Below are 112,761 nucleotides of genomic sequence, written 5' to 3'. Positions count from 1 at the left end.
ACGCCAAGGCAGTGCTCGCGGAAATGCATGCGCTTGCGCCCGAATGGTGCACGGGCGCGGCATTGCGCGAATGCTGGTTCGAACCAACTTTCCACAAGCACTCAGGTTCGCTTTGCAACGCCTTGATGTTGCACGCCGAAGGGCCCTTCTATGCGCATGACGCATTCCGTCCCTGGAGGCTCCAGGCACTCGCCTTCAAGGCGATCCGCAGGCTTTATGCGGATTATGACCTGTGGCGCGATTTCCCTTACGAATACGAATTGGACCGGCTCGCAATCGACGTCATCAATGGCGGGCCGTCCCTGCGCGAATGGGTCGATGACGCCGAAGCGGCGCCGGGCGATCTCGACGCGCTGGCGTCACATGACGAAGCGGCGTGGATCGCCGATGTGCGCGAACACCTGCTGTACTGAATGGGCGCACGCCGCGCTTTCCTTGGTGCCCGCGACCCCTTAAGCTCGCCGCGATAGCGGGTCGAAAAAGGGGAAACTTGAAATGACGTCATCTTCGCGCGAACTGGTCGAGGGCATCTACGCCGCTTTTGCAGCGGGCGACATGGACAGATTCGGCGCGGCGCTGGCGCCCGATGTGGTCTGGAACGAGGCGGAAAATTACCCTTACGCCGACCGCAATCCCTATCGCGGATTTCAGCAGATCGTGGAGGGTGTCTTTGCCCGCACGGCCGAGGATTTCGACGGTTTCGCGGTCGCGATGAATGACATCGTCGATGGCGGGGACAGGGTGGTGGCGATGGGCCGCTATACCGGCACAAGCAAGGCGACGGGCAAGCCGCTCGACGTGCAGGCGGCCCATGTCTGGACGGTGGAAGGTGGCAAGGTCGTGCGCTTCCAGCAATATGTCGACACGCTCGGCGCGGCCCGCGCAATGGGCGCGGCCTGACGGCCTGCTATCGAGAGGGCTGCGCGCGCCAGAGCAGTTTGCCCTCTCGCGGCGCTTCGGGCAGCGGGCGAATGTCCTGCGGATCGCCCTTCACGACCATGACCGCGCAGCCATCCTGCCGCCGGTCCACCGCATAGATCAGCACCGGATCATCCGGCGTCGCAGGCCCGCGCCGTAGCAGCGGAGGTTGGCCAGAGGCGCGGCGCGCGTGCTCGATCCGGTCGCGGCAGGCTTCGCGGTCGGGGCTGGCTTCGGCGGTGGCAGGCGCTTCGGCTTCGGCAGCGGACGGATCATCCGCGCCGATCAGCGCAAGCGCGGCGAGGGGCAGGGCGAGTATGCGCATGGTCTCCTCCTTTGCAGGGCGGAGGATACCATATCGGGCCTCGTGTCAAAAGCGGCGCGCCTGCCGGCCACGCCTGCGTGGCGAAATCAGCCGCCGGTTTCCCGACCGAAATCAGCCCGGTATCCCTTCGGTGCGGAAACCTTGATCCCGCCCGCCAGGCAGGCGAGCAGCGCCTCGTTCGTGAGCAGTTCGGAAAACTCGATGCCGAGCCTTCCCTTTTCGCTCCACGCGACGATCCCGTTGATGCGCGATCCCCCGCACACGAGCGTGATCGTCTCGAACACTCGCAGCGCATTGGTGACGTCGAGAAGCGCGCCATCGACGGAGATGTCGCGTACGAGAACGTCTTGCGATGAGGTCTCGCCTTCGAGCACGCCCTTGAGGAACGCGGCGGCCCGTTTGGGAACCCTTTTCTGCAGGATCATGACCGCCCGCCGACTCCGCTTTAAAATCCAGATGCGACCCGTCCTCGGGCTAGGCGTGCCGCCCTAACAATCCGTGAAGGGCTGCGCTGCGATGCGATCAATGGCCCTGCTTGCGGCTCAATTCGCGCGTCGCATCCTCCAGCCCGTCGAGCGTCAGCGGATACATCCGGTCATCGACCAGCTGGCGCATCATCTTGGTCGATTGCGAATAGCCCCACTGCTTTTCCGGCACGGGGTTGAGCCACACCGTCGCAGGATAGGTGTCGGTCACGCGCTTCATCCAGACCGCGCCGGCTTCATCGTTCATGTGTTCGACGCTGCCGCCCGCATGGGTGATCTCGTAGGGGCTCATCGCCGCGTCGCCGACGAAGATCACCTTGTAATCGTGGCCGTATTTGTGGAGCACGTCCCAGGTCTTGGTGCGTTCCTGCCAGCGGCGCCTGTTGTCCTTCCACACGCCTTCGTAAAGGCAGTTGTGGAAGTAGAAGAATTCGAGGTTCTTGAATTCGCTCGTCGCCGCGCTGAACAATTCCTCGCAAAGCTTGATGAAGGGGTCCATCGACCCGCCCACGTCGAGAAACAGCAGCAGTTTCACCGCATTGTGCCGTTCGGGCCGCATGTGGATGTCGAGCCAGCCCTGCTTGGCCGTGCCGCGGATCGTCTCATCGATGTCGAGCTCGTCCGCAGCGCCCTCGCGCGCGAAACGGCGCAGGCGGCGCAGCGCCATCTTGATGTTGCGGGTTCCCAGTTCGCGGGTCGAGTCGAGGTTCCTGAACTCGCGCTTTTCCCAGACCTTGACCGCGCGCTTGTGCTTGGACTCGCCGCCGATCCGCACGCCTTCGGGATTGTAGCCCGAATTGCCGAAGGGCGAAGTCCCGCCGGTGCCGATCCACTTGTTGCCGCCCTGGTGGCGCTTTTCCTGTTCCTCGAGCCGCTTCTTCAGCGTCTCCATGATCTCGTCCCAGCTGCCGAGCTTCTCGATCTCGGCCATTTCCTCTTCGCTGAGCATCTTCTCAGCGACCGCTTTCAGCCAGTCCTCGGGAATGTCGACCGGGTTCTGCCCGTAATCGGTCAGCACGCCCTTGAAGACCTTGTGGAACACCTGGTCGAACCGGTCGATCAGGCCTTCATCCTTCACGAAGGTCGCGCGGGAGAGGTAGTAGAACGCCTCGGGCGTCTGCTCGATCACGTCCCGGTCGAGCGCCTCCAGGAGGGTGAGGTGCTCCTTGAAGCTGGCGCCGATTCCGGCCGCGCGCAATTCATCGACGAAATTGAAGAACATGGAACACGGTCTAACCTCAGGCGAGCGCGGTTTCCAGCCCCTTCGAAGGCCACTTGCTTAAGCCTTCGCTAACCATCCGCGATTAGTGACCTGTCACAAACGGGGCATCCACACGGGGACACGCGATGAAGCCGACTGCAATCGACACTGCCAATGCGGCCGAACTGGGCACGATCCCGGAAAGCTGCGGCGCGGTCACGGTCGGATGCAGCGATGTAGCAGGGGTGGTGAAGGCGGTCATCAGATCGTCCGAAACCCTGCGCGCCGAACACGAGGCACTGCGCGAGACGGTCTCCGCGCTCGAGGCCGATCACACCCGCGTCGCCGAAGCGAGCGACGAAGCGCGGCTGCTGTCGGAACGCGCGACCGACCGGCTTGAAGAAGGCACGCGGCTGATCCAGTCATCGCTCGCCCAGATCAATTCGCTGCTCGAACTGGTCGATGCGCTGGGCCAGCACGTCACCAGCTTTTCCGCCGCGATGGAGCAGGTTCGCCGCAGCGCCAAGGATATCGAGGACATCGCAGAGACGACCAACATCCTCGCATTGAACGCCACGATCGAGGCGATGCGGGCGGGTGATGCCGGGCGCACCTTTGCCGTCGTGGCGAGCGAGGTGAAAAGCCTTGCCAGCGACACCCGCCGCGCGACCGATGAAATCGCCGCGACGATCGACGCTCTGGGCGAAGAAGCGGGCGTCGTCATCGGCCGGATCGAGGCAGGCAGCCAGGCGAGCGGCGAGGCCAAGGCCTCTGTCGCGCGGATCGAGAACACCATCACGAGCGTCGGCGAACTGGTCGAGGAAGTCGACCGCCAGAACGATGTCATCGCCCGCTCCACGGGCACGATCGGCGGCCATGTCTCGGCGGTGCAGGACGTGCTGACGAGCTTCGATGCGGCAGCGCTCGACAACGAACGCCAATTGAAGGGCGCACATCGGCGGATGGAGGAACTCGAACTCACCGCGAGCGAGATGTTCGACCGGATCGTCCATGCCGGCCTCAGCCCGCAGGACAGCGCCATGGTCGAACGCGCGCAGGACATCGCGCGGCGGATCGTGGAACGGACCGAAAAGGCGCTTGCCGACGGAAAGCTGAGCGAGGCCGCGCTGTTCGATACCGATTACGCCAGCGTCGAGGGCAGCAACCCGCCGCTTTTCCGCACGGGCCTATCGGATTTCGCGGACGAGAGCTGGCGGCCCGTACTCGACGAGGTCAAGGGTTCGGACAGCCGCGTGCTGGCGGCCGCGTGCACCGACATGAACGGGTTCCTGCCGACGCACCTCAGCGAGTTTTCAAGGAAACCGATCGGCGATCTCACCCACGACACCCAATATTGCCGCAACGGGCGGATCATCCTCGATCCGATAGACAAGCGCGCCAAGCAGAGCACCGCGTCCTACATGATGGCGACCTACCGTCAGGAAGGCGACGGGGAGCAATATGTCGTGGTGCGCAACGTCTATGTGCCGATCAAGGTTGCAGGGCGGCAATGGGGGCACCTGGAACTCGCCTACACCTTCCGATGACGGCGGGTCGGCGCAGGTCCCTATGAAGGATTGCGCCGCGCCATGAAGGCGAGCCGTTCGAACATCATCACGTCCTGTTCGTTCTTAAGCAGCGCGCCGTGCAATGGGGGAATCGCGTTGTTCGGGTTCGAATCCTGCAGCGTTTCGAGCGGCATGTCCTCGTTCATCAGCAGCTTGAGCCAGTCGAGCAGTTCGCTCGTCGAGGGCTTCTTCTTCAGACCGGGCACCTCGCGCAGTTCGTAGAACACGTCCATCGCCTTCTTCACCAGCGTCTTCTGGATGCCGGGATAGTGGACGTCGATGATTTCCTGCATCGTCTCGCGGTCGGGGAACTTGATGTAGTGGAAGAAGCACCGCCGCAGGAATGCGTCGGGCAACTCCTTTTCATTGTTCGAGGTGATGACGACGATCGGGCGTTCCTTCGCCTCGATCCGCTCCTGCGTCTCGTAGACGTCGAAGCTCATCCGGTCGAGTTCCTGCAGCAGGTCGTTCGGGAATTCGATGTCGGCCTTGTCGATCTCGTCGATCAGAAGAACGGGAAGCTGCGGCGAGGTGAAGGCCTCCCACAGCTTGCCCTTTTTGATGTAGTTGCGGATGTCGTGGACGCGTTCATCGCCCAGCTGGCCGTCGCGCAGACGGGCGACCGCGTCGTATTCGTAGAGGCCCTGATGCGCCTTGGTGGTGGATTTGACGTTCCATTCGATCAGCGGCGCGTCGATCGCCTTGGCGATTTCATGCGCGAGGACGGTCTTGCCCGTGCCCGGCTCGCCCTTGACCAGCAGCGGGCGGCGCAGCAGCACCGCGGCGTTGACGGCGACTTTGAGATCCTCGGTCGCGATGTAGTTCTTGGTGCCTTCGAAGCGCTGCTGCTGCTGATCGGTCATGGGTATCCTTCGTGAAACTGAATTCCGTCGCGCCAGCGATAAGGCGCTCCCCGAATGGGCGCAAGGGGGCGGCGCTGCGCGGGGCTGCTGCTCTAGCGTGACAGGGAGAGGATGCGCTGGGCGATCGTCTCCAGCGCGGCGTTTTCCAGCCCCGCATCGGGATTGTTCCAGCCCGCCGTCAGGATCCAGTATTCGCCCTGCCCGTCGCGCAGCAGCCAGGTGAGATTGAGAACGCCCGGCTCCGATCCGCCCTTGAAACCGGCATAGGTCCAATCGGCCGCCCGCTCCTCGGAAAGGCGGGGCTGCACCGCCATCACGCCGCGCGCGGAGTCGTCTTCGCGCCCGGCAATGCGCGCAAGGAGCCCTGCAAGGTCGCGCGGCGAGGCGAACCATTCGATGTCGATCGCACCGGGCGTTTCGGTCGCGAAGGTCGCCTGGACCTGCTCCATCGAGACATCCGCTTCGGTCATCGCGGCCAGCATCGCGCGCTGTCCATCGTCATCGGCGGCGCGATAGGCGGCGAGGAATTCCTCGCTCACCCCGCGCATCGCGAACAGCTCGCGCGTGGTCAGCAGCGGCACGCTGCGCGAGGGGTCGGCATTGCCCGAGGCGGCGATTTCGGCCTCGACACGGTCCTTGCCCAGGACGCTGATAAGCTGGTCGGTCGCGGTGTTGTCGCTGATCGAGATCATCATCGTCGCCAGCGTGTGAAGCGTGACCGGCGCGCCCTGCGGCCAGTCCTGCATCTGCCCGCTGGGAAAGGATTTCTCGGTCAGTTCGACCACGTCGTCCCATGCCAGATCGCCCGCTTCTACCGCCTCGGCAAGCGCCGAGAGCACGTAGAGCTTGAATGCAGAGCCCAGCGCGAGCTGCGTATCGGCATTGACCGCGAACACGGGCTGGTCGAGCCGGTCGAGCCGCGCGAACAGGGCGTTGGTCGTGCCCGGCAGCGCGGCGAGGTCGGCGCGGATCTTGGCGGCACTGTCATCGATCGGATCGAAGGTCCGGAACAGCAATTCGCTCACCCGGTTTTCCGCCGCCGGGTCGATCGCGATGCCGCCCTTGGCGATGGCCTTTTCCATGCGGATTTCGATCCGGGCGCGGGTCCCGTCCGCCGGATCGAGCGTCTCGACCGCGATCGCCGCACCGAACTGGCCGGTGAGCTGCTGCGAGATCGCGCGGAACCGTTCGGGCGGGACATCGGCGAAGAAGCTGTCGGAAAACACCTCTTCGGGCGCGATGTCGCCGTTGATGACGGCCACGACCTCGTCCGCTCGCGCTTCGAGCGCACTGCTTGCGGCCTGTGCGACAGGTTCGCTGGCAACGGGGGCGGTATCCTGCGCCGCAAGCGGCAAGGGCGCTGCCAATGCGGCGGCGACGGCGACAAGGAAGGCGGTACGGTTCATCGGCGTATCTCCCTGGATCAGGCGGCAGTCTATCGGGCGAGGGGGCGTCATTCCAGTTCGCCGAGCGCATCGAGCCTTGCCCGGATGCGGCGGGCGGCCCAGCGATTGAGCGCGACGACGGCGATGCCTGCGGCGATGGTCGCGAGCACGGGCACGGCCATACCCTCGACCGCAGCGCGCCAGCCCAGCGCTCCGGCGCTTTTCCAGGTGACCGTTGCGTAAAGCAGCACGAAACCGGGCACGAAGGGGCCGATATACCAGGCCGGCACGCTTCGCAGCGCCTCGTACTGGCGGCGATACTGGCGCCGCAGATGTTCGATGCAGGGTTCTTCGGGCCGGCGTTCGAGATTGCCCGCGCGGGTTTTGAGGTTGCGCAGCACGATCACGATACCCGCCGCGAGCAGGCCGAGCGCCAGCGCAAAGGCGTATTCGCCGATCCATGCGGCGGCGAGCGCGGCGAGCGCGGCGGGGACCAGCACGATCCCTCCGGCGGCGTATTCGATCAGGTTGCGGCGCCGGATCGTGCGTTCGAAACGGCCTGCGCGCGCCGCGATCCTGGCCGGGTCGGTGAAGGCCGCATCGTCGGCGGCAGCGGTCCATTGGGGGAAGGGAGGACGGGTCATGAAAGGGCTCTCTCGGTGCGGGATTCATCGGATTTCGGTTCGTCGAAATGGCTGGAGAGAAGCGTTTTCACCCGGTGCACCCGGACATTGACCGCGCCTTCGGAAAGGCCGGTGATCTCCGCGATGTCGCGGGCGCGCTCGCCCTCCAGCCACAGCACGATCACCTGCGCATCGAGCGGCGGCAGGCGGCGGACGAGTTCGGCGAGACGATCGAGAACGAGCCGCTCGGCCGCCTCGGTTTCGGGATTGGCAGCACCCGGCAATTCCCCGATCTCCTCGAGCGGGACGCGCGCCGGGCCGCGAACAGCCCTCGCCACGTGGTCCGCAGCGACGTTGTGAGCGACCCGGTAGACCCAGGTCTTGAGCGCGCAGTCGCCGCGAAACCGCGAAAGGCTGGTCCACAAGGCGCAATGGATCTCCTGTTCGAGATCGCGCGCCCTGTCGGCGTCGCGTTCGACCGTGCGGGCAAGGCGCGCAATCGCCGGGGCGAATTGCCGTCCCGCCTCGCGGTAGAGTTGTTCGATTGCGTCTTCCATGCCCCCCTAGTCCACCGGCGCGCCGATTTCTTACGCGAACGGGCACAAAAAGTCCGCGCGCGCGTGCCGGATATGCAATGAGAAAGCGCACACGAAAGGACATGCCATGCCGAGTGAACCATTCGCCATCACGAGCGCCGAGGGGCACGAACTGTCCGGCGCGCTCGAATTGCCGACCGGCCTCGTGCGGGGCGGGGCGGTGTTCGCGCATTGCTTCACCTGCACCAAGCAGGCGCGCGCTGCGGTCAGCGTTTCGCGGGCCCTCGCGGCGCGCGGCATCGCTTGCCTGCGGTTCGATTTCACCGGGCTGGGCGCAAGCGAGGGCGAATTCGGGAGGGCGGGTTTCGCCACCGACGTCGCCGATCTCGTCGCAGCGGCACGCGCGGTGAGGGAGCGGGTGGGCGGACCGGTCCTGCTGGTCGGGCACAGCCTTGGCGGGGCGGCGGTGCTCGCGGCAGGTGCGGAACTGGGCAGGGAGACGCTGGCCGCGATCGCCACCATCGCCGCGCCGTCCGATGTCGGGCACGTTCTCGGCGTGATGAAGGGCGATCACGATGCGATCCTGCGCGACGGGGAGGGCGAGGTGAGCATTGGCGGGCGCAGCTTCACGATCTCGCGCGCGTTTCTCGAAAGGATGGAGGCGGCTAGCCTGCTCGATCTCGTGAACGAGATGCGCGTGCCCTATCTCGTCCTTCATTCGCCAAGCGACCCGGTGGTCGGGATCGACCATGCGAGCGCTTTGTTCGGCGCCGCGTATCACCCCAAGAGTTTCGTCAGCCTCGATGGTGCGGACCACCTGCTGACTAGCAGCGAGGACGCCGAATTCGCCGCAGACATGATCGCGGGCTGGGCAGGGCGATACCTGCCGCTGCGCGATGACTGGCCGATGCCCGACGAGGGCGTCGTTGTGCAGACCGGCCATGGCCGGTTCGGAACGGAGGTCCATACGAAGACCCATCGCTTCGTAGCCGACGAGCCGCGTTCGTACGGGGGCGACGATACCGGCCCCACCCCCTACGACCTGCTGCTCGCCGCGCTCGGCACCTGCACCGCGATGACGATGACGATGTATGCGAGGCGCAAGAAATGGCCGTTCGAGGGTGCCCGGATCCACATGACGCATGAACGCGACCACAGTGCGGATTGCGAGCGGGCGCTAGACGAGCACGTGCGGGTCGAAGCGCTCAATCGTGACATCGAGGTGCTGGGCGATGCGCTTACGGACGATCAGCGCAGGCGGATCCTGGAAATCGCCGACAAATGCCCCGTCCACCGCACGCTGGAGGGGCAACTTCATATCCACACGCGAAGCGCGGGGTAATCAGAGCCGCGGGCTGGTTCCCATGGCGACCAGCACGAATTGCATCGCCAGCACGATCGCCAGCGCGATCCGCCAGCCCGACCCCGCCGACGCGAGGCCGCGCTCCAGCGACCAGAGATAGATGCCGGCGGATATAAGCCCGGTAAGGCCGACCGTTATCCAGCCATTCGCGTCAATCAGCACGAAAAACACCGCATAGACCGCGACGGCCTGGATCAGCACGGCGGCGGCGAACCAAGCGATCGGGATCGGGCGATAGGATGCGTCCGATATATACCAGTCGGGCAGCGAGGAATCGGGTCGCGAGAGCCGCCGGTCCCCTGCCATGATGTCCTCTTCCTTGGGGTCCGGGTAACGCGGTTCGCGCTCGTCACGCATCGATCAGGTCGCGGTCGATGTCGCCCGCGTGGCTCTGGATGAAATTGAAGCGGTGTTCGGGATTGCGGCCCATCAACTGGTCGACCAGTTCCTTCACCGCCGCACGCTGTTCGAATTCGGGCGGCAAGGTGATCCTGATGAGGCTGCGCGTATCGGGGTTCATGGTCGTCTCGCGCAGCTGCTGCGGGTTCATCTCGCCCAGCCCCTTGAACCGGCCTACCTCGACCTTCTTGCCCTTGAACACCGTCTCTTCCAGTTCCTTGCGATGCGCGTCGTCGCGGGCATAGCGGCTCTCCTTGCCTGCGGTCAGGCGGTAGAGCGGGGGCTGGGCGAGATAGAGGTGACCCTGCCGCACGACTTCGGACATTTCCTGAAAGAAGAAGGTCATCAGCAGCGTTGCGATATGCGCGCCGTCGACATCGGCATCGGTCATGATGATGACGCGGTCATAACGCAGCGTTTCGGGGTCGCAGTCCTTGCGCGTCCCGCAGCCCAGTGCGAGCGCGAGATCGGCGATTTCGCTGTTCGCCCGGATTTTGTCGGCGGTGGCGCTGGCGACGTTGAGGATCTTGCCGCGAATGGGCAGGATCGCCTGGCTCTTGCGGTCGCGCGCCTGTTTCGCGCTGCCGCCGGCGCTGTCGCCCTCGACGATGAACAGCTCGGTCTCGCGATCGCCTTCGCCCGAACAATCGGTGAGCTTGCCCGGCAGGCGCAGTTTCTTCGCATTGGTCGCGGTCTTGCGCTTGATCTCGCGCTCGGCCTTGCGCCTGAGGCGTTCGTCCATGCGCTCCATAACCTCGCCCAGCAGCGCCTTTCCGCGCTCCATGTTGTCGGCGAGGAAGTGGTCGAAATGGTCGCGCACCGCGTTCTCGACCAGGCGGGCGGCCTCGGGCGAGGTGAGGCGGTCCTTGGTCTGCGACTGGAACTGGGGATCGCGGATGAAGACCGACAGCATGACTTCGGCGCCCGTCATCACGTCGTCGGCGGAAATGTCCTTCGCCTTCTTCGCGCCGACGAGATCGCCGAAAGCGCGCAGGCCCTTGGTCAGCGCGGCGCGCACGCCCTGTTCGTGCGTGCCGCCATCGGGAGTGGGTACGGTGTTGCAGTACCAGCTGGTCGACCCGTCGGAATAAAGCGGCCAGGCGATCGCCCATTCGACGCGGCCCTGCGACGTGCCGTCCACCTCCGGGAAGTCCTGCCGCCCGGTGAAGGGCTGGCTGGTGACGCATTCGCGCGTGCCGACCTGTTCGGCGAGATGGTCGGCAAGCCCGCCGGGAAACCTGAAAGTGGCTTCTTCGGGAACGTCCTCGCTCGACAGGCTGGCCGCGCAGCGCCAGCGGATCTCGACGCCCGCGAAGAGATAGGCCTTGGACCGGGCGAGCTTGAACAGGCGCGCGGGCTTGAACGCGCGGTCGCCGAAGATTTCCTCGTCGGGGGTGAAGCTGACCGTGGTTCCGCGCCGGTTCGGCGCCGCACCGACGGTTTCGATCGGGCCAAGCGTCTGACCCTTCGAGAATTCCTGCGCGTAAAGCTGCTTGTCGCGCGCGACCTCTACCCGGGTGTGGCTCGACAGGGCGTTGACCACGCTCACGCCGACACCGTGCAGACCGCCGCTCGTCGCATAGGCCTTGCCCGAAAACTTGCCGCCCGAATGGAGCGTCGAAAGGATCACCTCGAGCGTCGATTTGCCCGGAAACTTGGGATGCTCGTCGACCGGGATGCCGCGGCCATTGTCCGAGATGCTGAGGCGGTTGCCTTCCTCAAGACGGACCTCGATGCGGTTTGCATGACCCGCCACCGCCTCGTCCATCGAATTGTCGAGCACCTCGGCGGCGAGGTGGTGGAGCGCGCGGTCGTCTGTCCCGCCGATATACATGCCTGGGCGGCGGCGCACGGGCTCGAGCCCCTCGAGCACCTCGATCGAGGACGAATCGTAATCGCCGCTTGAGGCGGGGGCGTTTTCGAACAGGTCGTCGGACATGGACTACGCTATAGGGCCGCATCCGGGCAGCCCACAAGCGCGAGCGCCTTCCTTATGCGCAGTTCCTAGAACGAGGTGGGCGCGGCCTCGACCTCAACGACCGCGCCGCCCGTCACCTTGCGCACTTCGAGCGCGCGTTCGGCCACGCCCGAGCGCTGGAAACGGAATGCACCGTCGACGCCGATGAAAGTGCGCCCGTAAAGGTCCGCGCGCGGGAAGGGATCGCCGACCTGCCATTCCTGCGCCATGCGCAAGGTCAGCAGGACCGCATCATAGCCGAGCGTCGAGATGCGATAGGGCTTGCCGCCGAAACGCGCCTCGTAGCTTTCGGCGAACCGCGCGAAGCGGTTGTCCGACACGGCGGAAAAGATCGCGCCCTCGACCGCCGGAGCACGAACGAGGCTCGATTCGCCGCTCCACAATTCGGTGCCGAGCAGGCGCGTGCCTTCGGCCCCGTCGCGCTTGATCTCGGGCGCGGACTGGACCGCCGCGCGCGCCCCGTCGGCGATCAGCACGGTATCGTAGCCACCGCCCGCGCGCAGACGCTGCGCGGCGCTCAGGATCGAGGTGTTGCCGCGCGAATAGCGCTCGGTCGCGACGAGATTGCCGCCGAAGGCGTTCAGCGCGCGGCGCATCGCGTCATAGGAACGCTGGCCGTAATCGCCTTCGGGCACGAGCGCGGCGAAGGCGGTGGAACCGTTCTCGCGCGCATAGCGTACGGTCCGCTCGATCGATTGTTCGGGGATATGGCCCATCAGCAGCACATCCGCGCTGGCGGCCGAGACATCGTTGGAAAACGATATCGCGGTCACTCCGGCCGGCCGGGCCGCAGCCTGCACGGCAGGGATATTGGCGGCCAGCAGCGGTCCGAGGATCAGCCGGTTGCCATCGGCGATCGCCTTGCGCGCGGCTTCGCCCGCCCCACCGGTCGTGTCGTAGGTGGTGATCCGCAGGCTGCTCGCATTGGTGTCGATCAGCGCCATCGTGGTCGCATTGGCGAGGCTTTGGCCGACCTCGCCCGTGGTCCCGCCAAGCGGCACGAGCAGCGCGACACGGTGGCGCTGCGCATCGCTCGGCAGCGCGGTCTCGCTCGGCTGCGGAGTGGGCGTGGCGGGATCGGGACCGGTCGATACGGTCTCGGTCTTGGGAATCACCTGGCACGCGCCCAGCAGCGCGGCCGAAGCGGCAAGGACGAGATTGCGGCGGCTCAGATGCGAAACCGCGGCGCGGATGCCCGAAAAAAGGCCGCCTTTCGCCTCGCCGTGCCGCTGCAGCGACATACTCATGACCTTCATTCTTGCCGACCCCCGATCGCTGCTTCAAAGACAGTCCCGTGATGACGATTGCCAGTCCCGCTTCGGCCAATCCCGCCTCGATGGAACGTGCACACGGCGAACCGCTCGGCGCAGGCCTCTACATCGTCGCGACGCCGATTGGCAATCTCGGCGACATAACGCTCCGTGCTGTCGACGTGTTGAAGCGGGCGGCCCTGATCGCATGCGAGGATACGCGCGTGACGGGCAAGCTCTTGAAGGCGGTCGGAGCCGATGCGCGCATGCAGCGCTATGACGATCATGCGAGCGAGGATACGCGCCGCCGCATCCTCGATCGTGCCCGCGCGGAGCCGGTGGCGCTGGTGAGCGATGCGGGAACGCCGCTCGTCTCCGATCCGGGCTACCGGCTCGTGCGGGAGGCGCGGGAGGAGGGGATCGCGGTGACGACCATTCCCGGTCCCTGCGCCGCAATTGCGGGTCTGACGCTGGCGGGGCTGCCGAACGACCGGTTCCTGTTCGCGGGATTTCTGCCGGTAAAGGAAAAGGCGCGCGGCGAAATATTGCAAGAACTGGGCGAAGTCGATGCGACGCTCGTCTTCTACGAGACCGGCCCGCGTCTGGTGCGCAGTCTCGAGGCGATGGCCGGGGTTTGGCCAAAGCGCGAGGTTGCTGTCGCGCGGGAACTGACCAAGCTGCACGAGGAATGCCGCACCGGCATCGCCGCCGATCTCGCCGCGCATTATGCCGCGCATCCCCCCAAGGGCGAGATCGTGCTGCTGGTCGGCCCGCCGGTCGCCGCACCCAGCACCGCCGACCCGGACGCGCTGCTCGCCCAGGCGCTCGAGGAAATGAGCCCGAGCAAGGCCGCCGCCGCCGTGGCCAAGGCGACCGGGCTCGACCGCAAGGCGCTCTATGCCCGCGCGGTGGAGCTGAAGGGCCGATGACCGGTAAGCGCGAGCGGGCCGAGCGCAAGGGGCGCGAGGGCGAGGCGCAGGCGGCACAATGGCTGATGCAGCAGGGCTGGCGGGTGCTCGCCGAAAGGGTGAAAACCCCGCGCGGCGAGATCGACCTGATCGCGCGCAAGGGCGGCGTGCTCGGCTTCTTCGAGGTCAAGTGGCGCGCCCATGCCGCGGACCTCGCCGATGCCATCGACGAACGCCGCCTGCACCGCGTTGCCGCCGCAGCCGAGATCGCCATGGCGGATTACGCCGAGCCGGAAGATGATTTCACCATTGACGTGCTGCTCCTTGCACCCGGCAGCCGCCCGCGCCACATCGCCAACGCCTACCAACCCTGAGGGACAAGCTCATGAGCCTGCGCGTCGCCGTCCAGATGGACCCGATCGAGACCATCAACATAAAGGGCGACAGCTCCTTCGCGCTGATGCTCGCCGCGCAGGAGCGCGGGCACGAGGTGTTCGAGTATCACGTGGGCAGCCTCACGCTCGATGCCGACGACCGGCTGTGGGCGCAGGCCGCGCCGGTCACGGTGCGCCGGGTCGAGGGCGATCATTTCGAGAAGGGCGAGACCCGGCGGCTCGACCTGGGGCGCGACGTGGACGTCGTCCTGATGCGGCAGGACCCGCCGTTCCACATGGGCTACATAACGGCGACCCACATGCTCGAGCGCATCCGGCACGAGACGCTGGTGGTCAACGACCCCGCCAATGTCCGCAACGCGCCCGAAAAGGTGATGGTGCTTAACTATCGCCGCTTCATGCCGCCGACGCTGGTGACGCGCAGCGTGGACGAGGTGCGCCGCTTCATGGCGCAGCACGGCGCGGTGGTGGTGAAACCGATCCACGGCAATGGCGGCAAGGCGATCTTCCGCGTGCCCGAAAGCGGCGACAACCTCACCGCGCTGTTCGAGGTGTTCAACCAGACCTGGCCCGAACCGCACATGGTCCAGCCCTTCCTTCCCGAAGTGGCGACAGGCGACAAGCGCATCGTGCTGGTCGACGGCGAGATCGCGGGCGCGATCAACCGTATCCCGGGCAAGGGCGAATTCCGCTCCAACCTCGCCATGGGCGGCAGCGCGGAGGCGACGCAGCTGACGACACGCGAACGCGAGATCTGCGAGGCGATGGGCCCGGATCTGAAGCGCCTCGGCCTCACCTTCGTCGGGATCGACGTTATCGGCGGCAAGTGGCTGACCGAGATCAACGTCACCTCGCCCACCGGGATCGTCGCGATCAGCAATTTCGACGGGACGGACGTCGCCGGCATGATCTGGGACGCTATCGAGGCGCGGGTCGCTGCCCTGAAACGGGAGGCTTGAACGAATGAGCCGCGCACGCGTTCGATACGCATGACCGATCTCATTCTCGAGGTGATCCGCCAGGGCGGCTATATCGGCATCTTCCTGCTGATGGCGATCGAGAACATCTTTCCGCCCGTGCCCTCCGAAGTCATCATGGGCTTTGGCGGCGTGTTGGTGGCGCGCGGGGAGATGGCCTTCGCGCCGCTGCTTATCATCGGGACCACCGGGACCGTCGCGGGAAATCTGTTCTGGTACTGGCTCGGGCGGCGCTGGAGCGAGGCGCAATTGCGCGCCTTCATAGACCGGTTCGGGCGCTGGCTGACTTTCGAGTGGGACGAATTCACCCGCGCGCGCGATTTCTTCCGGCGGCACGGCGACTGGATCGTCTTCGTCCTGCGTTTCTCGCCGGTCCTGCGCACCATCGTCTCGCTTCCCGCGGGACTGGCTGGCATGGGCTTCTGGCGCTTCTGCCTTTTTACCTTCCTCGGCTCGCTCATCTGGAATGCGCTTCTGATCCTCGGCGGGGCGGCGCTTTCGGGCCTGCTAGAGACCTATGAGGACATCGCCAGCATTGTGATCATTGCCGGCCTCGCGCTCGGCGTGGTGTGGTATGTCTGGCGGGTTGTGACGTGGGAACCGGCGGAGCGGGCCGAGAGCGAGGACTAGCTCTTCTTCGCCCGGGGATGGGCGAGACGATAGTTCTCCAGCAGGCTCGCCGCATCGACCTTCGTATAGATCTGCGTCGAACCCAGCGAGGCATGGCCGAGCAGTGCCTGCAGGCTGCGCAGGTCCGCGCCCGCGCCGAGCAGGTGGGTGGCGAAGCTGTGCCTGAGCGCGTGCGGCGTGGCGCTGTCGGGCAGGCCGAGCGCGCGGCGGGCCCCGGCCATCGCCTTCTGCACCATTCCGGGCGAAAGGGGCCCGCCTTTTGCTCCCCGGAAAAGCGGCTCCTTTGCCGATAGCGGCCACGGGCAGGCGGCGACATATGCGGTCACCGCCTCGCGGGTGACGGGGAGAACCGGCACGAGGCGCTGCTTGCCGCCCTTGCCGGTCACCTGCAGCGTATCGCCCAGAGGCACGTCGCGCCCCTGAAGCGATAGCGCCTCGGCGATGCGCAGGCCCGATCCGTACATCAGCAGCAGCACCGCCCGGTCGCGCGCGCCGATCCAGTCCTCGCGCGCGCTTTCCCCGGCAAGATCGGCGAGATTGACCGCGTCGTCGGGGGTGACGGGGCGGGGGAGGCCTTTCTTGAGGCGCGGGCCGCGCAGGCGCGGCGCGGTGGGGTCGGGGTCACCGCTTTCGGCGCGGGCAAAGGCGATGAAGGCCTTGAGCGCGGACAGTTCGCGCGCCGCGCTCGCATTGCCGAGCCCGCCCGCGCGTCGTTCCGCGATATGGCGGCGCAGGTCATGCGCCTCCAGCCCTGCGAGATCCTCGATGCGTTCAGCCCCGCGTGCGTGGACGATACGGCTCGCCGCCGCGACATAGGCGCGCACCGTATGGGGCGAGCGGCGGCGGCTCTCGGCGAGGTGGCGCTGCCACGCCCCGAGAAGCTCAGCCGCGCTCACGCCGTCACCAATGCGTCCGCGACGATTTCGCCGAGCAGCGCATCGAGCAATCCGCGTCCCGGCGGAGCGACCCCGATACGGCTGCCGCGCTCCCACACCAGACCGAGATCGCGCAAGCGGGCGAGGGCGCTCTCGTCCACCAATTCGCCGCGCGTCATGGCGAACCGCGCGGATAGCACGGCAAGGTCCACACCTTCGACAAGGCGCAGCCCCATCAGCAGTGCCTCTGCCGCCTGTTCGGGTGGGGGCAGGTGGCGCTGCTCGGCAATGCCGTGCCCTCGATCGGCTACAGCGGCGAGATAGTTCTCGGGCTTTTTATGCCGCTCCGTCGCGAACCCGCCTCGCCGGCCGTGCGCGCCGGGGCCGATCCCCGCATAATCCTGGTAGCGCCAATAGGTGAGATTGTGGCGGCTTTCCTCGCCCGGCCGCGCATGATTGCTCGTCTCATAGGCAGGAAGACCGGCCGCCGCAGTCATGTCCTGCGTGCAATCGAAGAGTCCGGCCGCTTCATCGTCGTCGAGCGGTGTGAACACGCCGCGCCGGACATCGGTGGTGAAACGCGTGCCCGGCTCGATCGTCAATTGGTAGAGCGAGAGATGCGACGTGCCCAGTGCCAGCGCCCGGGCAAGCTGTCTCTCCCATTCGCGCCGGCTCTGGCCGGGCAGGGCATAGATGAGATCAAAGCTGACACGCGCGAAATTCGCCTGCGCAACCTCCAGCGCCGCCAGCGCCTCGGCCGCACCGTGGAGCCGCCCGAGCCAGTGCAGCGTCGCATCATCGAGCGATTGCACGCCGAGCGACACGCGATTGATGCCCGCGCCCGCCAGCGCTGCGAAATTCGCCGCCTCGACCGAGGAGGGATTGGCCTCGAGCGTGATCTCGATCGCATCGTCGAAGCCCCAGAGCCGCTCAGCTTCGGCCAGCAGCGCTTCGACGAGGGCGGGCGGCATCAACGAGGGCGTGCCGCCGCCGAAAAAGATCGAGGTGAGCGTCTCGCCACCCGCGACCTGCGCTTCGGCGCGCATGTCGGCGATCAGGTCTTGCTGCCATCGGGAATGATCAACAGCTTGGCGAACATGCGAATTGAAATCGCAATAAGGGCACTTCTTCGCGCAGAAAGGCCAGTGGATGTAGAGGGCTCGGGCCAAGGGGCGTTGCGCTTTCAGGCTTTGGTAAGACGGTCCGCGTCATCATGTAGGCCATGAAACCCCTTGCGACAATTCTGGCCGGGTGCGCTGCGCTCGCCGCGCTGGTGAGCGCTGGCGATGCAGGCGCGGGCGAGCGGTCGGCTTCGGAGTCGGCGGGGGCATCGACGGGGGCATCGACGGGGGCGGAGGAAATCTGGCTAGCCGCCCACAACCGCGAACGGGCCGCGTTCGGCACTGCGCCCCTGCGCTGGAACCCGGAACTTGCCGCCGAGGCGCGCGGCTGGGCGGAGCGGCTCGCGCGGGCGAACGTGCTGCGCCATTCCTCGCGCGCTCGGCGAAACGGGACGGGCGAGAACCTGTGGATGGGAAGCGCCGGATATTACTCGCCCGCCGACATGATCGCCGCCTTCGCCGGGGAAAAGAGATATTTCCGTGCAGGCACGTTCCCCGATGTCTCGCGCACCGGCAATTGGGGCGATGTGGGGCATTACACCCAGATCGTCTGGGCCGATACGCGCGAAGTCGGCTGCGCGACGGCGCGGGGACGTGATCTGGAGGTTCTGGTGTGCCGTTACTGGCCCGCGGGCAATGTCATTGGCGAACGCATCGCCCCGGGGCGGATGGCCGCGCGCGACTAGACCCCGAACTGGTCGGCGACGAGCTTTGCGAAGGCGTCGGCGCGGTGGCTGATGGCGTGCTTTTCGGACGGGTCGATCTCTGCGAAGGTGTGCTCGCGACCTTCCGGCACGAAGACCGGATCGTAGCCGAAACCCATGTCTCCGCGCGGCGGCCATGTGAGCGAGCCTGTGCAGCGTCCTTCGTAGACCACCTGTTCGCCATCGGGCCACGCGATCGCCAGCACGCAGTGGAACGCCGCCGAGCGGTCGGCATCGGGGCCGAGCTGCTGGAGCATCCCCTCGACCTTGCCCATCGCCATGTACCAGTCGCGCCCCGGATCGCCCTCGAACCATTGGCGCTCTGCCCAGTCGGCGGTGTAGACGCCGGGCCGCCCGCCCAACGTTTCGACCGAAAGCCCGCTGTCATCGGCAAGTGCGGCCAGCCCGGAAGCCTGCGCGGCGGCGCGCGCCTTGATGAGCGCGTTCTCTACGAAGGTGGTGCCGGTTTCGGCCGGTTCGGGCAGCCCTAGCGACCCCGCCGAGAGGCATTTCATCCCGTAAGGTTCGAGCAGCGCGGCGATTTCCTTGAGCTTGCCCGCATTGTGAGTCGCGATGACGAGCGATCCGCCGCCGAGCTTTCTCGTCACTTCACTGCATCCCTTTGCGCCGCGAAGATGTCGTTGCAGCCCATCCGAGCAAGGCGAAGCAGGCGCAGCAGGCCTTCCTCGTCATAGGTCGCGCCTTCCGCGGTGGCCTGGACTTCCGCGATCTGGCCGCCGTCGATCAGGACGAAATTGGCATCGGCGTCCGCGCTTGAATCCTCGTCGTAGTCAAGATCGAGCACCGGCGTGCCCTTGTAGATCCCACAGGAGATCGCCGCGACCTGCGCGGTGATCGGATCCTCCTTGATCTCGCCCGCCCTGATGAGGCCGTCGACAGCGATCCGCAGCGCCACCCATGCGCCCGAAATCGCCGCAGTGCGCGTGCCTCCATCGGCCTGGATCACGTCGCAATCGAGCGTGATCTGCCGTTCTCCAAGCTTCCTCAGGTCGACCACGGCGCGCAGGCTGCGCCCGATCAGTCGCTGGATTTCCTGCGTGCGCCCGCTCTGTTTTCCGCGCGCCGCCTCGCGTGAGCCGCGGGTGTGCGTGGCGCGCGGGAGCATCGAATATTCGCCCGTGACCCAGCCTTCGCCCTTGCCGCGCATCCATGGCGGCACGTTGCGTTCGACGCTGGCCGTGCACAGCACCTTGGTGTCGCCAAAGCCGATTAGGCACGATCCCTCGGCATGCTTGGTAAAGCCGGTCTCGATCGCGATGGCGCGCATTTCGTCGGGGGCGCGGGAAGAGGGGCGCATGAAAGCTCCTGTCGTTTCGTTGTCTGCGGGCCGCTTGGCGCAATCGCGCCTTTCCGGCAACCCGGTGGTCCAAGACAAATTGAGTTTCCGCTCGGTTTTTCCTAGCTAGGCGCAATGGCATCGCCCCCGATCACCGAATTGAGCACCCGCGCGCGCGAGATCTTCCGTCTCGTGGTGGAGGGCTATCTCGACAGCGGGCAGCCGGTCGGATCGAAAACGCTGGCCAGCGACGGGACGCTGAACCTGTCGCCCGCCTCGATCCGTTCGGTGCTGGCCGATCTCGAAACGCTCGGCCTGCTTGCCGCGCCCCATACGAGTGCGGGCCGCATGCCGACCGAGGCGGGGCTGCGCATCTTTGTCGATGGAATGATGCGCGTTTCGGAGCCGACCGAAGAGGAGCGCGCCCAGATCGAGGCGCGGCTTGCCGGTGGGGGGCCTGTCGAACAGGCATTGCAGCAGGCAAGCGCGCTCTTGTCCGACCTGTCCGGCGCGGCGGGCATGGTGCTTGTCCCTGCGCGCGAGCAGCGGCTCGCCCAGTTCAATCTCGTCGACCTGGGGCAGGGCAGGGCCCTTGCCGTGCTGGTGGGCGAGGACGGGGGCGTCGAAAACCGGGTGATCGAGCTTTCGGGCACGCTCGATCCGGGCAGCCTCGACAGGGCGAGCAATTACGTCACCGCACGGCTTTCGGGGCGCACGCTGGTGGAGGCGGTGCTGGCGATGCGGGCAGAGATCGAGGCAGGCGAAAGCCAGCTCGACAACGCCAGCCGCGATCTCGTCGAACGCGGGCTTGCCGTGTGGAGCGAGGACAGCCAGCAGCGCCCGGTGCTGATCGTGCGGGGCGCAGCCAACCTGCTCGACGAGGCGGCGCTGGAGGACCTTGAACGGGTGCGCTCGCTGCTCGAGGATCTCGAGGACAAGCAATCGGTCGCCCGCCTGCTGGAAAGCGCGCGCGAGGCGGAGGCGACGCGGATCTTCATCGGCTCGGAAAACCGCCTTTTCGGTCTTTCCGGTTCCTCGGTCATCGCGTCGCCCTATCGCGACCGTGAGGGGCGGGTGCTGGGCGTGCTCGGCGTGATCGGGCCGACGCGGTTGAATTACGCGCGCGTGGTCCCCATGGTGGATTTCACGGCGCGGTCGCTGGGCCGGCGCATTGCTTGAAACTCATCAGATACACAGCTGGAAACACTTGGAAATGAACGAGAACGACAAGCCGCGCGACGAAGCGGCGGAAGCCGAACTGAAGGGCGTGCCCGAGGAATTCCTGAAGGATTCGCAGGACAGCGAAGAAGGCAAGGACGAAGGCAAGGGCGAAGATGGCGATGCCCTGTCCGAGGTGATCGCCCAGCTCAGGAGCGACCTCGAGGCGGCGAAGCAGGACGTGCTCTATGCCAAGGCCGACACGCAGAATGTCCGCCGCCGGATGGAAAAGGACATCCAGGACGCGCGCAACTATGCCGCGACCGGTTTTGCCCGCGACATTCTGAGCGTTGCCGACAATCTCACCCGCGCCATTCAGGCGGTCCCCGAAACCCTGCGCGAGGACGACAAGATGAAGGGCCTCGTCACCGGGATCGAGGCGACCCAGCGCGAAATGGAAAAGGTCTTCAAGAGCCACGGCATCGAACGCGTCCCCTCCGTCGGACTGCCGCTCGATCCGAACCAGCATCAGGCGATGATGGAAGTGCCCACCGACGAGCACGAACCGGGCACCGTCGTGCAGGAGATGCAGTCGGGCTGGATGATCAAGGATCGCCTGCTGCGTCCGGCCATGGTGGGCGTGGCGAAGAAGCCGGACTGAACCTCTTGCGGCAGGCAGCCGGAACCAGCCCGCCGGTCCATCCGTAGGTCCCGCAAGACAGGGGATCATTACGGAGAGACACCCATGAAGAAGCTGCTTATCGCCCCCGCGCTCGCCGCGAGCACTCTGACGCTCGGCGCCTGTGCGGAAAACTACGCCGCGGAAGGGGGCCTTGCCGGCGCTGCTGCCGGGGCGGGGCTTGCCGCGATCACGGGCGAGGACATCACCACCTACGCCCTGGCCGGGGCCGCAGCGGGCGGACTTGCGGGCTATTTCGTCGACAAGAACGACGATTGCGACGGCTATTACCGCGACGAATATCTCGACGACGACTGCTTCGGGCGGCGCGGCTATCCGGATGATCCGCGCTACTAGGTCGCGTTAACGGGGCGCTCTGCCCTGGAGGGTCGCACCGGGGAAGCGGACCAGCGCTTCATAGGCGCTCCTGTCCGCTACCCCGGCAAGGGTCGCACCGCGCCGCAGCAGGAAGGCGTGGCGCACGATCTCGGCCTGCTGCTCGATCCCGTAGGAACCGAGCGGCAGGCCGGGCTTCAACGCATAATCGTAGCGGCAGAACGGGTGGCGGCGGAGCACGAGATACCAGCTGCCGCGCGTCTGGGTCTGCCAGACATGGGTCAGTTCGTGGATGAGCAGGCCCTGCCGCATCAGGCCCTCGCGCGAGAAATCGTCGCAATAGGCGCTGCCTTCGGGGTGAAAGTGCAGGTGGCCGCGCGGGGCCATGGTGATCCGCTTGGGCTGGAAGGGAAACCATTTGCGCCGCCGGATCTCGACTGCCCCGTAATCGATCGCATCGCCGAACATGCCGCGCGCCAGCTCGACCTCGCCGGGCGTCAGCGCGCGCGAACCGCCTTTCGGACAGGCGGGCAGCGGCGGCCCGGCGCCGTTCCCGCCCGCGCCCGATGTCAGCGCTCTTCCCCGGCTTCGCGCACCTCGGCCTCGAATTCGTGACGCGCGCCGCCTGCGACGATCAGCGTCACTTTCGCCGTGCTTCCGGGCGAGAGCGCGTCGGACGGCTCGAACACCATGATGTGCTTGCCGCCCGGCTCGAAGGCGATTTCGGTTCCCTTGTTGAGCGGGATCGGATTCGCCGTGTTCATCTGCATCTTGAATTCGTATTCCATGACATCGTGGACATCGGCAGAGCCTGCGCCTTCCACTTCGGCGTTGCGGATCGCGATGCCTTTTTCTCCGTCATAGGAAAGATTGAAATAGACCGCCGCCGGATTGCCCTTCACCGGCGCGAGAACCAGCCGCGCGTCGGAAATCGTGATGCCCGGGATCTTTCCTTCGGCAGCGGTTCCGGCAGGCGTGTCGCCCTCGCCCGCGCAGGCGGCCAGGCCCAACGTCCCGGCAAGGATCGCGCAGGCTGCAAACGTGGTCTTCAATCCATTCCAATTCACTGTCGTCATTCCTTTCTCGTGCGCGCGGTGCACTAGAGCCGCCCATGTCTTGTGCCAAGCAAAACCGCTCCTATATCGCGCCCAGAACAGAGCCGCCTTGTGCCCTGCCGCCTTGATGGGGGGCGCTGCGTGGCGGTGTCCAACAACCAGCATATGGATGGGGTAGAAATGGGTAAAGTTATCGGCATCGACCTCGGCACCACGAATTCGTGCGTCGCCGTCATGGACGGGGGCAAGCCCAAGGTCATCGAAAATTCCGAAGGTGCGCGCACGACGCCCTCGATCGTCGCCTTCACCAAGGACGGCGAACGCCTGATCGGCCAGCCGGCCAAGCGTCAGGCGGTGACCAATCCCGACAACACTCTTTTCGCGATCAAGCGCCTTATCGGCCGCCGCTTTGACGATCCCACGACCAAGAAGGACATGGAGATCGTCCCCTACACCATCACCAAGGGCAAGAACGGCGATGCCTGGGTCAAGGCCGGCGGCGACGAATATTCGCCTTCGCAGATTTCCGCCTTCATCCTCCAGAAGATGAAGGAAACCGCCGAGAGCTATCTCGGCGAGACCGTGACGCAGGCCGTCATCACCGTTCCGGCATACTTCAACGACGCGCAGCGCCAGGCGACCAAGGATGCCGGGCAAATCGCCGGCCTCGAAGTCCTGCGCATCATCAACGAACCGACCGCGGCGGCGCTCGCCTATGGCATGGACAAGGACGATGGCAAGACCATCGCCGTTTATGACCTTGGCGGCGGCACGTTCGACGTCTCGATCCTCGAGATCGGCGACGGCGTGTTCGAGGTGAAGTCGACCAATGGCGACACCTTCCTCGGCGGTGAGGATTTCGACAATGCGATCGTCGAACACCTCGCCGACGCCTTCAAGAAGAAGGAAAACATGGATCTGCGCAGCGACAAGCTCGCGCTCCAGCGGCTCAAGGAAGCGGCGGAAAAGGCCAAGATCGAGCTTTCGAGCTCGGCTTCGACCGAAGTCAACCTGCCCTTCATCACCGCACGCATGGAAGGCGGTTCCTCCACCCCGCTTCACCTCGTCGAGACGATCACTCGTTCGGACCTCGAAAAGCTGGTCGGCGGGCTGATCGACCGCACTCTCGAGCCGTGCAAGAAGGCGATGCAGGACGCCGGCGTCTCCAAGGACGATATCGACGAGGTCATCCTCGTCGGCGGCATGACCCGCATGCCCAAGGTGCGCGAAGTGGTCGAGAAGTTCTTCGGATCGAAGCCGCATACCGGCGTCAATCCCGATGAAGTCGTCGCCATGGGCGCGGCGATCCAGGCAGGCGTGCTGCAGGGCGACGTCAAGGACGTGCTGCTGCTCGACGTGACCCCGCTTTCGCTCGGAATCGAGACGCTGGGCGGCGTGTTCACCCGCATGATCGACCGCAACACGACGATCCCGACCAAGAAGACCCAGACCTATTCCACCGCCGAGGACAACCAGAACGCGGTGACGATCAAGGTCTTCCAGGGCGAGCGCGAAATGGCCGCCGACAATAAACTGCTCGGCAATTTCGACCTCGTCGGGATCCCGCCCGCCCCGCGCGGCGTGCCGCAGATCGAGGTGACCTTCGACATCGACGCGAACGGCATCGTCTCGGTCAGCGCCAAGGACAAGGGCACGGGCAAGGAGCAGACGATCAAGATCCAGGCCTCGGGCGGCCTTTCGGACAGCGACATCGACCAGATGGTGCAGGATGCCGAGAAGTTTGCCGAAGAGGACAAGAAGCGCCGCGCCCAGGCCGAGGCCCGCAACCAGGCCGACAGCCTCGTCCATGCGACCGAAAAGCAGCTCGAGGAGCATGGCGACAAGATCGACGCCGGGCTCAAGAGCGAGATCGAAGGCGCCATCGGCGAGGTCAAGACCGCGCTCGAAGGTGACGATCCGGACGCGATCAACGCCAAGAGCGAGGCGCTGAGCCAGCTCGCAATGAAGATGGGGCAGGCGATCTACGAGCAGGAGCAAGCCGCTTCGCCCGACACCGGCGCCGAAGCAGCCGAGACCGCTTCGGACACTTCCTCCGACGATGAGGATGTGGTCGACGCCGAATTCTCCGAGGTCGACGAAGACAAGAAGGGCTGAGGCCCGATGGAACGCGCTCCGCCGCCGGCGCCGCTCCGCAAGGGGCGACGATCGGCGGCGGGCCTTTCCGGGCTGTAAACCGACATGTCCCAGACTCAGATCGACTATTACCAGACGCTTGGCGTGTCGCGCGATGCCGACGGCACGACCATCAAGAGCGCCTACCGCAAGCTCGCCATGAAGTGGCACCCGGACCGCAATCCCGGGGATGCCGAGGCGGAGGCGCGGTTCAAGGCAGTGGGCGAGGCCTATGAATGCCTCAAGGACCCGCAGAAACGCGCGGCCTATGACCGCTACGGCCACGATGCCTTTACCCAGGGCATGAGCGGCGGTGGCGGCGGTTTTGGCGGCGGCTATGGCGGACAGGAAGGCTTCGCCGATATCGGCGAAATCTTCGAGACCATATTCGGCAGTGCTTTCGGTGGGGCGCGCGGTCCCCGCACCCAGGCCCGGCGCGGGGCGGACCTGCGTTATGACATGCAGGTAACTCTCGAGGAGGCGTTCCACGGGAAGTCGACCGAAATCGAAATCGAGGTCAGCCAGTCCTGCGAAACCTGTGACGGATCGGGCGCGACCCCGGGCACGGGCGAGCGACAGTGCAATCTGTGCGGCGGCATGGGCGCGGTGCGCGCGAAGCAGGGCCTGTTCGTGGTCGAGCGGCCGTGCCCCACCTGCGCCGGCCGCGGCGCGGTGATCGAGGATCCTTGCAACGATTGCCTCGGCGAAGGCCGGGTCGACCGCCCGCAGGCGCTCAAGGTCGACATTCCGCCGGGCGTCGATACAGGCACGCGCATCCGCCTTTCGGGCAAGGGCGAGGCGGGCCAGCGCGGCGCGTCTCCGGGCGATCTGTACATCTTCATCCACGTCAAGCCGCACGACCTGTTCGAGCGCGAGGGCACGACGCTCGCGACCCGAGTGCCAATCAGCTTCACCACCGCCGCGCTTGGCGGGTGCGTGGAAATCCCGGACCTCGACGGATCGACCAACACGATCGACATTCCCGCAGGCATGCAATCGGGCAAGCAATTGCGCGTGCGCGGCGCCGGCATGCCGGTGCTGCAGGGCCGCGGGCGGGGCGATCTCGTGGTCGAAATCATGGTTGAAACCCCGACGAGGCTGACACGCAGGCAGAAGGAAATCCTGGAGGAATTCCGCGGAACGGAAACCGGCGACGAATGCCCCGAAAGCCGCAGTTTCCTGTCGAAACTGAAGGATGCCTTCGGCGGCTGATCGGCGCGCGGGTCAGCCCAGCCTGTTGTCCACTTCCGAACGGATCGTCGCCAGCAGGCCGGCCCCGCAGCGCCCGGCTTCGGCTTCCTCTTCCAGAATGGCGAGGAAAGCTTCGCGCTTCACCCTGCGGATGGTTTCCTTGCGGACCACGCTATCGAGCGTCGAGGCGACGAGGTCGATCATCCGTTCGGCTCCGTGGAGCCGTCCCCAAAGATAGTCGTTCTCACGGTAGAAGCGGCTGAAGAAGGCCCCGAAATTGTAGAATTCGACCCCGCGCAAGGTATCGCTCGTGCCTCCTTCGCGGATCGAGGTCGCATCCTCGGGCGAGATCCTGTCGACCTTGACCGGGTTGTATTCGTCGAGCCCCTCGCTCTGCAGCAGCGGCAGCGTTGCGACGTCGTAGAAGGGAAAACCGAGATAGGTGAGCAGCATGCGCCGCTTGAGATTGCGTGGCATCTCCTCGAGCGCGGCGGCGAGCATTTCCTCGGCCGCGATGTCGGTTTCGGGAAGGAGACGGCGCGCGGCCAGGTGGTCGAGCACCGCACCCGGATCGTCAAGCACATGGCGCGCGGCTTCGGCGAAATCCGCGCTCAGCATCTCGCTGTCATCGGCTGCGTAATAAAGGGCGAGAATGTCGTAGATCCGCTCACGCGCGAGGTCGAGTGCATCGTCGGGAATCTCGGGGTCGATCTCCCAGTCGCGCGACAGGCGCCGGGCAAGCAATTGCAACCTGCGGATGCGAAAGCCGATATCGTGCGCGCGAAAGAAACGGATCGCCTCCTCGCTCGCCGCGCCGTCCTCTCCCGTCAGTGCATCGATCCCGCGTGCGGCCAACTCGGCCCGCAGCACCTCCTCGACCAGGCTCGCATCGCCAAGGCCGAGTTCGGGCGCAGCAGCGAGCGTCAGTTGGGCGAGCCGATCCACGATCCCGGAGAACTTGGTCTGGACATAGGCCGAAAAGGCATACCCCGCGCGCGCACCGGCGGCTTCGTGTGCGCGGCCTCGCCAGATCGCGAGGCGCCGCGGGGTGGGCCGATCAAGGAAGAAGGTTCGCCCAAACAGGCGTTCCACCGCACGATCGATCTCGGGCCGCATCCCCATGACGATCCGGCGCAGCCGTTCGGCATCGCGCGATTGCTGCTCGATCCGTTCGAGGTCGTCGCGGATCGGCTGTTCGCGCGGAATGGTCGAAAGCGAGCCGAAGATCGCGCCGAAAAAGCCGACCTCATGGCCTGCATCCTCCCGCAGCGAACGGAGCCGGTTGGGGCGCGGATCGATATAGACGAAGCGCCGGTCGACTTCGCGCTGGGCAGAACGCCCGCCCAGCGCGCGCAGGGCCGCGCCGAAGGGTGCGTTGACCAGCACCGACCCGTCGATCAGCGCGACCTCTTCGACCGTGCCCTTCTTCACATGGCCCGGCATGATGCGGGCGAGGAACGCCTCGCGCCCCTGCCAATGGTGGCCCTCATTCGCGGCGAGACGGTCGATCTCGGCCAGTTCGAGCGGGGGAAAGGCCCCCGGAAAGCTCGCCGTTGCGCGCGCTGCCAGCACCAGTTCGAGCGGATCGGCGATCCCCTCTCCCCCGCGCTCCCCGACTTTCGAGCGGAAGGCGATCGGCATGCGGTGTTCGGTTTCCTGAGCGATCGCCGGCGAATGAAGCCGCAGCAATTCGACATGGCCCCGGAAATCGGTCGCGGTCACGGCAAGATCGAGCGGGTGGCCCGGCGGCAGCAGCGGCGGGCCGGGCGGCTCGGCCGCCATGCTTGCCAGCGCCTCGTAGAGCATGCCGGAAAAGCGGTCGCCCGAGAAGGGCGGGCTGAACCAGCGCCCGCGGACGAGGCGCGAGACCTTGTGACGCACTTCGGCGCGGGTCTCGGGCGAGACGCTTTCGCTCACCGCATTGCCGGGGCGGGTGAGAAACCATTCGGCGATCGGCTGGGCCCAGAACTTGGCATAGCGCCACATCGGCTCGGCATCCGGATCGGTCAGCTCTGAGACATCCGCATTCTCGAGCCAGAGATCGGTCAGCGGTTCGAGGCTGTGGCCCGAATGAAGCGCCTGCGCGAGGAAGATCGCATTGATGCCGCCCGCGCTCGCGCCGGTCAGGATGTCGGGCAGGACGCGCACGCGCAGCTTTTGCTCGCGCTCGATCTCCTCGAGGAAATCCCGGTAGACTTCCGCCACGCCCGAAAGCGCGCTTGACTGGTCGGGATGCGAAAGGTGCGCGCGGCTCGCCCGGGCGAGGTGCCAGATCTCTTTCGTGACGCCGTGCATGTAGACCGCGAGGCTGACCCCGCCATAGCATACAAGCGCTAGCCTGAGTTCCTTCTGGCGCATGGTGAAGCCCCTAAAGCATGGGCGCGCCAATGCAATTGCGTTCAGTCTTTGTTCCGGTTACAGGAGCGCCATGGCGAAGGCGAAGAAACGATATGTGTGCCAGGCCTGCGGCAGCGTTTCCTCGCGCTGGCAGGGTCAATGCGGCGACTGCGCGGAATGGAACAGCATCGTCGAGGACGTGCCCGCGACGGTCTTTTCGCAGAAGCACGACCTGTCGAGCGGGGGGCGCAGGCTCGAATTCGTGCCCCTCGACAAGGAAACCCCGCTTCCCGTCCGCAAGACCACCGGGCTGGCCGAATTCGACCGTGCTCTGGGCGGAGGGCTGGTGCCCGGTTCCGCCGTGCTGATGGGCGGCGACCCGGGGATCGGCAAATCGACGCTGCTGCTGCAGACCGCGGCGACCATCGCGCGAAGCGGCGCCGACGTGGTCTATGTCAGCGGGGAGGAGGCCGCCGGGCAGGTGCGCCTGCGCGCGGCGCGCATGGGGGTGGCCGATGCGCCGATCAGGCTCGCCTCCGAAACCTCGGTGCGCGACATCCTGACGACGCTGGGTTCGGGCGATCCGCCGGCGCTGCTGGTTATCGATTCTATCCAGACCATGCATTCCGACACGATCGAAGGCGCGCCCGGCACGGTCAGCCAGGTGCGCGGCTGCGCGCTGGAACTCATCCGCTATGCCAAGGCGAGCGGCTGCGCCGTGGTGCTGGTGGGCCATGTCACCAAGGACGGCACAATCGCGGGCCCGCGCGTACTCGAACACATGGTCGACGTGGTCATGAGCTTCGAGGGCGAGCGCAGCCACCAGTACCGCATCCTGCGCGCATTGAAGAACCGTTTCGGCGCGGTCGACGAAATCGGCGTGTTCTCGATGGCATCGGAAGGGTTGGAGGAGGTCGCCAATCCTTCCTCGTTGTTCCTGTCGGGCCGGGATCAACCGCTCGCCGGCAGTGCGGTCTTTCCGGCGCTCGAGGGGACGCGGCCGGTGCTGGTGGAGATCCAGGCGCTCATCGTTCGTCTGCAATCGGGCGCGACCCCGCGCCGGGCGGTCGTGGGATGGGACAATGGCCGGCTGGCCATGCTGCTTGCGGTGCTGGAATCGCGCTGCGGACTGAACTTCTCCTCCGCCGAGGTCTATCTCAACATCGCGGGGGGATACCGCCTGTCCGACCCAGCAGCCGATCTCGCGGTTGCCGCCGCGCTCGTCTCGGCGCTCGCCGACCGGCCGCTGCCCGAAAAGGCGACCTTTTTCGGCGAGGTCTCGCTTGCGGGCGAGATCCGCCCGGTCGCGCACACCGAACTGCGCCTGCGAGAAGCGAAGAAGCTAGGCTTCGCGCGGGGCTATGGTCCGCGCGATGCGCGTACCGGAACGACACAGATCGACTATCGCGGTCTTACCGGCCTCATGAACCTCGTTGACCAGGTGGTGACCAGCGCATAACCGGATTCGCACATGACCGGGTTCGATCTCATTGTGCTTATCGTCGTCGGCGTGGCCGCGATCGGAGGCTTCCTGCGCGGGCTGGTGCAGGAAGTCTTGAGCCTTGCCGCATGGGTTCTAGCCGCATTTTCGATCTATTACCTCCACACTCCGCTGACCCAGGCTCTGCGCCAATGGTACGATGCCGAGCCGGCGACACCGATCCTCGCCTTCGCCCTGCTGCTGCTCATCCCCTATGCGGCGATGAAGGTGATCGCCAGCAATGCGGGCGAAGCCTCGCGCGGGTCTATCCTCGGGCCGATCGACCGCGTTCTGGGTTTTGGCTTCGGTGCGGTGAAGGGGGCGCTGATCATGGTCTTCGCCTTCTCGATCCTAGTCCTCGGCTTCGACGAGATCTGGAGCTTCAAGGGGCGCCCGACCTGGATCACCACCGCGCGCACCTATCCCGCGGCCGATGCCTTTTCACAGGCGCTGGTGCAGATGATCGACGATCGCCGGGCCGCCCTTCGTGCCGAGGAAGAAGCGGCTGCGCAGGCGGCGGAGGAACAGTGACCGGCGCGTCCTCCGGAGCTTCGGAAAAGCTCTATTCGCCGAGCCTTCTCGCGCTAGCGGCTTCGCTTGCCGATTATCCGCTGACGGACGATTTCGCTCTTCTGGGCGAGGGCCGTTCGCGCACCTGCGGGTCGACGATAGCGATCGGGCTGGAGCCGGATGGGGAAGGGCGCATAACCCGGATCGGCATGCAGGTCGCTGCCTGCGCGGTCGGGCAGAGTTCTGCGGCGATCCTCGCCGGCGGCATTGGCGGGCGATCGCGCGACGATCTGGCCGCGGCAGCCCGGAGAATCGAAGCTTGGCTCGAAGGCGCGGGCGACCTGCCCGACTGGCCGGGCATCGGGGCACTCACTCCCGCGCGCGACCACCCGGGCCGGCACGGCGCACTGCTCATGCCGTGGAAGGCCGCGCTCGACGCGCTTTCATAAGCGGCCGCCAGCGGCTAGGGAGGCTGCTTTCGTGTCACGTCATGGAAGACCGGGCGCCTCCCTGCGTCCGGAGGGGAACGGGATCAGATGGCAGAAGCACAGGCAGGAGCGGGCGCTCCGCTGACCGGAGAAACCGCGGCGGTCGCGCAGCGCGAGCCGACGGACAAGGAAATCAGGCTCGTCATCGGCGCATCGAGCGCAGGCACGATCTTCGAATGGTACGATTTCTTCATCTACGGAACGCTCGCCTACATCCTCAAGGACGCCTTCTACGATGTCGAAAACGACACGCTCGGCTTGTTGCTGGTCTGGTCGACCTTCGCGGTCGGTTTCGCCTTCCGCCCGATCGGGGCGATCCTGTTCGGCTTTCTCGGCGACAGGCTGGGGCGCAAATACACCTTTCTCGTCACCGTCACACTGATGGGGATTGCGACCGCTGGGGTCGGCTTCATCCCCACGGTCGACACGATCGGCGTGGCCGCGCCCATCATCGTCATCGGCCTACGCGTCATCCAGGGCCTTGCACTGGGCGGCGAATATGGCGGCGCGGCAATTTATGTGGCCGAACATGCCCCGCCGGAGAAACGCGGTTTCTACACCAGCTTCATCCAGGCGAGCGTGGCGGGCGGTTTCGTCCTGTCGATCATCGTCGTCCTTGCCTGCCGTTTCATCATCCCTGAAGACGATTTTGCCGCCTGGGGCTGGCGTGTGCCGTTCCTCCTTTCGATCGCGCTGCTCGCGATTTCGCTGTGGATGCGGCTGATGCTGTCGGAAAGCCCGGTATTCCAGGCGATGAAGGCCGAGGGGCAGATCTCGGGCAATCCCTTTGTCGAAAGCTTCACCTATCCCGGCAATCCCAAGCGCATCTTCGTCGCCCTGTTCGGGATCACCGGCGTGCTGACGACGATCTGGTACACGGCTTTCTTCTCCGCGCTCAGCTTCCTCAAGGGGCCGATGCATGTCGATGCGCAGACGGTCGAGATCATCCTGCTCGTGGCGGGCGGCATCGCGATGAGTTTCTACCTGATCGTCGGCAAGTGGTCGGACCGGGTCGGGCGCAAGAAACCGATCGTGATCGGCGCCGCGCTTGCTCTTGCGCTTCTCTTCCCGGCTTTCTGGGGCATGGGCCAGCTCGCCAATCCGGGTATCGCCGAAGCGGCCGAACGCACGCCGATCGCCGTCTCTGGCCCTGCCTGCGTGACCGATCCCTTCGCCGAATTGTTCGACCGCGAACAGACCCGCTGCGGCAAGGTGCTCGAAACGCTCACCGCTTCCGGCGTGCCCTACACGCTCGAAGCAGGCGCAAGCGTGCTCACGCTGACGGCCGGAGGCGAGGAAATCGCGCTTGAAGAGCAGTGGTTCGAGGACGGCGCCGCGCGGCGCGAGGGCATTCACGCCGCGCTTTCGAGCTACGGATTCGATTTCTCGAAACAGCAGCCGCCCGCTGCCAACGTGCTCGGCATCATCGGCATATTGCTTGGGCTCGGCATGCTCTCAGCGCTGACATATGGTTCGGTCGCCGCGCTCTTGTCCGAGATGTTTCCGCCCAAGATCCGCTATTCCTCGATGTCGATACCCTACCATATCGGCGCGGGTTATCTTGGCGGGTTCCTGCCTCTCATCGCCGGGGTGATCGTCGCGAGCACGGGGAATATCTATTCGGGCCTGTGGTACACATGGATCGTGGTCGGTTTCGGCCTGATCGTCGCGCTGTGGGGCATCCCGGGTGGCCCGCCGCGCGATTTCGAAGATCGCCATGAGGCCTGACGCGCCGGCGCCCACGCTTCGGCTGGAGATCGACGAAGACGCGCTGGCGGCGAATTGGCGCGCGCTAGATGCGCTTTCGGGAAGTGCCGCGGCGGGTGCGGCGGTCAAGGCGAATTGCTACGGGCTCGGCGTCGGCACTTGCGTGCCCGTGCTGCGCCGGGCGGGATGCCGCCATTTCTTCGTCGCCCACTGGAGCGAGGTCGCCGATGTCACGGCGCATGTTCCGCCCGAAGAGATCGCCGTGCTGCACGGTCCCGTCACGCGCGCCGAAGCGGATTACGCCCGGACGGTGGGCGTCGTTCCGGTCATCAATTCGCCCGACCAGGCCCGTCACTGGATCGAGGCCGGGGGTGGTCGCTGCCACGTCATGGTCGATACCGGGATCAACCGGCTCGGCGTAGCCCCGCGCGACCTCGGCGATCCGGCGATCCGCGCGCTCGATATCGACGTCCTCATGAGCCACCTTGCCTGCGCGGACGAGGACAGCGCGATGAACCTCCGCCAGCTTGAAGCCTTTCGCGCCGTGATCGACCAGGTCCCGCATCGCCGCGCGAGCCTTGCGAACAGCGCCGGGATCGCCCTCGGGACCGATTACGCCTTTGACCTCACCCGTCCGGGCCTTGCGCTCTATGGCGGCGTGCCGAGCGATATGCTGGCCCGGCATGTGCGGCCGGTCGCGCATGTCCGTGCCGCCCTGATCCAGTGCCGCGATATCGAGCCGGGCGAGAGCGTGGGCTACAACGCCCAATTCACCGCGCGCACGCCGATGCGCACCGGTACCGTCTCGCTCGGCTATGCCGACGGATTCCTGCGGGCGCGCGGGCCGGGTAATGCCTTTTTCAGCGAAGGGCGACGCCTGCCAATTCTCGGCAAGGTCTCGATGGACATGGTCGTCGTCGACCTTTGCGATGCGCCCGATCTTTCGGCCGGCGATTGGGTGGAGGTGCCTTTCGATCTTGTCGATGCTGCGCAGCAAAGCTCTCTTTCGCAATACGAATTGCTCACCAGCCTCGGCTTGCGCCTGAAGGCCTGAGAGCTTTGTGTTGCGCTGCACATTGTGCAGATGCTAAACTCGCAATCCTTTTTACGGGCAGGGATGCGATCATGGCACGCAAGACAAAAGAAGCCGCCAACGGCGAAGCGATCATCATCAAGAAATACGCCAATCGCCGCCTCTACAACACGTCCTCCTCGAGCTACATAACGCTCGACGATCTTGCCGGAATGGTGCGTGAGAACATCGAGTTCCAGGTGCTCGACGCCAAGACCGGGGACGACATCACCCATTCGATCCTGACCCAGATCATCATGGACGAAGAAGCCAATGGCGGCCAGATGCTGCCCGTCAGCTTCCTGCGCGAACTGATCGGGATGTACGGCAATTCGATGCAGGCGATGATGCCCTCCTATCTCGAGGCGAGCATGGAGAATTTCCGCCAGAACCAGGCCAAGATCCGCGAGGCCTTCGAAAAGGGGCTGAGCGCCAGCCCGCTCGCCGCAATCCACGAGACGAACATGGCGATGATGCGGGCTGCGACCGGCGCGTTCATCCCGGGCGCCAAGGGTGCCGGGGACAGGGCCGCTCGCCGCGGCGACAATGACGGCGGCGCATCGAAGGACGAGATCGCCGCATTGCGCGAACAGATGGCGGCGATGCAAAAGAAGCTGGACGAATTGGGCAAGTAGGACCTAGGGCGCGCGCCGGGCGCGACCCCGCGCGCGTTTTCCAACCCCTCCCAGCCAGCAGGAACCAGACGCCCGTGTCCCAGATCCGCCACGCGCTCAACGTCAAGCGCGAAGACGATTTCGCAAAATGGTATCAGGAGGTCATCGCCGCCGCCGATCTCGCCGAGGAATCGGGCGTCCGCGGCTGCATGGTGATCAAGCCTTGGGGCTATGGCATCTGGGAACGGGTGCAGCGCCTGATGGACGACCGCATCAAGGCCGCCGGCATTTCCAACGCCTATTTCCCGCTTTTCATCCCGCTTGCCAATTTCACCCGCGAGGCGGAACACGTCGAGGGTTTTGCCAAGGAAATGGCGGTCGTCACCCATCACCGCCTCATCGCCGATGGCAAGGGCGGGCTGATCCCCGATCCGGATGCGAAGCTTGAGGAGCCGCTCGTCGTACGGCCGACGTCGGAAACGATCATCGGCGATGCGATGGCGCGCTGGGTCCAGAGCTGGCGCGACCTGCCTTTGATGCTCAACCAGTGGGCCAATGTGGTGCGCTGGGAGATGCGCACCCGCATGTTCCTGCGCACCAGCGAATTCCTCTGGCAGGAGGGCCATACCGCGCATGAAAACCGTGAGGATGCGCTCAGTGAAACCCACCGCGCGCTAGAAATGTATCGCGCCTGCGCCGAAGAGGATCTCGCGCTGCCCGTGATCGCGGGCGAGAAGCCGGAGAACGAGCGGTTCCCCGGTGCGGTCGAGACCTGGTCGATCGAGGCGATGATGCAGGACGGCAAGGCGCTTCAGGCGGGAACCTCGCATTATCTCGGGACCAATTTCGCGCATGCCGCAGGGATCCAGTACCAGGACCGCGAGGGCGCCCAGCAATATTGCCACACGACGAGCTGGGGCACGTCGACCCGGCTTATCGGCGGGGTCATCATGACGCATGGCGACGACGATGGCCTGCGCGTTCCCCCGCGGATCGCCCCGCACCAGGTCGTGATCCTGCCGATGCTGCGCGACAGGCCGGAGGACGGCGCGCTGCTCGACTATTGCGAGGCGCTGCGGGCAGAGCTTGCCGCGCAGTGGGCGATGGGAGAGCCGGTTCGCGTGCTGCTCGACAAGAGCCCTGGCAAGGCTTCGGCCAAGCGCTGGGACTGGGTGCGCAAGGGCGCGCCGGTGATCCTGGAGGTCGGCCCGCGCGACATGGAAGGCGGCAAGGTCGCGATGCTGCGCCGCGACGCGGTCTGGAACATGGAAACCGGCAAGCCCGCCATGCACTTCGTCGCGCGCGGGGAATTCACCGCATCGGCGGCGGCGCTGCTGGAGGAAATCCAGCGGGGCCTGTTCGAAGAGGCGCGCACGCGGCGCGATGCCAATATCACGCGCGGCCTTGCGAGCTGGGACGAGGTCCGCTCCTTCTTTGCCTCCAACGGCAAGTATCCGGGCTGGGTCGAGGTCGAATGGGCGAAGCCCACTGGCGCTGCGCTCGACGCGGTGGTGGAAAAGCTGAAGGGTGAGAAGCTCACCATCCGCAACGTGCCGAAAGACGCCCAGCCTCCCGAGGGGGCCTGTCTCTTTACCGGTGACAGGGCAGTCGAGCGGATCCTGGTCGCGCGCGCCTACTGAGCTTGCGTTCCCGGCGCTTTCCCGCAAGAAAGCCGCGCATGATCAAACGCATTGCCCTTGCGGCCGCGCTCATCGCGGCACCGCTCGCCGCCCAGTCCGATGGAAGCCCCGCCGACGAAGTCTCGGAAGAGCGCCTGCGCGCCGACATGGACACGATTGTCGGCTTCGGCACGCGCCACACCCTGTCTTCGCAGGACGATCCCGAACGCGGCGTTGGGGCGGCGGTGAACTGGGCGCTGGATGAATTCCGCCGCATCGGCGCGACATGCGGCGGTTGCCTCGACGTGCAGCCGGTCGGCAAGGTTGTCGAAGCGGACGGGCGGCGCATCCCCGCACCGACGCTGATCCGCAACGCCGTCGCGATCCAGCGCGGGACCGAGCGGCCGGACGAGGTGATCATCGTCCAGGCGCATTACGACAGCCGCGTCACCGATCCGCTCAACGCCACCGACGACGCGCCGGGCGCGAACGATGACGGGTCGGGTAGCGTCATGGTGCTCGAAGCGGCGCGGCTGCTGTCTCAGAACGACTATCCCTCGACCATCATCTACGCCCTGCTGACAGGCGAGGAGCAGGGGCTCTACGGCGCGAACATCCTTGCCGACTGGGTTGCCGAGCAGGGCTTTACCGTCAAAGCGGTGCTCAACAACGACATGATCGGCAATAGCTGCGGTTCGGACGGGTTCTGCGATGCGAAGCACGTACGCGTCTTTTCCGAAGGGCTTCGCGCCGATTCGACCAAGCGCCTGCGCGCGCTCCAGCGGCGCTATGGCGGCGAGAATGACAGCCCGGGGCGTAATTTGTCGCGTTGGCTCGCCAATCTTGCTGCCGACAATCCTGAAGGAATGCAGGTGCGGCAGATCTGGCGGACCGACCGGATGGGGCGGGGCGGGGACCAGATTCCCTTCCTCGACCGGGGCTATCCGGCTGTGCGCGTGACCGTTGCGGTCGAGGATTACGAACACCAGCACCAGGACCTGCGCACCGAGGACGAGGTGAAATACGGCGACACGGTGGATGAGCTCGACTGGGATTACCTGACGCGGGCGACCAAGCTCAACGTGCGCGCGCTGCACCACCTCGCGATGGCCCCTATGCCGCCGAAGGTGACGGCGGACGCGGCGGTGCGGGTGGATACGCAGATCGCATGGCAAGGCGTTCGCGGAGCCGACCAATACAAGCTTCGCATTCGGCGAACTGACGAACCCCATTGGCGTCCCCATGCCGAGCCGGGCCCTGAAGCAGAGGGTGCGAATCTGATGATGATGACCCCGCACGGCGGGTCGGGCAAGGAGCTCGCGCTCACCATCCCATTGCGGGGCGACGATTGGCTGTTCGGCGTTCAGGCCTGCAACGGCGACTACTGCTCGCCCGTCTCGACCGCCGTTCCCGGCGGCGCTTTCGAACCCGTCGAACGGCCCGAGGGTGACAGCGACTGACACCGTCTCCATATGGGTGGGCAACATGACAAGAAGCTCTCCCAAACACCCCCAGGGCCTGCCGACGAAAAAGCAGGTCCTCGACTTCATCCAGTCCTCCGACACGCCGGCGGGCAAGCGCGAGATCGCTCGTGCGTTCGGCCTGAAGGGGCAGGAGAAGATCAAGCTGAAGGCGCTGCTCAAGGACATGGCCGAGGAAGGCCTGATCGACGGCAAGCGCACCGCCTATCACCGCATGGGCGGCGTTCCCAAGGTGACTGTCCTGCGCGTCGTCGACATCGAGGACGGCGAGGCGATCGCAATGCCCGACAATTGGGAACCCGATGCCGAGGAAAAGCCGCCGCGCCTTACCCTTCGCGAGATGAAGGGCAAGGGCGGCAAACGTGCCCCCGCCCTCAAGCGCGGCGACCGGGTGCTTGCGCGCACCGAGGAGCGCGAGAGCGGCTGGATCGCCTTTCCGATGAAGAAGCTGCCCGCGCGCTCCGAAGGCCTGCTCGGCGTGGTCGAGATCGACAAGGCGGGGAAGGCCTGGCTTGCGCCCGTCGACAAGCGCATTCGCAGCTCCTCCCCCATCAGCGATGTGGGCGAAGCCGAAGCAGGACAGCTTGTCCTGTGCGAACGCACGGGCCGCTCCGAACGCTCGGGCGTCAAGGTGATCGAAGTCATCGGCGACCCGCTCGCCCCTGGCGCGTTCAGCCTCATCGCCATCGCCAAGCACGGCATCCCGCACATATTCCCCGACGCGGTGCACGAAGAAGCCCGGCGCGCCAGCAATCTCAAGCTGTCGGAATCGAAGCGCGAGGACCTGCGCCAGCTCCCCATCGTCGCGATCGATCCTGCCGATGCGCGCGACCATGACGATGCCATCTGGGCCGAACCCGACGGGAAAGGCGGCTACAACGCGCTCGTCGCGATCGCCGACGTCAGCTTCTATGTCCGCCCCGGCAGCGCGCTCGACCGCGAGGCGAGGAAGCGTGGCAATTCGGTCTATTTTCCCGACCGCGTCGTGCCGATGCTGCCCGAGATCCTTTCGGCCGATGTCTGCTCGCTGGTCGAGGATGAGACCCGCGCCGCCATGGCCTGCCACCTGCATATCGATGGGGAAGGCAAGGTTACGAAATTCCGCTTCACCCGCGCGCTGGTGAGGATCCACCACAACATCGCCTATGAAGACGCGCAGCGGGAAGTGGATTCGGGCAAGCCGCCCGAATATCTCGAACACCTGTGGGGTGCATGGAAGCTGCTTGCCGCAGCGCGGCACAAGCGCGACCCGCTCGAACTCGACCTGCCCGAACGGCGCGTGCAATTGAACGACAAGGGCGAGATCGACGAAATCGCCGTGCGCGAACGGCTCGATGCGCACCGGGTGGTCGAAGACTTCATGATTGCCGCCAATGTCGCCGCGGCCAAGGCGCTTGAGGCGAAGAATGCGCCCGTTGTCTATCGCATCCACGAAACACCCGCCCGCGAGAAGCTGATCGCACTGCGCGACTATCTTCAGACCTTGGGCATGAAGCTCGCATTGGGGCAGGTCATCACGCCCGGCCTGTTCAACCGGATGCTCAAGGACGTCTCGGACGAGGCCGAGAAGGCGCAGGTCATGGAGGCCGTGCTGAGAAGCCAGATGCAGGCGTATTACGGCCCCGCCAATGCCGGGCATTTCGGCCTTGCCCTGTCCTCCTATGCCCATTTCACGTCGCCGATCCGGCGCTATTCCGACCTTCTGGTGCACCGTGCGCTGGTTGACGCCTACGGGCTCGAACAGCCCAAGCCGCCCGGATCGCTGCCTGCGACCACCGGCCTTTCCGACCGTGACCGATCCAACCTGTCGCAGATCACCGACGCGATCAGCCAGACCGAGCGCCGCGCGATGGAGGCCGAGCGCGACACGATCGACCGCTATGTCGCCGCCTGGCTTTCGGGCCGGGTGGGCGAGACTTTCGACACGCGCATCACCGGGGTCCAGGGCTTCGGTTTCTTCGCCACGATCGAAGGGCTGGGCGGGGACGGCCTTGTTCCGATATCCACATTGGGAAGCGAATATTTCAGCCATGACGAGGCTGCCCACGCGCTGATCGGGGAGAAGTCCGGTACGCGCTTCACGGTGGGCGACAGGCTCAAGCTCAAGCTCGCCGAAGCCAATGCGCTTACCGGCGCATTGAAGTTCGTGCTTCCCGACAGCGACACCAGCGCGATCGAGCCACGCGGTCGCAGGCCAGAGAGAAAGCCGCGCCGCGACGCTCAGAAGAAGGCTGGCAATCACACGGTCGGCAAGCGCGGACGCCCCGGCAATATCCGACATCAGGGGCGGCGCCGGAAATAGGCACTTTGGAACAGGTGGGCAGGGGCGCTCATTGGTTTTACGAAGCCAAGGAGAACCCGACACATGCTCACACCCGGACAGGAAGTCCCCAGCCTCGACCTGCCGCTGACGATCGGTGCGCAATATGACCTCGCCAAGCAGCGGCCGAAGAACTTCACCCTCGTCGCCTTCTATCGCGGCAGCCATTGCCCGGTGTGCCGCTCCTATCTGGAGGAAATGGGAAGCAAGGTCGCGGACCTGTCCGAACACGGCATCAATCCGGTCGCGGTCTCGATGGATTCGAAGGACCGGGCGATGACGGTCGACAGCGACTGGAAAACCGGCGACCTGCCGCTCGCCTACGCGATGGACGAGGACACCGCTCGCGAATGGGGCCTCTACATCTCCTCCGCGCGCGAGGGTTCGGATGAGCCCGAGGTCTTTTCCGAACCGGGGATGTTCCTGGTTCGTCCGGACGGCACGCTCTACATGGCGCAGGTGCAGAGCGCGCCTTTCACCCGGCCGCCGCTGGACGAACTGATCGAGGGCATCGAGATCGCGCTCGAGCAGGATTACCCGGCGCGCGGTACGCGAACCTGAAGAGTTTCAGCCGTGATCGACCTCGGCCTCGTCATAGTTTTCCGGAATGACATAAAGCGGGCAGGGCAGGCTGCCCGCATGGGCCGAAAAATGCATCACCAGCGGTCCGGGTGTATTGCCCGCAGCAGCGCCGAGGATGAGAGCTGCGATATCCTTCTGGCTGTCGAGGAATTCTCGCACGATCTTCTGGCCGTTGCCGATCTTGACCGAGATCGTCGGCATGATCCCGCTTTCGGCGAGAAGATTGCCCGCGACCCCGTGGGCGAGCATTTCGGCCCGGTCGCGGGCTTCCTGTTCGATGGTCGCCTGCACCGCCCCGAAGGCGCTGAAATTGGGCTGGCGCACGATCGCGAGGATATGGACCGCGCCCCCGACCGCGACCGCGCGGCGCGCAGCGAAGCGCAGGGCGGCGCGCGATTCTTCGCTTTCATCGGTGACGACAAGGAATGTGCGCATGCTCTACGGTCCGCTCCAGCGGCAGGGTATCCTGTCAAATTCGCTGCAATGCAAGGCCTTGCCCGTGCAGCGCTGATCGGCCAGAGCGGGACCGCGCGAGAAGGCAAGGGAGACCCACGCGACCATGGCGATTGAAATCAAGATGCCGGCCCTTTCCCCGACGATGGAAGAGGGCACGCTCGCCAAGTGGCTGGTGAAGGAGGGCGATCATATCGGCCCCGGCGACATCATGGCCGAAATCGAGACCGACAAGGCGACGATGGAATTCGAAGCCGTCGAGGAAGGCACGCTCGCCAAAATCGCGATTCCCGAAGGCACAGAGAACGTGAAGGTCGGCACGATCATCGCCATGCTCGCCGAGGAAGGCGAGGAGGCGGGCGATATCGCCGTGCCTGACGAGAGTGCCGCCCCGGCACCCACGCCGCAGCCAGCCCCATCGCCCGCCCCCGCGCCCAAGCCGCCGGAAAGCAGCACGCCTTCGCCCAGTCCTGCACCGGCCGCAAAGGATGGTCCCGCCGCTTCTCCCACCGCAAGGAAGCTTGCCGAGGCGAACGGGATCGACCTCTCCCAGATCGAAGGCACGGGCCCCAAGGGCAAGATCACCAAGGGCGACGTCGAAGCCGCGATGGGCGGCGGCGGCGCGGCATCCGTGACGGGCGCGAATACACCCGATCCCGAAGCTTCTGCGTCACCTGCCCCCGCAGTGTCGAGTGACCGCATCATCGCTTCGCCGCTGGCCCGGCGCATGGCCGAGCAGCAGGGGATCGACCTTGCTCACGTTAAGGGCACCGGCCCCAATGGCCGCATCGTCAAGGCCGATATAGAGAGCTTCGACGGCTCCGCCGCTCCGGCGCCCGCACCGGCCGAGACAGCCGACGCACCAGCAGCGCCCGCGCCAAAGGACGTGCCCGATCACGGCGCGCCGTTCGAGGAGGAAAAGCTCTCCAATGTCCGCAAGGTCATCGCTCGCCGCCTGACCGAGAGCAAGCAGACCGTCCCGCATTACTATCTCACCATCGATATCCGGCTCGACCCCCTGCTCGACCTGCGCAAGCAATTGAACGCGAGCCTCGAGCCTGACGGGATCAAGCTGTCGGTCAACGACCTTCTCATCAAGGCGCTCGCCCGTGCGCTCATGCGGGTGCCGCAGTGCAATGTCAGCTATCACGGCGATACGATGCGCCGTTATTCCCGAGCCGACATCTCCGTCGCCGTCGCAGCGCCCTCGGGCCTGATCACGCCCGTCATCACCCATGCCGACACCAAGGGCCTCGCGCAGATCTCAAGCGAGATGAAGGAGCTTGCCGGAAAAGCGCGCGAGGGCAAGCTGATGCCGCACGAATATCAGGGCGGCACGGCGAGCCTGTCGAATCTCGGCATGCACGGAATCAAGCAGTTCGACGCGGTGATCAATCCGCCGCAGGGCATGATCCTCGCGGTCGGATCGGGGCAGCAGCAGCCTTATGTCATCGACGGCGAAATCAAGCCCGCGACCGTGCTCCATGCCAGCGGCAGCTTCGATCACCGCGCGATCGACGGCGCGGACGGCGCGCAGCTGATGGAGGCGATCAAGAGCCTCGTCGAGAACCCGATGGGGCTGTTGGTTTGAGGCATATTGAGGCGCGACCGATGCGATTTCCTCGCCTTGCGATGCGTGCATGCCACTGGCCTTGAGACGCCATGCGCGATAGACCCGGACCCATGATTTTGCGAACCAGGCCCTTCTCCTTTCGCCCCCTTGCCGCGCTCGCCTTCGTGTCCCTCGCGCTCGCCTCCTGCGACAATCCACGCGGGGACCGGGCGGATGAAACGCGGATCGAGCCCGAAACCATCGAGGCCTCGCCCGAAGCGCTCGAGGATCCCGGCGCCGTCCCGCCGCGCGCGGTCCTTATCGGCTTTGACGGACCGCGCTTCGATGCCTGCGCGGGCTATGGCCTGGTCCGCGATCTGCCCGACGGCAACCCGACCCTTCCCGTGCGCGCCGCGCCTTCGCGCGAATCGGTCGAAGTCGACCGGATCGGCCAGGGGCAGGGCGTCTCGATGTGCCAGCAGGTCGGCGACTGGATCGGCATCGTCTATGCCCCAGAAGGAACCGAGATCAGCTGCGGCACCAATTCGCCCGTCTCCAGCGTGCGCGCCTATGAAGGTCCGTGCAACCAGGGCTGGGTGGACGAGAACTTCGTCAAGCTGGTCGCGGGCTGAGCCCGGCGCACCCGCGCCTCGCGTATACCTCCCCAGTGACAGGACCTCATCATGGCCGAACCACAATATGATCTGATCGTGCTCGGTTCCGGGCCCGGCGGCTATGTCGCCGCCATCCGTGCAGCGCAGCTCGGGCTGAAAGTCGCCATCGTCGAACGTGAAAATCTGGGCGGCATCTGCCTCAACTGGGGGTGCATACCGACCAAGGCCATGCTGCGTTCTGCCGAAATCTATCGCTACATGCAGAACGCGAAGGAATACGGTCTCGCCGCGAAGGAAATCGAGGCCGATCTCGAAGCGATCGTGAAACGCAGCCGGGGCGTGGCCAAGCAACTCAACCAGGGCGTTGCGCACCTGATGAAAAAGAACAAGATCACCGTCCACATGGGCGAGGGGACCATGACCGGGCCGACTTCGCTGACCGTGAAATCTGACAAGGGCGAGGAAAGGCTGACGGCGAAACATGTCATCCTCGCAACCGGTGCGCGTGCACGCGACCTGCCCTTCGCGCCCGCCGACGGCAAGCGCGTCTGGACCTATCGTCATGCCATGACCCCGCCCGAACAGCCGACCAGGCTGTTGGTTATCGGCTCGGGCGCGATCGGGATCGAGTTCGCCAGCTTCTACAACGATATCGGTGTCGATGTTACGGTCGTGGAAATGCTCGACCGCATCGTTCCGGTCGAAGATGCAGACGTCTCCGCCTTCCTCGAAAAGGCGCTGGTCAAGCAGGGTATCAAGGTGATGACCGGCGCAGGGGTCGAGGATCTGAAGGTCGGTGCGAAGGGTGTCACCGCCACGATCAAGGACGAGGCGGGCAAGAGCGCGGAAACCGAATTCAGCCACGTCATCAGCGCGATCGGCATTCAGCCCAACACCGAGAACATCGGGATCGAGGATCTCGTCGAAATGGAGCGCGGTTTCATCCAGATCGATCCGCTCGGCCGCACCGGGACCAAGGGACTGTGGGCGATAGGCGACTGCACACCAGGCCCGTGGCTGGCGCACAAGGCAAGCCACGAAGGCGTTACTGCCGCCGAGGCGATCGCGCGCGAGCTCGGCAACAACGAGGTGCATCCCCATCCGCTCGATCGCAACGCGATCCCCGCCTGCACCTATTGCCACCCGCAGGTCGCAAGCGTCGGGCTTACCGAAGCCCAGGCCAGGGAAGCGGGGCATGAGGTCAAGGTCGGCAGCTTCCCCTTCATCGGCAATGGCAAGGCGATCGCGCTGGGTGAGGCGGAAGGCTTCATCAAGACCGTCTTCGATGCCACGACCGGCGAATTGCTCGGCGCGCACATGGTCGGCGCGGAAGTGACCGAGCTGATCCAGGGCTACACAGTCGGAAAGACGCTCGAGACCACCGAGGAGGAACTGATGCAGACCGTCTTCCCGCACCCGACGCTTTCCGAGATGATGCATGAAAGCGTCCTCGACGCCTATGGCCGGGCGATACATTTCTGATGGGCGATTTCTGATGGGCGGCGAAAGCGCGACCGAACCGCTCAAGGGCGAGGATTGGGCGGGCGATATGGGCGAGCGCTGGCTCGCCAACCTTGACCGGTTCGAGGCGATGATCGCGCCGATCGGCGATGCCTTGCTCACGCGCGGTGCCTACCGTGCGGGCGAGCGGGTCATCGATGTCGGCCCGGGAGGCGGCGCGACGACGCGGGCGATCGGGCGGACCGTGGCGCCCGAGGGCGAGGCGCTCGGCATCGATATCTCGCCCGATCTTGTCGGCGAAGCTGCGCGCCGGGCCGAGGCGGAAGGCATCGCCAATGCCCGTTTCCTTTGCGCCGATGCGGCAGAGGTCACGCTCGGCGGGCGGCCTTATGATCGCCTGTTCTCGCGCTTCGGTTCGATGTTCTTCGCAGATCCCGTCCCCGCCTTCGCCAATCTGCGTTCGCTGCTGCAACCGGGCGCGCGGATCGACATCGCCGTATGGGGGCCGCCGCGCGAGAACCTCTGGATGATGGAGATGATGGGTGTCGTGCGCACGCATGTCGAAGTGCCCCGCGCCGAGCCGCGCGCGCCCGGCCCCTTCGCCTTCGAGGATCTCGACTATCTGCGCGAAGTCCTCACCGGCGCGGGGTTCGGCGGTATGGATGTCGATGTCTATGAAGGCAGGCAGGCAATCGGGGGCTCCGATGCCTCGCCCGCCGAAGCGCTTGAAATGGTTCTGTCCTCGATGGGCGTCGGTCGCGTAGTCGACGAACAGGACGACCCCACGCGCGAGGCGATCCGGGCCGATCTCATGTCCCTCTTCGAGCAGCGCCACGTGGATGGCGAGGGCGTGCTGATGGCGGCCAAGGCCTGGCTGGTCACCGCGGTCGCGTAATCGAAAGCCGATTGGCGGACAGGGTGGGATTCGAACCCACGAAGGGCTTGCACCCTTGCCGGTTTTCAAGACCGGTGCATTCAACCGCTCTGCCACCTGTCCGCGCTGGCGATGCCTCTTAGCGAGGCCGAGGCCGCAAGTCACCCGCTCTTGGTTGTTTGGAATTCAGGCGAGATGTGAGAAACATGCAGGCATGATCTTTCGCATCCTCACCCCAGCCATTCTCGCCGTGACGCTTCTGCTTTCCGGTCCCGCCACACCGCTTCGCGCGCAGGTCGAAGCCGTCGATAACGTGGATTTCGACACCTATGTCGGCCAACTCGCCGCACGCGCCCGTGCAGAGGGAGTGAGCGAGGCGACGGTGCGCCGCATGACCGCAGGGCTTTCGCCCGATCCGCGGGTCATCCGGCTTGACCGGGGCCAACCAGGCAGTCCCACGCGCAGCGGCTACCCCGCGCTCGCACCTTATATCGACAAGCACGTGAATCCTGTCCGGATCAATGGCGGGCGCGACGTCTATCGCCAGCACAGTTCAGCGCTGCGCCGGATCGAACGGGATTTCGGTGTCCCGCCGCAGATCATCGTCGCGATCTTCGGACACGAGACGAGCTATGGCCGGATCACGGGCGGGTTCGACCTCGCCCGAAGCCTCGCGACGCTCGCCTGGGAAGGGCGCAGACGAGAGCTCTTCGCCGACGAATTCATCGCTCTGCTCAAGGTGGCCGATCGCGGCTTCGCCCGAAACGAGATGACCGGAAGCTGGGCAGGGGCGATGGGCTATCCGCAATTCCTGCCTTCGGTCTATCAGAGACTTGCAGTCGACGGCGACGGGGATGGGCGGGCGAACATCTTCGGCAACCGCATCGACACCTTCGCCTCCATCGCGAATTATTTCCGCGATGCCGGATGGCGTTCCGGCCAGCCCTGGGGCGTGCGGGCGAGCGTTCCGGGAGGGTTCGACGTGGACGCCTATCGCACGAAGCTCGAAGCGCCCGTCTGCCCGCGCGTGCATGAACGGCACAGCCGCTGGATGAGTGTCGATGAATGGCGTGCGCTCGGCGTGGTCCCGCAGCGCCCGCTGCCCGGCGACATGCTCGTCTCGCTGTTCCAGCCCGACGGTCCCGGTACGCCGGCCTGGCTGCTGACCGGCAATTACCGGGTGATCCTAGAATACAATTGTTCGAACTATTACGCGATGAGCGTCGGCCTGCTCGCCGATGAGATCGTGAACTGAGCGCGTCGTCCACCTCGCCAAGCGCTCCGGCCGAGGTTATAGCCGCGCCGGTGAGAGACATGAGATCACATGGATTGATAGCCCTTGCGCTGGCGGCAGTGGCGCTGTGCGTGGCTCCCGCCGGGACAGCTCAGGAAAGCAGGCGGGCTTCTCCCGCCATCCCGCCCGAGAGCGAGGTGCCGATCGCGCTGATGGTCGACATTTCATCGGGCCAGGTGCTGCACGAACGCAATGCGCGCCGCCGTTTCGTGCCCGCCTCCATCACCAAGGCGATGAGCGCCTATGTCGCCTTCGAACTGATCGAGGAAGGCAGGCTCGATCCGGCGCAGGTGATGACGATCCGGCCGGACACGTGGCGCGAATGGCATTCGAAGGGGTCGACCATGTGGCTGCCCGCCGATGCGCGGGTCAGGGTCGACGATCTGCTCATGGGTCTGATGACGGTCTCTGCCAATGACGGGGCCATCGTTCTGGCCGAAGGTGCCGCCGGCTCGGTCGAGGGTTGGGCCGCGCTCATGAACGAAAAGGCGCGCGAACTGGGCATGACGGACAGCCATTTCGCCAATCCCAATGGCTGGATGGACGAAGGCCGAACCTTCACCAGCGCAAGGGACCTCGCCCTGCTCGCCGAGGCGATGATCCGCCGCCATCCGGAGAAATTCAGGCGCTATATCGGCAATGCGAATTTCACCTACAACGACATCACCCAGCGCAACCACGATCCCCTGATCGGGCGGGTCAGGGGCGCTGACGGGATCAAGACCGGTTTCACGAACGAGGCGGGTTTCGGCTTCCTCGGGACCGTGAAGCGCGGCTCGCAGCGACTGGTGCTGGTCACCGCCGGGGTCGATCGCGGCGACGTGCGCGATGGATGGGCGCGGCGCTATGTCCAATGGGGCTTTTCCGCCTTCGAGCGGCGCCGGCTGTTCGAAAAGGGCGCTGTCGTTGGCGACGCCCGGGTGCAGGGCGGGTCCGCACGCCGGATCGCGCTCGTGACGGATCGTCCGGTCGAGATCAGCATACCGCGCGGGCGCGAAGCGGATATCTCGGTGAAGGTGCTTTACGACGGCCCCCTGCGCGCGCCTTTGGTTTCCGGCAGCGCGATCGCCACGCTCCAGATCGACGTCCCGGGCATGGATACGGCGCGCATTCCGCTCCTCGCCGCAGAAACGGTGAAACCTGCCGGCCCGATCGACCGGATCGTCAACGCCTTCGCCGGATGGCTCGGGTGATGACGGCTGCGCGCGGACGGTTCATCGTCTTCGAGGGCGGGGAGGGGACCGGCAAGTCGACCCAGGCCCGCCTGCTTGCAGAAGCGTTGGAGGCGCGCGGGATCGCGGCTGAAATAACGCGCGAGCCGGGCGGCACTCCGGGGGCGGAAGCGATCCGCGGTCTCCTGCTTGCTCCCCCCGGTGAAGGCTGGACGCGCGAGGCAGAGGCGCTGTTGTTCGCAGCCGCCCGCGCCGATCACGTCGCACGGCGGATCGTCCCCGCGCTGGAGGCGGGGCGCTGGGTGATTTGCGATCGCTTCATCGATTCGAGCAGGGCCTATCAGGGCGGGGCAGGCGGACTGGGCGACGAGGCGATCCTTGCGCTCCACAGGTTCGGCAGCGCCGACCTGCGACCTGATCTCGCGATCCTGCTCGACGTCGACGAGGGTCAGGTCGCACGCCGCCTCGCCGCGCGCGACGGGATCGAGAGCGATGCCATCGGTGGACGAGGCGAGGATTATCATCGCGCGGTCGCGGCCACCTTCCGGAGCCTCGCCGAAGCCGATCCGCAAGGCTTCGCAACGGTAGACGGCGAGGGCGATCCGAGCGCCGTCCATGCCCGCGTCCTCGCCGCACTCGCGCCCTTGCTGGCGAAGGAGGCCGGCTGATGGGCGCAAAGGTCGACTGGCCGAACCACGAGCGTGCGTGGCGCGAATGGCGCACGGCCAGCGGCGGCACACGGATGCATCACGGCTGGATGCTCGCTGGGAAAAGAGGGCTCGGAAAGCACGATTTCGCTCTTGCCGCCGCAGCCGAACTGGTCGCGGAAGCGGGCGTTCCGCAGCCGGCCGATCCCGCCAACCACCCCGACATCATCGTGCTTACCTACGGCCCGAAAGACGACAAGGCCGAAAAGGCCGCCGCCGAGGGCAAGCCCTACGATCGCGCGCGCAGCATCCGCATCAAGCAGATCCGCGCGATGCAGCGCCGCCTGACCACGCGGCCCACGCTGGGCGCGCGGCGCGTGGTCATTGTCGATCCGGCGGACGATCTTGAACGGGCCGCCGCCAACGCGCTTCTCAAGAGCCTGGAGGAACCGCCGCAGGGGACGTTCTTCCTGCTTGTCACCCATGCGCCTGCGCGGCTTCTGCCGACTATCCGTTCGCGTTGCAGGGTGCTGCGTTTCCCTCCGCTTAGCGACGCACAACTCTCCGCCATGCTCGATGCCGCCGGCGCGAGTTCCGACCCGGCAAGCCGCAGCGCGGCCCTGAAGGCGGCCGAAGGGTCGTTCGGAGCAGCGCAGCGTTTCGCCGAGCAGGATCTCGGCCCGCTCGCGCGCGTGATGGAGGGGCTTCTGGACGGGGCCGATCCCGCCATGACCGGGCGCGGCGAACTTGCCCGCCTGATCGGCCCGCGCGCCGACCGCGAGCGGCTGCAGGCAACTTTCGACCTCGCCCAGGCCATGGTCGCGTCACGGGCCAGGGAAACCGGCTCGAACGCCAGGCGCGGTGCGCTCGTGGAGGCCCACTCCAGACTTGTCCGGCTCGCTGGAGAGGCGCCGACCCACAATTACGACACGGGCCTTCTGGCGCTCGAGATCGGGACCTTGCTTGTCGAGGCAAGCGCGGCTAGCGAGCCTGCCGATGGCTGAGACCGACAACTCCCCTTTCTACATCACCACCGCGATCAGCTACCCCAATGGCCGGCCCCATATCGGCCATGCCTACGAGGCGATCGCGGCCGATGTCATCGCGCGTTTCCAGCGGCTGCGCGGACGCGAGGTCCGTTTTCAGACGGGGACCGACGAGCACGGGCTCAAAATGGCTCGCAAGGCCGCCGAACAGGGCCGCACGGCGCGCGACCTGGCAGATGAAATGTCAGGCTATTTCCGCGAGATGTGCGACGCTCTTGATGTGAGCCATGACCGCTTCATCCGCACGGTCGAAGACGATCACCACCGCGCCAGCCAGGCGATCTGGGAGCGGATGGCCGAGGAGGGCGACCTCTATCTCGACCGCTACGAAGGCTGGTATTCGGTCCGCGACGAGGCCTATTACGACGAGAGCGAACTCGTGGAGGGCGAGGGAGGCGAGAAGCTGTCGCCGCAGGGCACGCCGGTCGAATGGACGGTCGAGGAAAGCTGGTTCTTCCGCCTTTCCAAATACGAAAAGCCGCTGTTGGACCTTTTGAGGACACCCGGCTTCCTCGAACCGGCAAGCCGGCGCAACGAAATGATTGCCTTCGTGGAACAGGGACTGCGCGATCTGTCGGTGAGCCGCACCAGTTTCGACTGGGGGGTCAAGGTGCCGGGCTCCGACAATCACGTGATGTATGTCTGGGTCGATGCGCTGACCAACTACATCACCGGCCTCGGCTTTCCCGATGACACCCAGGAAATGCGCAAGTTCTGGCCCGCCGATCTTCACCTGATCGGCAAGGACATCGTGCGCTTCCATACGATCTACTGGCCCGCCTTCCTGATGAGCGCGAACCTACCCGTGCCGAAGAAGGTGTTCGGTCACGGCTTCCTGCTCAATCGCGGGCAGAAGGAATCGAAATCGGTCGGCAACGTGACGAACCCGCTCGATCTCGCCGAGGCCTTCGGCGTCGACCCATTGCGCTATTTCCTGATGCGCGAAGTCGCCTTCGGTCAGGACGGATCCTATTCGCCCGAAGCTATCGTCACCCGGGCCAATGCCGAACTCGCGAACAGCTTCGGCAATCTCGCTCAGCGTACGCTTTCGATGATTGCGAAGAACATGGACGGCCATCTCGAGGCGTTCGATCCGGCCGAGGCCGATCGCAAGCTGCTTTCCCAGGTCGGGGACGCCTGTTCCCGCGAGCTTCCCGAAGCGTTCGAGGCGTTGTCCTTCTCCACCGGCATCGAAGCGTGGCTGCGCGCGGTCTATGCCTGCAACCAATATGTGGACGAACAGGCGCCCTGGACGCTGCGCAAGACCGATCCCGATCGGATGAAGGTCGTTCTCCAGACGCTGTTCATGGCCCTGCGAGACCTTGCCATCGCGGTCCAGCCCGTGGTGCCGGGAAAGGCCGCGGACCTGCTCGATCAACTCGGCGTACCCGGCGATGAGCGCGGCTACGCCAATCTCAAGGATGCCGACTGGTATCGTCGCCTTGTGATGGCGGGTTTCACCGTGGGCAAACCGACACCGATCTTCCCGCGGCTCGAACTGCCGGAGGCGGCGGCCGAGGGGGCTGCGTGATGCTCGTCGACAGCCATTGCCACCTTGAATACAAAGGCCTCGTCGAGGATCAGCAAGGCGTCCTCGCCCGCGCCCGCGAAGCCGGGGTCGGGGCCTTTCTCAACATCTCGACGAAGAAGTCGGAATGGGAACAGGTCGTCGGTACCGCGATCCGCGAAATCGACGTGTTCGCAAGCGTCGGCATCCACCCGCACGAGGCCGATGACCACGCCGATCTTGGCCGCGGCGCGCTGCTGGCGGCCACCGACAACCCGCGCGTTATCGGGATCGGTGAAACCGGGCTCGACTATTATTACGAACATTCCGACCGCGAAACGCAGGCGCGCCTCTTCCGCATGCACATCGACGTCGCGCGCGAAACCGGCCTTCCGGTCATCATCCATACGCGCGATGCCGAGGACGACACCTTTGCTATCCTCGAAGACGAAATGGGGAAGGGGGCCTTCCCCGCGCTGATCCACTGTTTCACGGCTTCGGAGGATTTCGGGCGCAAGGTGCTGGATCTGGGCCTCACGATCTCGTTGTCGGGGATCGTCACCTTCAAGAACGCCAAGGAGCTGCAGGAGGTCGCTGCGAAGATCCCCGAGGACCGCCTGCTGGTGGAGACGGACAGCCCCTTTCTTGCGCCAGTTCCCCATCGCGGCAGGCCATGCGAACCGGCATTCGTCGCGGATACGGCGCGGTTCGTGGCAGGACTGCGCGGCGTCGATCCTGAACGGCTGGCAGAGCAGACCACGGCGAACTTCTCACGACTTTTCACGCGGGCAATGCTGTGAAGGTGATACTGCTCGGCTCGGGCACGTCGACCGGTGTGCCGCGCGTCGGCGGGCCGGACGGCGCGGGCGACTGGGGTGACTGCGACCCGAACGAGCCGCGCAATCGCCGCACGCGCGTCTCGGTGCTGATCGAGAGCGACGACGGTTCACGGCTCCTGGTCGACACGTCGAGCGATTGCCGCGCGCAATTGCTCGCCAACCGGGTCGACCGGATCGATTGCGTGTTCTGGACCCACGACCATGCCGATCATTGCCATGGCATCGATGATCTGCGCGTCATGCGCTATGGTCGCGGCGGGCCGATCCCCGGCTATGCCGCAGCCGATACGGTGCGGCGGCTGCGCCAGCGGTTCGGCTATGTCTTCGCAGGGCAGGACGGCTATCCGACCATCGTCAATCTCGATACGCTGGACCGGCTCAGGATCGTCGCCGGCTTTTCCGTCGACTGGGTCCAGATGGAACATGGACCCGGTGAAACGACTGGCTATCGCTTCGAAGCCGATGGCAAGAGCATCGTCTATGCAACTGATTTCTCACGAATTACCGATCACATGGTTGAGGCCTTTGATGGCGCGGACGTTCTGGTGTGCGATTGCCTGCGTCGCGAACCGCATCCCACGCACGCACATCTCGGAATGGCGATCGAGCTTGCCGAGCGATGCAAGGCCAGACGGCTCGTGCTGAGCCACCTCGACAAGAGCATGGACTATCGCTCGTTGTGTGACGAGGTTCCTGATCACGTCATCGTCGGCTACGACGGGCTTGAGGTGGTGGCATGAACCAGTTCGAGATCATCGGAATAGTCAGCGTGCTCGGCTGGCTCTTTCTCGCAGGAAGTGCGCTGGCATCCTACCGGCTTGGCTGGGGGCAGATGGCGAAGATGGCGTTGACGTGGCTCGCGATCTTCGTGGGGCTGACCTTGCTGGTGGGGTTCTTCTACCCGGCATAGGCGAAGTTTCGGCTGTCTTGTATTTTACATAATATATATTATCCACCTTCAATGTCGGGAGCCGAGTGAATGAACAGCGCCCCCTCTCCAGCTACAACTGGAACCGCCCTGATGCACACCGAACGTCTGCTGCGCGTCATGGCACAGCTGCGCGATCCGAAATCCGGTTGCGAATGGGACCTGGCGCAGGATTTCTCCACCATCGCTCCATATACGATCGAGGAAGCTTATGAAGTCGCCGATGCGATCGAGCGCGGCGACATGCGAGACCTCAGGGATGAACTCGGCGATCTTCTGCTGCAGGTCGTCTTTCACGCCCGCATGGCCGAAGAAGCCGGCCTGTTCGACTTCGAGGACGTCGCCCGGTCGATCGGTGACAAGATGGAAGCGCGCCATCCGCACATATTCGGTGAGGAAGGCGGCACGATGGGCGAAACCCGCTGGGAAAACCTCAAGGAAGCCGAACGGGCGGAGAAAGGCATGGTCAGCGCATTGGACGGCGTTGCGCTTGCACTTCCAGCACTGATGCGCGCCCAGAAGCTGCAGAAACGCGCTGCGCGCACGGGCTTCGACTGGCCTGATCCAAAGGGGTCGCAGGACAAGATTATCGAAGAAATAGAGGAACTTAACGATGCATCCTCACAAGACGACAAGGTCGAGGAAGCGGGAGACCTGCTGTTCGCCGCGGTCAATTTCGTGCGGGCTCACGGAGTAAGCGCCGAGGACGCGCTGCGCGCCGCCAATTCCAAGTTCGAACGCCGCTTTCGCGCGATGGAGGAAATGAGCGGGGAAGGCTTCCCTGACCTTTCGCTCCAAGAGCAGGAGGATCTCTGGCAGGCGGTCAAGCGTGGCGAAAAATCCGCGTGAATTCAGTTTTCCAGGGTTTCATACTGACCCAATTCCTTGGGATTGAGGCGGACGGTAACGCGCTTCATGGGGCCGTTTTCGCCCTCGCCCGCATCCTCCTCGCCGAGCACGTCACCATGGGCATGGAGCCACGCCATGCGGCGGCCGTCGCTTACCGGAAGAGTGACGGTCACCTCCTTGGCACGCGCGGTCAGCATCGCGCCGATCCGCGCCTCGAGCGCCTCAATGCCCACGCCGCTCGCCGCCGAGAGCAGCACCGCCTCGTGCGCCTCGGCCGCTTCGGAGAGTTCGCCGCGGCGCTCGGGCGGCAGGAGGTCGGCCTTGTTCCAGACCTCCAGGATCGGGATTTCGCCAACCCCGGTTTCGGGATCGACCACGCCGAGATCGCCTAGCACCTCCATCACCTGCTTCTTCTGCGCCGCGTGGGCCGGATTCGCGATGTCGCGGACGTGGCAGATGAGATCGGCGCCCGTGACTTCCTCCAGCGTAGCGCGAAACGCCGCCACCAATTGTGTCGGCAGGTCGGAGATGAAGCCCACCGTGTCAGACAGGATCGCTTTCTCGACGCCGGGAAGTGCAATGGCGCGCATGGTCGGGTCGAGCGTCGCGAAAAGCAGGTCCTCGGCCATGACGTCGGCGCCGGTCAGCCGGTTGAACAGGGTCGACTTGCCGGCATTGGTGTAGCCCACCAGAGCGACGACCGGCCACGGCGCCCTTCCCCGCCGCTCGCGATGCAGGGCACGGGTCTTCCTCACCTGTTCCAGTTCGCGCCGCAGCCGCGCCATGCGCTGATTGATCATCCGGCGGTCGGCCTCTATCTGGGTTTCGCCCGGACCGCCGAGAAAGCCGAAACCGCCGCGCTGGCGTTCGAGGTGGGTCCAGCTGCGCACGAGCCGGGATTGCTGGTAGTCGAGATGGGCGAGTTCGACCTGCAGGCGCCCTTCGGCAGTGGCTGCGCGTTCGCCGAAGATTTCGAGGATTAGGCCGGTGCGGTCGATGACCTTGCGCTTCAGCTTCTCTTCGAGATTGCGCTGCTGGATCGGAGTCAGCGCGCCATCGACGATGACCAGTTCGGCTTCGTAGAGCTCGCACCAGTCGGCGATGCGCTGCACCTGGCCCGACCCGAACAGCGTGTTCGGCTGCATCTGGCGCACGGGCAGGATTTCCGAATGGGCAATCACGACGCCGATCGCGAGCGCCAGTCCCTCGGCCTCCTCGAGCCGTTCGCGCGCGTCGAGATCGTAGGTAAAGCTGCGGATATCGGGGCACAGGACAAGGGCCCGCGCACCGCGGGTGACCTCGTCCATCAGGTCGTCATCGAAGCTCAGCCTCTATGCCTCTTCGTCATCCTCGAACCCGTCATCATCGTCGGGTTCATCCTCCGGTCCATCATCATCCTCGTCATCCTCGGTCAGGTCAACCGGGCTGGCGGGCTGGATCGTCGAGACGGCATGCTTATAAGCCAGTTGCACCGCGCCATCCCGTTCGAGCAGGACGCAGAAAAGGTCAAAAGCCGCGATCCGCCCCTGCAGCATGACGCCCTTGACGAGGAACATCGTCACCGGGGTCTTGTTGCGCCTCAAGAGGTTGAGGAATGCATCCTGGAGACTGCCCGACTGACGCGGTTGCGCAGCCGAAGAGGCCTGCCCCTGCGGACGAGGGCGCGGAGAGAGAGTTCGCCCGTTGGACATATAGCTATGCTCCTGTTCTTGGCGGCCGTTCTTACGGTCCGCGAGCAAGGGCATTGTCCGCAAGAACTCTCTCACAGGCCGCCCCACACCATAATGGCGATTATGCACTAAGCGGGCAATGCCCAAGTCGGTGTCAAGTTCCGAAAGTCTTACGTTCCTGACACGAGTGTCAAACTTCAGCCCTTGCGGCTCGTCTCGCGGCGCTCGGCCATTCCCAGCAGCTTGAGCTTGCGGTGGAGTGCCGATCTTTCCATCCCGATGAACGAGGCGGTCTTCGAGATATTGCCGGAAAAGCGCCTGATCTGGATGGTGAGATATTCGCGCTCGAAACTCTCGCGCGCTTCGCGCAGCGGTACGCCCATCATCGCCGTAAGCCCCTCTCCCGACGAAGCGAGCCGCCCGCCGGTGATTTCCGAAGGCAGCATGTCGGGCTCGATCGTGCCGAGCCGCTCGCGCGGGGTCATGATGATCGTGCGCTCGACGAGATTGCGCAGCTGGCGGACATTGCCCGGCCAGTCATAGGCCTGGAGCGCCGCCATCGCTTCTTCGCTGATCTCGGGTGGCGGGATGCCCTGATCGGTCGAATAACGCGTGAAGAAATGTTCGGCCAATGTCGGAATGTCGTCGCGGCGTTCAGCCAGCGAGGGGAGCGACACGGGCACGACGTTCAGGCGATAGAACAGGTCTTCGCGAAACCGTTTCTCCTCCATCTCGACCGTGAGGTCGCGCGTGGTCGAGGAAACGACCCGCACATCGACACCGATCTGGCGCGTGCCGCCGACGCGTACGAAGCTCTGATCGGTCAGGACGCGCAGGATGCGAGCCTGCGTCGACAAGGGCATGTCGGCGACTTCATCGAGATAGAGCGTGCCTCCGTCCGCCATTTCCAGCAGGCCCGGCCGCACCTGTTTCCCATCGACTTCCTCACCGAACAATTCCTGCTCGAAGCGTTCGGGCGTGATCCGGGCCGAATTGACGAGCACGAAGGCGCTGCCCGCCCTGTTGCTCCAGGAATGGAGGAGCCGCGCGGCGACCTCCTTGCCCGCGCCGGCGGGGCCCGAAATCAGCACGCGGCTGCCGGTATTGGCGACCCGCTTGAGCGTCGCGCGGACATTGTTGATCGCGGCCGAATTGCCGGTGAATTCGCTCGTCCCCCAAACCCCTTCGCGAAGTCGGCTGTTCTCGCGGCGCAGCTGCTCGGTTTCAGTCGCGCGTTCGACGAGGAGCAGCAGGCGTTCGGCCTCGAAGGGCTTCTCGATGAAATCCATCGCGCCGCGGCTTACCGCGGAGACGGCAGTGTCGATATTGCCGTGGCCGGAGAAGATAATGACCGGCAGGTTCGGCTCGCGCGCCTTGATGGCATCGAGCAGTTCGAGCCCGTCCATCTCGCTGCCGTGGAGCCACACGTCGAGCAGGACGAGGCTCGGCCGGCGTTCGTCGATCGCGGCGAGCGCCGCGGTGCTGTCTGCGGCGGTGCGGCATTCATAGCCTTCATCGCCGAGCACACCGGAGACCAGTTCGCGGATGTCGCGTTCATCGTCGACGACAAGGATTTCAAGCGCCATGGGGAGCTCCCTTCGGGCTTTGTGTGATGGCGGCAGGCCGCGTCATGCGGTCTCTCCGCCAAGGATCTGCGGATTGCGGGCGAAGCGCAACGTCACGCGGGTTCCGCCGCCCGGGCCGGCGGCGAAACTCATATCGCCGCCATGTTCGTCGACGATCTTGTTGACGATGGCGAGACCGAGCCCGGTGCCTTTCTCGCGCGTGGTCATGTAGGGCTCGGTGATGCGGTCGCGGTCGGTCGGAAGGCCGATGCCGTTGTCTTCGACGATGATGGACACCATCTCGTCATCGCCTTCCATCGTCACCACGATCTCGCCTGCATATTGCCCCTCGGCCTCGGCGGCGCGCGCCTCGACGGCTTCGACCGCGTTCTTGAGAACGTTCGTCATCGCCTGGCCGAGCTGGTGGCGGTCGCACAGCATTTCCCGACTGCCGAGGCCGTCGGCACGAACGCTGAAGGCTATCCCCGAATGGGCCACTTCCTGAAGGAAGACCGCCTGCCGAACGAGGTCGACCGGGTCCTCGGAACGGAAGACGGGCTTGGGCAGGCGGGCGAAGGAGGAAAATTCATCGACCATCTTCCTGAGATCGCCGACCTGCCGAACGATAGTGCTGGTCAGTTCGTCGAACAATTCGCCATCGGCCTCCTCGACCTGCTTGCGATAGCGGCGCTTGAGGCGCTCGGTCGCGAGCTGGATCGGGGTGAGCGGGTTCTTGATCTCGTGCGCGATCCGCCGCGCGACGTCGGACCAGGCCGCCTGGCGCTGGTCGAGCAATTGCCGCGTGATGTCCTCGAACGTGATAACGGAGCCGCTGGTGCCCGGCGCCACCTTAACCGCCAGCGTCAGCAATTCGTTGCCCTTGGCATGGGTGACGATCGCGCTTTCCTGGCCTTCTCGCGCAATGCGGTGGATTTCCGGAGAGAACTCCTCGAGCCTCATGCCGACCATGCTTGCCGGTTCCTTCGCCCCTTCCCGCTCCAGCAGGGCGGCGGCGGAGCCGTTGAGCAGCAGCACCCGCCCCTCCCCATCCACCGAGATGACGCCCGCAGTGACCGATTCGAGAACCGCCTCCATGAAGGCGCGGCGGTCGTCGATCTGGCGATTGGCGGAGACGAGCGCCTGCGTCTGCTTTTCGAGCTGCGCGGTCATCCGGTTGAAGGCGCGGTTGAGCAGGCCGATCTCGTCCGCCCCGGTGCGACCTTCGACCCGCAGCGCGAAATTGCCCTGCCCGACCTTTCGCGCCGCGCCGACGAGGTCGGTGAGCGGTTCCACCTGCCGATCGGCGAAGCGCAGCGCGAACCAGATCGCAAGGCCCACCAGCAATAGGCTGACGAGCACCAGCGCAATGTTGAAGCGCAGTTGAAGCGTGCGCGCATCGCTCGTCAGCGTCTCATAAGCGCGCGCGATCGCCTGCGCGCGAGACCACGAATTGAACATCGTCGCCTCTGTATTTCGCGCATTGTAGAGATAGATCCCGCTGTCCCGGTCGATCGGTGCGATCGAGGCGATGCGTTCCGGGCTGCCCTCCACCACCACCAGTTCGCCATTCGCGAGCCGGGGCAGCGCGGTCTCGCTGAATTCGATCGGACGGTTGTCCTCCAGCAGGTCCATGATCGCGGCGGTCCGCAGCGATCCGTCGTCGAGCCGCTGGATGATCGCGCTTTCGTTGATCTTCCGCCCCTGCGCCTGGAGCGCGTAGAAATCGGGGAATTCCTCGTTGGCGAGAGTCCCCCCGCGGCTGAAATAGAACCGCATGTCGCCCGCCATTGCGAGCGTCTCGTCGCGCACGTCGCGCTGGTTCGCATCGTAGTAGTTCTGCGCGAGCTCGTTCGCATTTTCCATGAGCCCGCGCGAATCGTCGGAGAACCAGAAATCGACGCCGGTCTGGAACAGAAAGGCTGCGAAACCCGCGACCAGCAGGGTCGGTACCGCCGCAACCATCGAGAAAAAGAACACAAGCCGGACATGCAGCCGTGCCGTGCTCCCGGCCGCACGTCTCAGCGCGAGGCGCCGCCCGGCAAGCACGAGAATAGCCATGGCCGGGACAAGCGTCGCCATCAGGAGCAAGGATACCTGAAGCGTCGGCAGCAGTTCGCCCGTTTCCGGATCGCGCGTGAAGGCGAGCCAGGTGGCGATCACGGCCATCACCAGTCCGGCGACCGAAAGCAGTTCGAGCCATAGGAAGACGTTGGCACGGCGCGAGGCGACGATGAAGCGGCGTAGCCAGCGCGGTGAACGGCGCGTCAGGCGAATTGTCGCCCGCTCGGCCCCGCTGCGTCCATCGTTTGCGGGAGCGGCTGTCATCTGTTCGGCACCTGCGACATCGGAGCTGTCATTCGGTCCGGCACCTTCGGGCAGGGAAGTCGCTTTGGAGGCCTCCATAGTTGCAGCATTACAACCATGGTGTTGCAATCATGCAAGCATAAACCGCGCGCTGATGCCCGGTTTTGCGTCAAACCGACCTTGCGAAGCGTTCGGGCTCCACGCCGAGTTCGACGATCCTCTTGCGCAAGGTGTTGCGGTTGATGCCGAGCAGTTTCGCCGCACGCAGCTGGTTTCCCCGCGTGCGCTTGAGCGCGTGTTCGATCAGCGGCTTCTCGAAAGCGGCGATAGCCTGCGCATGGAGGAGGCCTTCGGGGGGGTCCTCGCTGGCGAGCCAGCGATCGAGCGCGCCGGCGAGGCCGGGTTCGGCGTTCGCCACAGGCGCGCTCGCAGGGGCAGTTTCAGCGCCGACGATCTCGCTTATGGCGGCAGGATCGATCACCTCTCCCTGCGCCATCAGGGCAAGCCGATAGATGACATTGCGCAATTCGCGGACATTGCCGCGCCACTGGCGCGCTTCCAGCATGGCCAGCGCATCTGCGGATAGCCGGCGGCGCGGCAGCCCGTCCTCGACCGCCTGCGCGAGAAAATGCTGGGCGAGGACCACGATGTCCTCGCGCCGATCGCGCAGCGGAGGAAGCTGGATCGGGACGACGTTGAGGCGGTAATAGAGGTCCTCGCGAAAGGCACCCTGTTCGATCAACGGGACGAGATCGCGATTGGTCGCGGCGATGATGCGCACGCTCACCGCGATTTCCTGCCGTCCGCCGACGCGCCTGATCCGGCCCGATTGCAGCGCCCGCAGCAGCCGGGTCTGCGCTTCGGAAGGCATGTCCCCGATCTCGTCGAGGAACAGGGTCCCGCCATTGGCCTGTTCGAACTTGCCGATCGCCTGGGCAATCGCCCCTGTGAAGGCGCCCTTTTCGTGGCCGAACAACTCGCTTTCGATGAGGTCGGAGGGGATCGCTGCCGTGTTGACCGCGACAAAGGGCCCGGTCGAGCGGCTACCCAGCTGGTGAATCGCCTCCGCTACCAATTCCTTGCCGGTTCCGCTTTCGCCGGTCACGAGCACGGTGAGGTCGTTCCGGAGGACGCGGGCGATCATGCGATAGACGCCCTGCATCGCCTGGCTGCGGCCGACCAACGGCAGGCCCTCCCCGTCAGAGCCGGGTGTTTCGCTTTCCTGCGTGCCCGCATCCGGGCCGCGCCGCGCGGATGCTCCCGCAGCCTTGCCGACCGCCTGTACGAGCTGGTCGAGATCGAAAGGCTTGGGAAAGTATTCAAATGCCTCGCTGTCACTCGCCCGAACGGCAGTATCGAGCGTGTTCTGGGCCGAAAGCACGATCACCGGCATTGCGGGCACCGCCGCGCGCACAGCGTCGAGGCTGGCAAGGCCGTCACCATCCTCGAGCAGGACATCGGTCACCATCACCGCGAATGACGCTTCGGCCAGCGCCGCATCGCGTTCTGCGATGCTGAAACAATGCCGGATCACGAATCCTTCGTCCTCGAGAGCCGCGCTGATGACGGTCGCGATTGCGCGGTCGTCCTCGACCAGCAATATCGAGGGTGCATTCTGGCGCGCCATCCTATCCCTTTCCTCCGGCCTGCGAAGGCGCCTGGCCCTGGGCCTGGGCAAGATGGACCCGGAAATGCGTCAGGCCGAGCCGCGGGTCACGCTCGTGCGTGATGCTCCCGCCCATGTCGAGAACCAGCTTGCGAACGAGGGCAAGGCCAAGACCCTGCCCCGATTGCTTGGTCGACACGAACGGCTCGAAAACCGCGCCGCGAAGCGCGGGGTCGATGCCCTTGCCATTGTCGGTCACGGTGATCTCGATCGGCAGGCGGACCGCCCGGCCAAGGCGCATCGCGCTGAAGACGAGGCCGTGGACATATCGGGTGCGGATCGTCACCTGCGGCGAGCGCGCCCCTTCGACCGCCGCGTCGCGGGCATTGGAAAGCAGGTTGATCAGCACCTGTTCAAGCGCGTCGCGATTGGCGAGAACAGGCGGGAGCGAGGGGTCGAACTCCTCGCGGAATGCGACATTGAAAGCGCCCTCACCCGCCAGCGTCCCCGCGCTCGCCACCCTTACGGTCGCGAGCGCGCTGCGGATCGCCTCGTGGGGATTGCATGGTTCGGGCGGTTCGCTGCGCGTGCTGCCCAATTGCTGCATCCGGTCGATCAGGCGAGCGATCCGGTCGACCTCGTCGGTGATCATCCGAGCGAGCGGCTTGTCCTTGTGCGGCAACTTGCGCGCGGCAAGCTGTGCAGCGCCGCGGATCGCGGAAAGCGGGTTCTTGATCTCATGCGCGAGAATAGAGGGGCCGGGAGGCGTGCTTTCTCCGACCGTTTCGACGCTCGCGGTGTCCTCATGCGCGATTTCCGAAAGGGTCACCACGCGCCAGCCCGGCGCGCCCGCGAGCGGGGAAACGGTGAGATTGACCTGCAATTCCGCCTCTCTGACAGTCAGCACCAATTCCCGCGCGACAAGCGCCTCATCGGCGCGCTTCAGGCGTTTTTCGACGCGTGGGTCGAGCGGGCCAAGCAATTCGGGGAGCGAATGGCCGACGAGACGCCTTGCGCTGGTGCCAAGCAATATCTCGGCCGCCTGGTTGACTTCGGCGATGCGTCCTTCCGCGTCGATAAGAAGGACCGCGAAGATCATCCCCGCGATCTGCGCGCGCGCATCGGGCCTGGCGGTACCGTCCGGAATGTTCCCGCGCTCCTCCCCGAGCGCCCGCCGCGATGCCATTTCAGGCCGCCCGGCGCCTCAGGAACGGTTCGTAGAAGCGCTCGATCTCGCCCAGCACCTCGCGCGGGTCATCGATCTGGTTCGCCTTGTTCCTGAAATCGGCCGAGCCGTGCATCCCCTTGGTGTACCAGCCAAGATGCTTGCGCGCGATCTTGACCCCGACATCCTGCCCGTAATGGTCGAGCATGCGTTCGTAATGCTCGACGAGGACGCCGTACTGCTCGTCGAAGCTGGGGCTGGGCAGGCTTTCACCGGTGCGCCACCAATGCATGACCTGGCCGAGCAGCCACGGCTTGCCATAGGCGCCGCGCCCGATCATGACACCGTCCGCGACCGATTGGTCAAGCGCCTTTGCCGCATCCTCTATCCCGCAGATATCGCCATTGACGATGACGGGGATCGAGACAGCTTCCTTGACGCTCCGGATGAAGGCCCAGTCGGCGCTCCCCTTGTACATCTGGTTGCGGGTGCGGCCGTGGACGGTGATCATCTGCACGCCCAGATCTTCAGCGATGCGGGCGAGTTCCGGCGCGTTGAGGCTCGCATGGTCCCAGCCCATGCGCATCTTGACCGTCACCGGCACGTCGACAGCCTTGACGGTCGCTTCCATCAGCTTCGTCGCCAGCGGCACTTCGCGCATAAGGGCGCTGCCTGCATACTGCCCGACGACTTTCTTGACCGGGCAACCGAAATTGATGTCGATGATCGCTGCGCCGTTTCCTTCCTGAAGCTTCGCCGCCTCGGCCATGCTGCCGGGATCGCAACCGACAAGCTGCATCGAAACGGGCTCTTCGACGGGGTCCCAAGCGGTTTTCTGAATCGACTGGCGGGTCTCGCGGATCGCCGCCTCGCTCGCGACCATCTCGGTCACGTTGAGACCCGAACCATAGCGCCGTACCAGGGTGCGGAACGGCATGTCGGTCACGCCCGTCATGGGCGCAAGCAGGACCGGGTCGGGGATCGTTACCGGACCTATCCTGATCGGCTTCAGTGCCGGGGGTGGGGGAAGCTGTGTCATCGGGGAAAATGCCTAAAATTTGAGCAGCGCATAGTGCATTGCGGAAATTCCGTCCAGCCCCTAAGCGCCGCCCTGCCATGCGAGGAGAGCCCCCCCTTCCCCCCTTTGCCGCAATCATCGTGGCGGCCGGCAAGGGCCTGCGCGTCGGGGGCGAATTGCCCAAGCAGTTCCGCACCTGGCGGGGCCGCCCGCTGCTTTCCCATTCGGTCGAGGCACTGAGGGAGGCCGGGGCGAACCCCCTGATCGTCGTGATCGCGCAGGGCGCCGAGGATCATGCCCGCGAAGCCATCGGCGCGTGCGACGACATCCGTTTCGTCATCGGCGGATCGAACCGGCAGGATTCGGTTGCCGCCGGGCTGACGGCGCTTGAAAGCGATGCTCCGGAACGGGTGCTCATCCACGATGCTGCCCGGCCCGACCTGCCGCGTGCGGTAATCGATCGGTTGCTGGGTGCGCTCGGCGAACATCCGGGCGCCATTCCCGTGCTTCCCGTGGTCGATTCGATCGCTGTTGCGGGCCCGCGGGGTACGATGGCGGACAAGGCCGACCGCGAAACCTTGCGCCGAGTGCAGACCCCGCAGGCCTTTCGCTACGAGGACATCCTTGGCGCACACCGCGCCTGGGTCGGCGGCACCGATGCGGGGGACGATGCGCAGGTGCTGGCCGCAAATGGCGGTGAGATCGCCCTGGTGCGCGGCGACGAACGGCTCAAGAAAATCACCTTCGCGGAGGACCTGATGGAAAACGCCTCGGCATCGGCCTTTCGCGTCGGGCAGGGTTTCGACGTGCACCGGCTCGAAGAGGGCGAGGAATTGTGGCTGTGCGGGGTCAAGCTCGACCACGACAAGGGTCTGGCCGGCCATTCCGACGCAGATGTCGCGCTGCATGCGATCACCGATGCCGTGCTTGGCGCGGTCGGCGACGGGGATATCGGCACGCATTTCCCGCCCAGCGACCCGCAATGGGCCGGTGCGCGCTCGGGACGCTTTCTCGAACACGCCGTGAAGCTGGCGAGCGATGCGGGCTATGCCCTCGCCAATATCGACCTCACCATCATCTGCGAAGCGCCGAAAATCGGCCCCCACCGCCCGGCCATGCGGGCCGAGGTCGCGCGCCTCACCGGGCTCGATGAGAGCGCAGTCAGCATAAAGGCGACCACTACCGAAAGGCTCGGCTTTACGGGGCGCGGAGAGGGCATCGCGGCGCAGGCGATAGTCGCCCTTTCGCGCGAGGCACGCTCGTGAGACAATGCCCGGTATGACGCGACAGTTTTCCGAGCCCGCCGGCGCATTTTTTGCCTTCGCCATGGCGAATGACCTCGTCTTTCACGAAGGCAACACGACAAGGGGCACCGGGCAATGAGCGATTATCTCCTTCCCGATGACATCACGCGGCTTGCCGAGAGGGTCATCGCAGAAAACGCCGAGGCCGGGCGCAAGGTCGCTCTGGCGGAGAGCTGCACGGGCGGCCTCGTCGCCGGCGCGCTGACCGAGGTGGCGGGCTCCTCCGCCGTGCTCGACCGGGGGTTCGTGACCTATTCGAACGAGGCCAAGATGGAATCGCTGGGCGTCGCAAGCGACATCATCGAGACCTTCGGCGCTGTATCGATCGCCTGTGTCTGGGCAATGGCGCAGGGCGCGCTGGAACGCTCCAACGCCGATGTCGCAGTGGCGATCAGCGGAGTTGCGGGACCGGGCGGCGGGACGACGATCAAACCGGTCGGAACGGTCGTCTTCGCCCGCGCAACGCGCGACATGGGGGAGCCCGAAGGCGAACTCCGGCATTTCGACGGCGGCGAAGGCCCCGGCGCGCGCGCTTCGATCCGTCGTCAGGCGACGCTGTGCGCGCTCGAATTGCTGTTGCCGTAAAGCTCGTTCGCGCGCGCTTCGAAAGCAGCAACCATCTTGCGGAAGGCGCGGTCGAAATACTGGCCCGCAATCCTCTCGAACAGCTTGTTCTTGAAGGTGAAATCGACCGCGAAATCGATCTCGCAGCTGTGCTCGTCGATCTCTCGGAAGGTCCAGACATTGTCGAGATCGCTGAGCGGCCCGTCGAGATAGATCACTTCGATCTCGCGTGGGCGGCGCTTGAGCACGCGCGAGGTGAAGCTTTCGCGGATCGCCTTGAAGCCGACCACCATGTCCGCGATCATTTCGGTCTCGCTGTCCGAACGGACACGCGTCGCGATCACCCACGGCAGGAACTCGCCATAGCGCTTCACGTCTGCGACAAGGTCGAACATCTGTTCGCAGCTATAAGGCAGCCTGCGCGTCTCGCGGATACCGGGCATGGGACTCAGGCCTTTTCCCGTGCCGCCTGCTTGGCAAGGCGTTCCTCGCGCGCGGCCCGCATCTGGGCGAAATCATCGCCGGCGTGGTAGCTTGACCGCGTCAGTGGGCTCGAGGCGACCTGCAGGAACCCCTTGGCCCGCGCGATCGCCCCATAGGCGTCGAACGCCTTCGGCGTGACGAATTCCTCGACCCTGGCATGCTTGGGCGTCGGCTGTAGATACTGGCCCATCGTGATGAAATCGACTTCGGCGCTTCTCATGTCGTCCATCACCTGATGCACTTCGAGACGTTCCTCGCCCAGCCCGAGCATGATGCCCGACTTCGTGAAGATCAGCGGGTTGTGCGCCTTCACTTCTTCGAGCAGCCGCAGCGAGGCATAATAGCGCGCGCCCGGGCGGATCGTCGGATAGAGCCGCGGCACGGTTTCCAGATTGTGGTTGTAGACGTCCGGTCCCGCCTCGCAGATCATCTCCACCGCGCGGCGCATCTTGCCGCGGAAATCGGGCGTGAGGATCTCGATCGTCGTATCAGGCGTGTTGCGGCGCAGGGCCTCGATCACCTTGACGAACTGCATTGCCCCGCCATCGGGCAGGTCGTCGCGGTCGACGCTGGTGATGACGATGTGTTCTAGACCCATCTTGGCCGCGGCGATCGCGGTGTTTTCCGGCTCCATCGGATCGACCTTGCGCGGCATCCCGGTCTTGACGTTGCAGAACGCGCATGCACGCGTGCAGACATCGCCGAGGATCATGACGGTCGCGTGCTTCTTGGTCCAGCACTCGCCGATATTGGGGCAGGCCGCCTCTTCGCACACCGTGTTGAGATTGAGCTCGCGCATCAGGCGGCGGGTCTCGTGATAGCCCTCTCCGGCGGGCGCGCGGACGCGGATCCAGTCGGGCTTGCGCTGGCGCGCCGGGCGTCCAGCATTCGGTTCGGGCTGCGGAGTGTTCGCGAGATCGTTCATGCGCGCTATTTAAGACCCGTTCACCCTGCCCGCAACCGCGCTTGACCCATCGATTGTGCGAGCGATCGCGCTATTCTGCGCAAAAGAGGCTGCACCGGGCGCAACGCTTGCCCCGCCCCTTCCCTGCGCCTAGCGCCAATCGGCCAAGAGGATGAGACCAATGCCCGAATTCGCCGAATTGCTGAAAGGCTATCGCCGTTTCCGCGAACAGACCTGGCCCCGCCAGCGCGAACGCTTTGCCGAAACGCTGGAAAAGGGCCAGCATCCCAAGCTCATGATCATTGCCTGCTGCGACAGCCGGGTCGATCCGGCGCAGATCTTCGACGTCGATCCGGGCGACATCTTCGTTCTCAGAAACGTCGCAGCGCTTGTCCCGCCGTTCGAGACGACACCCGGCCAGCACGGCGTTTCGGCGGCAGTCGAATTCGCGGTGCAGGTGCTCGAGGTCGCCCAGATCGTCGTCATGGGCCATGGCCGGTGCGGGGGCTGCCAGGCGGCGCTGCGACAGGATTATTCGGGCGATGAAGAGAGCGAAGGCCGGTTTCTCGCGGGCTGGATCACCCTTCTCGACGAAGCGCGGGCCGAGGTCGCGTCGCACTATGGAACCGAGAGCCCGGAGGCTGAGCTCGAAATGGAATTCGCCGCGATCCGCCAGAGCCTTGCGAACCTCCGCACCTTCCCGTGGCTGGCAGCGCGCGAGGCAGAAGGGCGGCTCAAGCTGCGAGGCTCGCATTTCTCGATCGCGGAGGGACGGCTCTATTCTCTCGACGAGGCGACGGGCCACTTCGAAGTCATCGAATAGACTTGCCGCGCGTGGCGCTCTCGCCCAAATGAGGCCTCATGTCTCAGCCCTTTTCCAACAACATCGCCCTGCTGATCGACGCCGACAATGCCAGCCATGCCGCGATCGATCCGGTTCTCACCGTCCTTGCCGAGCTCGGCCAGGTCAATATCCGGCGCGCCTATGGCAATTGGCGCAAGACCAGCCTCAAGGGCTGGATCGACAAGATGCATCGCTATGGCATCGAGCCTCAGCAGCAATTCGACCTCACCAAGGGCAAGAACGCGACCGACATGAAGATGACGATCGACGCGCTCGACCTTCTTTATGGCGGGCGCGTCCACGGCTTCGGCATCATGAGCTCGGACAGCGATTTCATGCCGCTTGCCATGCGCATCAGACAGGACGGCCTGCCGGTCTACGGATTCGGCGGCGGCAAGACGCCCGAGGCGTTTCGCGAAGCCTGCACCCGTTTCATAGACGTCAACGCCCTGCTGCGCGCCGACAAGGCGGAAAAGGGTCCCGGCTCACGGCGCGGCTCGACGAAGTCGGCGGCTGGATCAGGCACCGGGACCAATAGTGAGAAAGAGGCGGCATCGAGCGGCATCGGCGAGGATCTGCTGAACCTGCTGGTGGATGCCTACAACGCCTCGAAGCGCGATGAGAACGGGTATGCCAAGCTGTCCGAAGTGGGCCAGCGTGCGGGCAATCGGTCCAGCTTCGATACACGCAATTACGGCTTCACCCGGCTTTACGACATGCTCGATGCGATCCCGAATTTCGCGCTGGAACGACGCAAGGACGGCGAGGTCTGGGTCAAGCGGCTGCGCTGAGACGAAAGGGATCGAGGCCATTGGAAAGGGCGCCGGAAGCAATGCTCCCGGCGCCCTTTTTCTTGAATCGTCGCAGGCGTTTAGCCGCCCGTCATGGCGCCGGTTGCCGTGCCGCCCTGTTCGCCCCTTGCGTAGGCCATCCACAGCTTAGCAATGGGCGCCCGCTTGCCGTCGATATCAGTCAGCAGGTCGAGCGCTGCGTCGTATTTTCCGAGCTCGATCTTGGCGATGGCGAGACGAAGCTGCGCCTCGTTCTTTTCGACGCCGGGCATGGTGAGAGCCTTTTCGTAGAACGTCTCGGCCTTGGCGTAATCGTCATAGCTCAGGAACGCGTCGGCCGCGCCCGAGACGAGCCGGAGCCCGGCATCGCTCGCCATCGCGTCGGTTTCGAGCGCGGGAAGGTCGGCGCGGTCGGCTGCGATCCGGCCCTTTGCAAGCTCCAAGGCTTCGGCGAGATAGAGATTGTCGCGCGAAACCACCCCCGAGGCATAGCCTTCCTCGATGACGTCGCTGACTTCCTTTGGCAGGCGGCGTGCATCGGCGGCCTCGACGTAATATTCATAATCCGAGACGTCGCCCATTGCCTCGACCCGGCGGCTGAGCCGCAGTAGGTCGAGAATCTCCCCGCCTTCGAAAGTGTTGAGATTGCGCGTGAGATTGATCGCATCGCGCCAGTTCGCCGTGGTCGGGTAATCTGCGATCCACGCGGTCACCATCTCGTACAGATCGGGCGTGATCTTGTTCTCGTAAGCGACCGTGATCCCGCGGCGATACCACTGCGCAGGCACTTCCTCGCCGGCCGTCTTCTTGTCGGCGATCGCCCCCTCGAGGTAGTCGAGGCCCTGCTGGGTTTCGCCTGCGCCGAAATAGCTTTCCGCCATTGCGATCTGGAGGTCCGAACGGCCGATCGTTTCAGTCGAGAAATTGTTGTCGATCGAGGCCTGGAGATAGCGCCGGGCCTTGTCGAACTGGTCCATGCCATTGGCCAGCTGGTAGGCAATGAAGTTGTAGCGCCCGATCTGGTCGGCGGGAACCTTCTCGCCTTCGAGCATCAGCTCCATACCGGTGAGCTGGAGCTGCTTGTCGTCGAGCTTGCCGCCAACATTGTAGGCGACATTGCCGGTGAAGAACTTCTCGTCCTTGGACTGCGCAAGCTGGACGAGCTGTTCGACCTGCGGGCGCAGCGCCGCCATGTCGGTGCCTTCCGCGTTCATTGCTTCCTGAACGGGCAGGAAGGCCTCGCGGAACTCGTCGGACAATTCAGGCGGCTGTTCCTTCTCCTTCTTGTCCTTCTTCTTGCGCTGCGCGTGTGCCTCGGCCGGCAACAGGCCCGTTGCAACGACGGCGGTACAGGTGGCGAGCGCGATGGCAAGGGCGATGCCGGAAAGCGGCTTGCGGGGCTGGCGGATAGTCATGGGGATGTCCTCCTCGGGGTATTTTCGGGCGCTCTTGAAGGCGCTGAATGTTCGTGTGTCGCGCCTTTGCATCGGGCACGAGGGATTTGCAATTGCATCTAGGCCAATCGGGCTGAACGCGCTTTGAATGCCGATCTGGCGGGCGGATTCAACCCCTCTCTTGCGTTATGCGGCGCAGCCTTTCGGCGAAACCGCATGAATACCGGCTGACAGCGGCCCGCACCGCCCGGCAAATGTGGAAAAAGGCGCCATGTTCCCTTCCCGTTCGCCCGGGCGAGTGGCGCATTGGGGACCGAGTGCCTACATTGCACTTCGCGCAAACCCATCAGAACACAACCGAAACGGCCCCAAGCCTTGAGCGACGACACCGAAATTCTCGATTCCCCTGCCCCTTCAGGCGATTACGACCGCATCGACATCGTCGATGAGATGAAGACGAGCTATCTCGATTACGCGATGAGCGTGATCGTCAGCCGTGCGCTGCCCGACGTGCGCGACGGGCTCAAGCCGGTTCATCGCCGCATCCTCTATGCCAGTCAGGAAGGCGGCTTCGTCGCCGGTCGGCCCTATCGAAAGAGCGCCAAGATCGTCGGCGACGTGATGGGTAACTACCACCCGCACGGCGATGCGGCGATCTACGACGCGCTCGCGCGAATGACGCAGGACTGGTCGATGCGCGTGCCGCTGATCGACGGTCAGGGCAATTTCGGATCGATGGACCCCGATCCGCCCGCCTCCATGCGGTATACCGAGGCGCGGCTGGCGCGGGTGGCGAACACCCTGCTCGACGATCTCGACAAGGACACGGTCGATTTCGTCGACAATTACGACGGTTCGACGAAGGAGCCGCAGGTTCTGCCGGCGCGCTTCCCCAACCTGCTCGTCAACGGGGCGGGCGGGATCGCTGTCGGCATGGCGACCAACGTGCCGCCGCACAATTTGGGCGAAGTGATCGATGGCTGCCTTGCATTCATCGAAAACCCGGCAATCACGGTCGAGGAGCTGATCGAGTACATTCCCGGTCCCGATTTCCCGACCGCACCCCTGATCCTCGGCACCAGCGGGGCCAAGGCCGCCTACACCACCGGACGTGGTTCGGTCCTCATGCGGTGCCGCCATGAAATCGAGGAGAAGCGCGGCGAGAAGCGCGCGATCGTGCTGACCTCGATGCCCTATCAGGTGGGCAAATCGAACCTGGTCGAGAAGATCGCCGATGCCGCCAAGGAAAAGCGGATCGAGGGGATTTCCGACATCCGCGACGAATCCTCGCGCGAAGGCGTACGGGTCGTCATCGATCTGAAACGCGATGCCTCGCCCGAAGTCGTGCTCAACCAGCTGTGGCGATACACGCCCGCGCAGTCCTCGTTCCCGGCGAACATGCTCGCGATCCGCGGTGGGCGTCCCGAGACGCTGACCCTGCGCGACATCATCCAGAGCTTCATCGCCTTTCGCGAGGAGGTCATTACCCGCCGCACCAAGTTCGAACTTAACAAGGCGCGCGAGCGTGCGCATGTCTTGCTCGGCCTTGTCGTGGCGGTCTCAAACCTAGACGAAGTCGTGGCGATGATCCGCAGCGCCGCCAACCCGGCCGAGGCGCGCGCCAAGCTGCTGGCCAAGGAATGGCCGATCGGCGACATCGCGCAATATATCCGCCTCGTCGAAGCGCTCGAGCCGAGCGCCGACGAGGAAGGCGGGACCTACCGCCTGTCCGAACGGCAGGTGAAGGCGATCCTCGAACTGCGCCTCCATCGCCTGACCGCCCTGGGCCGCGACGAGATTGGTGACGAACTCAAGGAACTGGCCGACACGATCGAGGAGCTGCTCTCCATCCTCGCCGACCGGGTGAAACTCTACGAGGTCATGCGCGAGGAACTGGAAGAGGTTCGCGCAACCTACGCGACGCCGCGCGTTTCCGAAATCGCGCCGGCATGGGACGGGCTCGAGGACGAGGACCTGATCGAGCGCGACGACATGGTCGTGACCGTAACCCTCGGCGGCTATATCAAGCGGACCGCGCTTTCGACCTTCCGCGCCCAGGCACGGGGTGGCAAGGGCCGCGCCGGCATGGCGACCAAGGACGAGGACGCGGTCGTCGAACTCTTCGTCACCAGCACCCACAACCCCGTCCTGTTCTTCACCAATACAGGCCGGGTCTATCGCCTCAAGGTCTGGAAGCTGCCCGAAGGCGGCCCCACGACCCGTGGACGGCCAATGGTGAACCTCCTGCCGCTGGCCGAGGACGAGCGCGTCACCAACGTGCTCCCGTTGCCCGAGGACGAGGCCGAGTGGGACAGGCTCGGCATCGTCTTCGCGACCGAACAGGGCATGGTGCGGCGCAATTCGATGGATGCCTTCACCAACGTGCCGACCAACGGGAAATATGCGATGGGCTTCGTCGAAGGCTCGGGCGACCGGCTGATCGGGGTGCGCCTCGTCGGCGAAACGCAGGAAATCTTCCTTGCAAGCGATGCGGGCAAGGCGATCCGCTTTGCCGCGACGGATGCGCGCGAGACCAAGAGCCGCACCGGCATCGGCGTGCGCGGCATGGCGCTGAAGGACGATGCCAAGGTCGTCAGCCTCGCCGTGCTCGACCAGCTCGAAGCCGACATGGAAACGCGCGAGGCCTACCTGCGCGCGGCGGCGTGGAAGAACAACGACGCCGACCCGACCCTGCCGGCAGAACAGATGGAGGCGATGGCCGAAAGGGAGGAATTCATCCTGACCATCACCGCCAACGGCTACGGCAAGATCTCCTCGGCCTATGAATACCGCACGATCGGGCGTGGCGGCCAGGGGCTGACCAATATCGGTACGCCCGAAAGCAACCCTGATCGCAACGGCCCGGTCGTTGCGAGCTTCCCGGTGCGCCACGGATCGCAGCTCATGCTGGTGACTGACCAGGCCAAGCTCATACGCATGCCGATCCAGTTCCGTCACCTGCTCGAGAAGGGCTTCGAGGAACACAAGGGCTGGTCGGTCTATGGCCGCAGCTCGTCCGGCATCCGCATCTTCGATGTAGCCAAGGGCGAACACATCGTCGGGGCGGCGCTGATCGACGAAACGGAAGAGCCGGAAAATGAGGCCGAGGAAGCCGTGGTCGAGGAAATGGTCGAACGCCGCGGCGGCGACGACGAAACCGCGCCCGACACGACCGCCCACTCTGACCGCAATATCGACGGCGAACCGGGCGGTTGAGGCGTCGTCAGCTTTCGTGATCGGCGCGCAGGGTCTGCACTACGCCGGTCGCGATCATGACCTGTCCTGCGTAATATAGCGGCCAGACAAGAAGGTCGGGGAAGGGCGCGAGATTGATCGGTCCGAACCGACTGAACAGCAGCCAATCGCTCGCCATGAACAGGACAGCGCCCACCCCTACCCGGTAGCGCGGGAAACGGCTCAGCCACGCGCCGCCCGCCATTGCGCCGAGCACCGCGCCATAGGCGGCGATATCGAGCCTACCGCTCAGCAGCCAGGACAGGACCGGTCCGGACACGATCAGCACGAGCGCAAGCAAGCGCTGGCTCATCACCGGATTGTCACGCAGATTGCGTGCATAGAGAAGGATCGCGACACCGTGAGAAGCCATGAACAGCGCTCCGCCCGCTTCGAAGGACAGCTCGATCGCCATGTCCCCCGCCGCCGACAGGGCGAGCGCGATGACGAGGATCGCCCCGCCCGTCCCCTTCGTACGGCGCATGACATAGAGCGCAAGCAGGCCCACCCCGCCCCCTTTGAGTAGGATGCCCCAGATCCCTTCTGCGATGGGATCGTTCCAGAGGAAATAGTAGGCGCAAGCTGCAATGGCGCTCGCCAGAAGCCAGGGCCGGTGATCGACCAGTGCGCGTTTCGGCATGGTGCCCGTCCCTCCTGCGAATGCCTTCCGAAGGCTTGCAGGCGCGCTAGCACGCAATTAGGTCGCGCTCCATGAACGATCGAACTTACGATGTGCACATAATCGGCGGCGGTCTCGCGGGGAGCGAGGCGGCCTGGCAACTCGCCCGGCGAGGCGTGCGCGTGCGCCTGTCCGAAATGCGCGGTGGCGGCGACATGACCCCGGCGCACCAGACCGATGGACTTGCCGAGCTCGTCTGCTCGAACAGCTTCCGTTCCGACAACGACGAAAGCAATGCGGTGGGCCTGCTCCACCATGAAATGCGCGCGCTCGATTCGATCGTGATGCGCGCTGGCGAAAAGGCGCGGGTTCCCGCGGGCAGCGCGATGGCTGTCGACCGAGACGTGTTCTCGGCCGAAGTGCATCGGACGCTTGAAGAACATCGGAACGTCGACATCGTGCGCGAGCGGATCGACATCCTGCCCGATGCAGGCCTCACCATCGTTGCAACCGGCCCGCTGACCGCGCAGGGCCTTGCCTCCAGCATCGTCGCTGCGACCGGCGAGGAAAGGCTCGCTTTCTTCGATGCGATTGCACCGATCGTCTATCGCGACAGCATCGACATGTCGAAATGCTGGATCCAGTCCCGCTGGAACAAGACCACCGAAGCCTCGAACGAGGACGGCGACTATATCAATTGCCCGATGAACAAGGAGCAATACCTCGCCTTCCACAAGGGGTTGATCGAAGGCGAGAAGAGCGATTTCAAGGACTGGGAGAAGGACACGCCCTATTTCGACGGCTGCATGCCGATCGAGGTAATGGCCGAACGCGGGGTGGAAACTTTGCGCTATGGGCCGATGAAGGGCGTAGGGCTCGACAATCCCTACGATACGACGCCCGAGTTTCCGCAGGGGCGCTGGCCCTATGCGGTGGTGCAGCTTCGCCAGGACAATAAGCTGGGCACGCTGTGGAACATGGTCGGCTTCCAGACCAAGCTCAAATACGGCGCGCAAGTCGAACTTTTCCGCACGATTCCCGGCCTCGAGAACGCGGAATTCGCGCGCCTGGGCGGCCTCCACCGCAACACCTTCCTCAATTCGCCGCAGGTTCTCGACCGGCAGCTGCGCCTGCGCGCGGCACCGCATATCCGCTTTGCCGGTCAGGTGACAGGTTGCGAGGGTTATGTCGAAAGCGCCGCGATCGGCCTTGTCGCCGGGATGATGACGGCGACCGAACTGACCGGCCGGAGCTGGACGCCCCTGCCAGCGACGACCGCGATGGGCGCCCTGCTCTCTCACATCACCGGTGATGCGGATGCCGCGACCTTCCAGCCCATGAATGTCAATTTCGGCCTTTTCCCTCCTCTCCACGAGGTGAAGAAAAAGGCGCGCAAGCAGGCCTATACCGAGCGGGCAAAGGCCGACCTGGCAGACTGGATCAGGTCGGCGGAGCCGATCCCCGCCTGACTTCGGGCCCGATCAGCAACGGCAGGCTGGTTTTTGGGGCTTGGGCTTGCGCTTGGGTGCACTGGTCGCGAATTCAGCCGGCGTGAGTTCATCATCGCCGTCAGCGTCCATTTCCTCGAAGCGCTTGCCGGTGGTCACAGCCCATTCCTCGAAGGTCAGCAGATTGTTGCCGTCACGTCGAGCTTACGGAATCCGTCCGAGTGGGACGTCATCATCTCCGTGCGGGTGATGCGCCAATCGCGATTGCGGTCGTAGCGGAAGAAGCGCTGCTGTTCGCGGGTGAGTTCGGGCGGTTCGGGTCCTTCCATATGGCCCGGATTGGTCACCGGCAGGTCGAGCGGATAGGGCGCGGGCTCTTCGGGCTCCGGCGGCGGGGGGGCATTCTGTTCGATCGTCGCCCTGCCCTGCCACCAGAAAACACCGATCCCGGCGTACACCAGGCCCGCCATAACGCCCAGGATCGCCTGCCGCATGATTTCTTTCCCCCTTTGTTTTCACTGAAAGAATACACCCTATCAGGAGCCAAGAACAGCCGCCCGAAGCGCGGTGAGAGCCGCGCCCCGGCCTTCCATGAGCGGGCGTCCGCCGCGCTTCAGCGCCCGGATCGCAAGCGCGTCTAGAACGGCAAGCCCGCGCAGCGCCCGCGGCAATCGGCCGCGAGCTTCGACATGCTCGAGGCCCAATTTCACGAATCGCTCGCGCTCTGAAGCATCTGAAAGGCGCGGAGCCGCCTCGGCCAGCGCCCAGCGCAGGCCCGCCGCGAGGGCGCATTCAGCCTCTTCTTCCCCCTGGGCAAGCGCTGCGAAAGGCGCCGCACGCCCGCGCGCGAAGGCGATGATATCGACGCGCTCCATCGCTTCGGCGGCGACCAGCACTTCCCAGGCATCGACCACTTGGCCGAGTGCGGTTTCCCGCCCCTGCCAGTGCAGCGCGATCAGGTCGAGCACCGCATCGCCTCGCGGACGCTCGGCAGCCGGACTTTTCAGCATGTCGCGCCACCAGGCAAGACGCATCTGACCGAGCATTACCTCGCTCGTCTGGCCTGCAATCCGGGCGAGCCTTTGGTCCAGCGCAAGCGCGGCGTGCAAGGCCGCGCGAAGCTCTGCAGGGCTGTATGCAAGAGCCACTTCCGCTTCGGCGGACAGGTCTTCGTCGGGAGGGGTCACGGTTTCACGGCTGTAGCGGGGGAACGCGGTCTCTTGTCAAGGGTCGCGCGGGTGGCTGGCCGGCTGAGTGGACGAAACCGAAGGTCTCAGCAGTCGTGCATGTCCGTACCCTGGACGGGCGTTACATTCATGATTGCCTGCCCGCGGGTCCGGAAAGTCGCGGTTTCGCGGAACAGGTTGTTCTCGGGCACGAGCCCCTTGACGATCGACTGCGTGATGAGCGGTTCGTACGGATAAAAAACCTCCGACACGATCACCATCTGGTTCTGCAGCAGTTCAATGTCATTGGCGAGTTCGACCGATGGCCCATCCGCAATGTCGTTCGTATCGGTCCATTGTGAGCCGACCTTGCTGGGATGACTATCGGCGATCATGCAGCGTTGCCAAGCGATCTTGTTCTCAACCTGGTCGTTATCCCGGTCGTAGATTCCGATTACCGCGGTGATGATGACATTACCGCCATTCTCGAACTCAAAGGGGCTGGCGATCTGCGGGACAGCAGCGAACATGTCTCCGATCTGACGCTCGTTCGGCGGCACCTGGTTGCTCGCAACGAGATCGGCGACCGTCGCCGCAATCCGTTCGGTCTTTTGCCGGGCGAGCACGACATTGGTGAATTCCATGCCGACCATTCCGAAACCGACGAAAATCGGGAGCGTGTAGGCGAATTCAATGAATGCCAGACCGCTCGCATCGTGGGCAAGGAGCCGGGCAAAGGCAGCGCCCCTCGACCCGGCAGCGCGGATAGATGAAAGGATCGTTGTGTTGGTCAGCATGTGGCATCTCTGAACGGTTCGTTGCGTACCACGGTCTCGGCGGACAGGGGATAGAAGCCCTCGTTCTGATTGAGCGCGCTTGCGACAAAGGGAATTATGGAGACAACATCGACGCTGGCAGTGAACTGAACCACCTCCCCAAATTGTCCGTAATTGCCGTCCCTGCCCATGTCTTCATCCCATTGGCCGTTGCCGTTGAAGTCGGTGTAGGGCTCACCGGCATCCCAAGTGCCGCTACCATCGATGTCGTTGAAGGGTTCGGGGTTGCCCACATTGCCGAAATTCGTTCCGTAGGAACTCACAACAAGCTTGGGCGGCTGATTGTTGAAGGTGCTGATGACATCGAGTCGTTCGATCAGCTCCTCTTCGATCAGGGCCGCGTTTTGAGCCGGGCAAGCGGCAACCTTGGAATTGCGCGAGGCGACGAGGATCGCGCTTTCCAGCGTCGACCGCGCGAATGCGACGTATCCCAGCTCGAGCAAGCCAAGGATCAGCATGAACATGACTGGGGCGACGAAGGCGAATTCGACCATCGTGATGCCTTCGTCATCGTCCCTTATCCGGCGGATCAGGCGAGGGATCATTGCGAAAGCCTCAGGTCGATCAATTCGGATGCGATCGTGACGAAGGCGTTGTTGAGATCGGCCCCGTTCGCAGCGGAGAAGAAATGCGTGTTGCGATCAGTTGCGCAGGTGCGGAACATTTCGCGCGTGGCGTCGCCAGCGGCATTGTTGTTCAGCGCGAAGGCGATCGTGTAGATCTCGATCCCGTCCGCCTTCATCGCCTCACAGGTTTTGGCAAATCGGCGCCCAAGGTGGTCGATAGTTTGGTTCCGGCTCGTGCCGCTGATGATGGTGCGATCTTCGTAGGTTTTGTAGGCCGTGTAGGCTGTATCGAGGACCCTGCCGGACGATGTGTTCCGCCCGTCATCGCGGCTGTCGAAGTTACCGTCGGTCATGAAGATCACGATCTTCTTCGTCGGAACGTTCGTGGGGCGATTGCGGGTGAAGACATCGTCGCGCTGCACGAGCCTGTAGGCCCACGTCATCGCAGCGTTGTGGAACGTCCCCGTACCGGGCAGGAGCGCGTGATTTTCGTTATCGATGTAGCCTCGAAGCTGCGACTTGGTCGATTCGTATGAAAGCGGAAGCGCCTCGGCCGGGCACTGATAATTCGGCGAAGCTCCCCATAGATTGTTGGGAGAGGCGTTCGTGCCATTGCCCGATTTGTGGCTGTAGAAGCGCGGCGACCGGTAATTGCCCCTGTCCGGCAGCCGGTCAAAATCGATCACCGTGTTGTTCTGATCGCAATTGCGCGGCTGGCCGTTCGACCGGTTCTTACAGATGTTGTTGCCGTGCAGGCGGATCAGGGCATCCCGGACCGTCGGGATCGAGAAGAAATCGTCCTGCCGACTGTTCGGGATCTCATAGCGATTGTTGATGTCTTGGAACGAATTCACATAGATCGGAGGGTAAACGAACGGCTCAAACCTGGGCATCCCGTTTTCGCCCGGCATGTCGGCCCCGATGTCATAAGCCCCCGGATCCATCATGAAACGGTCGTCCGATATGTTGCGAATAGTTTGGTCCGCGAACAGGCAGCCTTTCCAACTAAGCGGATCGGAGAGGCTGACATTGGTAAAGCCGGGGCGGCTCTGGACAAGGTTTGGGTTGGCCGCCGCCACGAGATGGCCGACATTGACCATCGTGTTGTAGGGTAGGATGCCGACCGCGAAGTTCTCGCGCGTTTCATCGTCGCCGTAAATAACGTTGACGAAATTCTTGGCCGCCGTCTTGAGCGAGTCCATCCGGCCACCCGATTGCATCGACCCGGTGTTGTCGAGCACCAGCAGCGCCTCTACTGCGGTCGGCAACTCTTCCGAAGCTTCGGCTACGGCGCGGGCCGAAATCGGAAGCGTATCGATCCCGACAAGGCGCAGCAACGTGGTGTTGATCGACCCGCTCACCGTCACGGTTGCGCTGATGACGTCATCCTCGTCGCGGACATCGACATCGGGCGTCTGGAGATTGGCGTTGAGATAGTTGTCGGGAAAATTGGCGTAAATGTAGTCTTCCCCGATTTCTTGCGCCCGGCTTTCCGAATTGGCGGACAGCTGTTTCGCACGTACGGTCGCAAGCGCGCCCGCATCGGCAGCGCCCTGAAGCTTGGAATTGGCGAGATAGGCGCGGCCGAAATCTACCCCTGCCCCGATCATCGCCATGGTCGGTATCATTGCGGCCGCCATCATCGGCAGAACGCTCGCACTGGTGCTGCGGAGCAGATCCTGAAGCAGTCCGCGCCGGGCTGAATTGTCGGACTTTGAAGGTACCAGGCCCATATCTGTCTGCATGGAATTTCCCCTATTTGGGATATCCCACTATGTGTCGGACCCTAAAAAACCGTAAAGGAAGATGCTTACCGGCCCTCGGGCGCGAAGCCGCCGCTTCAACGGTAACAAACCTTTTTCACCGCCTCGACGATCCGCGGCGCATCGATCAGCGCAAGCTTCTCCAGGTTGGCGGCATAGGGAAGCGGCACGTCCTCGTTGCACACGCGCAGGACCGGTGCATCGAGATGATCGAAGCCCTCCTCCATGCAGACCGCGATCACTTCGCTGGCGATCGAGCAGGTGGGCCAACCCTCCTCGGCAATCACGAGGCGGTTCGTCTTGGCAAGACTGTCGAGGATAGCCCCTCGGTCGAGCGGACGCAGGGTGCGAAGGTCGATGACCTCGGCATCGATCCCTTCCTCGGCTAGCGCCTGCGCGGCCTCCAAGGCGAAGCCGACACCGATCGAATAGGAGACGATTGTCGCGTCCTTCCCTTCGCGAACCACCCGCGCCTTGCCGATCGGAAGCACGTAGTCGTCGAGATCGGGCACGTCGAAACTGCGCCCGTAGACGAGTTCGTTCTCTAGGAAGACCACCGGGTCCTCGCTCCGGATCGCGGCCTTCAGCAGGCCTTTCGCATCAGCGCTTTCATAGGGTGCGATGACGACGAGGCCAGGAACGCTGGCATACCAGGGGCCATAGTTCTGGCTGTGCTGCGCGCCGACGCGGCTCGCTGCGCCGTTGGGCCCGCGAAAAACCACCGGACAGCGCATCTGGCCGCCGCTCATGTAATTGGTCTTGGCTGCCGAATTCACGATGTGGTCGATCGCCTGCATGGCAAAGTTGAAGGTCATGAATTCGACCACCGGGCGAAGGCCGCCCATCGCCGCGCCCGTGCCGATACCGGCAAAGCCGTATTCGGTGATCGGTGTGTCGATGACGCGCTTCGGGCCGAATTCGTCGAGCAGGCCCTGGGTCACCTTGTAGGCGCCCTGGTATTCGGCGACCTCCTCGCCCATCACGAAGACGCGCTTATCGCGGCGCATTTCCTCGGCCATTGCATCGCGCAGCGCCTCGCGCACGGCGATGGAAGTGAACCCGGTGCTCTCGGGGATCTGCGGATCGCTGGCGGGTTCGCGCGGGGGCTTTGCATCAGGCACGGAAGCGCCTTCGGAAACCTCCGCGCTTTCCTCGCCCTCATCATCGCCATCGCCGGACTGCGGCGGTGCAGGCTCATCGGGGGCCTCGACCTCACCCGCATCTTCGTCCTCGCCTGCGAGCATGGCGATTACGGTCCCGACGGCAACATTCTCGCTACCTTCCGGCACCAGTATTTTCGCCAGCGTACCCTCGTCAATGGCTTCGAATTCCATCGTCGCCTTGTCAGTCTCGATCTCCGCGATCACGTCACCCGGTTCGATCGCATCCCCCTCCTGCTTGAGCCAGCGGGCGAGAGTGCCTTCCTCCATCGTGGGGGAAAGGGCAGGCATCTTGAGTTCGATTGCCATCGCTCAATATTCCTCCACCAGGACATCGGTGTAGAGTTCGGCAGGATCGGGCTCGGGCGAATTTTCGGCAAAGTCGGCCGCTTCGGCGACAATGCCTCGGATTTCCTTGTCGATTGCCTTCAATTCAGCCTCGTCCCTGCCCTGTTCGATCAGTGCCTTCTTGAGCCGTTCGATGGGGTCGTGGTGGTCGCGCTGTTCCTGCACTTCCTCGCGGGTGCGATACTTGGCCGGGTCGGACATGGAATGGCCGCGATAGCGATAGGTGTTGAGCTCCATCAGCACCGGGCCCTTGCCTTCGCGTACATGCTTGAAGGCGACTTCCGCCGCCGCGCGAACTTCGAGTACGTTCATGCCATCGACGTCCATGCCGGGAATGCGGAACGAGGTCCCGCGCCGATGAAAGCGCGTTTCCGCCGAGGAACGCTTGGTCGAAGTGCCCATCGCGTACTGGTTGTCCTCGACCACGAAGACGATCGGCAGGTTCCAGAGCGCGGCCATGTTGAAGGTCTCGTAGACCTGTCCCTGGTTCGCAGCGCCGTCGCCGAAATAGGCGAGGCAGATGCCGCCATCCTCATTGTACTGATGCGCGAAGGCCAGCCCGCCGCCCAGCGGGACCTGCGCCCCGACGATGCCGTGGCCGCCGTAGAATTTGTGCTCGGTCGAGAACATGTGCATCGACCCGCCCTTGCCCTTCGAAATCCCGGCCTGGCGCCCGGTCAGTTCGGCCATGATGACCTTGGGATCGATCCCGTAGGCGAGCATGTGGCCATGGTCGCGGTAACCGGTGATGACGCTGTCGCGGTCGTTGTCTAGCGCCGATTGCAGGCCGATCGCGACCGCTTCCTGGCCGATGTAGAGATGGCAGAACCCGCCGATCAGACCGAGCCCGTAAAGCTGCCCCGCCTTCTCCTCGAACCGCCTGATGAGCAGCATCTGGCGGTAGAATTCGAGCATTTCATCCTCGTCCGCCTCGTAGACCTTCGCATCTTCGAATTCGCGCTGGAGCGAGCGCAGTTCGAAATCGGGATCGTCCGAAGGGGCAGCGGGCGACTTGCGTGACCTCGCGGTCGACGTGCTCTTCGCAGCCGAACGCTTGGCTGCGGGCTTCTTCGGGGACGAGCTTTTCGAAGGGGTCTTGGCCAAGGGGCGAATTCCTCTCTTGCGTGATGCGCGCGTGCAGGGGTGGAGGCGCGCGGTCTCTCTCGATGCGCCCTATAGGCACGGGAAGGGGCGGTGCGCAATGCGTTGCAGCGGGGTGTGGCCTTTAGGAAATGGAACCGCAGAGGCTGCGGGCCGGTCCGCTCAATCCTCGAGGGTAATGACCACCTCATCGGCGTGCATCACACCGAGATTGCGCCGCACGAGCTCGCTCGCAAGGTCGGGATCGGCCGCTTCGGGATCGAGCAGGTAGACCCGGTTCGCAAGCGCATCACGACGCGCCTCGAGCTGTGCGATGCGCGTCTCTCGAACCTCGAGCGCAGAGAGGTTTTCCGACCAGGCGAGCAGTCCCGTCGGGCCGGCAATGGCGAAACCGCCCAGCACGAGCAGCAGCGCAAGCGCCACGCCCTGCTTTGCCTGCTCTTTCACCACAGCTCGCATGATGCCTCTCGAAACACCTTCCTGAGCCACAGAATCACACTTGGCAGCGCCCCGCAAGCGAAAGTCGCATCGACCCGCCGAATTGCATTCGACCCGAAGCATGCGTGCGGCGAGGAACATATGTTGCTCCGAACCGATTGTGAGAGGCAGGAACATCAGGGGATCCCATGCAGATTATCGACATACTTCAAAACCAGACGAGTGAAATGACCGCAGGGCTTATCGCGAGCCTTCCATCCGTCGCGATCGGGCTGGTCGTGATCGTTCTTACATGGATCGTCTCGAAAGGCGCCGGAAGGATTGCGGGTGCTCTCGTCGGCAAGGCGGAATTGCGGCCCAGCCTGCGAAGCCTGATCGACCGCCTGGTCCGGCTTGGCGTATGGCTGGGCGGGCTTCTCACCGCCGCGATCGTGATGATCCCGGATCTCTCGCCCGCAAGCCTCGTTGCCGGGCTTGGCGTCGGATCGGTCGCGATCGGTTTTGCATTCAAGGACATCTTCGAGAATTTTCTCGCCGGCGTCCTCATCATGCTGCGCAAGAAAATGCGTGTGGGCGACACGATCGAATGCGAGGGCGTGCTCGGCACGGTGGAGCATATCGCGCTGCGCGAAACCTACATCCGGCATTTCTCCGGCGAGCTTACGATCATGCCCAATTCGATGCTGTTCATGAACCCGGTAGAGATATGGACCGACCAGGATGTGCGCCGCTACGACGTGATGGTGGGCGTGGCCTACGACACCGATCTCGATGCGGCCGATGCCGCGATCCGCAAGGCAATCGAAGGCGTCGATAACGTCGTCGATGACAAGCCGATCCAGATCCTCGCTCACGAGTTCAATTCCTCCTCGGTTGATTTCCACGTTCGCTGGTGGGCGCCTTCGACCGGCGCGGCGACGATCGAGAACCGCGACCAGGTGATCCGTGCGATCAAGCGCGAACTCGATGCAGCCGGGATCGAGATCCCCTTCCCCTACATAACCCATACCTTCAAGGAGCAGGTGCCCTTGGGATCCGAGCCCGGCAAAGCCGCCTGAAGACGACATATTCGCACCGCGGCGCTGGCCGATCGGTTTTTTCGTGCTACCCGAATCCCGACAAGGGAGACGAGAATCATGGAAATCCTGACCGCCGACCCAGCGCGTTTCGCCGAGCTTCCCGATTACCCATTCGCCGAGAACTGGCTGGAAATCGATCTTGGCGAAGGCCATCGCGCCCGGATGCACTATCTCGACGAAGGGCCGAAGGATGCCCCTCCCGTCCTGCTCTTCCATGGCGAGCCGAGTTGGAGCTTCCTTTACCGCAAGATGATCCCGCCGCTGATCGACGCCGGGTTTCGGGTGATCGCACCCGATCTCATCGGCTTCGGCAAGAGCGACAAGCCCGACGACATAGCCTTCTATACCTACGACCGGCACATTTCCTGGCTCAGGCAATGGCGCGATGCGGTCTGCCCGGCGCCCGCCGCACTGTTCTGTCAGGATTGGGGCGGTTTGCTTGGCCTGCGAATGGTGGGAGAAGAGCCGGATCGCTTCGCTTGCGTGGTCGCGTCGAACACCTTCCTCCCGACCGGCGGCACGCCCTCGCCTACCTTCATCGCGTGGCGCGAATTCGCGAAATCCTCACCCGATTTCCTGATCGGCGCCCTGATTGACCGGGCCACCGTGACCCCTCGCAGTGAAGCCGAGATCGCGGCCTACGATGCCCCCTTCCCCGACGAACCGAGCAAGGCGGGCGCACGCGCGTTCCCGGCGCTGGTCCCGGTGGAGGACGGGATGGACGGTATCGAGCAGAACCAGCGCGCCTGGGTCGGTCTGGCCGCTTTCGAGAGGCCCTTCCTCACCCTTTTCGGTGCCGACGACCCGGTGACAGGCGGGCTTGGCGAGACACTTGCGGAGCGGATCAAGGGCGCTGGTGACATGCCGCACGAGATCCTCCCCACCTGCGGCCATTTCTGTCAGGAAGATCGCCCCGCAGAGCTCGCTCAAGGTGTGATCGACACTGCGAAAAGGGCCGGATTCCTCGCTTGAACGCCGCGACTGCCGACACCGCTACCGACCACCTCAGCCGCACGCAGGAATACGCGCTCGCGGTGACGGTCGCGGTGGTGACGGCGAATGCCTACTACATCCATCCGATCATCGGTGAGGTCGCAGCGAGTTTCGCGGTCAGCGAGGCGCGGATCGGGATCGTCCCTGCGCTCAACCAGCTGGCGCTCGCGCTCGGCATCTTCCTGCTGCTGCCGCTGGGCGACCGCTATTCGAACCGCACACTGTGCATCCTGTTCGTCACGCTCCAGAGCATCTTCATGCTCGGCATGGCGCTAGCGCGGGACTTCGCACTGTTCACCGCGGCCTCGACCCTGCTCGGCTTCGTCACCATCGCGCCCTACCTGATCCCCGCCTTCGCCTCGAAACGGGTCGCGCCGGCTCGGCTCGGGCAAGTTACCGCGCTGCTGACGGTGGGCGTTATCTTCGGCATCCTCGTCGCGCGCGTGGGCGCGGGTGTGGTCGCCGAACGCTTCGGGTGGCGGGCTGTTTACTGGTGCGCCTTCGCGGTCATGGCAGCGGTAACGCTGGCGCTCCCTCTTGCCATGAAAAGCGATGGGACGGCGGCCAAGCGTCCTTCGGGTAGTTACGGCGCGCTGCTCGGTTCGGTCTTCGCGCTAGCGAGGGAAAACCGTGACATGCTGGTCTCGGCGCTGATCCAGGGTCTCAATTTCGCGACTTTCACCGCCGTGTGGCTGGCGCTCGCCCTGCACCTCACCAGCCCTGAACTCGGATATGGAGTGGACGTCGTCGGTTATCTTGCGGGGCTGGCGGCGGTCAGCATCGTCACCACTCCGCGGCTGGGCCGGCTCGCCGACCGGATCGGCGCGCGCCGCGCCCGGGTCATGGCAGCCAGCGTGTCCGCGGTCGGCCTCGCGCTTCTCTACCCGTTCGGCTGGAGCGTCTGGGGCATTGTCGTGCCTCTGGTGGTGGTCAACATGGTCGGTCCGACGATCGACGTGACCGGACGCATGACCTTTCTTTCTCTAGAGCCTGCGATACGCACACGGCTGACGACCATCTACATCGTCATCATGTTCCTTGGCGGCGCGCTCGGCAGCCTGCTCGGGCCGGCGGTCTACGATTGGGGAGGCTGGGCCGGCACGTCGGCGATGCTGGTCGTGATCTCACTATGCGTCGTCACCCTGTCGGCACTTTCATTCCATGCCAGGCGGCGCGGTTAATCCGGCAGGAAAAGCTCCGCCACGGCATCGATGATCGCTTCGGCATCCAGCCTGTAGGTGCGCTGCAGATCGATGAGGTCGCCGGTCTGGCCGAAACGGTCGACGCCCAACGGGCTGACCCGCTGGCCGCGCACTGCGCCCAGCCAGGACAACGCCGCAGGCGAGCCATCGAGCACGGTCACTAGTCCCGCACCCGGGGCGAGCTGGCCGAGCAGGCGCTCGACATGGCTGACCGACCGTTTACCGCCATTCCAGCGAGCGGCGCGAGCGGCGCTCCAGTCGCGGTGGAGCAGGTCGGGCGAGGTGACTCCCAGCAAGCCAATTCCCGGCAGGTCATCGCGCAGGGTTTCCCAGGCTTCGAGCGCTTCGGGCGCCACCGCCCCGCAATAGACGATAGCCGCGTCGGCGCCTGCTGCGGGCTTGCGAAGCCAGTAGGCACCCTTGAGCGCGCCCTCTTCCCAAAGCGCATCTTGACGTTCTTCCTGAGCGATCGATCGCGTGGTGAGCCGAAGATAGACCGACGCGCCGTCCTCGGCCTGCAGTCGCTCGAAGGCATGGCGCATCATCAGCACCACCTCATCGGCGAAGGCGGGCTCGAAAGAATCGAGATTGGGCTGTCCCATCCCGATCAACGGGGTGTTGATCGACTGGTGCGCACCGCCTTCACCAGCGAGCGTGATGCCCGAAGGCGTTCCCACAAGCAGGAACCGCGCATCCTGGTAACAGCCGTAATTCAGCGCATCGAGACCGCGCGCGATGAACGGGTCATAGACCGTCCCCACTGGCATAAGCCGCGTCCCGAAATGCTGCGCCGACAGGCCAAGCGAGGCGAGCAGGAGGAAGAAATTGTTCTCCGCAATGCCGAGTTCGATGTGCTGGCCAGCGCCGTGAGCAGACCACTTCTGAGCCGAGGGGATCTTCGAGCGCTGGAACACATCGGCCAGTTCCTGCCTCCGGAACAGGCCGCGCTGGTTGACGAAAGCGCCGAGATTGGTTGTCTGGGTCACATCGGGCGCGGTGGTTACGATCCGGTCGGCAAGCTCGCTGTCGGTCTTCGCCAGATCATGGAGGATCTTGCCGAATGCCGCCTGCGTCGACAGGCTCTCGCCCTTCGGCACGGGCAGGTGTTCGGGCAGCTTGATCGCGGGTGCACGGTGCTCGCGGCGTTTGCCGGCGATGGGACTGTCCGCAATGAAGGCCTCGAGCGCGCCCGCGAGATTTTCGCCCAATCCCGCCCACTTATCCCATTCCTGGCCCTCGCCAATGCCGAGATCGGCGCGCAGGCCCTCTATCTGCGCGGTGCTCATCATGCCCGAATGGTTGTCCTTGTGGCCGGCCAGCGGCAGGCCGTAGCCCTTGACCGTGTAGGCGATGAGCAAGGTCGGGCGTTCGTCGTCCATGCGATCGAAGGCCTCGATCAGCGTGTCGATGCAATGCCCCCCGAGATTGGTCATCAGCCGGGCGAGCGCAGGGTCGTCATAGGAAGCGAGAAGAGCGGCCACTCCGCGCTTCCTGCCGATGTCCTTCATCAGTCGCTCGCGCCAGGCCTCTCCGCCAAGATAGGTGAGCGCGGCGAAATCGGCATTGGGGCAGTTCTCGATCCATTCCTCGAGCGCCCTGCCGCCAGGCCTTGCGAACGCCTCGCGCAGCAGCTTGCCGTGCTTTAGCGTGATGACCCGCCACCCGCAGGTCTCGAAAATGTCGTCGAAACGGCGGAACATCCGGTCCGCAGTCGTCGCATCGAGGCTCTGGCGGTTGTAGTCGACGATCCACCAGCAATTCCTCAGGTCATGCTTGTAACCCTCGATCAGGCATTCGTAGATATTGCCTTCATCGAGTTCGGCATCGCCCATCAGCGCGATCATGCGCCCGGCATCCTCGTCGCGCATCTGGCCGTGGGCGATGAGGTAATCCTGCACGAGGCTGGAAAAGGCCGTGATCGCCACGCCGAGCCCGACCGAACCAGTCGAGAAATCCACGGGGATCGTGTCCTTGGTCCGAGAAGGATAGGACTGCGCGCCGCCCAGTCCGCGGAAGCTTTCGAGCTTTTCGCGGGTCTGTTCGCCCAGCAGGTAATGGATCGCGTGCAGGACGGGCGAGGCGTGAGGCTTGACCGCCACCTTGTCCTGCGGACGCAGCGCATGGAAATAGAGCGCGGCCATGATCGCCGTCATCGAAGAGCAGGATGCCTGGTGCCCGCCGACTTTCAGACCGTCGCGCTTTTCGCGAATGTTGTTGGCGTTGTGCACGGTCCATGCGGACAGCCAGCGCAGCCGTTCGTCGAGCGCTTCGAGCAGCGCCGTGCGTTCCGTCAGGTGAGCGGTATTTTCGGTCGATGTGGACATGTCTTAGAGGGCGGTAGCCGAGCCTGAACGCGGCGACAATCGCTCCCGAGGGACGGAATTCACACCAGTCGTTCGGCCACGACGCCGAGCGCCATCGTGAGCAGGCCAAGCCCTGCGGAAAGCTGGATGCGCAGGCTGAGGAAATCACGCGAGGCAAAGCCGAGTGCGCGGTCAACCAAGGGAGAAAGCGCGATAAGCGCTCCAAGAAACAGCAGCGCCGGGCCGGGCCAGTCCCAACCGAAAGTCCAGGGAAGGAACAGGGCGACCGCCAGCAGGCTGGGCATGACGGCGATGATATAGGCGCCGGCCCCGACGGGGCGGTCGAAGGAATGCGCGATGGCCTGTCCCCACCACACCCCGCCCAGAAAGCTGAAGATCGCGGTCGCATAGGCAAAGCCCGCCGCGAGCGCGACATAGCCCCATCCCGATCCTGTCCCCGCACCCTGCCCCATGCCGGGTTCGGCGAGCGCCAGCCCAAGACAGATGATCTGGGGAAGAAGGCCCGCATAGCCAAGCCAGCGGGCAGCGGGAGTGAGCGTTTTGTGTCCGTGCATGACCTGCCAAAATACATAATGGCCCGAGCGGTTCCACCCGCTTGCCCCACAAGCGTGATTGCGGCAGTCGGGTATTCATGAACCTGTTCGATCTTTCCGGCCGCGTCGCGGTCGTCACTGGCGGCAATGGCGGCCTCGGCCTCGGCATGGCGCGCGGTCTCGTCAAGGCGGGCGCGCATGTCGCTATCTGGGCGCGGAGCGAAGAGAAGAACGCGAACGCACTGCTCGAATTGCACGCGCTCGATGCGGGCGACGCTATCGCCCTGCCCTGCGACGTTGCTGAGGAAGCGCAGATCGAGGAGGCGATGGGTCGCACGCTCGAGGCTTTCGGGCGGGTCGATGCCTGTTTTGCTAATGCGGGAATTTCAGGTTCGGGCACGGCGATCCCGGACATGGAATCGCAAGGCTGGGACCGGGTCATGACAGTCAATGCACGCGGGCCTGCCCTCACCTACAAGCATGTCACCCGCCACATGATCGAGCGCGCGAAGAGCGGCGATCCGGGCGGAAAGCTGATCGCCACTTCGTCGGGTCAGTCGATCATGGGGGTGAACAAGTCTTCCGACTATGCCGCTTCAAAGGCCGCGCTCAACGGCCTTACCCGAGGGGCGGCGTTCGAACTGGCGCGCTACCAGATCACGGCGAACGCGCTACTTTTCGGTTTCTACGAGACCGACATCACGGCCGCGGCCAACCCCAAATTCGCAGAATGGATGGCAAAGCGCATACCGCTGCGCCGACCGGGGGATCACGAAGGGCTCGAAGGGCTGGCGGTGTTCTTCGCGTCGTCCCATTCGGACTATATCACCGGGCAATCCCTGCCCGTCGACGGGGGGCTGTGCATCAGCTGACCGGCGCGCGCCTTGCGTGGAACCGCCTGGGGGCCCATCTGTTGGGAAGCAGAAGATTGAACCGACAGGGTCCGCCACGTGCCAGATTCCCCCGACGAAGACGATCGCAATATCGCCGAATCCGAAGCCAATTGGACCCGTGAGGAACGCGGTCGGCATCGCGCCGTGCCGTCTGGCAGGTTCTCGCGGGTTGCAAGCTTCAGCCAGCTTGTTGGCGGCGTTGCGGGCGGAATGATGGCCGAGGGCGCTCGCCGCATATCAAGCGGCGAGAGCATTTCGGCGCGCGACCTGATCCTCACCCCCGGCAATGCGCGCAGACTTGCCGACCGCCTATCCCACCTTCGCGGCGCGGCGATGAAGATGGGCCAGATGATCAGCATGGACGCGGGCGATTTCCTGCCCGCAGAGCTTTCCCAGATCCTCGCCACGCTGCGCGACCAGGCGAGCTTCATGCCCACCCGCCAATTGGACAAGGTGCTGAAGGAGCAATGGGGCAATGACTGGCGCCGCCAGTTCAAGTGGTTCAACCCCCGCCCGATAGCCGCCGCCAGCATCGGTCAGGTCCACAAGGCGATGACGCGCGATGGAGAGGAACTCGCGATCAAGGTGCAATATCCGGGCGTGGCAAAAAGCATCGACAGCGATGTCGACAATGTCATGACCCTGCTGCGCGTCGCCGGATTCGCCCCGCCCGAACTGGAAATCGACAAGCTCCTGGCCGCCGCGAAGAAGCAGCTTCACGAGGAAGCCGACTATCATCGCGAAGGCGAGCAGATGGAGCTCTATCGCAAGCGCCTTGAAGGGGAGCCGGGCTTCGTCGTCCCGCTCCTCCACGAGGGTCTGACGCGAGAGCACATTCTCGCCATGAGCTTCGAGGAAGGGTCCAGCATCGAGGCGCTCGGCGAGGAAACGCCCGAACAGCGCGATGCCGTCATGGCCCGCCTGATGCGCCTGGTCGCTCGCGAATTGTTCGAATTCGGCGTTATGCAGACCGACCCCAATTTCGCCAATTACCGCTATCGCCGCGAAACGGGAGAAATCGTCCTGCTCGATTTCGGGGCCTGCCGCGAGGTCGATCCCGACGTCTCGAACGGCTACCGCCGCATGCTCGAGGCCGGGCTCGAGGGAAATCGCGAAGAGGTTCTTAAGGCGACCATCAAAAGCGGCTTCATGATGCCGATCGTGGCCGAGAAACACCCCGAACGCGTCAACCGAATGATCGACATCGTCATCAATGAAATGCGCGAGGACAAGCCGTTCGATTTCGGCGACCGCGCCTTCGTGCCGCTGCTGCGCGACGAAGGCTATGCGATCGCGCAGGACAAGGACACCTGGGCCTTCCCGCCGATCGAGACGCTGTTCGTCCAGCGCAAGGTTTCAGGCACGGCGCTGCTTGGAGCGCGATTGAAGGCGCAGGTGAACATCCGCCGCATTTCCGAAGAGGTGCTCGGCTCGACCGACCCCCTACCTGCGCGTGCGGCCTGATCAGCCCTTCTTTTCGGCAAGCTCGGCCGCGATCCAGCGGTCGACATGCGCTTCGAGCACCGAAAGCGGGATCGCGCCGTTCTCGAGCACGGTATCGTGGAAATCGCGAAGGGAGAAATTCGCGCCCAGCGCCTGTTCCGCACGCACACGCAGTTCGCGGATCTTCAATTCTCCAACCTTGTAGGCCAGCGCCTGCCCCGGCCAGGTCATGTAGCGATTGACCTCGGCATCGACATTCGCGGCTGTGAGCGCGGTATTGTCGAGCATGAAATCCACGGCCTCCTGCTTCGACCAGCCCTTGGCGTGAAGTCCGGTATCGACGACGAGCCGGGTCGCGCGCCACATTTCGTAAGAGAGGCGGCCCATCTCCTTGGATGGCGTGTCATAGAGACCCATCTCGATCCCGAGCCGCTCCGAATAAAGCCCCCAGCCCTCGACGAAGGCGGTGAAGAAGGTCCCATTCGCGCGGAGCGGATGGATTTCCAGCTCCTGCTGGAGCGCGATCTGGAGGTGATGGCCCGGCACCGCCTCGTGGACGCCCAGCGCCGGCAATTCCCACAGGGGCCGCTGGTCCAGCTCGGTCGTGTTGATACGATAGATGCCCGCCTGACCGGTCTCCAGCGAGCCAGGCTCGTAATAGGCCGTTGTATTACCCGGCGCCTGTGCGGCCGGGATCGGCTTCACCGTATAGGGTTGGCGGGGCAGTCGCCCGAAGAGTTTGGGGAGAAACCCGTCGATATGTTTGGCAAGCGCGGCGACGTATTCGACATATTCGTTGGCGTCGGTGATGTAATACTTCGCATCTGTACGCAGGTGCTCGATGAAGGCCTCACGGCTCGCAAACCCGGCCTTGGCGGAGACCGTTTCCATTTCCGCGCGGATGCGCGCCACTTCGGAAAGACCGAGCTCGTGCACTTCATCGGGCGTCATGTCCGTGGTGGTGAAGCTTTTGACGCGATAGGCGTAGTAGGCCTCGCCCCCCGGCGTGGCGAGGACACCCGGCGTGCCGGTGCGGCAATTGGGTGCATATTCGTCAGTGTAGAATTCGAGGAAATCGGAATAGGCGGGGAGGACCGATCCCTCGATCGCATTGCGCGCCGAAGCCTTCAGCCTGTTCCATTCGCCCTCGCCCACAAAGGCCGGACGCTCGCTTGCGAAGGGCCGCCAGAACGGTGTCTCGCGGTAATCCTCGACCACGAGGCTAGCGACCCGATCACCGTATCCCTCGAGCGGCTCGCAGGGCTGCGTCAGACCCCGCGCAATCGCCTCGCGGCTGCGGGCAATGCCTTGCTCGTTCTGCTCGGCAAAGGCGGCAAGGCGGCTGACATAGCTTTCATAATCGGCCCCGTCGAAGAAGGGAGAACGATCGGGCAGCGAAGCGAAACCCGATGTCCAGCCACTGAAAGTGGTGAAGAGGACGTAGCGATCGTGATCGTGCGCCGCAGCCGCGACAAGGTCGGCAAGGCTCGCCTCGAGGACCTCGTAATCGATCCTGAGATCCATCGGCAGGTTCGCTTCGTCGATCGCGCGCAAACGGGCGAGAAAAGCAGCGGTCTCGGCAACCTGTCGCTCGTATTCGGCAAGGCTCAGATCGGAGAGCTCGCCCTCCCCGCGATCATCGCCCACACTCGTTGCCAGCAGCGGGGAGGCATCGAGCGCGGCTTCCCAGACCTCCTCGCGCAGTTCCTCGTAATCCTCGACGGATCCGGCCCATGCCGGCGTGACTGCGATAACATGAACAGCACCAAGTGCTGCCGCGAGGAGGATTTTCCGCATCGAGTAAACTCCGGTTTTACTTACAAGAATATTGCGCAGCCTGGATTTGCAACCTATTGGGCTTCGACATGGGAGAAGGGACAGATTCATTTCCGGCGGTCCTGTTCGTCTGCCTCGGCAATATTTGCCGCTCGCCGATGGCCGAAGGTGCGTTCCGTCATGCCGCCGCAAAAGCGGGCCTGGCGGCACGAGTGGATTCGGTTGGCACGGCTTCCTACCACATCGGCGAAGCGCCGGATCCCCGCGCGATCCGCATCGCGAACGAGCACGGTGTCGATATCGGCAGCCTGATCGGAAGACAGATCCACCGCGACGATTTCTATACCTCCACCCACATATTCGCTCTCGATAAGGCAAACCTCCAGGGGATCAAGGCTCATGCCCCGCGTGACGGAACCGCGCAGGTCTCGCTGCTCAACGACGCAGTCGAGGGACTGGAGGGACGCGCGATCGACGATCCCTATTACGGCGATGAAGAGGATTTTCGACGGGTCTGGAGCGAGATCGACAGCGCTGTCAAAGTTCTGGTCGAACGCTTCCTCGCGGAAGGTAGAGCAGCGCGCTTTATCGTGAGCGGGAGGTAAGACCACCCTCACCCGCCGCGCAGGAGCTGCACGCCCCAATCGCGTTCGAACAAATAAAGCAGGATGCGCGCGGCCTCTCCGCGCGCGCTGGTGAGACCGCCGTCGCGGTCGATCAGAATCCGCGCATCGGCGTGTGCAGCCGGCAAAAGGCGTTGCACCTGATCGAGATCGGCGATGCTGAAAGCCGCCTCGCCCGATTGCCGCGTGCCAAGCAGTTCGCCCCCACCTCTCAGTTCGAGGTCTTCCTCGGCGATACGAAATCCGTCCTGCGTCTCGCGCATCAAGGCAAGCCGCTTGCGCCCGGTCTCGGACAATTCGGCGCCCCGCACCAGCAGGCAGACAGACTTCTCCGAGCCGCGCCCGACCCGGCCGCGCAGCTGGTGCAACTGCGCTAGGCCAAAGCGTTCGGCCTGCTCGATAACCATCAGGGTCGCGGCCGGCACATCGACCCCTACTTCGATCACGGTCGTTGCGACAAGCAGCATCGCCTCGCCGCTCGCAAAGCGCTCCATGTTGGCGTCCTTGACCTCGGGTGCGAGCTGACCATGGACCATCACGACCGCGTCGCCGAACCGTTCCCTGAGCGCAGCAAAGCGCGCCTCGGCCGCAGCGATGTCGTCGCTCTCATTGTCGCGGACCATGGGACAGACCCAGTAGGCCTGCTGGCCGCTCGCAAGATGCCGCGCGACCCCTGCAACGACATCGTCCATCCGGTCCTGGGCCACGACGCGCGTGTCGATCGCCTGCCGGCCGGGCGGCAGCTCGTCTAGGCGGCTCACATCCATCTCGCCATATTGGGCCAGAGTTAGCGAACGCGGGATCGGTGTCGCTGTCATGGCGAGCGTGTGGGGGCTGCGTTTTCCCTTGGCCGCGAGCGCAAGCCGCTGGGCAACACCGAAACGATGCTGCTCGTCGATCACGACAAGGCCCAAGTCCTTGTAGGCGACCGAATCCTGAAACAGCGAATGCGTGCCGACGATGATGTCGATCGAACCGTCGAGCAGGCCCATCAGCAGCCCCTCGCGTTCGCGCCCCTTGGCCCGGCCCGTCAGCAGCGCGACCTCCGCGCCGGTCGGCGCGGCCATGGTCCGCAGCGTTTCGTAATGCTGGCGGGCGAGAATTTCGGTCGGCGCGAGAAGCGCGGCCTGCTGGCCCGCTTCGACCGCGATCAGCATCGCGGCGAGCGCGACCACAGTCTTGCCCGCGCCAACATCGCCCTGGAGCAGGCGCAGCATCGGCGCTTCCTGCGCCATGTCGCCCTCGATCTCGGCGATCGATCGCTTCTGCGCGCCCGTCATCTCGAAAGGAAGGGCCAGCTGGACCCTGAGGCGCCCATCCCCCACCAGCGCCTGCCCCTTGCGACGGCGGCTGTCCGCCTTGACCAGCAGCAGCGCAAGACTGTTCGCGAGCAGTTCGTCATAGGCTAGCCGGTCACGAGCACGCGCGTTCTCGTTCCTGTGTGAAAGGCGAAGCGCATCGCGCCAGTTCGGCCATCCGGCGCGTTCGAGCTGCCCCGGTTCGATCCATTCGGGTAATTCGGGAAGTCTTTCGAGCGCCTGTTCGACCAGGCCTGCGACGCGCGGCTGAGTGAGGCCCTCGGACAGGCGATAGACCGGTTCGTTCAGCCGTCCGAGATTAGCCGCGCTCTCGCTTTCGACATGGTCGGGATGGACGATCTGCAGCATGTCGCCATAGCGATCGAGGCGGCCTGCGACCCAGCGCCTCTCGCCTACCGGAAGCAGCTTTTTCGCGGTGTAGGATGCACGGCCGAAATAGGTGATCGCGCAGATATTTCCCGCGCCATCCTGCGCCAGCACCCGGAAGGGCCCGCGCGCCGAACGCGAGGCGCGATGCTCGGTTGGAGTGAGCGCGACGATCACCTGCTCGCCTTCTGCGCCCTCATCAAGATCGGCGATCGGCCGCCGCGTCACGAAGCGGTCCGGCAGATGATAGGCAATGTCCTTCACCCGTTCGAGGCCGAGCTTGCCCAGTGGCTTCATTAGCTTGGGGCCGACCCCCTCCAGCGACTGGGTTTCGGCGAACAGCGGGTTGAGGATATCGGGGCGCATCGCCGACGGTTATAGCTTCTTGCACGGCGTGGGCGAGTGTCTTACCTCCTGCCGCATGAAGGATATGCCCACATTCGAGCAGCGTCTCGCCCGCGCGAAGTTTCGCGCCTGGCATCGTGGGACGCGCGAAGCCGACTACATGATCGGCGGTTTTTTCGATCGCTACCATCCAGCATGGGGCGAACAGGAAATGGACTGGTTCGAAGACCTGCTGGCCGAGGACGATGTCGACATCATGGCCTGGGGTCTGGGCACGCAGGCCGTTCCCGAACGATTCCGGGGCGAACTGATCGAGAAGATGCAGAAGCTCGACTACGTCGAAATCCCGCGCTAGGGCCGCGCTTCTCCTTTCGCGTGCGGGAACACCCGCAGGCCTTCGCGCCTTTGACCTAGACGAACATGCCCGATCTCTCCCGTATCCTCGCAGCGGACGCGCCGCTGACGCTGAGCTCGCTGCCCCGCGGGAGCCTGTCGCTTGTCATGAGCGATCTCGCCCGCGCGGCGAAAAGGCGAGCGGTCTTCATCGCTCCTGACGATGCCGCGATGCGCGCGATAGCGGATGCGGCGCGCTTCTTCGCGCCCGAAGTGGAGGTGATCGAGTTTCCCGCCTGGGACTGCCTGCCCTATGACCGCGCAAGCCCGGCCCTGTCGATCAGCGCGGCGCGATTGTCGGCGCTCCACAGCCTGCAGAACCCGCAAGGCGGTTCGCAATTGCTGGTCACTACCGTCAACGCCGCGCTCCAGCGCGTCCTCACCCCGTTCCGGATCCGCGAAAGCGTGCGCGAATTCGCACCCGGCACGACGATCGGGCACGACAGCCTCGCCTCCCTTCTGACGCGGGCGGGATATTCACGCACGGACACCGTCGTCGATCACGGCGAATTCGCTGTGCGCGGGTCGATCGTCGATATCTTTCCCTCCTCGCTCGATCAGGGATTGAGGCTCGACTTCTTCGGTGACGAACTCGAATCCCTGCGCCTGTTCGATCCGAACACGCAGCGTTCGACAGGGACTCTGAAATCCCATCTTCTGCTGCCCGCTTCCGAAGCTCTGATCGACGATGCGAGCATCAAGCGCTTCCGCTCGCGCTATCGCGAGCTGTTCGGGGCTTCGGCAACGCAGGACCCGCTCTACGAGGCGGTCAGCGAGGGGCGCCGGCTCGCGGGGATGGAGCACTGGCTGCCGCTGTTCGAAGAGCGGCTTTCGACCCTGTTCGACCATCTCGATGCCAGCGACGTCATGGTCATCGACCAGCAAGCCATCGGCGCGAGCGAGGAACGGCTTGCCGATATCGGCGACTACCACGATCAGCGCATGCGGACCGGATCGGACAGATCGGGCAGCTATCGGCCGCTCGCACCGGAAGCGCTCTATCTCGGCGAGGATGAATTCACCAAGGCGCTGGCAGCGGGACCGGCTCACCGAGCGACTATCTTCGCTGCGCCCGAAGGCGAGGCTTCGGTGGATTTCGGCTTCAGGGCCGCCCGCGATTTCGCTCCCGAGCGCGCGCGCGGCGACAATGTCTACGAGGCCGCAGCCCAACATCTCAAGGCCGTGGCCAGGTCCGGCAGGCGCCCTCTCCTCGCCGCATATTCGACCGGCAGCGCGCGGCGCATCGGCTCGATACTCGAGGAAGCGGGCACGCCCACCCGCATGGCGGAAAGCTGGCAGGAAGCGCTCGGCCTTGCCGCGAAGGGCGATGCAACGGTCATGGTCCTGCCCCTGGAAGCGGGCTTCGCCAACGACGACCTCGAAATTCTCACCGAGCAGGACGTGCTCGGCGACCGGTTGGTTCGGCGCAAGAAGAAACGGCGCGATTCCGATGCGTTCCTCGCCGAACTTCAGGCGCTTTCGCGGGGCGATCTCGTAGTTCATGTGGAGCACGGAATCGGTAAGTATCTCGGCCTCGAACCGATCGCGGTGGGCAAGAGTCAGCACGATTGTGTCGCTCTGGAATATCACGGCGGCGACAAGCTCTTCATTCCGGTCGAGAACATCGACGTTCTTTCGCGCTATGGCTCTTCGGAGGAGGCCGTCCCTCTGGACCGGCTCGGCGGCGAGGCATGGCAGAAGCGGCGCGCGCGGCTCAAGGAACGCATCACCGCGATCGCGGGCGAACTGATGAAGGTCGCCGCCGAACGCGCGCTCAAGAAGGCACCGATTTTCGAGGCGGACGAGGCAAGTTTCAACCAGTTCGTCGACCGCTTCCCATGGGAGGAAACCGACGACCAGGAGCGCGCGATCGAGGACGTGCTGCGCGACCTCGAAAGCGGCAAGCCGATGGACCGCCTAGTGTGCGGCGATGTGGGCTTCGGCAAGACCGAGGTCGCCCTGCGCGCTGCCTTCGTCGCGGCAATGAGCGGGCAGCAGGTCGCGGTGGTCGCCCCCACGACCCTGCTGGCGCGCCAGCATTATCAGAACTTCGCGAGCCGGTTCGAAGGTTTCCCGCTCAAGGTCGGGCGCCTGTCGCGACTTGTCCCGGCCAAGGAAATCGCCGAGACCCGCGAAGGGCTTGCCAACGGCGATGTCGACATAGTGGTCGGGACCCATGCGATCCTTTCGAAATCGACGGACTTCAAGAACCTCGGCCTCGTCATCGTCGACGAGGAACAGCGCTTTGGCGTGAGCCACAAGGAAAAACTCAAGCAATTGCGGGCGGATGTGCACATGCTCACGCTGACCGCAACGCCGATCCCGCGCACGCTGCAGATGGCGATGACGGGTCTGCGCGAGCTTTCGACTATCCAGACCCCGCCGGTCGACCGCCTCGCAGTGCGCACTTACGTGATGGAATGGGACCACATGGTGATGCGCGAGGCCTTGCTGCGCGAACACCATCGCGGTGGCCAGAGTTTCATCGTCGTTCCCCGTATCTCGGACATGGCCCCGCTCGAGGAGTGGCTTCACGAGAACGTGCCCGAGGTGAAGATCGTCTCTGCCCATGGCCAGATGGGTGCGGGCGAGATCGAGGAACGCATGAGCGCGTTCTACGAGGGCAAATACGAGGTGTTGCTTTCGACCACGATCGTCGAATCCGGCCTGGACCTGCCTTCGGCCAATACGATCATCATTCACCGTGCCGATCGCTTCGGCCTCGCTCAGCTCTATCAGCTGCGCGGGCGTGTGGGCCGGGCAAAGCTGCGGGCCTATGCCTATCTCACCTACGAGAAGGTCGTGGCGTTGTCCGAAGTCGCGGAAAAGCGTCTCAAGGTGCTCAGTGACCTCGACAGCCTCGGCGCAGGTTTCCAGCTCGCCAGCCATGACCTCGACATTCGCGGGGCTGGCAACCTGCTTGGCGACGAGCAGTCGGGCCATATCCGCGAAGTCGGTTTCGAACTCTACCAGTCGATGCTGGAGGATGCGATCCTCGCGGCGAAGGCTGGCGAGATGGGGCTGGAGAAGCCCCGCGATGCCGTCTCGCCGCAGATCACGGTCGATGCACCGATCATGATCCCGGAGGATTACGTCCCCGATCTTGCCGTCCGCATGGCGCTCTATCGCCGATTGAACCAGGCCGAGGGCAAGGCCGAGATCGAAAGTCTCGCCGCGGAAATGATCGACCGTTTCGGCGAGCTTCCTTCCCCGACCCAGAATCTCGTGCGCCTGATCGAAATCAAGCACCAGGCGATCGCCGCCAATATTGCCAAGATCGATGTCGGCGCGCGCGGCACGCTCGTCACCTTCCACAAGGACGATTTCCCCGATCCGGCTGGCCTCGTCGCCTATGTCGATCGGCTCCAGGGGACGGCCAAGCTGCGGCCCGACATGAAGCTCGTCATCAACCGCGCGTGGGGCGACCCGCAAAGCCGTCTCAATGGCCTGTTCCAGCTGACGAAGGGGCTGAGCGGGATCGTCAAGAAGGCGGCCAAGGTAAAAGCGCGCGAGGCGGCCTAGACAGAGGCCTGGCAGGAGCCGCTTTGCCTGACCGGATTGCCCGGCGCCTTATCCATGCCCTCGCCCGCGCGCGGTGCGGGCAAGTTCGAGCACCGCATCGCTTTTCATCGGTTGCGCGCGCAGGAAACCCTGCCAGTAATCGCACCCCTCGCTCACTACGGCCGCGCGCTGGATCTCGCTTTCGACACCCTCGGCATAAACGTCGAGTTCCAGCGCCTTGCCGAGCTGAACGATCGCGCGCAGCACAGCGAGCGCGATTGCGTCGCGCGGCACCCCCTCGAGCATGGTCTTGTCGAGTTTGAGAGCGTCCAGCGGCAATTCGCGCAGATACCGGAAATTGCAGAATCCCGCCCCGAAATCATCGAGCGCAGTGCGAAATCCCAGCTTGCGAAGCGCGGCGAGGGCTTCACCCGCCTGCTTCAGATTGCGAAGCAGAAGGTCTTCGGTAATCTCGAGCATAAGCCGGCCAGGCGCGATCTCGCTGCGCCCGATCAGCGCAGCGAAATCCGCCGCAAAGCGGGGATCGCCCAATTCTTCCGGTGTGATGTTGAGCGACAGGGTCAGTTCCGCCGGCCAGATTGCCGCGTCTTCGAGCGCGCGAGCGACGACATGACGCGACAGCGGCGCGACGAGCGCAGCGCGCTCAGCGATGGCAAAGAGGTCGCGCGCGCCGATCTCGCCCAGCGTCGGGTGCCGCCAGCGGGCGAGCACCTCTGCCCCGGCGACCGCGCCAGTGGAGCTGGCGAACTGGGGCTGGAACAGAACCTCGATCTCGCGCCGGTCGAGCGCAGAAAGGAGATCGGCTTCGAGCGCTCCGGGGCGCACGCCCGGCATGACCGAGCTGCCCTGCGCCCTTGCGCCCCGCCCTTGCGGCTCGGACCCTTCGGGCCTGGTTCCCCGCAGCGAATGTGCCCTATCCAACAGTTTCGCACTCCCTCGCGGCTACCCCCCGCATTGGCGGGGTCGAAGCAATGCGCCGCATAGGCTGTTCTTAAGCATGGAACAGACCGGATGGGCAGGCTATTCGAAATGGCGGCCTGAATTGAAACATCGTGACGAATCTGTAATTGCGGGAACGTTGCGGAGGGTTTTGAGCCTGAGCGGACGGGGGAGTGAATGGCGACGACAGGCGAAGAGCCGCACCAGTTCAGGCGACCATGCCTGCTTTCATCGGATACCGAGCGTGCGCAGATCGCGTATGAAAACCTCTTCGGTCAGCATGACTGGGCGCCACTGGAAGAGGCGGACAGCGCGGTCGTGCTCGGCGGCGACGGGTTCATGCTTCAGACGCTCCACGACATGCTTGATTCGGGCCGCGTCATCCCCGCCTTCGGGATGAATCTCGGTACGGTCGGCTTCCTGATGAATCGCTATACGCCGCGCATGGACGTGCTCGGCCGATTGAACAGGGCCAAACACAAGGCGATCGCGCCTTTGCGGATCGAGGCCGTGACGCAGAGCGGCGAGCGTCATTCGCTGTGCGCGATCAACGAGCTTTCGATCCTGCGCGAAACGCGCCAGACCGCAAAGATCGAGGTGACGGTGGGAAGCCGCGTAAGGATCCGGGAACTGGTCTGCGATGGCGTGCTGGTGGCGACGCCGGCGGGTTCGACCGCCTACAACCTCTCGGCCAATGGGCCGATCCTTCCGCTCGATAGCGAGGTGCTCGCGCTGACCCCGATCAGTCCATTCCGGCCGCGACGCTGGCGCGGTGCGATCCTGCCAGATCGCATGAAAATCATCCTCAAGGTGCTCGAACCCGTGAAGCGACCGGTCGCCGCAGTGGCCGACCAGAAGGAATTACGCGACATCGCCGAAGTCACGCTGGAGATCGCGCGGGACACCGAACTCGAATTGCTGTTCGATCCCGGCCAGTCGCTCGAGGAGCGGATCGTCTCCGAACAATTCGTCACCGCATGATGCGCAGCGTTCGGCCCAAGGCGGGATGCGCGGATCGCTGCGCAGAGGTGGGAATTCTCTCCTAAACCCTCTTGCAAATGGAAACGCGCGCCCATATACGCGCGGCTCGCTCCGGCAGACAGACCGGGGCTGCTCCCCGATAGCTCAGCGGTAGAGTAGGTGACTGTTAATCACTTGGTCGTTGGTTCGAATCCAACTCGGGGAGCCATTAATTCTGCCGCCCGCATCGCTCCGGCGAACGACCTCGACGGGACTGACAGACTTTCGATCAAATCGGTATAGGTTCGTGCTGGCGGAACATCGGCGGGAAGCGCCTCGATGTGTCCAGCGCCGCCTCTCGCGCAGAAAGCGGCAGGGCTGGTGTCCCCGACAGGATTCGAACCTGTGGCCTTCGGATTAGGAATCCGACGCTCTATCCGACTGAGCTACGGGGACACCGCGAGCGTCCCTTTAGCATTACCCGCTCGCCCGGCAATCCCCTCCGGCTGCCAGCGGGCGGGCAAGGTCAGTTGAGCTCTTCGGGCGGCGCCACCGGTAAGGGAAGCGGGGCAACCGGCACGCCTTCCTCGATAAGCGACTTCGCTTCCTCGAGGCTTGCCCGGCCGTGGATTGGGGCTTCGTCCCGCTCGCCGTAATGCATTGCGCGCGACTGTTCGGCGAAGCGGTCGCCCACCCAGGTGCTTTTCGCCAGAGCCCTTTGCTGCGCCTCGGCCAGAGCCCGTAGCGCCTTTTGCATTTCGGCCGGCACTTCGCGGTTCGCGACCGGCTGCGAATTGCCCGGCGATCCGGCCACGTCCGCACGCTCCAGAGTGAGGCTGCTGCCCTTCGCCGGGACCGAGGGCGCCATGGGTGCCTTGCCGATCTCGCCTGAGCCGCATTCGGGACAAACGACGAGGCCACGCTCGCGCTGATTATCGAAATCGGTGGAGGAACCGAACCACCCTTCGAACCGGTGGCCCGCCTGACAGCGTAGGTCGAATACGATCATGATGGCTGCAATTTGGGGATCTCGCGGCGGTTGGCAAGAGATGGGACCTGTGACCGCACCTCCGCGACGCGCGACAGGTCGATGTCGCAATAACCGATGCCGGGACCTTTGCTGCCCATGTCCAGCAGCACGTCGCCCCATGGGTCGATCACAAGGCTGTGGCCAAAGGTCGTGCGTCCGTCCTCATGTTCTCCGACCTGGGCTGCAGCGATGACGAAGGCGCTCGCCTCGATCGCCCGGGCGCGCTGAAGCACATGCCAGTGCGCCTTGCCCGTCGGCACCGTGAAAGCAGCGGGAATGGCGATGCAATCGCAGCGCATCCGGCCCAATTCCTCGAACAGGGCAGGAAAGCGAATGTCGTAGCAGATAGTGAGACCGAGCCGCCCGACCGGCGTCTCCTCGGCACAGGCAAGGCGTTCGCCGGGCTCGTAGGCATTGCTTTCACGCCAGCTTTCGCCGGTAGAAAGTTCGACGTCAAAAAGGTGCAGCTTGTCGTAGGAGATGGGCGCTGCCCCGCTTGCACTGAGATACAATGCGCGATTGAGCCACTTGCCCGAGGAATGCGCGAGCGGCATCGAACCAAGTGCGATATCGATCCCCGCCTTCCTTGCGAGATCGGCAAGGCGGGCCGGAAAATCGGCATAGCCAGCGGCTCCGATCGTTTGCGCAGCGCGGCGTCTGTCGCGGTCGAGAAGGAGCGCCATCTCCGGCGTGAAGAGGACGCGTGCGCCCTCTCCCGCAGCCTTACTGGCGGCATCTGCAATCGCCGCGAAATTGGCCTCGGGGTCAACGCCCGAACGCATCTGAAACAGCGCGATGCGCGTCACGCGCCCGCCTCTCCCGAAAGCAGCGGGTCAAGCCTGCCTGTACGCTCGAGCGCGGAAAGGTCATCGAAGCCGCCGACATGCACGGGGCCGATGAAGATTTGCGGGACCGTCCTTGCGAGCGGAGCGCGCTCCATCATTTCCTCGCGCTTCGGCCCACCCATCGTGATGTCGTATTCGTTGTAGGCTGCGCCCTTGGCGTCGAGCAATTGCTTGGCACGGACGCAGAACGGGCAAGCGAACTTCGTGTAGATGTCGATCTTGGGAGTGGTCATGCTGGCCTTTTCACTGGTGTCGGGAGGGTATGCGACGCGCGTCGATTGCGCGCCCTGCAAGCCCTCTTGAAAGCAATGTCGCCTCCCCTAACTAAGCCATGTTGCGGCCTTTCGCCAGTCTCGGGAAACCGGTCGCAGCAAGAACGATCGGGTGCTGCACGATGCAGGCCCGCCACATCAAATTGCTCAACCAAGAGGATTTGCAGATATGTCACGTCTTGATTTCACTCCCTATCGTCGAAGCACCGTGGGTTTCGATCGCCTGTTCGACCTTCTGGAACAGCAGGCCCGCCAGAGCTCGGGCGACAATTATCCTCCCTTCAACATCGCCCGGCGCGGTGAGGACGAATACCGCATCACGCTCGCCGTGGCCGGCTTCCGTCCGCAGGATCTCGACATTACCGCGCAGCAAAACCTGCTCATCGTACAGGGAAAGAAGCGCGAGGACGAAGATAACGGATCCGAGCTGATCCATGTCGGCATCGCCAATCGCGGATTCGAGCGTCGTTTCGAACTGGCCGACTATGTCCGCGTGCGCAGCGCCGACCTTGCCGACGGTCTGCTGACCATCGATCTCGTGCGCGAAGTGCCCGATGCGATGAAGCCCAAGAAGATCGCCGTTAATGGCGCGGCGACCCTTGCGGCCGTACCCGACGCTCGCGAACGCGAAGTCGACGGCAAGGACGCCGATGCTGCCTGATCGGCTTCGAACCCAACGGCCCCCGCGCGACCATTCTAGCGCGGGGCCGGTTTAAACCCGGACAAATGAATTGGGGGCGGATCGTAGTCGATCCGCCCCCGCGACCGTAAGCCGCCTCGGCCAGGCATTGTCCGTCCGGGTCGCAGAAGACGGACAAGCCCGGCACGAGCCTGTCGCAACGGGGTCCGTCATGACGCAATACCCCCCGATGCTAACCTGTAAGGCAAGACGACCAGTCTCACCCCCCGTTGAAGACGAACCTTTTCAAGAGCCCGCCCCTTATGAAAACCTGTAGGTCCGGGCGCGGAGTAATCCCGAAATCGGGAGGTTTGCAAGTTTATTTTCGCGCGCTTGTACAAACACGACAGATCATGAGGCTGCCATGCCCCACTACGGCACAATTTGCATCGTGTCGGTTGCGGAGGAGGCAACAGCATCGCCCGCTACAGTGCGAATGGAGAAATGAGCCTTCGCAGGATGGCCTGCGCGGTTAGCCGAGGTGGCTGACGATCACACGAGCCGAGACTGTTCGAGCGCAGCAGCGATGAAGCCGGCGAACAGCGGGTGGGGATCGAAGGGCTTCGATTTCAACTCAGGGTGGAACTGTACGCCCACGAACCACGGATGATCGGGCCGCTCGACGATTTCCGGCAGAAGCCCGTCGGGCGACATTCCCGCAAAGACCAGGCCCTGCTTTTCCAGCGGTTCGATATAGGCGCTGTTGACCTCGTAGCGATGCCTGTGGCGTTCCGAAATGCTGGTCGCGCCGCCATACATGGACGCAGTGTGGCTGTTCGCGGACAGCTTCGCCTCATAGGCGCCGAGGCGCATCGTGCCGCCGAGATCGCCGCCTTCCTCGCGTTGCTGGAGGCCCTCCTCGCTCATCCATTCAGTAATGATGCCGACAACCGGTTCCCTGGTCTCGCCGAATTCGGTCGAGGACGCCTCTGCGAAACCCGCCGCGCGCGCGCTTTCGATGCAGGCCATCTGCATACCGAGACAGATGCCGAAAAAAGGCACCTTGCGTTCACGCGCGAACCGGACGGACGCGATCTTGCCCTCGCTGCCGCGCTCGCCGAAACCGCCGGGCACGAGAATGCCGTGCATCGGTTCCAGCTGGCTCACGATCTCGCCTTCATCCTCGCCTTCGAAAATCTCGGCGTCGATCCACTTGATATTGACCTTGACCCGGTTGGCGAGCCCGCCGTGCACCAGCGCCTCGTTGAGGCTCTTATAGGCATCGGGCAGACCGACATATTTGCCGACCACGCCGATCGTCACCTCCCCTTCGGGATTGAAATAGCGGTCGGTGACGTCGTTCCACGCGGAAAGATCGGGCGGCGGTGCATCGGTGATGCCGAAACCGCGCAGAACCTCCGCATCGAGGCCCTCGGCGTGATATTGCAGCGGGACCGAATAGATCGAAGGCGCATCGAGCGCCGGAATCACCGCCTCGCGCCGCACGTTGCAGAAATTGGCAATTTTCTGGCGCTCTGCATCGGGAATCGGATGCTCGGCCCGGCATAGCAGCACATCGGGTTTTATCCCCAGCGAAGCGAGTTCCCGCACCGAATGCTGGGTCGGCTTGGTCTTCAACTCGCCCGCCGCCGCTATGTAGGGGACGAGCGTGACGTGGACCGAAAGGGTCTGGAGCGGTTCGAGTTCGTTTCGCAGCTGCCTGATCGCTTCCATGAAGGGCAGCGATTCGATGTCGCCCACCGTCCCGCCGATCTCGCACAGGATGAAGTCGTGCCCGTCCTGATCGGCCAGCGCGAACTGCTTGATCGCATCGGTCACGTGCGGGATCACCTGCACGGTGGCACCCAGATAATCGCCGCGCCGTTCACGCGCGATGATGTCGCGGTACACGCGCCCGCTCGTGATGTTGTCGCTCTGGCGCGCTGAGACCCCTGTGAAGCGTTCATAATGACCGAGATCGAGATCGGTCTCGGCCCCGTCGTCTGTGACGTAAACCTCGCCGTGCTGATACGGGCTCATCGTGCCCGGATCGACGTTCAGGTAGGGGTCGAACTTGCGGATGCGAACCTTGTAGCCGCGCGCCTGCAGGAGCGAGGCGAGACTTGCCGCCATGAGACCCTTGCCAAGCGATGAGACCACGCCGCCGGTGATGAAAATGAACCGCGCCATGGGATTGTGGCCTTAGTCGTCAGGTGTGATTCGGGGCAAGCGAATTGGCCGAGGCGTGCAGGACCATCCACAGGTTGAAGGTAAGCAGCGAAAAGCCGCTCGCATGCTGCAGCTGGAACAGCCGCCCGCCCAGCTTATCCGGCGAAATGACTATTCGGCGAGCGGCGCGTCATCCTCGAGCGGCGCAGCGCCGCTTTCCGCATCGGGCGCCGCAAGTGGTGCCTCGTCCGCTGCGGCCGGCGCATTCTCGCGCTCTCCCAGCAAGTCGTCCGCGCGGCTCGCGGGACCACCGCGTTCGAGGGTCGAGCTCACGTCGCTCACGCTCTGCGTTTCCACGGCAACCGCTGCAAGCGTGATCGAAAGCGCGACAAAGGCGACCGCCAGCCACTTGGTCGCCCGGGTCAGGAAATCGGCTGCACCGCGGGCACCCAGCGCGCCGCCAGGGCTTCCGCCGATGCCCAGACCGCCGCCCTCGCTGCGCTGCATGAGCACGACGCCGACTAGCGCGGCAGCAACGATGGCCTGGACGACGGTAAGGAATAGAAAAAGCGACATGTTGGGTTCTCAATTCGAATGTCAGATAGGCGTTGCGGCGTGCGCCCTGCGCCGGATCTCGCCAGCGCATTTAGGGATCGGGGAACGCTCCGGCAAGCGCGGATGCAACCGGCAGGCACGGCGACTCAGGCTTCGTCGGCCTCGGCAGCTGCAAGCGCGATGCCCATCAAGCTGTCCGCCGTAAGGCTCGCGCCGCCAACCAGCGCTCCGCCGACTTCGGCAGTGGACAGGATTTGCGAAGCGTTTTCCGGCTTCACCGAACCGCCGTAAAGAATGCGTATCTCCGGTCCTTCCTCCTCGCCGAACAGCTCGATCAGAAGAGCCCGGATTTCGCCATGCATTTCGGCAATATCCTCGACGGTCGCGGTGTTGCCGGTCCCGATCGCCCAGATCGGCTCATAGGCGATGGTGACGCGTTCCGATGCGTTCGCGGATCCGTTCGTAAGCACGGCGTGGTCGGCTGGCAGCGAAGCCTTGAGCTGCTCCTTTACGAAGGCAACCGCATCGCCGGCCGCGCGCGTTTCTTCGCTTTCGCCGCAGCAAAGGATGATGCGCAGGCCCGCGGAAAGCGCGGCCTCGGCCTTGGCGCGCACGATTTCATCGCTTTCGGCGTGATTCTGGCGACGCTCAGAATGGCCCAGGATCACGAACTTTGCCCCAGCATCGGCGACCATCGCGGCGGAAATGTCGCCCGTATGGGCGCCGCCGTCCTCGTGATGGCAATCCTGCGCGCCGACGCCGATCTGTTCGGCCTCGCGGTGGACCGGATGGATCAGCGTGTAGGGAGGCGCCAGCGCCACCTCGACTTTCATGTGGCGCTGAGCGGCACGGTCGATTGCGCGCGCTTCGGAAAGCATTGCGCGCGTACCGTGCATCTTCCAGTTTCCAACGATGTAGGGCCGCTGGGGCATGCGTTCATCCTGCGAATTTGAGATCGAATTATGATTGAAGTCTTCCCAGGCGGTTTAGGCGCGCGGGGCGAAGCCCGCTAGCCGACAATGGACCCTTAGTCAAAACCGGCGCTCACCTGTTGCCGCGAGGTCGCATGCCGGATAAAGGCCCAAACCGAACAGGCGCTCCGCCGATGAGCCGGCGCGCCGCTTCCAGCGGGACCGCCAGACACATGATTTCCTCGATCCGCCGTTTCTTCCAGTCCAAATTGGGCCTGCCGATCTTCATCGGCTTTCTCGTCATCGTCGCGCTCGCCTTCGCAGCGGCCGATATCACCGGTTCGACCTTCGGCGGGGTCGCGGGCGGCGACCGGATCGCGGTCGTTGGCGACGAACGTGTCCCGGCAAGCGAACTGGAAAGCACGGCACAATCCGCGCTCGCGCAGGTCCGTCAGCAGGACCCGACGATCGGAATGCCGGAATTCGTCGAACAGGGCCTGCTCGACGAGGTGCTGCGCCAGCTGTTCGACCAGTATGCAGTCGGCAATTACGCCGAGGACCTTGGCCTCAGGGCGGGTCGCAACCTCGTCAACAGCGATATCCTGCAGATTCCCGCATTCCGCAACGTCGCCGGCGAATTCGATGAGCAGGTCTACCAGCAGGCGCTGCGCGCTCAGGGCTTGAGCGACGAGATGCTGCGCGGGGATCTCAAGGACGGCCTGCTCCAGCAGATGCTGTTCAGGCCTGCCCTTGCCGCCCCCCAGCTGTCGGAACGCGCGGCGCGCCAATATGCCTCGCTCGTGCTCGAACGCCGCCGGGGCGCGATCGCGCTCATTCCAAGCGCCCTCTACGCGCCCGAAGGCGAACCGGAGGCGGGCGAGCTTGCAGCATACTACGAGGACAATCGCAGCCAGTTCCGGCGTCCCGAACGGCGGGTCATCCGCTTCGCGACCTTCGGAGCGGATACGGTCCTCGCCGACCTCGAGCCTACCGAGGAAGAGATAGCGGCTCGTTATGAAAGCAACCGCGAGGCCTTCAGTGCGCGCGAACGCCGGGCCATCACCTCATTCGTGGTGCCGACCGAGGAAGCGGCCCGATCGCTTGTCGAGCGCATTCGTGGCGGGCTCTCGCTCGAGGCGGCGGCCCAGCAGGCGGGATTCCAGGTCTCATCGAGCGATCTGCGCGACCGCGAAGCGATGGCGAACGCGACCAACTTCGCTTTCGCGGAAGCGGCCTTCGCGGCCGAAAAAGGCGGAATGGTCGAGCCTGCGCGCGGCATGCTGGGCTGGTATGTCGCGCGGATCGACGAGGTCGAGCAGATCCCCGCCCGCACCCTCTCCGAGGCAAGCGAGGAGATAACGCAGCAGATCCTGCAGGAGAAACGTGCGGCCGCGCTCGTCGACCTGTCTGCCAGGATCGAGGACGAGCTCTATGACGGCACTTCGCTTGCGGAGGTGGCCGAAGCTTTCGAACTCGAAGTGACCACCACCGCGCCTCTGCTTGCTAACGGCACTGTGTTCGGCGAGCCCGGCGCGGATGTCCCGCGCGAGGTCGGTCCCGTACTCGAGACCGCTTTCGAGATGGAGGAAAGCGAACCGCAGCTCGCCGCGCTCGGCTCGGCCGACCGCTTCATCATCTACGACGTGAGCGAGGTTATCCCCTCGGCCGCCCCGCCCCTTGCCGAGATCCGCGATCAGGTCACGGCCGCCTGGCGCCGCGCCGAGGGCAACGCCAAGGCCCGCGAGGTGGCTCGCCGCGTGCTCGAGAAGACCCGCGAGGGAACCGATTTCGCCGATGCGCTGCGAGCTGAGGAGGAGCCGCGCTTCCAGGTCCAGCCCGTCGAGCTTTCGCGGCGCGAACTGCTGGCCCAGCGCGGGCGCGGAATCGCACCGCCACTGGTGCTGCTGTTTTCGATGGCGCAGGGTTCCACCAAGCTGCTCGAAGCGCCGCAGGACATCGGCTGGTACCTCGTCGATCTCGAAGAAGTGGAAACCGGCGACATTGCCTCAGACGATCCCGTCATTGCCCAGACCCGCCAGCAATTCGCGCCCACGCTGGCCGAAGAATACCGTCGCCAATTGACCCGGGCGATCCGCGATGAAGTCGGGGTCGAGCGCAACGAAGATGCGATTGAAGCCGTCCGCAGGCGTCTTGCGGGCGAAAGCTGAACGAAGTCGAGGGGTCGCGCGTGACTGGGACGGAAGAAGGCTCTGCCCGCGTCGATGCCGGCTTGCCTGATGGTGCAGAAGAGGCAGCGCATGCGCTTAGATCGGGCGCCCCGGCACTGGTCTGGCGAAAGGTGGTTGCCGATTGCGACACGCCGGTAGGTGCCGCGCGCCGCCTGATCGAGGAAGGGCGAGGCGATTTCCTGCTCGAATCGGTCGAGGGCGGCGAAATCCGTGGGCGCTACAGCCTGCTTGGCCTCGATCCCGACCTCGTCTTTCGCAGCCATGCAGGTACAGCCCAGATCAATCGGCACTGGCGGCGCGACCGCAATGCCTTCGAGGCAATCCCGGGCAATCCGCTGGATCGGTTGCGCTCTCTCGCACAGGACTGCCGGATCGACGTGCCCGAGGCGCTGCCGCCCGCGCTTGCATGTCTCGTCGGCTATTTCGGCTACGAGACGATCGGGCTGGTCGAAAAACTTCCGCGCGCGGCGGAAAGTGAACTTGCCCTTCCCGACATGCTGTTCGTACGCCCGACGCTGATCTGCGTGTTCGACGGTCTCACCGACACTCTTTTCTGCGTCGCCCCGATCTGGGAGGCGGAGGCGCCGGATTTCGCCATTGCGCAGGCGGGCGAACGGATCGACGCGGCCCTCGCAGCGCTGGTCCGCCCTCGTCCCGCAGAATCGCGCGCGGCCCTTGGTACGGCGATGCCTGAACCGGTGTCGATTATGGCGGGGGATGACTACAAGGCGATGGTCGCGCGGGCCAAGGATTACATCCTCGCAGGAGACATCTTCCAGGTCGTGCTGGCGCAGCGGTTCACCTGTCCGTTCGCGCTGCCCCCGCTCGCGCTTTACCGCGCCCTGCGGCGGGTCAATCCTTCGCCATTCCTCTATTTCCTCGACCTGCCCGGCTTCGCCATTGTCGGCTCCAGCCCGGAAATCCTGGTTCGTGTGCGTGCCGACGCCAGCGGAAAGCGTGAGGTTACCATCCGCCCGATCGCCGGCACGCGGCCCCGGGGCGAAACACGCGCGAAGGATCTCGCGAACGAGGCGGAATTGCTCGCCGATCCGAAGGAATGCGCCGAACACCTCATGCTGCTCGACCTCGGCCGCAACGATGTCGGCCGGGTGGCGGCGCGCGGAAGCGTCACTGTAACGGACAGCTTCACGATCGAACGCTACAGCCATGTGATGCATATTGTCAGCAATGTCGTGGGCGAACTCGCCGAAGGGCGCGATGCGCTTGACGCGCTATTCGCAGGCTTTCCCGCAGGCACGGTCTCGGGCGCACCCAAGATTCGAGCCTGCGAGATCATCGCCCAACTCGAGCCCGAAACGCGCGGGGCCTATGCCGGAGGCGTCGGCTACTTCGCCCCGGACGGCTCGGTCGATTCGTGCATCGTTCTGCGTACCGCCGTGGTGAAGGACGGGACCATGCACGTACAGGCGGGGGCGGGGATCGTCGCGGATTCGGACCCCGATGCCGAACTTGCCGAGTGCCGCGCAAAAGCGGGTGCGCTGTTCGCCGCCGCGCGCGAAGCGGTGCGCGTTGCATCCGAGCCGGGATACGGCCAGTGACGCGTTTGTCTGCCCTTATTGCAGGCCTGCTGGCCCTCGCCGCCTGCGAACAGCAGCCCGCGGGCGAGCCCGTGGTCCGCAGCGAACTGGACGGACCGGGCAGTCAGCAAGGGCCGGAAATCGTCGAGGCCGAAGTACCGCAGGAGCCGGCCCGCGCTTCAGCCTGCACAGCCGTTACCTTCGAGGACGTGCCGCTCACCCATTGCATCGCTGATCCGAAACGCCACTCGATACGCACCGTGCTCGCGGCCGAAGGCGGCCAGCCTTACGGCTCGCTCGCCTCTTTCGCCGGGTCAGCGCAGGCCGAAACCATCGCCTTTGCCGTCACGGGCGGCGCATTCGGCGACGATCTGCGCGCGATCGGTTATTACGTCGAAGCCGGTGAGCGCGCTTCGGAACTGGCGCGCGGCGGAGGCGACGGCAATTTCTACATGAAGCCCAACGGCGTTTTCTTCGGCAGCGACGGCAGGTGGCGCGTGCTTGCAACTGACGCCTTTTTCGCGACCGTGCGAGACCGCCCGCAATTCGGCACACAGTCGGGACCAATGCTCGTCATCGACGGCAAACTCCATCCCGATTTCGAGGATGACGGTCCCTCCCGTGCCGTTCGCAACGGCGTCGGCATCGATCGCGAAGGGCGCGCCCATTTCGTGATCGCGGATGCACCGGTAAGCTTCGGGCGGATCGCACGCTTTTACCGGGATGAACTGAAGACTGAGCAGGCACTGCTTCTACTTTCGAACAATTCCGCGCTGTGGGACCCTGCGACCGGACGACTGGACAGCGGCCGCGCAGGACCGATCATCGTGGTGGAGACGAAACCATGACGCTGACCTACGAACGTACGCTCTATCCGGAAATCGAGCCCTACGAGACCGGTATGCTCGATGTCGGAGAGGGCCATTCGCTCTACTATGAACGTGTCGGCACACCTGGGGCCAAGCCGGCGGTTTTCCTCCATGGAGGACCGGGCGGAGGAATGAGCCCATCGCACCGCCGCCAATGGGATCCGGCGCTCTACGACGTGCTCCTGTTCGACCAGCGCGGCTGCGGCAGGTCGATGCCCTTTGCCGAAATCGAGAACAACGACACCCAGCGCATCGTCGCGGATATCGAACGCCTGCGCGAAATGTGCGGGCACGACAGCTGGCAGGTGTTCGGCGGCAGCTGGGGCGCAACGCTCGCCCTCGCCTATGCGCAGGCCCATCCGAACCGGGTCAGCGAGATCGTGCTGCGCGGCGTGTTCCTCGCCCGCCAGAAGGAAAAGAACTGGCTTTACCGCTACGGTGCGAGCGAGATCATGGCCGAGCAATGGGAACAGTTTACCGGTCTGATCCCGAAGGATGAGCGCGGCGACCTCGTGAAGGCCTATCATGATCGGCTGACCAGCGATGACGAGGAAACCCGCCTTGCCGCCGCACGTGAGTGGTCGCTTTGGGAAGGGACGGTCGCAACGCTGCTTCCCAACGAGGCGCTGCTGGAGGAATTCGCCGACCCATCGAAGGCGGTGCCCTTTGCCCGTATCTGCGCGCGATTCTTCCTCAACGACTTCTATCTGGAGGAAGGTCAGCTGCTGGCGAACATGGACCGCGTCCGGGACATTCCCGGCATCATCGTCCAGGGCCGCCACGACATCTGCACTCCGCCGACCAGCGCGTGGGAGGTCAAGAAGGCATGGCCGGGCGCCGATCTGTGGATCGTCCACGATGCCGGCCATTCCTCGGGCGAGCCGGGTATCATCGACGGACTCGTGCGTGCGACAGACAAGCTGGCAGGAAAGCAGCCATGACCACGCCCGACATCCTAGTCATC

The 112,761-nt window shown here is 64.6% G+C and carries 106 protein-coding genes, 3 tRNA genes and 1 pseudogene (2 of these 110 only partly in view); 59 read left to right on the top strand and 51 right to left on the bottom strand.

Going from position 1 to position 112,761, the window contains the following annotated elements:
- Both Ga0102493_RS07965 and Ga0102493_RS07960 read left to right on the top strand, forming a co-directional pair.
- On the top strand, positions 1 to 413 hold the 3' portion of the coding sequence (locus tag Ga0102493_RS07965) for an exo-beta-N-acetylmuramidase NamZ family protein (protein ID WP_034901902.1). The gene continues 784 nt to the left of window position 1, outside the view; the window shows 413 of its 1,197 coding nt (coding positions 785-1,197); the start codon falls outside the window, past its left edge; it ends in the stop codon at positions 411 to 413.
- A gap of 82 nt (positions 414 to 495) precedes the next feature.
- Complete coding sequence (locus Ga0102493_RS07960) at positions 496 to 900, top strand: nuclear transport factor 2 family protein (protein ID WP_034901440.1); 405 nt, start codon at positions 496 to 498, stop codon at positions 898 to 900.
- Between the two features lie 7 nt (positions 901 to 907).
- On the opposite strand, the gene Ga0102493_RS07955 is transcribed toward Ga0102493_RS07960, so the two are convergent.
- From Ga0102493_RS07955 to Ga0102493_RS07945, 3 genes are all read right to left on the bottom strand, one after another.
- Positions 908 to 1,243 (bottom strand): hypothetical protein, encoded by a 336-nt coding sequence (locus Ga0102493_RS07955; protein ID WP_034901443.1) that lies wholly within the window; start codon positions 1,241 to 1,243, stop codon positions 908 to 910.
- A gap of 86 nt (positions 1,244 to 1,329) precedes the next feature.
- Complete coding sequence (locus Ga0102493_RS07950) at positions 1,330 to 1,668, bottom strand: hypothetical protein (RefSeq protein ID WP_034901445.1); 339 nt, start codon at positions 1,666 to 1,668, stop codon at positions 1,330 to 1,332.
- A gap of 97 nt (positions 1,669 to 1,765) precedes the next feature.
- Positions 1,766 to 2,950: a vWA domain-containing protein gene (locus Ga0102493_RS07945; protein ID WP_034901448.1), complete on the bottom strand. Its 1,185-nt coding sequence runs from the start codon at positions 2,948 to 2,950 to the stop codon at positions 1,766 to 1,768.
- 125 nt (positions 2,951 to 3,075) lie between these two features.
- Between Ga0102493_RS07945 and Ga0102493_RS07940 the strand changes: the two genes are divergently transcribed.
- Positions 3,076 to 4,476 carry a methyl-accepting chemotaxis protein gene (locus Ga0102493_RS07940; RefSeq protein WP_034901450.1) on the top strand — a complete coding sequence of 467 codons (1,401 nt, stop codon included), beginning with the start codon at positions 3,076 to 3,078 and terminating at the stop codon, positions 4,474 to 4,476.
- 20 nt (positions 4,477 to 4,496) lie between these two features.
- Here the strand turns inward: Ga0102493_RS07940 and Ga0102493_RS07935 are convergent, their stop codons facing one another.
- The 4 genes from Ga0102493_RS07935 to Ga0102493_RS07920 all read right to left on the bottom strand — a co-directional run bounded on the left by Ga0102493_RS07935 (position 4,497) and on the right by Ga0102493_RS07920 (position 7,925).
- Positions 4,497 to 5,360 (bottom strand): AAA family ATPase, encoded by an 864-nt coding sequence (locus Ga0102493_RS07935; protein ID WP_034901453.1) that lies wholly within the window; start codon positions 5,358 to 5,360, stop codon positions 4,497 to 4,499.
- A 92-nt stretch (positions 5,361 to 5,452) separates the two neighbouring features.
- On the bottom strand, positions 5,453 to 6,766 hold the full coding sequence (locus Ga0102493_RS07930; RefSeq protein WP_034901455.1) for a serine hydrolase: 1,314 nt from the start codon (positions 6,764 to 6,766) through the stop codon (positions 5,453 to 5,455).
- Between the two features lie 47 nt (positions 6,767 to 6,813).
- Positions 6,814 to 7,389 (bottom strand): hypothetical protein, encoded by a 576-nt coding sequence (locus Ga0102493_RS16130; RefSeq protein WP_051697639.1) that lies wholly within the window; start codon positions 7,387 to 7,389, stop codon positions 6,814 to 6,816.
- A complete protein-coding gene (locus Ga0102493_RS07920) occupies positions 7,386 to 7,925 on the bottom strand; it encodes an RNA polymerase sigma factor (RefSeq protein WP_034901457.1) in 540 nt (179 codons plus the stop codon). The genes Ga0102493_RS16130 and Ga0102493_RS07920 overlap by 4 nt, the downstream gene beginning before the upstream one ends.
- 106 nt (positions 7,926 to 8,031) lie before the next feature.
- Between Ga0102493_RS07920 and Ga0102493_RS07915 the strand changes: the two genes are divergently transcribed.
- Positions 8,032 to 9,246 carry a bifunctional alpha/beta hydrolase/OsmC family protein gene (locus Ga0102493_RS07915; RefSeq protein WP_034901459.1) on the top strand — a complete coding sequence of 405 codons (1,215 nt, stop codon included), beginning with the start codon at positions 8,032 to 8,034 and terminating at the stop codon, positions 9,244 to 9,246.
- On the opposite strand, the gene Ga0102493_RS07910 is transcribed toward Ga0102493_RS07915, so the two are convergent.
- From Ga0102493_RS07910 to Ga0102493_RS07900, 3 genes are all read right to left on the bottom strand, one after another.
- A complete protein-coding gene (locus Ga0102493_RS07910; RefSeq protein WP_034901460.1) occupies positions 9,247 to 9,624 on the bottom strand; it encodes a hypothetical protein in 378 nt (125 codons plus the stop codon).
- Entirely contained in the window at positions 9,617 to 11,605 is a 1,989-nt protein-coding gene (gene parE, locus Ga0102493_RS07905; RefSeq protein WP_034901461.1) for a DNA topoisomerase IV subunit B, read from the bottom strand. Before parE ends, Ga0102493_RS07910 begins: the two co-directional genes overlap by 8 nt.
- Positions 11,606 to 11,670: 65 nt before the next feature.
- Positions 11,671 to 12,891, bottom strand: coding sequence for a penicillin-binding protein activator (locus tag Ga0102493_RS07900; RefSeq protein ID WP_330659504.1), 1,221 nt, complete (start codon positions 12,889 to 12,891; stop codon positions 11,671 to 11,673).
- 89 nt (positions 12,892 to 12,980) lie between these two features.
- On the opposite strand from Ga0102493_RS07900, the gene rsmI reads away from it, so the two are divergent.
- The 4 genes from rsmI to Ga0102493_RS07880 are packed head-to-tail and all read left to right on the top strand — an operon-like array spanning position 12,981 to position 15,804.
- A complete protein-coding gene (rsmI, locus tag Ga0102493_RS07895) occupies positions 12,981 to 13,823 on the top strand; it encodes a 16S rRNA (cytidine(1402)-2'-O)-methyltransferase (protein ID WP_034901908.1) in 843 nt (280 codons plus the stop codon).
- Positions 13,820 to 14,176 carry a YraN family protein gene (locus Ga0102493_RS07890; RefSeq protein WP_034901462.1) on the top strand — a complete coding sequence of 119 codons (357 nt, stop codon included), beginning with the start codon at positions 13,820 to 13,822 and terminating at the stop codon, positions 14,174 to 14,176. Before rsmI ends, Ga0102493_RS07890 begins: the two co-directional genes overlap by 4 nt.
- An 11-nt stretch (positions 14,177 to 14,187) precedes the next feature.
- A complete protein-coding gene (gshB, locus tag Ga0102493_RS07885; protein WP_034901464.1) occupies positions 14,188 to 15,156 on the top strand; it encodes a glutathione synthase in 969 nt (322 codons plus the stop codon).
- A gap of 30 nt (positions 15,157 to 15,186) precedes the next feature.
- Entirely contained in the window at positions 15,187 to 15,804 is a 618-nt protein-coding gene (locus tag Ga0102493_RS07880) for a DedA family protein (protein ID WP_034901465.1), read from the top strand.
- Here the strand turns inward: Ga0102493_RS07880 and Ga0102493_RS07875 are convergent.
- Both Ga0102493_RS07875 and hemW read right to left on the bottom strand, forming a co-directional pair.
- Entirely contained in the window at positions 15,801 to 16,700 is a 900-nt protein-coding gene (locus Ga0102493_RS07875; RefSeq protein WP_034901467.1) for a tyrosine recombinase XerC, read from the bottom strand. The genes Ga0102493_RS07880 and Ga0102493_RS07875 overlap by 4 nt on opposite strands.
- Positions 16,697 to 17,848, bottom strand: coding sequence for a radical SAM family heme chaperone HemW (gene hemW, locus Ga0102493_RS07870; protein ID WP_034901469.1), 1,152 nt, complete (start codon positions 17,846 to 17,848; stop codon positions 16,697 to 16,699). Before hemW ends, Ga0102493_RS07875 begins: the two co-directional genes overlap by 4 nt.
- Positions 17,849 to 17,901: 53 nt before the next feature.
- Between hemW and Ga0102493_RS07865 the strand changes: the two genes are divergently transcribed.
- On the top strand, positions 17,902 to 18,486 hold the full coding sequence (locus Ga0102493_RS07865; protein ID WP_034901471.1) for a CAP domain-containing protein: 585 nt from the start codon (positions 17,902 to 17,904) through the stop codon (positions 18,484 to 18,486).
- Here Ga0102493_RS07865 and rdgB read toward each other — a convergent pair.
- Positions 18,483 to 19,112 carry an RdgB/HAM1 family non-canonical purine NTP pyrophosphatase gene (gene rdgB, locus Ga0102493_RS07860; RefSeq protein WP_034901473.1) on the bottom strand — a complete coding sequence of 210 codons (630 nt, stop codon included), beginning with the start codon at positions 19,110 to 19,112 and terminating at the stop codon, positions 18,483 to 18,485. The two genes, Ga0102493_RS07865 and rdgB, sit on opposite strands and share 4 nt — an antisense overlap.
- A complete protein-coding gene (rph, locus tag Ga0102493_RS07855) occupies positions 19,109 to 19,822 on the bottom strand; it encodes a ribonuclease PH (RefSeq protein WP_034901910.1) in 714 nt (237 codons plus the stop codon). The genes rdgB and rph overlap by 4 nt, the downstream gene beginning before the upstream one ends.
- Before the next feature lie 114 nt (positions 19,823 to 19,936).
- On the opposite strand from rph, the gene hrcA reads away from it, so the two are divergent.
- The 3 genes from hrcA (at position 19,937) to Ga0102493_RS07840 (ending at position 21,995) form a co-directional block, all read left to right on the top strand.
- A complete protein-coding gene (gene hrcA / locus Ga0102493_RS07850) occupies positions 19,937 to 20,980 on the top strand; it encodes a heat-inducible transcriptional repressor HrcA (RefSeq protein ID WP_034901475.1) in 1,044 nt (347 codons plus the stop codon).
- 34 nt (positions 20,981 to 21,014) lie between these two features.
- Complete coding sequence (grpE, locus tag Ga0102493_RS07845) at positions 21,015 to 21,620, top strand: nucleotide exchange factor GrpE (RefSeq protein ID WP_034901476.1); 606 nt, start codon at positions 21,015 to 21,017, stop codon at positions 21,618 to 21,620.
- Between the two features lie 84 nt (positions 21,621 to 21,704).
- The gene (locus Ga0102493_RS07840) at positions 21,705 to 21,995 is read left to right on the top strand and encodes a glycine zipper domain-containing protein (RefSeq protein WP_051697641.1); all 291 of its coding nucleotides are present in this window, start codon (positions 21,705 to 21,707) and stop codon (positions 21,993 to 21,995) included.
- Between the two features lie 6 nt (positions 21,996 to 22,001).
- Here Ga0102493_RS07840 and Ga0102493_RS07835 read toward each other — a convergent pair whose 3' ends face one another.
- The gene (locus Ga0102493_RS07835; protein ID WP_051697643.1) at positions 22,002 to 22,442 is read right to left on the bottom strand and encodes a hypothetical protein; all 441 of its coding nucleotides are present in this window, start codon (positions 22,440 to 22,442) and stop codon (positions 22,002 to 22,004) included.
- Positions 22,443 to 22,543: 101 nt separating this feature from the next.
- A complete protein-coding gene (locus Ga0102493_RS07830) occupies positions 22,544 to 23,050 on the bottom strand; it encodes a copper chaperone PCu(A)C (RefSeq protein ID WP_081845542.1) in 507 nt (168 codons plus the stop codon).
- A 159-nt stretch (positions 23,051 to 23,209) separates the two neighbouring features.
- On the opposite strand from Ga0102493_RS07830, the gene dnaK reads away from it, so the two are divergent.
- Complete coding sequence (dnaK, locus tag Ga0102493_RS07825; protein WP_034901482.1) at positions 23,210 to 25,144, top strand: molecular chaperone DnaK; 1,935 nt, start codon at positions 23,210 to 23,212, stop codon at positions 25,142 to 25,144.
- A gap of 84 nt (positions 25,145 to 25,228) precedes the next feature.
- On the top strand, positions 25,229 to 26,374 hold the full coding sequence (gene dnaJ / locus Ga0102493_RS07820) for a molecular chaperone DnaJ (protein ID WP_034901484.1): 1,146 nt from the start codon (positions 25,229 to 25,231) through the stop codon (positions 26,372 to 26,374).
- 12 nt (positions 26,375 to 26,386) lie between these two features.
- On the opposite strand, the gene Ga0102493_RS07815 is transcribed toward dnaJ, so the two are convergent.
- Complete coding sequence (locus tag Ga0102493_RS07815; protein ID WP_034901486.1) at positions 26,387 to 28,711, bottom strand: patatin-like protein; 2,325 nt, start codon at positions 28,709 to 28,711, stop codon at positions 26,387 to 26,389.
- A 70-nt stretch (positions 28,712 to 28,781) separates the two neighbouring features.
- On the opposite strand from Ga0102493_RS07815, the gene radA reads away from it, so the two are divergent.
- The 10 genes from radA (at position 28,782) to Ga0102493_RS07765 (ending at position 40,542) form a co-directional block, all read left to right on the top strand.
- Positions 28,782 to 30,149: a DNA repair protein RadA gene (gene radA, locus Ga0102493_RS07810; protein WP_034901487.1), complete on the top strand. Its 1,368-nt coding sequence runs from the start codon at positions 28,782 to 28,784 to the stop codon at positions 30,147 to 30,149.
- Positions 30,150 to 30,161: 12 nt separating this feature from the next.
- The gene (locus Ga0102493_RS07805; RefSeq protein WP_034901489.1) at positions 30,162 to 30,701 is read left to right on the top strand and encodes a CvpA family protein; all 540 of its coding nucleotides are present in this window, start codon (positions 30,162 to 30,164) and stop codon (positions 30,699 to 30,701) included.
- Positions 30,698 to 31,129: an iron-sulfur cluster assembly scaffold protein gene (locus Ga0102493_RS07800; protein WP_034901492.1), complete on the top strand. Its 432-nt coding sequence runs from the start codon at positions 30,698 to 30,700 to the stop codon at positions 31,127 to 31,129. Before Ga0102493_RS07805 ends, Ga0102493_RS07800 begins: the two co-directional genes overlap by 4 nt.
- An 87-nt stretch (positions 31,130 to 31,216) precedes the next feature.
- Positions 31,217 to 32,896, top strand: a complete 1,680-nt coding sequence (locus Ga0102493_RS07795; RefSeq protein ID WP_081845543.1) for an MFS transporter — start codon at positions 31,217 to 31,219, stop codon at positions 32,894 to 32,896.
- Positions 32,886 to 33,929 (top strand): alanine racemase, encoded by a 1,044-nt coding sequence (gene alr / locus Ga0102493_RS07790; protein ID WP_034901494.1) that lies wholly within the window; start codon positions 32,886 to 32,888, stop codon positions 33,927 to 33,929. Before Ga0102493_RS07795 ends, alr begins: the two co-directional genes overlap by 11 nt.
- Before the next feature lie 71 nt (positions 33,930 to 34,000).
- Positions 34,001 to 34,582 carry a polyhydroxyalkanoate synthesis repressor PhaR gene (phaR, locus tag Ga0102493_RS07785; RefSeq protein ID WP_034901496.1) on the top strand — a complete coding sequence of 194 codons (582 nt, stop codon included), beginning with the start codon at positions 34,001 to 34,003 and terminating at the stop codon, positions 34,580 to 34,582.
- Between the two features lie 74 nt (positions 34,583 to 34,656).
- The gene (locus tag Ga0102493_RS07780) at positions 34,657 to 36,201 is read left to right on the top strand and encodes an aminoacyl--tRNA ligase-related protein (RefSeq protein ID WP_034901500.1); all 1,545 of its coding nucleotides are present in this window, start codon (positions 34,657 to 34,659) and stop codon (positions 36,199 to 36,201) included.
- A gap of 38 nt (positions 36,202 to 36,239) precedes the next feature.
- Positions 36,240 to 37,640, top strand: a complete 1,401-nt coding sequence (locus Ga0102493_RS07775; RefSeq protein WP_174544535.1) for a M28 family peptidase — start codon at positions 36,240 to 36,242, stop codon at positions 37,638 to 37,640.
- Positions 37,641 to 37,665: 25 nt separating this feature from the next.
- The gene (gene rnr, locus Ga0102493_RS07770) at positions 37,666 to 39,963 is read left to right on the top strand and encodes a ribonuclease R (RefSeq protein WP_034901502.1); all 2,298 of its coding nucleotides are present in this window, start codon (positions 37,666 to 37,668) and stop codon (positions 39,961 to 39,963) included.
- A gap of 63 nt (positions 39,964 to 40,026) precedes the next feature.
- The gene (locus tag Ga0102493_RS07765; RefSeq protein WP_034901504.1) at positions 40,027 to 40,542 is read left to right on the top strand and encodes a peroxiredoxin-like family protein; all 516 of its coding nucleotides are present in this window, start codon (positions 40,027 to 40,029) and stop codon (positions 40,540 to 40,542) included.
- A 6-nt stretch (positions 40,543 to 40,548) separates the two neighbouring features.
- Here the strand turns inward: Ga0102493_RS07765 and Ga0102493_RS07760 are convergent, their stop codons facing one another.
- Positions 40,549 to 40,998 (bottom strand): universal stress protein, encoded by a 450-nt coding sequence (locus Ga0102493_RS07760; RefSeq protein WP_034901506.1) that lies wholly within the window; start codon positions 40,996 to 40,998, stop codon positions 40,549 to 40,551.
- A 124-nt stretch (positions 40,999 to 41,122) separates the two neighbouring features.
- On the opposite strand from Ga0102493_RS07760, the gene Ga0102493_RS07755 reads away from it, so the two are divergent.
- From Ga0102493_RS07755 to Ga0102493_RS07740, 4 genes are all read left to right on the top strand, one after another.
- Positions 41,123 to 42,607 (top strand): 2-oxo acid dehydrogenase subunit E2, encoded by a 1,485-nt coding sequence (locus Ga0102493_RS07755; RefSeq protein ID WP_034901509.1) that lies wholly within the window; start codon positions 41,123 to 41,125, stop codon positions 42,605 to 42,607.
- Positions 42,608 to 42,699: 92 nt separating this feature from the next.
- Positions 42,700 to 43,200 (top strand): hypothetical protein, encoded by a 501-nt coding sequence (locus Ga0102493_RS07750; RefSeq protein ID WP_051697645.1) that lies wholly within the window; start codon positions 42,700 to 42,702, stop codon positions 43,198 to 43,200.
- Positions 43,201 to 43,251: 51 nt separating this feature from the next.
- Positions 43,252 to 44,664, top strand: coding sequence for a dihydrolipoyl dehydrogenase (lpdA, locus tag Ga0102493_RS07745; RefSeq protein WP_034901510.1), 1,413 nt, complete (start codon positions 43,252 to 43,254; stop codon positions 44,662 to 44,664).
- 13 nt (positions 44,665 to 44,677) lie between these two features.
- Complete coding sequence (locus Ga0102493_RS07740) at positions 44,678 to 45,538, top strand: class I SAM-dependent methyltransferase (RefSeq protein WP_034901514.1); 861 nt, start codon at positions 44,678 to 44,680, stop codon at positions 45,536 to 45,538.
- 12 nt (positions 45,539 to 45,550) lie between these two features.
- Here the strand turns inward: Ga0102493_RS07740 and Ga0102493_RS07735 are convergent.
- Positions 45,551 to 45,640, bottom strand: a tRNA-Ser gene (locus tag Ga0102493_RS07735).
- A 91-nt stretch (positions 45,641 to 45,731) separates the two neighbouring features.
- On the opposite strand from Ga0102493_RS07735, the gene Ga0102493_RS07730 reads away from it, so the two are divergent.
- The 9 genes from Ga0102493_RS07730 to mazG all read left to right on the top strand — a co-directional run bounded on the left by Ga0102493_RS07730 (position 45,732) and on the right by mazG (position 53,799).
- Positions 45,732 to 46,772 carry a lytic murein transglycosylase gene (locus Ga0102493_RS07730; protein ID WP_081845544.1) on the top strand — a complete coding sequence of 347 codons (1,041 nt, stop codon included), beginning with the start codon at positions 45,732 to 45,734 and terminating at the stop codon, positions 46,770 to 46,772.
- Positions 46,773 to 46,831: 59 nt separating this feature from the next.
- Positions 46,832 to 48,004 (top strand): D-alanyl-D-alanine carboxypeptidase family protein, encoded by a 1,173-nt coding sequence (locus tag Ga0102493_RS07725; protein ID WP_034901518.1) that lies wholly within the window; start codon positions 46,832 to 46,834, stop codon positions 48,002 to 48,004.
- A complete protein-coding gene (tmk, locus tag Ga0102493_RS07720; RefSeq protein WP_034901520.1) occupies positions 48,004 to 48,651 on the top strand; it encodes a dTMP kinase in 648 nt (215 codons plus the stop codon). Before Ga0102493_RS07725 ends, tmk begins: the two co-directional genes overlap by 1 nt.
- A complete protein-coding gene (locus tag Ga0102493_RS07715) occupies positions 48,651 to 49,634 on the top strand; it encodes a DNA polymerase III subunit delta' (RefSeq protein ID WP_034901522.1) in 984 nt (327 codons plus the stop codon). Before tmk ends, Ga0102493_RS07715 begins: the two co-directional genes overlap by 1 nt.
- Complete coding sequence (metG, locus tag Ga0102493_RS07710; protein WP_034901525.1) at positions 49,627 to 51,207, top strand: methionine--tRNA ligase; 1,581 nt, start codon at positions 49,627 to 49,629, stop codon at positions 51,205 to 51,207. The genes Ga0102493_RS07715 and metG overlap by 8 nt, the downstream gene beginning before the upstream one ends.
- The gene (locus Ga0102493_RS07705) at positions 51,207 to 51,983 is read left to right on the top strand and encodes a TatD family hydrolase (RefSeq protein WP_034901528.1); all 777 of its coding nucleotides are present in this window, start codon (positions 51,207 to 51,209) and stop codon (positions 51,981 to 51,983) included. Before metG ends, Ga0102493_RS07705 begins: the two co-directional genes overlap by 1 nt.
- A complete protein-coding gene (locus Ga0102493_RS07700) occupies positions 51,980 to 52,762 on the top strand; it encodes an MBL fold metallo-hydrolase (protein ID WP_034901531.1) in 783 nt (260 codons plus the stop codon). The genes Ga0102493_RS07705 and Ga0102493_RS07700 overlap by 4 nt, the downstream gene beginning before the upstream one ends.
- Positions 52,759 to 52,932: a hypothetical protein gene (locus tag Ga0102493_RS16250; protein WP_169739048.1), complete on the top strand. Its 174-nt coding sequence runs from the start codon at positions 52,759 to 52,761 to the stop codon at positions 52,930 to 52,932. Before Ga0102493_RS07700 ends, Ga0102493_RS16250 begins: the two co-directional genes overlap by 4 nt.
- A 111-nt stretch (positions 52,933 to 53,043) precedes the next feature.
- Positions 53,044 to 53,799, top strand: a complete 756-nt coding sequence (gene mazG, locus Ga0102493_RS07695; RefSeq protein WP_236922186.1) for a nucleoside triphosphate pyrophosphohydrolase — start codon at positions 53,044 to 53,046, stop codon at positions 53,797 to 53,799.
- Positions 53,800 to 53,801: 2 nt separating this feature from the next.
- Here the strand turns inward: mazG and hflX are convergent, their stop codons facing one another.
- The 7 genes and pseudogenes from hflX to dusB form a co-directional block, all read right to left on the bottom strand.
- Complete coding sequence (hflX, locus tag Ga0102493_RS07690) at positions 53,802 to 55,106, bottom strand: GTPase HflX (protein ID WP_051697647.1); 1,305 nt, start codon at positions 55,104 to 55,106, stop codon at positions 53,802 to 53,804.
- 24 nt (positions 55,107 to 55,130) lie between these two features.
- Positions 55,131 to 55,418: pseudogene (hfq, locus tag Ga0102493_RS07685) on the bottom strand (RNA chaperone Hfq); the annotation flags it as partial.
- 248 nt (positions 55,419 to 55,666) lie between these two features.
- On the bottom strand, positions 55,667 to 57,055 hold the full coding sequence (gene ntrX, locus Ga0102493_RS07680; protein ID WP_034901538.1) for a nitrogen assimilation response regulator NtrX: 1,389 nt from the start codon (positions 57,053 to 57,055) through the stop codon (positions 55,667 to 55,669).
- Between the two features lie 42 nt (positions 57,056 to 57,097).
- A complete protein-coding gene (locus tag Ga0102493_RS07675) occupies positions 57,098 to 59,359 on the bottom strand; it encodes a sensor histidine kinase (RefSeq protein ID WP_081845562.1) in 2,262 nt (753 codons plus the stop codon).
- Positions 59,360 to 59,507: 148 nt separating this feature from the next.
- Complete coding sequence (locus tag Ga0102493_RS07670; RefSeq protein ID WP_034901540.1) at positions 59,508 to 60,965, bottom strand: sigma 54-interacting transcriptional regulator; 1,458 nt, start codon at positions 60,963 to 60,965, stop codon at positions 59,508 to 59,510.
- A 1-nt stretch (position 60,966) separates the two neighbouring features.
- Complete coding sequence (locus Ga0102493_RS07665) at positions 60,967 to 62,130, bottom strand: two-component system sensor histidine kinase NtrB (protein ID WP_051697652.1); 1,164 nt, start codon at positions 62,128 to 62,130, stop codon at positions 60,967 to 60,969.
- A 1-nt stretch (position 62,131) separates the two neighbouring features.
- On the bottom strand, positions 62,132 to 63,148 hold the full coding sequence (gene dusB, locus Ga0102493_RS07660) for a tRNA dihydrouridine synthase DusB (RefSeq protein ID WP_034901543.1): 1,017 nt from the start codon (positions 63,146 to 63,148) through the stop codon (positions 62,132 to 62,134).
- Between the two features lie 77 nt (positions 63,149 to 63,225).
- Between dusB and Ga0102493_RS07655 the strand changes: the two genes are divergently transcribed.
- Entirely contained in the window at positions 63,226 to 64,392 is a 1,167-nt protein-coding gene (locus tag Ga0102493_RS07655; RefSeq protein ID WP_051697654.1) for a bifunctional 2-C-methyl-D-erythritol 4-phosphate cytidylyltransferase/2-C-methyl-D-erythritol 2,4-cyclodiphosphate synthase, read from the top strand.
- 114 nt (positions 64,393 to 64,506) lie between these two features.
- Positions 64,507 to 65,016, top strand: a complete 510-nt coding sequence (locus tag Ga0102493_RS07650; protein ID WP_034901545.1) for a CinA family protein — start codon at positions 64,507 to 64,509, stop codon at positions 65,014 to 65,016.
- On the opposite strand, the gene Ga0102493_RS07645 is transcribed toward Ga0102493_RS07650, so the two are convergent.
- Both Ga0102493_RS07645 and lipA read right to left on the bottom strand, forming a co-directional pair.
- Complete coding sequence (locus Ga0102493_RS07645; RefSeq protein WP_034901548.1) at positions 64,977 to 65,438, bottom strand: type II toxin-antitoxin system RatA family toxin; 462 nt, start codon at positions 65,436 to 65,438, stop codon at positions 64,977 to 64,979. The genes Ga0102493_RS07650 and Ga0102493_RS07645 overlap by 40 nt on opposite strands.
- A 5-nt stretch (positions 65,439 to 65,443) precedes the next feature.
- On the bottom strand, positions 65,444 to 66,403 hold the full coding sequence (gene lipA / locus Ga0102493_RS07640) for a lipoyl synthase (protein WP_034901550.1): 960 nt from the start codon (positions 66,401 to 66,403) through the stop codon (positions 65,444 to 65,446).
- 160 nt (positions 66,404 to 66,563) lie between these two features.
- Between lipA and Ga0102493_RS07635 the strand changes: the two genes are divergently transcribed.
- On the top strand, positions 66,564 to 67,205 hold the full coding sequence (locus Ga0102493_RS07635) for a carbonic anhydrase (RefSeq protein WP_034901552.1): 642 nt from the start codon (positions 66,564 to 66,566) through the stop codon (positions 67,203 to 67,205).
- A gap of 38 nt (positions 67,206 to 67,243) precedes the next feature.
- On the top strand, positions 67,244 to 68,017 hold the full coding sequence (locus Ga0102493_RS07630) for an NYN domain-containing protein (RefSeq protein WP_034901554.1): 774 nt from the start codon (positions 67,244 to 67,246) through the stop codon (positions 68,015 to 68,017).
- An 80-nt stretch (positions 68,018 to 68,097) separates the two neighbouring features.
- Here Ga0102493_RS07630 and Ga0102493_RS07625 read toward each other — a convergent pair whose 3' ends face one another.
- Positions 68,098 to 69,432 (bottom strand): hypothetical protein, encoded by a 1,335-nt coding sequence (locus tag Ga0102493_RS07625; RefSeq protein WP_150132441.1) that lies wholly within the window; start codon positions 69,430 to 69,432, stop codon positions 68,098 to 68,100.
- 354 nt (positions 69,433 to 69,786) lie between these two features.
- Here Ga0102493_RS07625 and gyrA point away from each other — a divergent pair, with 354 nt between their 5' ends.
- Positions 69,787 to 72,627, top strand: a complete 2,841-nt coding sequence (gene gyrA, locus Ga0102493_RS07620) for a DNA gyrase subunit A (RefSeq protein ID WP_034901559.1) — start codon at positions 69,787 to 69,789, stop codon at positions 72,625 to 72,627.
- Positions 72,628 to 72,634: 7 nt separating this feature from the next.
- Here the strand turns inward: gyrA and Ga0102493_RS07615 are convergent, their stop codons facing one another.
- Positions 72,635 to 73,285, bottom strand: a complete 651-nt coding sequence (locus Ga0102493_RS07615) for a lysoplasmalogenase family protein (RefSeq protein ID WP_034901561.1) — start codon at positions 73,283 to 73,285, stop codon at positions 72,635 to 72,637.
- Between the two features lie 71 nt (positions 73,286 to 73,356).
- Here Ga0102493_RS07615 and trmFO point away from each other — a divergent pair, with 71 nt between their 5' ends.
- The gene (gene trmFO / locus Ga0102493_RS07610) at positions 73,357 to 74,733 is read left to right on the top strand and encodes a methylenetetrahydrofolate--tRNA-(uracil(54)-C(5))-methyltransferase (FADH(2)-oxidizing) TrmFO (RefSeq protein WP_034901562.1); all 1,377 of its coding nucleotides are present in this window, start codon (positions 73,357 to 73,359) and stop codon (positions 74,731 to 74,733) included.
- A gap of 12 nt (positions 74,734 to 74,745) precedes the next feature.
- Here the strand turns inward: trmFO and Ga0102493_RS16520 are convergent, their stop codons facing one another.
- From Ga0102493_RS16520 to Ga0102493_RS07570, 9 genes are all read right to left on the bottom strand, one after another.
- Complete coding sequence (locus tag Ga0102493_RS16520; protein WP_335661085.1) at positions 74,746 to 74,871, bottom strand: hypothetical protein; 126 nt, start codon at positions 74,869 to 74,871, stop codon at positions 74,746 to 74,748.
- Between the two features lie 17 nt (positions 74,872 to 74,888).
- On the bottom strand, positions 74,889 to 75,206 hold the full coding sequence (locus tag Ga0102493_RS07605) for a hypothetical protein (protein ID WP_335661084.1): 318 nt from the start codon (positions 75,204 to 75,206) through the stop codon (positions 74,889 to 74,891).
- A gap of 42 nt (positions 75,207 to 75,248) precedes the next feature.
- A complete protein-coding gene (locus tag Ga0102493_RS07600; protein WP_083228517.1) occupies positions 75,249 to 75,899 on the bottom strand; it encodes a squalene/phytoene synthase family protein in 651 nt (216 codons plus the stop codon).
- Between the two features lie 86 nt (positions 75,900 to 75,985).
- A complete protein-coding gene (locus Ga0102493_RS07595; protein WP_051697657.1) occupies positions 75,986 to 76,675 on the bottom strand; it encodes a TadE/TadG family type IV pilus assembly protein in 690 nt (229 codons plus the stop codon).
- Positions 76,669 to 77,259: a TadE/TadG family type IV pilus assembly protein gene (locus tag Ga0102493_RS07590; RefSeq protein WP_034901563.1), complete on the bottom strand. Its 591-nt coding sequence runs from the start codon at positions 77,257 to 77,259 to the stop codon at positions 76,669 to 76,671. Before Ga0102493_RS07590 ends, Ga0102493_RS07595 begins: the two co-directional genes overlap by 7 nt.
- Positions 77,256 to 79,025: a TadE/TadG family type IV pilus assembly protein gene (locus Ga0102493_RS07585; RefSeq protein ID WP_081845545.1), complete on the bottom strand. Its 1,770-nt coding sequence runs from the start codon at positions 79,023 to 79,025 to the stop codon at positions 77,256 to 77,258. Before Ga0102493_RS07585 ends, Ga0102493_RS07590 begins: the two co-directional genes overlap by 4 nt.
- Positions 79,026 to 79,120: 95 nt before the next feature.
- Positions 79,121 to 80,512: a pyruvate dehydrogenase complex E1 component subunit beta gene (locus tag Ga0102493_RS07580; RefSeq protein ID WP_034901566.1), complete on the bottom strand. Its 1,392-nt coding sequence runs from the start codon at positions 80,510 to 80,512 to the stop codon at positions 79,121 to 79,123.
- 3 nt (positions 80,513 to 80,515) lie between these two features.
- A complete protein-coding gene (gene pdhA, locus Ga0102493_RS07575) occupies positions 80,516 to 81,655 on the bottom strand; it encodes a pyruvate dehydrogenase (acetyl-transferring) E1 component subunit alpha (RefSeq protein WP_034901568.1) in 1,140 nt (379 codons plus the stop codon).
- Between the two features lie 159 nt (positions 81,656 to 81,814).
- Positions 81,815 to 82,099: an FtsB family cell division protein gene (locus Ga0102493_RS07570; protein WP_330659362.1), complete on the bottom strand. Its 285-nt coding sequence runs from the start codon at positions 82,097 to 82,099 to the stop codon at positions 81,815 to 81,817.
- Between the two features lie 218 nt (positions 82,100 to 82,317).
- On the opposite strand from Ga0102493_RS07570, the gene Ga0102493_RS07565 reads away from it, so the two are divergent.
- From Ga0102493_RS07565 to Ga0102493_RS07555, 3 genes are all read left to right on the top strand, one after another.
- On the top strand, positions 82,318 to 83,148 hold the full coding sequence (locus Ga0102493_RS07565) for a mechanosensitive ion channel family protein (protein WP_335661083.1): 831 nt from the start codon (positions 82,318 to 82,320) through the stop codon (positions 83,146 to 83,148).
- 78 nt (positions 83,149 to 83,226) lie between these two features.
- Positions 83,227 to 84,141, top strand: coding sequence for a haloalkane dehalogenase (locus Ga0102493_RS07560; RefSeq protein ID WP_034901574.1), 915 nt, complete (start codon positions 83,227 to 83,229; stop codon positions 84,139 to 84,141).
- Entirely contained in the window at positions 84,138 to 85,343 is a 1,206-nt protein-coding gene (locus Ga0102493_RS07555) for an MFS transporter (RefSeq protein WP_236922327.1), read from the top strand. The genes Ga0102493_RS07560 and Ga0102493_RS07555 overlap by 4 nt, the downstream gene beginning before the upstream one ends.
- Here the strand turns inward: Ga0102493_RS07555 and Ga0102493_RS07550 are convergent.
- Together Ga0102493_RS07550 and Ga0102493_RS07545 are read right to left on the bottom strand one after the other, a co-directional pair.
- Entirely contained in the window at positions 85,340 to 87,688 is a 2,349-nt protein-coding gene (locus tag Ga0102493_RS07550; protein WP_051697659.1) for a hypothetical protein, read from the bottom strand. The genes Ga0102493_RS07555 and Ga0102493_RS07550 overlap by 4 nt on opposite strands.
- 59 nt (positions 87,689 to 87,747) lie before the next feature.
- Positions 87,748 to 88,242, bottom strand: a complete 495-nt coding sequence (locus Ga0102493_RS07545; protein ID WP_034901576.1) for a DUF3429 domain-containing protein — start codon at positions 88,240 to 88,242, stop codon at positions 87,748 to 87,750.
- Positions 88,243 to 88,319: 77 nt separating this feature from the next.
- Between Ga0102493_RS07545 and Ga0102493_RS07540 the strand changes: the two genes are divergently transcribed.
- Together Ga0102493_RS07540 and Ga0102493_RS07535 are read left to right on the top strand one after the other, a co-directional pair.
- Complete coding sequence (locus tag Ga0102493_RS07540) at positions 88,320 to 89,093, top strand: SDR family NAD(P)-dependent oxidoreductase (RefSeq protein WP_034901578.1); 774 nt, start codon at positions 88,320 to 88,322, stop codon at positions 89,091 to 89,093.
- A gap of 111 nt (positions 89,094 to 89,204) precedes the next feature.
- Positions 89,205 to 90,578, top strand: coding sequence for an ABC1 kinase family protein (locus Ga0102493_RS07535; RefSeq protein ID WP_034901929.1), 1,374 nt, complete (start codon positions 89,205 to 89,207; stop codon positions 90,576 to 90,578).
- On the opposite strand, the gene Ga0102493_RS07530 is transcribed toward Ga0102493_RS07535, so the two are convergent.
- Positions 90,579 to 92,354 (bottom strand): DUF885 domain-containing protein, encoded by a 1,776-nt coding sequence (locus tag Ga0102493_RS07530; protein WP_034901580.1) that lies wholly within the window; start codon positions 92,352 to 92,354, stop codon positions 90,579 to 90,581.
- A 56-nt stretch (positions 92,355 to 92,410) separates the two neighbouring features.
- Here Ga0102493_RS07530 and Ga0102493_RS07525 point away from each other — a divergent pair, with 56 nt between their 5' ends.
- A complete protein-coding gene (locus Ga0102493_RS07525) occupies positions 92,411 to 92,938 on the top strand; it encodes a low molecular weight protein-tyrosine-phosphatase (protein WP_269465924.1) in 528 nt (175 codons plus the stop codon).
- A gap of 8 nt (positions 92,939 to 92,946) precedes the next feature.
- Here Ga0102493_RS07525 and recG read toward each other — a convergent pair whose 3' ends face one another.
- A complete protein-coding gene (recG, locus tag Ga0102493_RS07520) occupies positions 92,947 to 95,007 on the bottom strand; it encodes an ATP-dependent DNA helicase RecG (RefSeq protein WP_034901583.1) in 2,061 nt (686 codons plus the stop codon).
- Positions 95,008 to 95,062: 55 nt separating this feature from the next.
- Here recG and Ga0102493_RS07515 point away from each other — a divergent pair, with 55 nt between their 5' ends.
- Positions 95,063 to 95,341 carry an FAD assembly factor SdhE gene (locus Ga0102493_RS07515; protein WP_034901585.1) on the top strand — a complete coding sequence of 93 codons (279 nt, stop codon included), beginning with the start codon at positions 95,063 to 95,065 and terminating at the stop codon, positions 95,339 to 95,341.
- Between the two features lie 65 nt (positions 95,342 to 95,406).
- A complete protein-coding gene (gene mfd / locus Ga0102493_RS07510; protein ID WP_034901587.1) occupies positions 95,407 to 98,901 on the top strand; it encodes a transcription-repair coupling factor in 3,495 nt (1,164 codons plus the stop codon).
- Positions 98,902 to 98,949: 48 nt separating this feature from the next.
- Here the strand turns inward: mfd and Ga0102493_RS07505 are convergent, their stop codons facing one another.
- Entirely contained in the window at positions 98,950 to 99,735 is a 786-nt protein-coding gene (locus Ga0102493_RS07505) for an EAL domain-containing protein (RefSeq protein ID WP_051697660.1), read from the bottom strand.
- A gap of 282 nt (positions 99,736 to 100,017) precedes the next feature.
- Here Ga0102493_RS07505 and Ga0102493_RS07500 point away from each other — a divergent pair, with 282 nt between their 5' ends.
- Both Ga0102493_RS07500 and Ga0102493_RS07495 read left to right on the top strand, forming a co-directional pair.
- Positions 100,018 to 100,821, top strand: coding sequence for an NAD kinase (locus Ga0102493_RS07500; RefSeq protein WP_034901589.1), 804 nt, complete (start codon positions 100,018 to 100,020; stop codon positions 100,819 to 100,821).
- Positions 100,822 to 100,954: 133 nt separating this feature from the next.
- Positions 100,955 to 101,029 (top strand) — tRNA-Asn (locus Ga0102493_RS07495).
- 150 nt (positions 101,030 to 101,179) lie between these two features.
- Here Ga0102493_RS07495 and Ga0102493_RS07490 read toward each other — a convergent pair.
- The 4 genes from Ga0102493_RS07490 to grxC form a co-directional block, all read right to left on the bottom strand.
- Positions 101,180 to 101,256, bottom strand: a tRNA-Arg gene (locus tag Ga0102493_RS07490).
- A gap of 70 nt (positions 101,257 to 101,326) precedes the next feature.
- The gene (locus Ga0102493_RS07485; RefSeq protein WP_034901592.1) at positions 101,327 to 101,809 is read right to left on the bottom strand and encodes a DUF1178 family protein; all 483 of its coding nucleotides are present in this window, start codon (positions 101,807 to 101,809) and stop codon (positions 101,327 to 101,329) included.
- Positions 101,806 to 102,636 (bottom strand): carbon-nitrogen hydrolase family protein, encoded by an 831-nt coding sequence (locus Ga0102493_RS07480; protein WP_034901595.1) that lies wholly within the window; start codon positions 102,634 to 102,636, stop codon positions 101,806 to 101,808. Before Ga0102493_RS07480 ends, Ga0102493_RS07485 begins: the two co-directional genes overlap by 4 nt.
- Positions 102,633 to 102,908: a glutaredoxin 3 gene (gene grxC, locus Ga0102493_RS07475; RefSeq protein WP_034901935.1), complete on the bottom strand. Its 276-nt coding sequence runs from the start codon at positions 102,906 to 102,908 to the stop codon at positions 102,633 to 102,635. Before grxC ends, Ga0102493_RS07480 begins: the two co-directional genes overlap by 4 nt.
- 208 nt (positions 102,909 to 103,116) lie before the next feature.
- Here grxC and Ga0102493_RS07470 point away from each other — a divergent pair, with 208 nt between their 5' ends.
- Positions 103,117 to 103,608, top strand: coding sequence for an Hsp20 family protein (locus Ga0102493_RS07470; protein ID WP_034901599.1), 492 nt, complete (start codon positions 103,117 to 103,119; stop codon positions 103,606 to 103,608).
- 510 nt (positions 103,609 to 104,118) lie between these two features.
- Here Ga0102493_RS07470 and Ga0102493_RS07465 read toward each other — a convergent pair.
- The 3 genes from Ga0102493_RS07465 to tpiA all read right to left on the bottom strand — a co-directional run bounded on the left by Ga0102493_RS07465 (position 104,119) and on the right by tpiA (position 107,222).
- Complete coding sequence (locus Ga0102493_RS07465) at positions 104,119 to 105,756, bottom strand: CTP synthase (protein WP_034901601.1); 1,638 nt, start codon at positions 105,754 to 105,756, stop codon at positions 104,119 to 104,121.
- Positions 105,757 to 105,906: 150 nt separating this feature from the next.
- On the bottom strand, positions 105,907 to 106,311 hold the full coding sequence (gene secG / locus Ga0102493_RS07460; protein ID WP_034901604.1) for a preprotein translocase subunit SecG: 405 nt from the start codon (positions 106,309 to 106,311) through the stop codon (positions 105,907 to 105,909).
- A gap of 125 nt (positions 106,312 to 106,436) precedes the next feature.
- A complete protein-coding gene (gene tpiA / locus Ga0102493_RS07455; protein ID WP_034901607.1) occupies positions 106,437 to 107,222 on the bottom strand; it encodes a triose-phosphate isomerase in 786 nt (261 codons plus the stop codon).
- A gap of 173 nt (positions 107,223 to 107,395) precedes the next feature.
- Here tpiA and Ga0102493_RS07450 point away from each other — a divergent pair, with 173 nt between their 5' ends.
- The 5 genes from Ga0102493_RS07450 to Ga0102493_RS07430 form a co-directional block, all read left to right on the top strand.
- A complete protein-coding gene (locus tag Ga0102493_RS07450; RefSeq protein WP_236922326.1) occupies positions 107,396 to 109,369 on the top strand; it encodes a peptidylprolyl isomerase in 1,974 nt (657 codons plus the stop codon).
- Positions 109,370 to 109,431: 62 nt separating this feature from the next.
- Entirely contained in the window at positions 109,432 to 110,949 is a 1,518-nt protein-coding gene (gene trpE / locus Ga0102493_RS07445) for an anthranilate synthase component I (protein ID WP_034901936.1), read from the top strand.
- Positions 110,946 to 111,776 carry a phosphodiester glycosidase family protein gene (locus Ga0102493_RS07440; RefSeq protein WP_034901613.1) on the top strand — a complete coding sequence of 277 codons (831 nt, stop codon included), beginning with the start codon at positions 110,946 to 110,948 and terminating at the stop codon, positions 111,774 to 111,776. Before trpE ends, Ga0102493_RS07440 begins: the two co-directional genes overlap by 4 nt.
- The gene (gene pip, locus Ga0102493_RS07435; RefSeq protein ID WP_034901616.1) at positions 111,773 to 112,738 is read left to right on the top strand and encodes a prolyl aminopeptidase; all 966 of its coding nucleotides are present in this window, start codon (positions 111,773 to 111,775) and stop codon (positions 112,736 to 112,738) included. Before Ga0102493_RS07440 ends, pip begins: the two co-directional genes overlap by 4 nt.
- Positions 112,735 to 112,761 carry the beginning of an anthranilate synthase component II gene (locus Ga0102493_RS07430; protein ID WP_034901618.1) on the top strand. 597 nt of this gene lie beyond the right edge of the window, so 27 of the gene's 624 nt are visible here — the first part of the coding sequence; the start codon lies at positions 112,735 to 112,737; its stop codon lies off the right edge, out of view. Before pip ends, Ga0102493_RS07430 begins: the two co-directional genes overlap by 4 nt.

Origin of the sequence: Erythrobacter litoralis, assembly GCF_001719165.1 — a bacterium.
GTDB classification, from domain to species: domain Bacteria; phylum Pseudomonadota; class Alphaproteobacteria; order Sphingomonadales; family Sphingomonadaceae; genus Erythrobacter; species Erythrobacter litoralis.
This window is presented reverse-complemented; position numbering and strand designations above follow the sequence as displayed.

Coding starts and splice junctions, on each gene's coding strand:
- Ga0102493_RS07960 (WP_034901440.1), top strand. CDS start 496: ATGACGTCATCTTCGCGCGAACTGGTCGAGGGCATCTACGCCGCTTTT.
- Ga0102493_RS07955 (WP_034901443.1), bottom strand. CDS start 1,243: ATGCGCATACTCGCCCTGCCCCTCGCCGCGCTTGCGCTGATCGGCGCG.
- Ga0102493_RS07950 (WP_034901445.1), bottom strand. CDS start 1,668: ATGATCCTGCAGAAAAGGGTTCCCAAACGGGCCGCCGCGTTCCTCAAG.
- Ga0102493_RS07945 (WP_034901448.1), bottom strand. CDS start 2,950: ATGTTCTTCAATTTCGTCGATGAATTGCGCGCGGCCGGAATCGGCGCC.
- Ga0102493_RS07940 (WP_034901450.1), top strand. CDS start 3,076: ATGAAGCCGACTGCAATCGACACTGCCAATGCGGCCGAACTGGGCACG.
- Ga0102493_RS07935 (WP_034901453.1), bottom strand. CDS start 5,360: ATGACCGATCAGCAGCAGCAGCGCTTCGAAGGCACCAAGAACTACATC.
- Ga0102493_RS07930 (WP_034901455.1), bottom strand. CDS start 6,766: ATGAACCGTACCGCCTTCCTTGTCGCCGTCGCCGCCGCATTGGCAGCG.
- Ga0102493_RS16130 (WP_051697639.1), bottom strand. CDS start 7,389: ATGACCCGTCCTCCCTTCCCCCAATGGACCGCTGCCGCCGACGATGCG.
- Ga0102493_RS07920 (WP_034901457.1), bottom strand. CDS start 7,925: ATGGAAGACGCAATCGAACAACTCTACCGCGAGGCGGGACGGCAATTC.
- Ga0102493_RS07915 (WP_034901459.1), top strand. CDS start 8,032: ATGCCGAGTGAACCATTCGCCATCACGAGCGCCGAGGGGCACGAACTG.
- Ga0102493_RS07910 (WP_034901460.1), bottom strand. CDS start 9,624: ATGCGTGACGAGCGCGAACCGCGTTACCCGGACCCCAAGGAAGAGGAC.
- parE (WP_034901461.1), bottom strand. CDS start 11,605: ATGTCCGACGACCTGTTCGAAAACGCCCCCGCCTCAAGCGGCGATTAC.
- Ga0102493_RS07900 (WP_330659504.1), bottom strand. CDS start 12,891: ATGAGTATGTCGCTGCAGCGGCACGGCGAGGCGAAAGGCGGCCTTTTT.
- rsmI (WP_034901908.1), top strand. CDS start 12,981: ATGGAACGTGCACACGGCGAACCGCTCGGCGCAGGCCTCTACATCGTC.
- Ga0102493_RS07890 (WP_034901462.1), top strand. CDS start 13,820: ATGACCGGTAAGCGCGAGCGGGCCGAGCGCAAGGGGCGCGAGGGCGAG.
- gshB (WP_034901464.1), top strand. CDS start 14,188: ATGAGCCTGCGCGTCGCCGTCCAGATGGACCCGATCGAGACCATCAAC.
- Ga0102493_RS07880 (WP_034901465.1), top strand. CDS start 15,187: ATGACCGATCTCATTCTCGAGGTGATCCGCCAGGGCGGCTATATCGGC.
- Ga0102493_RS07865 (WP_034901471.1), top strand. CDS start 17,902: ATGAAACCCCTTGCGACAATTCTGGCCGGGTGCGCTGCGCTCGCCGCG.
- rph (WP_034901910.1), bottom strand. CDS start 19,822: ATGCGCCCCTCTTCCCGCGCCCCCGACGAAATGCGCGCCATCGCGATC.
- hrcA (WP_034901475.1), top strand. CDS start 19,937: ATGGCATCGCCCCCGATCACCGAATTGAGCACCCGCGCGCGCGAGATC.
- grpE (WP_034901476.1), top strand. CDS start 21,015: ATGAACGAGAACGACAAGCCGCGCGACGAAGCGGCGGAAGCCGAACTG.
- Ga0102493_RS07840 (WP_051697641.1), top strand. CDS start 21,705: ATGAAGAAGCTGCTTATCGCCCCCGCGCTCGCCGCGAGCACTCTGACG.
- Ga0102493_RS07835 (WP_051697643.1), bottom strand. CDS start 22,442: ATGTTCGGCGATGCGATCGATTACGGGGCAGTCGAGATCCGGCGGCGC.
- Ga0102493_RS07830 (WP_081845542.1), bottom strand. CDS start 23,050: ATGACGACAGTGAATTGGAATGGATTGAAGACCACGTTTGCAGCCTGC.
- dnaK (WP_034901482.1), top strand. CDS start 23,210: ATGGGTAAAGTTATCGGCATCGACCTCGGCACCACGAATTCGTGCGTC.
- dnaJ (WP_034901484.1), top strand. CDS start 25,229: ATGTCCCAGACTCAGATCGACTATTACCAGACGCTTGGCGTGTCGCGC.
- Ga0102493_RS07815 (WP_034901486.1), bottom strand. CDS start 28,711: ATGCGCCAGAAGGAACTCAGGCTAGCGCTTGTATGCTATGGCGGGGTC.
- radA (WP_034901487.1), top strand. CDS start 28,782: ATGGCGAAGGCGAAGAAACGATATGTGTGCCAGGCCTGCGGCAGCGTT.
- Ga0102493_RS07805 (WP_034901489.1), top strand. CDS start 30,162: ATGACCGGGTTCGATCTCATTGTGCTTATCGTCGTCGGCGTGGCCGCG.
- Ga0102493_RS07795 (WP_081845543.1), top strand. CDS start 31,217: ATGGCAGAAGCACAGGCAGGAGCGGGCGCTCCGCTGACCGGAGAAACC.
- alr (WP_034901494.1), top strand. CDS start 32,886: ATGAGGCCTGACGCGCCGGCGCCCACGCTTCGGCTGGAGATCGACGAA.
- phaR (WP_034901496.1), top strand. CDS start 34,001: ATGGCACGCAAGACAAAAGAAGCCGCCAACGGCGAAGCGATCATCATC.
- Ga0102493_RS07775 (WP_174544535.1), top strand. CDS start 36,240: ATGATCAAACGCATTGCCCTTGCGGCCGCGCTCATCGCGGCACCGCTC.
- rnr (WP_034901502.1), top strand. CDS start 37,666: ATGACAAGAAGCTCTCCCAAACACCCCCAGGGCCTGCCGACGAAAAAG.
- Ga0102493_RS07765 (WP_034901504.1), top strand. CDS start 40,027: ATGCTCACACCCGGACAGGAAGTCCCCAGCCTCGACCTGCCGCTGACG.
- Ga0102493_RS07760 (WP_034901506.1), bottom strand. CDS start 40,998: ATGCGCACATTCCTTGTCGTCACCGATGAAAGCGAAGAATCGCGCGCC.
- Ga0102493_RS07755 (WP_034901509.1), top strand. CDS start 41,123: ATGGCGATTGAAATCAAGATGCCGGCCCTTTCCCCGACGATGGAAGAG.
- Ga0102493_RS07750 (WP_051697645.1), top strand. CDS start 42,700: ATGATTTTGCGAACCAGGCCCTTCTCCTTTCGCCCCCTTGCCGCGCTC.
- lpdA (WP_034901510.1), top strand. CDS start 43,252: ATGGCCGAACCACAATATGATCTGATCGTGCTCGGTTCCGGGCCCGGC.
- Ga0102493_RS07740 (WP_034901514.1), top strand. CDS start 44,678: ATGGGCGGCGAAAGCGCGACCGAACCGCTCAAGGGCGAGGATTGGGCG.
- Ga0102493_RS07730 (WP_081845544.1), top strand. CDS start 45,732: ATGATCTTTCGCATCCTCACCCCAGCCATTCTCGCCGTGACGCTTCTG.
- Ga0102493_RS07725 (WP_034901518.1), top strand. CDS start 46,832: ATGAGATCACATGGATTGATAGCCCTTGCGCTGGCGGCAGTGGCGCTG.
- tmk (WP_034901520.1), top strand. CDS start 48,004: ATGACGGCTGCGCGCGGACGGTTCATCGTCTTCGAGGGCGGGGAGGGG.
- Ga0102493_RS07715 (WP_034901522.1), top strand. CDS start 48,651: ATGGGCGCAAAGGTCGACTGGCCGAACCACGAGCGTGCGTGGCGCGAA.
- metG (WP_034901525.1), top strand. CDS start 49,627: ATGGCTGAGACCGACAACTCCCCTTTCTACATCACCACCGCGATCAGC.
- Ga0102493_RS07705 (WP_034901528.1), top strand. CDS start 51,207: ATGCTCGTCGACAGCCATTGCCACCTTGAATACAAAGGCCTCGTCGAG.
- Ga0102493_RS16250 (WP_169739048.1), top strand. CDS start 52,759: ATGAACCAGTTCGAGATCATCGGAATAGTCAGCGTGCTCGGCTGGCTC.
- mazG (WP_236922186.1), top strand. CDS start 53,044: ATGCACACCGAACGTCTGCTGCGCGTCATGGCACAGCTGCGCGATCCG.
- hflX (WP_051697647.1), bottom strand. CDS start 55,106: ATGGACGAGGTCACCCGCGGTGCGCGGGCCCTTGTCCTGTGCCCCGAT.
- ntrX (WP_034901538.1), bottom strand. CDS start 57,055: ATGGCGCTTGAAATCCTTGTCGTCGACGATGAACGCGACATCCGCGAA.
- Ga0102493_RS07675 (WP_081845562.1), bottom strand. CDS start 59,359: ATGACAGCCGCTCCCGCAAACGATGGACGCAGCGGGGCCGAGCGGGCG.
- Ga0102493_RS07670 (WP_034901540.1), bottom strand. CDS start 60,965: ATGGCGCGCCAGAATGCACCCTCGATATTGCTGGTCGAGGACGACCGC.
- Ga0102493_RS07665 (WP_051697652.1), bottom strand. CDS start 62,130: ATGGCATCGCGGCGGGCGCTCGGGGAGGAGCGCGGGAACATTCCGGAC.
- dusB (WP_034901543.1), bottom strand. CDS start 63,148: ATGACACAGCTTCCCCCACCCCCGGCACTGAAGCCGATCAGGATAGGT.
- Ga0102493_RS07655 (WP_051697654.1), top strand. CDS start 63,226: ATGCGAGGAGAGCCCCCCCTTCCCCCCTTTGCCGCAATCATCGTGGCG.
- Ga0102493_RS07650 (WP_034901545.1), top strand. CDS start 64,507: ATGAGCGATTATCTCCTTCCCGATGACATCACGCGGCTTGCCGAGAGG.
- Ga0102493_RS07645 (WP_034901548.1), bottom strand. CDS start 65,438: ATGCCCGGTATCCGCGAGACGCGCAGGCTGCCTTATAGCTGCGAACAG.
- lipA (WP_034901550.1), bottom strand. CDS start 66,403: ATGAACGATCTCGCGAACACTCCGCAGCCCGAACCGAATGCTGGACGC.
- Ga0102493_RS07635 (WP_034901552.1), top strand. CDS start 66,564: ATGCCCGAATTCGCCGAATTGCTGAAAGGCTATCGCCGTTTCCGCGAA.
- Ga0102493_RS07630 (WP_034901554.1), top strand. CDS start 67,244: ATGTCTCAGCCCTTTTCCAACAACATCGCCCTGCTGATCGACGCCGAC.
- Ga0102493_RS07625 (WP_150132441.1), bottom strand. CDS start 69,432: ATGACTATCCGCCAGCCCCGCAAGCCGCTTTCCGGCATCGCCCTTGCC.
- Ga0102493_RS07615 (WP_034901561.1), bottom strand. CDS start 73,285: ATGCCGAAACGCGCACTGGTCGATCACCGGCCCTGGCTTCTGGCGAGC.
- trmFO (WP_034901562.1), top strand. CDS start 73,357: ATGAACGATCGAACTTACGATGTGCACATAATCGGCGGCGGTCTCGCG.
- Ga0102493_RS07605 (WP_335661084.1), bottom strand. CDS start 75,206: ATGCGGCAGGCGATCCTGGGCGTTATGGCGGGCCTGGTGTACGCCGGG.
- Ga0102493_RS07595 (WP_051697657.1), bottom strand. CDS start 76,675: ATGCTGACCAACACAACGATCCTTTCATCTATCCGCGCTGCCGGGTCG.
- Ga0102493_RS07590 (WP_034901563.1), bottom strand. CDS start 77,259: ATGATCCCTCGCCTGATCCGCCGGATAAGGGACGATGACGAAGGCATC.
- Ga0102493_RS07585 (WP_081845545.1), bottom strand. CDS start 79,025: ATGCAGACAGATATGGGCCTGGTACCTTCAAAGTCCGACAATTCAGCC.
- Ga0102493_RS07580 (WP_034901566.1), bottom strand. CDS start 80,512: ATGGCAATCGAACTCAAGATGCCTGCCCTTTCCCCCACGATGGAGGAA.
- Ga0102493_RS07565 (WP_335661083.1), top strand. CDS start 82,318: ATGACCGCAGGGCTTATCGCGAGCCTTCCATCCGTCGCGATCGGGCTG.
- Ga0102493_RS07560 (WP_034901574.1), top strand. CDS start 83,227: ATGGAAATCCTGACCGCCGACCCAGCGCGTTTCGCCGAGCTTCCCGAT.
- Ga0102493_RS07550 (WP_051697659.1), bottom strand. CDS start 87,688: ATGTCCACATCGACCGAAAATACCGCTCACCTGACGGAACGCACGGCG.
- Ga0102493_RS07545 (WP_034901576.1), bottom strand. CDS start 88,242: ATGCACGGACACAAAACGCTCACTCCCGCTGCCCGCTGGCTTGGCTAT.
- Ga0102493_RS07540 (WP_034901578.1), top strand. CDS start 88,320: ATGAACCTGTTCGATCTTTCCGGCCGCGTCGCGGTCGTCACTGGCGGC.
- Ga0102493_RS07530 (WP_034901580.1), bottom strand. CDS start 92,354: ATGCGGAAAATCCTCCTCGCGGCAGCACTTGGTGCTGTTCATGTTATC.
- recG (WP_034901583.1), bottom strand. CDS start 95,007: ATGCGCCCCGATATCCTCAACCCGCTGTTCGCCGAAACCCAGTCGCTG.
- Ga0102493_RS07515 (WP_034901585.1), top strand. CDS start 95,063: ATGAAGGATATGCCCACATTCGAGCAGCGTCTCGCCCGCGCGAAGTTT.
- mfd (WP_034901587.1), top strand. CDS start 95,407: ATGCCCGATCTCTCCCGTATCCTCGCAGCGGACGCGCCGCTGACGCTG.
- Ga0102493_RS07505 (WP_051697660.1), bottom strand. CDS start 99,735: ATGCCGGGCGTGCGCCCCGGAGCGCTCGAAGCCGATCTCCTTTCTGCG.
- Ga0102493_RS07500 (WP_034901589.1), top strand. CDS start 100,018: ATGGCGACGACAGGCGAAGAGCCGCACCAGTTCAGGCGACCATGCCTG.
- Ga0102493_RS07485 (WP_034901592.1), bottom strand. CDS start 101,809: ATGATCGTATTCGACCTACGCTGTCAGGCGGGCCACCGGTTCGAAGGG.
- grxC (WP_034901935.1), bottom strand. CDS start 102,908: ATGACCACTCCCAAGATCGACATCTACACGAAGTTCGCTTGCCCGTTC.
- Ga0102493_RS07470 (WP_034901599.1), top strand. CDS start 103,117: ATGTCACGTCTTGATTTCACTCCCTATCGTCGAAGCACCGTGGGTTTC.
- Ga0102493_RS07465 (WP_034901601.1), bottom strand. CDS start 105,756: ATGGCGCGGTTCATTTTCATCACCGGCGGCGTGGTCTCATCGCTTGGC.
- secG (WP_034901604.1), bottom strand. CDS start 106,311: ATGTCGCTTTTTCTATTCCTTACCGTCGTCCAGGCCATCGTTGCTGCC.
- tpiA (WP_034901607.1), bottom strand. CDS start 107,222: ATGCCCCAGCGGCCCTACATCGTTGGAAACTGGAAGATGCACGGTACG.
- Ga0102493_RS07450 (WP_236922326.1), top strand. CDS start 107,396: ATGAGCCGGCGCGCCGCTTCCAGCGGGACCGCCAGACACATGATTTCC.
- pip (WP_034901616.1), top strand. CDS start 111,773: ATGACGCTGACCTACGAACGTACGCTCTATCCGGAAATCGAGCCCTAC.